We start from the raw sequence: 115,343 nt of genomic DNA, 5'->3' as shown, positions 1-115,343 counted from the left end.
CGACGCAACCAGAGGCTGCACAGGCCGGTGAAGATCATCAGGAAACCCAGGCCCACCATGACCCGGAACGACCAGAACACAATGGTCGAATTCGGCCGGTCCTCAGGCGGGAACTCCTTGAGGGCCGGCACTTGATCGGTCAAGGAGTGCGTCAGGATCAAGCTGCCCAGGTACGGGATCTCCACGGCGTATTTGGTTTTTTCTGCCTTCATGTCGGGCCAGCCGAACAGGATCAGCGGCGTGGGCTCGTCGCCGACATTCTCCCAGTGGCCTTCGATCGCGGCAATTTTCGCCGGTTGATGCTTGAGGGTATTGAGGCCATGGAAGTCGCCGATGACCGCTTGTACCGGCGCCACCAGCAAGGCCATCCACATGGCCATCGACAACATGCGGCGCACGGCCGGATTGTCGCGGCCGCGCAGCAAGTGCCAGGCCGCCGATGAGCCGACGAAAAACGCCGTGGCCACAAAGGCCGCGACCGACATGTGCATCAGCCGGAACGGGAACGAAGGGTTGAACACCACCGCCAGCCAGTCCACCGGAATGACCCGCCCATCAACGATTTCGTAGCCCTGCGGGGTTTGCATCCAGCTATTGGAGGACAGGATCCAGAACGTCGAGATCAGCGTGCCGATCGCCACCATGACGGTGGAAAAGAAGTGCAGGCCGCGGCCGACGCGATTCCAGCCGAACAGCATCACACCGAGGAAACCCGCTTCGAGGAAGAACGCCGTGAGCACTTCATAGGTCAGCAGCGGCCCGGTTACAGCACCGGCGAAGTCCGAGAAACGGCTCCAGTTGGTGCCGAACTGATACGCCATGACCAGCCCGGACACCACGCCCATGCCGAAGTTGACGGCAAAGATTTTCGACCAGAAGTGGTACAGGTCGCGGTAGGTATCGTCCCGCGTCTTGAGCCACAGGCCTTCGAGTACCGCCAGGTAACTCGCCAGGCCGATGGTGATGGCCGGGAACAGGATGTGGAACGAGATCGTGAACGCAAACTGGATTCGGGCGAGATCGAGCGCCTCCAAACCGAACATAAGTCTTCCTCTGTCAGGTAAAACCGGCTGCGGGCGGGGCTTGCACCACAGCCCCCAGGGATATGGAGTGCGATGCTTTTAAAATCGTTCTTTTTTAAACCGTCACAACGCAGGACTCTGGCCGGATGGCCGCCAGCACAACGCCCCGAAAGGGAATTGACCTGGGTCAAGCAATGCTCAAAGAGTAGTCGCATATCGACCGATGGACGGCGTGGTCTTTTGTCGCGTGACAGGTTGTCTCAGTGCCAAAACCCAGCCCCAAATCCAGATTTCCCGAACCTGCAGGGACCTCGCCACAAATGTTCCCTCAAGCCAATATCGATGTTTGGCTAACTATTTTTCCAACCACCGCAACTTCCAGTTACAGCTCGGTGATAATCTCGTGGCCTTCATCACCGGACCCCGTCGCAGATGCCCAGCCAAGCACCGTTGCTGCTCCGTCACCATCGTCCCTTCATCGCCTTCTGGCTGGCCCGGATATTCACCGCCAGCGGTTTCCAGATGCTCACCGTGGCCATCGGCTGGAACCTTTATCAACTGACCGGCAACGTCCTCGACCTCGGGCTGGTCGGCCTTGTGGAATTCGCCCCGCGCGTACTGTTCATGCTTCACACCGGGCATGTGGCGGATCGATACGATCGACGCAAAGTCGCCGCGATCTGCCAATCATTGCAGGCGATGATCGCCCTGGCCCTGGCGATTGGCAGCGCCACCGACCACATCACGCGGGAGATGATCTTCATCCTCGCCTTCCTGCTCGGCGCGGCCCGGTCCTTCGAAATGCCGACCACCCAGGCCTTGCTGCCGAGCATCGTCCCGGCTGCGCTGTTTCCCCGGGCCGTGGCCGCCGCGCAATCGGCCCAGCAATCGGCGACCATCGTCGCCCCGGCCCTTGGCGGTCTGCTGTATGCCTTCGGCAGTGTCTGGGTCTATGGGCCGACCGTGCTGCTCTACATCATTGCCTGTTGCCTGATGCTCAACCTGCCTGCCAGGCAGACGCCGCTGAACAAAGGCAAGGCGACCCTCGACTCGCTGTTGGCCGGTATTCGCTTCATTCGCAGCCGCCCGGACATCCTCGGGGCGATCTCCCTGGACCTGTTCGCGGTGCTGCTGGGGGGCGCAACCGCGTTGCTACCGGTATTCGCCAAGGACATCCTGCTCACCGGGCCCTGGGGCCTGGGCCTGTTGCGTTCGGCGCCAGCGGTCGGTGCCCTGCTGATGTCGCTGTGGCTGGCGCGCTTCGCCGTAGAGCGCAAGGTCGGCCGGGTGATGTTCACCGCCGTGGGGGTGTTCGGTGTCGCCACCATCGCGTTCGGCCTCTCCACGTCATTCTGGTTTTCCCTCGCGGTGCTGGTGGTGCTGGGCGCGGCCGACATGATCAGCATGGTGATCCGCGCCTCCTTCGTACAGCTGGAAACGCCGGACGAGATGCGCGGACGGGTCAGCGCAGTGAATGGCTTGTTCATCGGCGCGTCGAACCAGTTGGGCGAATTCGAATCCGGCCTCACCGCCCATTGGTTCGGCACCGTGCCGGCAGTGGTCATGGGCGGCGTCGGCACCCTGTTGGTGACCGGGGTCTGGATCAAACTGTTCCCGACCCTGGCCCACCGCGACCGGATGCACGAACCGGTGGACGACGCAAAAGCCTAGGCTCGGTACGAAATGTATCCGCACTCGCCCATACTGCGTTGAAACGGGGCTCGGAATGCTCATGTACTCCAGTACACTGCGCTTCCTCGCCCCGTTTCGCCTTGTCTGGCCTTCGCGCGAACACATTTCGTACAGAGCCTAGAGCAACTTGTCCAGGGTGATCGGGAAGTCCCTCACCCGTTTGCCCGTGGCGTGGTAAATCGCATTCGCCACTGCGGCAGCCACGCCGACAATGCCGATCTCACCGACGCCCTTGGAACCGAGGGCGTTGACGATCTCGTCATGTTCCTCGACAAAAATCACGTCTATGTCGCCGATATCGGCGTTGACCGGCACGTGGTATTCGGCCAGGTTGTGGTTCATGTGTCGGCCCAGGGCGTGGTCCGTCAGGGTTTCTTCATGCAGCGCCATGCCGACGCCCCAGACCACGCCACCGAGGATCTGGCTGCGGGCGGTTTTCGGATTGATTACCCGTCCGGCGGCAATCGCGCTGACGACCCGATTGACCTTCACCGTGCCGAGGTCTTCGTCCACCAGCACTTCAGCGAATACGGCCGAGTGCGTCGCGGTGGCGTAGGCCTGGCGTTTCTCGTCCGGCCCGGCGGAGACCTCGGCCTGCAACGGCATTTCACCGCTTTTGCGCGCCAGCTCCGACAGCGCGACACGGGCCGCGCCCATGCGCAGCTCACCGTCGGCAAACGTGACCTGTTCAAGGGTCGCGGCGCTGAACTCAGGGCAGGACTGCCGGGCCACAGCGAGCAGTTTTTCCCTGACCGCTTCACAGGCCTGCTGCACCGCCGTCCCCACGGACGAGACGGTAAACGAACCGCCCTGCAGCGGAGCCGTCGGAAGCGACGAGTCACCCAGAACAAAGGTGACGTTCTCAAGGGAAACGCCTGACGCCTCGGCGGCAATCTGAGTCATGACCGTGTAGGTACCGGTGCCGATATCGGTGGTCGCGCTGCTGACGGTCAACTTGCCATCGGCGTCCAGCGATGCCCGGGCGCTGGCCTTCTGCTGCATGGCTTCCCACACGCCGCCGGCCATGCCCCAGCCCACCAGTTGCCGGTCCTTGCGCATGCTGCGCGGTTCCGGGTTGCGCTTGTCCCAGCCGAAACGCTTGGCACCTTCGGCGTAACAGGCCCGCAGTTCCTTGCTGGAATACGGCTTGCCCTCGTTTTCGTTGCGCTCGGCGTAGTTGATCAGGCGCAACTGCACCGGGTCGATTGCCAAGGCACAGGCCAACTCGTCCATGGCGCATTCCAGGCCGATCAACCCAAGGGCCGCGCCCGGCGCGCGCATGTCCAGCGGCGTGTAGACGTCCAGCGGCGCCAGCTTGTAGGTCAACGTCACGTTGTCGCAGTGATAGAGCATGCCGCTCCACTCCACGACGTGTTCGGTGAAGTCTTCGAAACGCGAGGTCTGGCCGATGGCGGAGTGCGCCACGGCGAGCAACCTGCCGTTGGCGGCGGCGCCCAGTTGGAGGCGCTGGAAGGTTCGTGGCCGATAGCCAAAGGTAAACATCTGCTGGCGCGTCAGGCTCACGCGTACCGAGCGTTTCAGCGCCAGCGCGGCCATCACCGCCAGCGGCAATTGGTATTGCGGCCGCAGTCCGGAACCGAAGGCGCCGCCTACGAACGCGGCAAACACCCGCACGTGTTCCTTCTCCAGGCCGAACACTTTTTGCACATACTGCTGGCAGTTCTGCGCGCCTTGGGTCTTGTCGTGGATATTCAGGCTGCCGTCGGGTTGATACAGCACGGTGGAGGCGTGAGGCTCCATCGGGTTGTGATGCTCAACCGGGGTGCTGTAGGACACATCCACGCTCAACGCCGAACTGGCGTACTCGCCCTGAAAATTCCCACGGGGCTTGGGCAATTCGGCTGGCGCCGGATGGGCTTCGTTTTGCTGGATGGTCAGGTCGGTCTGATGCGCCTCGGCTTCGTACTCGATGTCCACGAGCGAGCCGGCATAACGGGCCAGTTCCAGGTTCTCGGCCACCACCAGGGCCAGCGGCTGGCCGCTGTAGAGAATCCGCTCGTTGAACAGCGGCCGGAACGGTGAGCCCTCCGCCGCATCGGCATCCTGGTAGGGCTCGTCGTAACTGGCGATTCTCGGGCGATTGGTGTGGTCGATCACCGCGACGACGCCCGGCAGCGCCAACGCCCGCGACGCATCGATGCGCACGACGCGACCGCGGGCAATCGCGCTGGACACCACGCTGCCGTGCAACAAGCCAAGTTCGGGGTATTCACCGGCATAACGGGCGCGACCGGTCACCTTGAGCAGGCCATCGACGCGGTCCAGCGGTTGCCCTATGGTTTTGCTCTGTGCGTTCATCGGGCGGTTCCTCCCACCAGTGCCGCTTCGCTCAAGGCGCGGACGATCGCCCGTCGCGCCAGTTTGACCTTGAAGCCGTTGTGCGCCAGCGGTTCAGCGTCCTGCAGCAGCGCATCGGCGGCGGCCGTGAAGGTTTCACGGCTGACGACCTGGCCTGCCAGCCAGCTCTCCACCGCCCGGTCGCGCCAAGGCTTGTGTGCCACGCCGCCGAGGGCCAGGCGCGCCTGTCGGATCACCGGTCCGTCCAGCTCCAGCGCCGCCGCCACCGACACCAGCGCGAAAGCATAGGACGCCCGGTCGCGGATTTTCAGGTAATGGCTGTGTTCGGCGAAACCGGCGGGCGGCAGCTCGATGTAGGTGATCAGCTCGTCATCGGCCAGTTGATTGTCCCGGTCCGGAGCGTCGCCGGGCAGACGATGGAAATCGGCGAACTCGATGGTCCGTGGACCACCGCGCCCCAGCACATGGACCACCGCATCAAGGGCCGCCAGGGCCACGCACATGTCTGAGGGATGCGTCGCGACGCACTGCTCACTGGCTCCCAGGATTGCGTGTATCCGATTCAAGCCGCTTCGGGCCGGGCATCCACTGCCGGGCCTGCGTTTGTTGCAGGGCACGCTGGCGTCATAAAAATAGTAACAACGGGTGCGCTGCAACAGATTGCCACCCGTGCTGGCCATGTTGCGCAACTGCGGCGAAGCACCGGCGAGGATGGCCTGGGAAAGCAACGGATAACGGCGCTCGATCCAAGGATGCCAGGCCAGGTCGGCATTGCTCACCAGCGCGCCGATCATCACCCCGCCCGAGGGCGTTTCGCTGAGGTCGGCCAAGGGCAGGCCGGTGATATCGATCAGATGCTCGGGGCGGGTGAGGTTTTCCTTCATCAGATCCAGCAGATTGGTGCCGCCAGCGATGAAGCGCGAATGGGCACTCGACAGTTCCACGGCCGCCCGCAGCGTATCGGGCTTGCTGTAGCGAAAGGGATTCACGACTCACCTCCCGTCTGCTGGCAGAGCGGCAGGGCTTCTTCAATGGCATCGCGGATGTTGTTATAGGCACCGCACCGGCAGAGATTGCCGCTCATCAGCTCGCTGATTTCAGCCGAGCCCTGCGCCCTGCCCTCGTTGGCCAAGCCCACCGCCGAACAGATCTGCCCTGGCGTGCAGTAACCACACTGGAAGGCGTCATGCTTGATGAATGCACGTTGCATGGGATGCAATTCATCGCCATCCGCCAAGCCCTCGACAGTGGTCAGCTCGGCGCCATCGCACATTATCGCCAGGGTCAGGCAGGCGTTGATCCGCTTGCCGTCGCGCAGCACCGTGCAGGCACCGCACTGGCCGTGGTCACAGCCCTTCTTGCTGCCTACCAGGTCCAACTGCTCGCGCAGCAGGTCCAGCAGCGTGGTCCAGGGCAACACTTGCAACTCGCGCACCGCGCCATTGAGGGTCAGACGTATGGGATGAGGGACGAAGGACGCCGGCGTCGCTTCGGACAAAGTCGCGCTCATGGAACACCTCACGGTTAGTCGTACACGCGGCGTTTTGGGAAACCACCGTCATAAGGGGTACGACTTCGGGGTGTGGTGAGCGTTCAAGGCGATTGAATGACGAAACACTGCCGTCTGCTGCGCAGCCGGGCGGGAGCAAGCTCCCTCGCCACGAGACTGCGCAGGTTTTTGAAGTGTCAGGCCAACAGTTCAGCCGCTACCACGCTCCTCACCCCTTTACCGGCAAGTGCTTCCACCAGCGCAAGGGCAAACACCAGGGCGGCGGCGGAACCCTGGGCGGTGATGCAATTGCCGTCCACCACCACCGGTTGATCGACGAAGCTGCACCCGGACAGTTGCTGACTGACCGCAGGCAGGCAGGTCATGCGACGCTGGCGCAGGACGCCGAATGCCTGGAGCACCAACGCCGGGGCTTCGGCGATGGCGGCAAACAAGCGCCCGGCCGCGGCCTGGTCCTTGACCAACTGCTGCAAGGGCTGATGGGCGGCCAGGTGCTGCGCGCCGATGATGCCGCCGGGCAGGACGATCAGGTCGAAATCCTGCACCAGCACGTCCACCAGCATGCCGTCGGCGGTCAGGCGCGTGCCGCGTGCGCAAGTCAGCATGCGACGACCTTCGATACTCGCCACCACCACTTCAAGCTGCGCGCGACGCAACACGTCGATCAGCGTCACCGCCTGCAAGTCATCGACGCCTTCGGCCACGGCGATCAGGGCTCGGGGGATCTTGGTTCCAGGAATCATGGGCGCTCTCCACTGGGTGATGCTTGTAGTGTAGGAGTTGTCGAAGGCTGCGATCTTTTGATAGGCGCTTGAGATTCAAGTCAGGGTAAAGATCGCAGCCTCGCTGCGCTCGGCAGCTCCTACGCCGCGCCCGCAGGGGCATCGGCTATTTGATGTACAGCTGCGTGGTCATCCGGTTGCCCGGCGCGTTGATCGAGACGTTGCTGAAACTGAAGGTCCCCTCTTGCTTGCCCTTCAGATCGAAGATGTACACGTAGCCAACCGTCCTGGTTGTCTTCGAGCAATCATTGAGGTTGCCATTGCTGTACGCACACACGGGCGAGCGGGTGCCGTCGACTTCGAAGCCGTCCAGCGTGACGTTCGGCTGGTGGCCGTAACCGACCTCCAGCACGTAGACCTTGATGTTCGGGCCGCCGTGGTCGCAACGGGTCTGCGCCTGACCTGGGGCGATGTCCTCGAAACCACAGGCCGGCGATTCGACCTTGAGCACCTTGACCTCGCTCAGCGGCGGCGCCGATGCGGCATGGGCAGCCGACACGGACAGCCAGAGGCTCAATGCGCAGACCGAGGCAAATTTTTTCATGCAATACATACCGACCTCCCGGAACCGCGCGCAGTATGGCCCAACTTTTGCGACTGCACACTTTTGCAACTGCACACTTCGCGACTGAACACCTTTGCGACTCAAGACAGAGGATCGCAGCCACATCGCCGCGCTGTTATGATGCGCGGCTTTTTCCGACCCACAGAAAATTCCGGCCGCCATGGGTGTGCTGTGCTTTGCTGTTGAGGTCGATACATTCACGGCGCCGGGCGCGCCACGGGGAGCAGACATGCTGGAAAGGCTGTTTCAACTCAAGGCACACAACACCAACGTGCGGACCGAGATTCTGGCGGGCGTCACGACCTTCCTGGCCATGGCCTACATTCTGTTCGTGAACCCGAGCATTCTCGGTGAAACCGGCATGGACAAGGGCGCGGTATTCGTCGCCACTTGCCTGGCGGCGGCCATCGGCTCGACCGTGATGGGGCTGATTGCCAACTACCCGATCGCCCTCGCGCCGGGCATGGGCCTGAATGCCTTCTTTACCTACACCGTGGTCCTGCACATGGGCCACACGTGGCAAGTGGCGCTGGGGGCGGTGTTCGTCTCCGCCGTGCTGTTCTTCCTGCTATCGATCTTCCGCATCCGCGAATGGATCATCAACAGCATCCCGCTGCCGCTGCGCTCGGCCATTGCCGCCGGTATCGGCCTGTTCCTGGCACTGATCGCCCTGAGCAATGCCGGCATCGTGGTGAAAAACCCGGCGACCATGGTCGGCCTCGGCGACCTGAAACAACCGGCGCCGATCCTCGCGACCCTGGGCTTTGTCCTCATCGTCGCCCTCGAGGCCTTGAAAGTACGCGGCGCAGTGCTGATCGGCATCCTGGCGGTCACCATCGTCGCGATCCTGATGGGCTTCACCCCGTTCAACGGCGTCATTTCCGCACCGCCATCCTTGGCCCCGACCTTCCTGCAACTGGACATCATGGGCGCCTTGGACATCGGTCTCGTGAACGTGATCTTCGCCTTCCTGTTCGTCGATCTGTTCGACAACTCCGGCACCCTGATCGGCGTCGCCAAGCGCGCCGGGTTGATGGGCAAGGACGGGCACATGCCAAAGATGGGCCGCGCACTGATCGCCGACAGCACCGCCGCCATGGCCGGTTCGCTGCTGGGCACTTCGACGACCACCAGCTACATCGAATCGGCGGCGGGCGTCAGTGCCGGCGGCCGCACTGGCCTGACGGCCATCGTGGTGGCGATCCTGTTCCTGCTGGCGCTGTTCTTCTCGCCGCTGGCCGCCAGCGTCCCGGCCTTCGCCACCGCGCCGGCGCTGCTGTTCGTGGCGGTGTTGATGACTTCGGGCCTGGCGGAAATCGACTGGGACGACATCACCGTCGCCGCCCCGGTCGTGATCACTGCCCTGGCGATGCCTTTCACCTACTCCATCGCCAACGGCATTGCCTTCGGCTTCATCGCCTGGACCGCCATCAAGCTGGTCTCCGGTCGTGGCCGTGAGCTGAACCCGGCGCTGGTCATTCTGTCGATCCTGTTCGTGATCAAGTTGGGTTGGTTCAACGCATGACTTTTGATTTCCAAGCCTACGCTGCTCAGTTGCAGGACAAGGTCACCCGCTTGCGTGACCTGTTGGCGCCGTTCGATGCACCAGAACCTGCGGTGTTCGATTCGCCCCTGAAGCACTTCCGCCTGCGCGCCGAATTCCGTCTATGGCGCGAGGCCGGCGAACGGCACTACGCAATGTTCTCCCAGGACGACAAGCGCACACCGATCCTCATCGAGGAATTTCCCATCGCCAGCCTGCGCATCAACCAGTTGATGCCGCAACTCAAGGCCGCCTGGCAAGCCAGCGCCCCCCTGAGCCATAAGCTGTTCCAGGTGGAGTTCCTGACCACCCTGGCCGGTGATGCGATGATCACCCTGTGTTATCACCGCCCGCTGGACGAGCACTGGCACGCTGCGGCCTCGAAACTGGCGGCCGACCTGGGCGTCAGCATCATTGGTCGCTCCAAGGGCAAGCGCGAAGTGATCGGCCACGATTACGTGGTGGAGAAACTCGACGTGGGCGGCCGCACCTTCAGCTATCGCCAGCCCGAGGGCGCCTTCACCCAGCCCAACGGCACGGTGAACCAGAAGATGCTCAACTGGGCTTATGAAGCGCTGGGCGAGCGCAGCGACGATCTGCTGGAGTTGTACTGCGGCAACGGCAACTTCACCCTGCCCCTGGCCACCCGCGTGCGCAAAGTGCTGGCCACCGAAATCAGCAAGACCTCGGTGAACGCCGCGCTGAGCAACCTCAGCGAAAACGCGGTGGATAACGTCACGCTGGTGCGCCTGTCCGCCGAAGAATTGACCGAAGCCCTGAACGAAGTCCGGCCGTTCCGTCGTCTGCATGGCATCGACCTGAAAAGCTACGAGTTCGGCAGCGTCTTCGTCGATCCGCCTCGCGCCGGCATGGACCCGGACACCTGCGAGCTGACCCGGCGCTTCGACAACATCCTCTACATCTCCTGCAACCCTGACACCCTCGCCGCCAACATCGCGCAACTGAACGACACCCACCGCATCACGCGCTGCGCGTTGTTCGATCAATTTCCCTGGACCCATCACATGGAATCCGGGGTGTTGTTGACGCGACGCTGAACCCGCCTTTTGGGGTAAAGGATTACCTTGTGGCGAGGGGATTTATCCCCGCTGGGCTGCGGAGCAGCCCCATGCCTGTCTGTGCCAACAGTTTGCGAGCGCTGCGCGCTCGAGCGGGGATAAATCCCCTCGCCACAATTGCCTTCCCCAATCTCTCGGCTGATGCAATGTTCGATCATCGAACACTTATTGCCCGTCGACCGCTGCTTTATTTGACCAAATTAACCATCTAGTACAATTTATCTCCACCGGCTGGATCCCCGCCGACACCAACAATAAAAAATGTGGAGAAATGTGCGATGCCTCCGATCGTTCTGGTGCTCAACGGCCCGAACCTGAACCTGCTCGGCACCCGCGAGCCGGCAACCTATGGCCACGAAACCCTGGCTGATATTTCTGCGTTATGTGCCCGCACCGCCGAGGAGCTGGGCCTTGCCGTGGAGTTTCGCCAGACCAACCAGGAAGGTGAATTGCTGGACTGGATTCACGGCGCCCGTGGCCGATGCGCCGGCATCATCATCAACCCCGCGGCCTGGACCCACACCTCCGTGGCGATCCGCGACGCCCTGGTGGCGAGCGAAGTGCCAGTCATCGAAGTCCATCTTTCCAACGTCCACGCCCGCGAGACGTTCCGTCACCACTCCTTTGTTTCATCGGTGGCCATCGGCGTGATGTGCGGGTTCGGCAGCCATGGTTATCGCCTGGCCCTGGAACATTTCAGTCAGCGGTTGAAAGGTTGATACGCATGTCGAATATCACTGTGCTGGCCGGGCTCATCGGCGCGGGCATCCAGGCGTCGCGCACACCGGCGCTGCATGAGCGCGAAGGCGATGCCCAGGGCATGCGCTACCTCTATCGACTGATCGATCTCGATGCGCTGAAGCTCGACAGCAGCGCCCTGCCCGATTTGCTGATGGCCGCCGAACGCATGGACTTCACTGGCCTGAACATCACCTTTCCCTGCAAGCAGGCGATCATTCCGTTATTGGACGAGTTGTCGCCCGAGGCCAGCGGGATCGGTGCGGTGAATACCGTGGTGCTCAAGGACGGCAAGCGCATCGGCCATAACACCGACTGCCTGGGGTTCGCCGAAGGTTTTCGTCGTGGCTTGGGTGATGTCGCGCGCAAGCGCGTGGTCCAGATGGGCGCAGGAGGCGCCGGCGCGGCGGTGGCCCATGCGTTGCTGGTGGAAGGCGTGGAGACGCTGAGCATTTTTGATGTCGAGGTCAGCCGTGCCGAGGCATTGGCGAACAACTTGAATCAACACTTCGGCGCCGGCCGCGCTCGTGCCGGGCATGACCTTGCAATTGCCATGGCCGAGGCCGACGGCTTGGTGAACACCACACCCATGGGCATGGCGAAACTGCCGGGCATGCCGGTGCCGGTCGAGTTGTTGCGGGGCGACCTGTGGGTGGCGGAGATCGTTTATTTCCCGTTGGAAACCGAACTCCTGCGCAACGCCCGCGCCCTCGGCTGCCGCACGCTGGACGGCGGCACCATGGCGGTGTTCCAGGCGGTCAAGGCGTTCGAACTGTTCAGCGGCGTGGCGCCGGATGCGCAGCGGATGCTGGCGCATTTCCAGAGCATGAATCACTAAAGCCGAGTGAAAATCCCTGCGAGGAATGAACTGTGGGAGCGAGCTTGCTCGCGATTGCGGTACACCAGTCACCATCGAGGTTGGCTGATCCACCGCTATCGCGAGCAAGCTCGCTCCCACATAGGATTGCTTGCACGTCAGGTTCGGTGTCAGGCCCGCAAGTAACGCAACACCGACTCACACACCATCTGCCGATGCCGCTGCTTGACCGCTTCGTCCGACAGGTCGATCTGGAAGATTTCACCGAATGTCTGGCGGTTGGATACCCGATAGAAGCAGAACGAGCTGATCAACAAATGTACGTCCAGCGGTTCGAGGCCGGCACGGAATATGCCTTCTTCGGCGCCACGACGGAGGATCACGCCCAGGGAATCGAGGATGGTGTTGGTCATCGCCTTGATCGCACCGGACTGTTTCACGTATTCGGCGTTGTGGATGTTTTCGATGCAGACGATGCGCACGAAATCCACGTTGCGATCATGGTGATCGAAGGTGAATTCCACCAGGCGCCGGATCGCCTCGACCGGCGCCAGTTCCGCCAGGTGCAGGCGGCTTTCTGTGGTGCGGATATCACCGTAGAGTTTCTCCAGCACCTCGACGTACAACTGCTCCTTGCTGCCGAAGTAGTAATAGATCATGCGCTTGGAGGTGTGGATGCGCTCGGCGATGGCGTCGACCCGGGCGCCGGCCAGGCCTTGCTGGACGAACTCGACGATGGCTTCCTGGAGAATATTTTCCCGGGTTTTCTCCGGGTTGTTCTTGCGACTCTTGCGCGGCGCGGCGACAGGCTCGTCGAGGGCTGCGGGAAGCTCTGGATTCATAGTCATTGCGGGCTCAGGCCGTCACTGCACAGGTGGGCGATTATGGGCTGCACCGGGCAGTGAAGGAAGCCAAGGCACTGCCCTTTACCGCCACGGTTACGATTTCCCTACAACTTGGCGTGTCGCACGCCGCCGCTGCGGGACTTGGCCATGGCCGCCAGGCGCACCGCGACGTTGGCCGCGCCGTAACCAGCGTAACCGTTCTTGCGCTGGATGATCTCGAAGAAGAACCGCCCTTCGAACGGCTCGGTGTAGACGTGGAACAGCTCACCACCCTGGGCATCACGGTCATACAGCACGTTGAAATAGGCCAGTTCGCTGAGAAACTCGTCGTCGAAATCGAAACGCGCCGCCAGGTCGTCGTAATAGTTGAGCGGAATGTCGAGCAACGGCACCCCGGCCTCCTTGGCTCGACTGACCTGGGCGAAGATGTCATCGCAATCGAAGGCAATGTGATGCACGCCGGAACCGCGATAACTCGACAGCGCGTGTGAAATAGCGGTGTTGCGGTTCTCGGAAATGTTCAACGGCAAGCGAATCGAACTGCAACGACTGCGCAGGGCACGGCTTTTCACCAGGCCATATGGATCAGGCAGCACCACTTCGTCGTCAGCCTCGAAATCCAGCAGGCTCTTGTAGAACAGCACCCAACTGTCGAGGCTGTCGGCCGGCAACGCCATCGCCATGTGGTCGATGCGCTTGAGCCCGGCGCCGACGGCGGCAGCCGGTTGCAGGTGGAAATCGGTGCCATAGACATCGGCGTCCCGATCCACCAGGTAGATCAGGCTGCTGTCCGGCGCGCGCACCGCCGCCAGTTCCAGTTCGTTGGGCCCGACCAGGCCGCGATAAGGCTGGCCTTTAAAGGCCACGGCCCGTTTCAGGGCGCTGGCGCTGTCCTTGACCCGAACCGCCATGGCGCACAGCGACGGGCCATGGGCTTCGAAAAAGCTGTGGGCGAAGGAATACGGCTCGCAGTTGAGGATCAGGTTGATATCGCCCTGGCGCAACAGGCTGACGTTCTTGGAGCGATGCTGGCCAGCCTTGACGAAACCCAGGCGCTCCAACCAATGGGCGAGCTTGGCCCCCAGGTTATCGTTGACAGCGAACTCCAGGAACTCGATGCCGTCGTATTCGCTGGCCGGCGCTGTTTCAAAAAGAATGTCAGGCTTCTGCGCAGGCGCTTGTTCGGCCAGGCGCTGACGGGTCTTTTCTTCCAGGTACAGCAACGAACGCAAGCCGTCGGCAGCGTTGGCCCGTGGCGGCGCGGCGCGAAAACCGTCGTTGAAGATTTCCAGCGACAGCGGCCCGGTGTAGCCACTCTGGATGATCGGCGCGAGGAAACCTGGCAAGTCGAATTCGCCCTGGCCCGGGAAACAGCGGAAGTGCCGGCTCCACTCCAGGACATCCATCGCCAGGATCGGCGCATCGGCCATTTGCACAAAGAAGATCTTGTCGCCGGGAATCTCGGCGATCGCGCTCGGGTCGCCCTTGAGGGACAAGGTGTGGAAGCTGTCGAGCAGCACGCCGAGGCTCGGATGATCAGCCTGGCGCACGATGTTCCAGACCTGTTGATACGTATTGACGTGCCGGCCCCAGGCCAACGCTTCATAACCGATGCGCAGGCCCCGCGCGCCGGCCCGCTCGGCCAGCAGGCGCAGGTCGTCGATGAGGATCTGCTCATCGCCAACGCTGTCAGCCGAGGCATTGCTGCACACCAGCACCAGGTCGGTGCCCAACTCCTGCATCAAATCGAATTTGCGCTCGGCCCGTTCCAGGTTGCGCGCCAGGCGATCGCGGCGGCAGCCTTCGAAATCACGAAAGGGTTGGAACAACGTGATAGCGACGCCCAGGTCGGCGCACATCTGCCGGATTTCCCGAGGACTGCCATCGTAGTAGAGAAGATCGTTTTCGAAGATCTCCACCCCGTCGAAACCGGCGGCGGCAATGGCTTCGAGTTTTTCCGGCAGGGTACCGCTCAACGAAACGGTGGCAATGGAACGCTGCATGACTTCGGCTCCCGGGACAGGCGTCGGCTACAAAAGATGCGCCGCTTTTAAAAGAGTCAGGGGATTATTGAGCTGACGGTTTTTTTGGGCAATTTAATATGTACCGTCTGGTTAGTTTTTGGGGCGATTATCGAACACAATGCCCGATCAGCGAATTGACGATTTTTTGTCCACTGCCCACCATCGGCCCCACGTTGACGCCCGACTTCGGGTTCAATGCAGACCCAGACCACACCATAAGAATTTCAAGAACGGGTGCACCTTATGATTCCTTCCCAAAGTTCCCGCCTGGCCCCCGGCCCGATTGCCACCAGCGGTGGCATCGGCGACAAGATCCGTGGCGCGATGGCCGTGGGCAAGACCCGTTGGGGCATGCTCGCCCTGGTGTTCTTCGCCACCACGCTGAACTACATCGACCGCGCGGCCCTCGGGGTGATGCAGCCGATCCTGGCCAAGGAAATGAGCTGGACGGCGATGGACTACGCCAATATCAACTTCTGGTTCCAGGTCGGTTATGCGGTCGGCTTCGTGCTGCAGGGCCGATTGATCGACCGGATCGGCGTCAAGCGCGTGTTCTTCTGCGCCGTGCTGCTCTGGAGCCTGGCGACCGGCGCCCACGGCCTGGCCACCTCGGCAGTGGGCTTCATGGTGTGCCGCTTCATCCTCGGTCTCACCGAAGCCGCCAACTACCCGGCCTGTGTGAAAACCACGCGGCTGTGGTTCCCGGCCGGCGAACGGGCCGTGGCCACCGGTATCTTCAACGCCGGGACCAACGTCGGCGCGATGTTCACCCCGATGCTGCTGCCACTGATCCTGCACGTCTGGGGCTGGCAGGCGGCGTTCCTGTGCATGGCGACGCTGGGCGGGATCTGGTTGCTGTTCTGGGGCCTGAAATACTTCAACCCCGAAGACCACCCGAGCGTGAAACAGTCGGAACTGGACTACATCCAGGCCCAGGACGAACCGGACCAGGCCCGCGTGCCCTTCTCTCGTATCCTGCGCATGCGCGGCACCTGGGCGTTCGCCCTGGCCTACTCGATCACTGCGCCGGTGTTCTGGTTCTACCTCTACTGGCTGCCGCCGTTCCTGAACCAGCAATACAACCTGGGCATCAACGTGACCCAGATGGGCATCCCGCTGATCATCATCTACCTGACCGCCGATTTCGGCAGCGTCGGCGGCGGGATCCTGTCTTCATTCCTGATTGGCCGCGGGGTCAATCCGATCAAGGCGCGACTGATGTCCATGTTGCTGTTCGCCTGCTGCATCGTCGGGGTGATCATGGCGGCCGGTTCCAGCAGCCTCTGGGTCGCGGTGTTTGCGATTTCCCTGGCCATCGGTGCACACCAGGCCTGGACCGCCAACATCTGGAGCCTGGTGATGGACTACACGCCCAAGCACATGATGAGCACGGTGTTCGGCTTCGGCGGCATGTGCGCGGCCATCGGCGGGATGTTCATGACGCAGCTGGTGGGGCACATCCTCACGATCACGAACAACAACTACACCGTGCTGTTCACCCTGATCCCGGCGATGTACTTCATCGCGCTGACCTGGATGTACTTCATGGCACCGCGCAAGGTGCCTACGCTGGAAAACTGAAACTGGAGGCATCTCCGGGTAATCAAGCCGAGCACATTTGTGGCGAGGGGATTTATCCCCTCGCCACAGGAGTCTGCATAGCCTCTTACTTACGCCGCTGTTGCCACGCCGCCGCCAACCCACTCAAGCAGATCAAGGTAATCCCCACCACCGTGGTCAGCGTCGGCGTATGGCTGAAAAACAACCAGCCCAGCAACCCGGCAAAGATGATCTGGCAATACCCGAACGGCGCGAGCAGCGCCGGGGCGGCAAAACGGAAGGCCTGGGTCAGCATCAAGTGCGCGGTCATCCCGCAGGCCCCCAGCGCTAGCATCATCAAGCCGTGGGACACGCTGGGCACCTGCCAGAAGAACGGCACCAAGGCGCTCATCACCAACGTGTTGCACAACCCGGCGAAAAAATTGCTGGTCGTGGGGCTGTCGATCTCGGCGAGTTTGCGCGTGAGCAGCTGGTAGAAGCAGAAAAACAGCGCCGAGCAGAACGGCAACAGCACCGCCGAGCGTGAACAGATCGCCACCGGGATGAACAATGATCAACACCCCGATGAACCCGAAGATCACCGCAATCCACTGACCGCGCGTCACGTGCTCGCCCAGCAGCGGTACCGACAATGCCGTGACCAGCACGGGGGCGAGGAAGTTGACCGCCGTCGCCTCTGCCAATGGGATGAACATCAGCGACGTGGTGAAAAACAGACTGGTGCCCAACAGGCACAACGCCCGCGCAACCTGCCACAACGGGCGCTTGGTGCGCAGCACGCGCAGCCCCGAGCGCGGCAGGAAAATACCCGCCATCAACAAGGTGTGCACCACGTAACGGGCCCAGACCACCATGATGATCGGATAGAAACCCGAGAGGTATTTGGACAGCGCGTCGTGACTGGAGAACAGGAACGTTGCGACCAGGATAAGCACGATGCCCTTGAAAGCCTGATTGACGCCGGAGAGCGGAGTGCTGATGGTCATGAAGGAAACCTGCGTTGCTTGATATTGAGGCCGTGATGCACAGTGCAGTTATTGGGCCAGCGAGGGTTCCGATAGTTCTGGATCCCAAGTGTAATGAAAATTCGGCGGCCGGACAGGATTGGCTCGCCGATGAACCAAAATCCTCGTCCGTTGCCTCACTGCTCAAGCACGCCGCGCGCCTTGGGCGCCCGGAAGCTAGACTCACCGCCACAGCAGTCATTTCTTCGCAGGGCCATTCAGAGGACTTCCCACATGTTATGGAAAAAAGGTCGCCGCAGTGACAACGTGGTGGATGCCCGTGATGACGGTGGGGGCGGCGGTGGAATGCGTTTCGGCGGCGGCAAGGGGTTGAGCCTGACGGCGATCATCCTGATCGTCGGCATCGGCTGGATCACCGGCCAGGACCCCATGCAGATCCTTGGGCAATTGGCCGGGCAGATGGACCAAGGGGCCGCGCCCACCTCTTCTCAAACCCGCCAGGCGCCGCCGGCCAATGATGAACAGGCCGAATTCGTGCGCGCCATCCTCGGCGATACCGAAGACACCTGGGGCCAGGTCTTCCAACAGGCCGGTCGCCAATACCAGCAACCGAAGCTGGTGCTGTTCAGCGGTCGGGTCAACTCGGCCTGCGGCCTGGCCTCCTCGGCGACCGGCCCGTTCTATTGCCCGGCGGACCGGCAGGTCTACCTGGACATGAGTTTCTTCCAGGAAATGTCCCAGCGTTTTTCGGCCGCCGGGGACTTCGCCCAGGCCTACGTCATTGCCCACGAAATCGGCCACCACGTGCAAACGCTGCTCGGCGTCTCGGCGAAAGTCCAGGAGGCGCGCCAGCAAGGCCGGCAAATGGAAGGTGACGGCGGCTTGCTGGTGCGCCAGGAATTGCAGGCCGATTGCCTCGCGCGGCGTCTGGGCCAACCACGCGCAAAAACGCCTGAACTGGCTTGAGCCGGGGGACATCGAAGAAGCCTTGAACGCCGCCAATGCCATTGGTGACGATCGCCTGCAGCAGCAAGGCCAGGGCCGCGTGGTGCCGGACTCGTTTACCCATGGCACCTCGGCGCAACGGGTGCGCTGGTTCAAGACCGGTTTCGCCCAGGGCCAGGTCAGCCAGTGCGACACCTTCGCGGCGAAAAACCTGTAGATGAAGTGGGCGACGTTGATCTGGCTGGTGCTCGTTTGCGCAGTTGCCCAGGCCGAGGAACACGCCGTCAAGGCAGTCGCCCAAGGTCGCCTGTTGCTCAAGGACGGGGTCATGGCCGTTGCCGTGAGCCCGCCGCCGGCGTCGATCCAGCGGGTGCTGATCATCGTCCACGGTCGGCTGCGCAATGCCGACACTTATCTTCGCAGTGGCGAAAAGGCCGCCGCGCAGGCCGGTCAAACGGCAACCACGCTGATCATCGCCCCGCAATTCCTCAACGAACAGGACGTGGCGCGCCATCAACTGCCCGCCGACCTCCTGCGTTGGCAAGGCAACGACTGGATGGCGGGAGGGCTGTCCATAGGGCCGAATCCAGTCAGTTCCTTCCAAGTGCTGGATGACATCATTGCGCGGGTCAGCGATCGACAGCAGTTCCCTGAGGTGAAGGAGATCGTCATCGCCGGCCACTCCGGCGGCGCACAAGTGGTGCAGCGCTATGCCCTGCTCGCCCACGGCACCTACCGCATCGCGCCACGGTTCGTCATTGCCAATCCATCCTCATATGCCTACCTCGACGCGCAGCGGCCCATGGCGTTCGCCCTCGCCAGTTGCCCGTCCTTCAACCGTTGGAAATACGGCCTGGAGCACCTGCCCGCCTACGCCGCCGGGCAAACGCCGGCGCAACTCGAAGATAACTACATCAAGCGCGACATCACCTATTTGCTGGGACAACAGGACATTGATCCGGAGCATCCGGCCCTGGACAAAGGCTGCGAGGCGCAGACCCAAGGGGCGTACCGACTGCTGCGCGGGCATTTCTTTTTCGACTACCTGACGCGACGCCATCCGCAGGGGCTGAATCAGCGACTGATCGAAGTGCCCGGGGTTGGGCATGATGGGGATGGGATGTTCAATTCGCCGGAGGGGTTGAGGGTGTTGTTTGGGCAGTAAGTCTTGTGGCGGCTTATCGGACCTCATCGCGAGCAAGCTCGCTCCCACAGTGGGCCTGGTGCAGACACAAATCTTGCGCTCGACAAAAATCCCCTTGTGGGAGCGAGCTTGCTCGCGATGACGGTCAATCAGCCAACCGACCTCTCAAGCCGACAACATCCGCCGCAACTCAAAGCAATCCCGCGCATGCCAATCCGTCAGCTCCGGCCAGGGATTATCCGGCAGGTTCACCAACACCGTCCGCGCCCCTGCCGCGCGACCGCAGTCCAGGTCGAAACGGTAGTCACCCACCATGACCATCGAGCCCGGGGCCACGTCCCATGCCTCGGCCAGTTTCAACAGGCCACCGGGATGCGGCTTGGGCGGTGCTTCGTCGCGGCCCAGCACGTCCTCCACCGCAAAACAGTCCGCCAGGCCAATGGCTTCGAGGGTGATGTGGGCCAGCTCGCGAGCATTGCGGGTCAGGATGCCCAGGCGATAGCCGCGTCCCGCCAACTCTCGCACCAGCTCAACCGCGCCCGGCGCGGGCTTGGAGCCCAGCGCCAGGTCCCGTTCGTGTTCCAGCAGCCAGGCGTGCTTGGCGGCGGCTTCTGCAGCGGGCAGGGCCGCCAGATGGGTGAGAATGTCGTCTTCGGCCGGAATCGCCAGGGCTACGCGGATCGCGGCGAAATCATGCACGGCGATGGTCAGCGTGCCGTCCATGTCGAACACCCAATGCCGCACATCGGCCAGGCTCATGCCCAGTCCTTGCGATGGCGGATCAAGCCTTCCTGGGTCACCGACGCGACCAGTTGTCCGGCGCGGTTGTACACGCTGCCCCGGGAAAAACCACGGGAATTGCCAGCCCACGGACTGTCCATGGCGTAGAGCAACCAGTCGTCGGCGCGCAGGTCCGCGTGGAACCACAACGCGTGGTCAAGGCTCGCGACCTGCATATCCTTGTGCCACACCGATTTGCCGTGGGGCAGCAACGAGGTGGTCAACAGGCCGAAGTCCGACGCGTAGGCCAACAGGTATTTGTGCAGGGCCGGAATGTCCGCCAAGGCGCCATCGGCACGGAACCACACGTATTTGACCGGATCGGCCGGTTGCGGGTTGTAAGGATCTTTTTCGGTGACCGGGCGCACCTCGATCGGCTTGGGGCACAGCAGTTTTTCGCGCATGTGCTCCGGCAGCAGATGGGCGCGCTGCTGGGTCAGCTCCAGCTCGGAAGGCAGGTTTTCCGGCCCGACGACCTGCGGCATGGTGCTCTGGTGCTCAAAACCCTGCTCGTCATACTGGAAAGAGGCGCTGCAGGTGAAGATCGGGTTGCCCTTCTGGATCGCCGTGACCCGCCGGGTGCTGAAGCTGCCGCCATCGCGAACGCGATCGACCTGGTAGACCACCGGCAACGCCGCATCCCCCGGACGCAGGAAATAGCCATGCATCGAGTGCACGTGGCGCGCCTCTTCCACGGTCTGGCTGGCCGCCGACAATGACTGGCCCAGTACCTGGCCGCCGAACAGCTGCCGAAACCCGAGGTCCTGGCTACGACCGCGAAACAGGTTCTCTTCGATCGGTTCCAGGGTCAGCAGGTCGACCAGATCTTCCAACACGTGGCTCATTCAGACTTTCCTCACACAGCGCAAAAACCGCGCAGTCTGTGCTGCGGCGGATCGATAATTGGCCCGGGCCATTTTGGCGGGCATTGTAACGTCCGTGTCGGCTAACCGTGCAGCGTCTGCAACCACTGCTCGCGATCGATGCGATAGAGCACATGGTGACGCAATGGATGATCAACCGCGAGCTTGGGGTGCTCGAAGTCATCCGCCGGATCATGCTGCATGCCGATGGCCTGCATGACCTTCTGCGACGGCAGGTTATCCACAGCAGTAAACGCCACCACTTCGTCCAGCCCCAGGCGGTCGAAGGCACAGCGCAGCGCTGTCCACGCCGCTTCGCTGGCATAACCAAGCCCCCAGTGTTCGCGGGCCAGGCGCCAACCGATTTCCACCGCCGGGGTGAAATGCGCGTCGAACCCGACCACGCCCAGCCCGGTGAAGCCAATGAAAGCGCCGGTGTCCTTGCGCTCCAGTGCCCACAAACCAAAACCATGCTCGGCAAAATGCCCGCGCACGCGGCCGATCAACGCAGCGCTTTCCAGGCGACTCAAGGGTGCCGGAAAATAACGCATCACTTGCGGATCGGCGGACATGGCCGCAAACGCCGGCAAATCATCGTCGCGCCATTGCCGCAATATCAGCCGTGCGCTTTCCAGTTCCAGTATCGGCTCCATCTTCACTCCCTTTCCATGCCCCAGAGTCTACATCGCTGGTAGGATCCGTCACTCATTCACCGCTGAAAACACCATGCCCCTGCCGCTTATCTATCACGAAGACTACAGCCCCGAGTTCCCAGCGGATCACCGCTTCCCCATGGACAAGTTCCGCCTGCTGCGCGACCACCTGGTAGAAAGTGGCCTGACGACAGATGCGGACCTGTTGCGCCCCGCCCTGTGCCCGCCAGAAATCCTCGCCCTGGCCCATGACCGCGCTTATATCGAACGCTACATGGGCGGTGAGTTGTCCCGCGAAGACCAACGGCGACTTGGCCTGCCCTGGAGCGAAGCCCTGGCCCGGCGAACGGTACGCGCGGTGGGTGGCTCGCTCCTGGCCGCCGAAAAGGCCCTCGAACACGGGTTGGCCTGTCATCTGGCCGGCGGCACCCATCACGCCCACTACGATCACCCGGCCGGCTTTTGCATTTTCAATGACCTGGCGGTGATCAGCCGCTACTTCCTGGCCAGCGGTCGCGTCTCGCGGGTGTTGATTTTCGACTGCGACGTGCACCAGGGCGACGGTACTGCTCGAATACTCCATGACACCCCGGACGCCGTGACAGTTTCCCTGCACTGCGAAAAGAATTTCCCGGCACGCAAGGCGCAAAGCGATTGGGACATTGCGCTGCCGATGGGCATGGACGATGCCGCTTACCTTAAAGTCGTGGACGATGCGCTCAATTACCTGCTGCCGCTCTACCAGCCGGACCTGGTGCTGTATGACGCCGGCGTCGACGTGCACAAGGACGACGCCCTCGGTTACCTGAAACTGACCGACGAAGGCCTCGCCGCCCGGGACGAGAGCGTGATGCGTCATTGCCTCGGGCGGGACATCCCCGTCGTCGGCGTGATCGGTGGTGGCTACAGCAAGGACCGCAAGGCCCTGGCCCGACGCCACGGGATCCTGCACCACAGCGCACAAAAGGTCTGGATGTCATCAGGCTGTCATTGAACGCTGGGCGCGTTACCCACAATGCCTGTGGAGCGGCCTGTGGATAACCTGAGCGAAACGGCTCGCAGCCTGTGTTGCCTATGGCTCGCAGGGGCTTGGTTGTTTTTTGATCACCTTAATTTAAGAACGCCACCTACCTTGTGGGAGCGGGCTTGCTCGCGAACGCGGTGTGTCAGTCGATATTTGCCTCACTGACACACCGCTTTCGCGAGCAAGCCCGCTCCCACAGGAATTTGTGCTGATAGAATGCCGCGCTATTCCTAGCTTCCGCAGTTCACACCATGACCTCGACCACCCAGCCTCCCTTCCCAAACATCGCCATCATCGGCGGCGGCCCTGCTGGCCTGATGGCGGCCGAGGTGTTGAGCCAGGCCGGTGTCCGGGTCGATCTGTACGACGGCATGCCCTCGGTGGGCAGGAAATTTCTCCTGGCCGGCGTCGGCGGCATGAACATCACCCACTCCGAAGCCTTCCCGGCCTTCCTGTCCCGCTACGGCGAACGCGCGTCGAATATCGCCCCGCTGCTGCGAGCATTCGGCGCGGATGAGTTATGCCAATGGATTCACGGCCTGGGCATCGACACCTTCGTCGGCAGCTCGGGACGGGTATTTCCAACCGACATGAAAGCCGCCCCGCTGCTGCGCGCCTGGCTCAAGCGTTTACGTGAGGCCGGGGTGGTGATCCACACCCGCCACCGCTGGCTCGGCTGGAACCCCGACGGCAGCCTGCGCATCGCCAGCCCGGAGGAGAAAAGAGTCTTGCGCCCGACGCGACATTATTGGCATTGGGCGGCGGCAGTTGGTCGCGCCTGGGCTCCGATGGTGCCTGGATGCTGCCGCTGGAACAGCGCGGCGTGGCCCTTGCGCCGCTGCAGCCGAGTAACTGCGGATTCGACGTGACGGCCTGGAGCGACCTGATGATCAGCAAATTCGCCGGCGCCCCGCTGAAGAACATCGCCATCGGCCTCAACGACGATGTGCCTCGCCTGGGCGAATGCGTCATCACCGCCACCGGCATCGAAGGCAGCCTGATCTATGCGCTGTCGGCAGCGATTCGTGAGGCCATCAACCAGCACGGCCGCGCGACCATTCATCTGGACCTGTTGCCGGGCCGGCCTGTGGATAAAATCCTTCAGGCCCTGAACAAGCCACGCGGGTCGCGCTCGATGGCCAAGCACTTGCACAGCCAGTTGGGGATCGACGGGGTCAAGGCAGCCTTGTTGCGCGAGCTGACATCCGTCGATTGCTTCGCCGACATGGCGCGGCTGGCGGAAGCGATCAAGACCTTGTCGGTCACGCTGGTGAAAACCCGTCCGCTGGACGAAGCGATCAGCAGTGCCGGCGGCGTGGCCTTCGAAGCGTTGGATGAACGGCTGATGCTCAAGCAGCTCCCCGGCGTTTTCTGCGCAGGAGAGATGCTCGACTGGGAAGCGCCAACCGGCGGCTACCTGCTCACGGCGTGCTTTGCCAGTGGTCGGGCGGCGGGGTTGGGGATGGTGGAGTTTCTACGAAACAGCGGGAAGTTATAAGCTGCAAGCTGCAAGCTGAAGACCATCGACATACAACTTGCGGCTTGCAGCTTGAAACTTGCAGCTGCCGTCAAGGCTTACGCTTACGCGGCCCAGTATTGAACACCGGCACTTTTCGCACCGGCTTGACCGACGGCTCCACCGGCCCCGAATCACCGCTGTCCACCCACTTGCCCAAGTTGCGCTTGCCGCCACCGCCCTGGGCTTTCGGTTTCTTCGGCTTCTTCGGTTTCTTGATCACTTGGCCGCTGGCATCGGTCTCCGGCACGCGGTGCTCAGGCTCGAAGTCCTGCTCCATCTGCCGGGGCAGTGTCTGACGGGTCAGGGTCTCGATGGCCGATAGCAGATTCACTTCATCGGCGCAGACCAGGGAAATCGCCTGCCCGGTGGCGCCCGCCCGGCCCGTGCGGCCGATGCGGTGGATGTAGTCCTCGGCGACGATCGGCAGGTCGAAGTTCACCACCAATGGCAAATCCTCGATATCCAAGCCACGGGCGGCGACGTCGGTGGCCACCAGGATCTGCACTTCGCTGGCCTTGAAGCGATCCAGAGCGCGCTGGCGGGTCGCCTGGGGTTTGTCACCGTGGATGCCATCGGCATTGACACCGAGGCCCTGGAGTTTTTCCACCAGCGCATCGACGCCGTTGCGGGTCTTGGCGAACACCAGCACCTGTTTCCACTTGTGCTTGCGCATCAGATGAATGAACAGCTCCGGCTTGCGCTTCTTGTCCACCGTCACCACCCATTGCTTGACGGTGTTGGCAGCCACGTTGCGCGGGCTCACTTCGATGCTCAGTGGGTCGTTGAGCATCTGCCCGGCCAACAGCCGGATCGCATCGGAGAAGGTCGCCGAGAACAGCAGCGTCTGGCGCTTCTTCGGCAGCGCCTTGTAGATGTTCGCCAGTTCCTCGGAAAAACCGAGGTCGAGCATGCGATCGGCTTCGTCCAGCACCAGGGTCTGCAACTGGTTGAATTTCAGCGCATTCTGGCGGAACAGGTCGAGCAAGCGGCCCGGCGTCGCCACCAGCAAGTCGACGCCTTTGCGCAACTTCATCATCTGCGGGTTGATGCTGACGCCGCCGTACACGGCGTAGGTGCTCAAGGGCAGGTTCTGCGCGTATTGGCGCACGCTTTCGTGGACCTGCTCGGCCAGTTCGCGGGTCGGCACCAGGATCAGCGCACGCACCGAGTTGGCGGCGACTTTCGGCCCTTCGGTGGTCAGCAACTGCAACAGCGGCACGGCAAAACCGGCGGTCTTGCCGGTGCCGGTCTGGGCCGCGGCCATCAGGTCGCGCCCGGCGAGCACGGCCGGCATGGCTTGGGCCTGGACCGGCGTCGGAGTCTGGTAGCCGAGCGTCTCGAGGGCGCGCAGCAGGGGTTCGATCAGGCCAAGGGTGGCGAAAGTCATGGAGGTACCGTAGGAAAAATCAGCGCAGGGTGTGCAATGCGCGGCAGTTTACCCTAAATCAGGATTCGGCCGGTGCAGGCTTGGGCTTGCGCCACTGCGGCAAGCCGATCAACACCACGGCGCTGATGATCACCAGCATCGCCAAGGCTTCTTCGATGCCAATGCTTTCTCCTGCGAAGACGATGCCCAGCAACACCGCCACCGCCGGGTTGACGTAGGCATAGCTGGTGGCCGCCGCCGGACGCACATGCTTGAGCAGGTACATGTAGGCATTGAAGGCGATGATCGAACCGAAACCGATCAGGTAGACCAGCGCGAACCAGCCTTCCAGCGGCGGCATGCTTTCCAGGCGTTCGCCACTGGCGAAGCTGCCGATCAACAGCACCACGCCGGCTACCAGCATCTCCACCGCGCTGGCCATGGCACCTGCGGGTAGTTGCACATGTTTGCTCAACACCGAACCGAAGGCCCAGGACGCCGCCGCAAACACCAGCAAAGCCGCCCCCAAAGGACTCGATTGCAGGTTGGAACCCAGGTTGAGCATGGCGATGCCGATCAATCCCAGCACAATCCCCGCCCACTCGAGACGGGTATTGCGTGCGCCCCAGAAATATCCGCAGAGCAAAGTAAACAATGGCACCGTCGCCACGGCCAGCGCCGCCACGCCCGAAGCCACGCCCGTATGCTCGGCGATACTCACCGCACCATTGCCGAAGGTCAGTAGCAACACGCCAATGAGCGCCCCGGCCTTCCATTGCGCCCAGGTCGGCGTCGGCGCGCCCTTCCACCGCAAGAAGCCGTACATCAACGACCCGGCGATCACAAAACGAATCCCCGCCAGCAGCAACGGCGGCCAATGCTCGACGCCGATGCGAATCACCAGGTAGGTCGAACCCCAGATGACATACAAGGCGAAAAAGGCAGCGATCAACGGCAACGGAAAACGGCGTGGGCCAGGCATGTTCAACTCGAAGTCAGGACGATGAAACCCATCATTCTAAAAAGGCGCTCGGCAGAAATTAAGTTACAAAATCTGTTTATCCGAGCCATACACTTTTCAAGGCACGACCAATACGACTGAACACAGACCAACCCTGTGGGAGCGAGCTTGCTCGCGATAGCTTTGGATCAGCCAACATAACATTGACTGATACACCGCAATCGCGAGCAAGCTCGCTCCCACAAAAGGTTTCGCGGTGCGTTCAGAACCCGCGATGGCGCTTGAGGTGTTCGTTGATCTTCGCCGTCGGCACTTTCTGCAAACTGCACAGCAGGTCATGGGACAACTCCCGCAACCCATGCTTCTGGCGCAATTCCGCAGCGAGGTGCGCGGTAAGGTTGGCGGCCATTTCGGCGTCGGCCATGGCCCGGTGAGCCTGGCCGGTGTGGGGCAGGCCGGCGAATGCGTTGAGCGTGCCAAGCTTGTGGTTCGGCGCCGATGGCATCAAGCGCCGGGCCAGCAACAACGAACAGGCAAAGTTCTGCAGGCGGGTGCGCTTGATGCGCCCCAGTTCGAAGTCCCAGAACTTCTGGTCGAACGCGGCGTTATGCGCCAGCAGCGGCGTGATGCCGACAAACTCGTTGACCTCGTTCATCACTTTTTCCGCAGGGGGAGCGCTGCGCAGCATGGCGTTGCTGATCCCGGTCAGTTGTTCGATGAAGGCCGGCACGCGAACACCGGCGTTCATCAGGCTCTGGTAACGGTCGACGATCCGGCCTTGTTCAAGGATCACCACGGCGATTTCCGTGGCCCGGCAACTGCTGCTCGGGGTGATGCCGGTGGTTTCAAAGTCGATGACTGCGATGCGTTCCAAACCTGTGGGGCTCCTTGAAGATCAATTCTTGAGCAGCAACGCGCCTTCGATGGGCACGTAGCGGCTGGCGGCGCGGATCAGCGAGTTGGCGGTCAGCCCCGGCACACCGTAGGCCACCGCTTGCACGCCGTGCTTGCTGATGATGCGTTCGAGCAGCATGTCGAAATCGCCGTCGCCGGAGGCCAGCACCACTTCATCGACATGGTCGGCAGCGTCCATGATGTCGAGCGTGATGCCCACGTCCCAGTCGCCCTTGGCCGAACCGTCGCTGCGTTGGATGTAGGGCTTGAGCTTCACGGTGAAGCCGAGGTTGCGCAGGATCTGCTGGAACTGCTGTTGCTTGCTGTCGCCGCGATCGATCGCGTAGGCATAGGCCTCGACGATCTGGCCCTGTTTGCTGACGTCAGCCCATAGCGCCGCGTAGTTGAAATGGCAGCCATAGGCTTGGCGCACGGTGTAGTAGAGGTTCTGGACATCGGCGAACACTGCGATTTTTTTCACCGCGTTTCCTCATGAATGCACACGCGTGCAGGCCAGCCGGCCCGAAAAGTCGCCCAGTATGCCAGCCTCGAGGAATGTTCCGCGAATAATCGGCCCGAGGCGCCCGGGCGCCTCGGACGAATGGCAGGTCAGACGAACGAGTCGTCGTCGCCGAAGAAGGACGAATCGTCGCCGTAGTCCGCGTCGCTGACACCGCCCGGGTCGTTGTCGTAGGAACCGTTGTCGGCCACGCGCTGGTCATCGCCCCAGCCGTTGTCGCCGCTGTTGGCCGTATCGTTGACGGGCTGGGCCGGTTCTTCCTTGAGGATCTCGACGATTTCCTGAGGCTGATTGCTGTGGAACAGACTGCTGATGCCCTGGGCCAGCATCACGCCACCGGCCACGCCCGCCGCGGTTTTCAAGGCGCCACCGAGGAAGCTGCTGGCCGCCGGGGCCGGCTGTTGCGGCGCGCCATAGTTGCCGGGCGCGGCACCAAAACCTTGCTGGGCCGGCGCGTTGAACGACGGCCGTCCCGGTTCACGCCAGCCGCCACCGCTGGGCGCTGGTGTACTTGCAGGATGCGAATCGCGGTTTCCGCCACCAAAAATACTCGAGAGAAAACCACCGCCGCCGCTGGGCGCCGAAGCCGGATTGCGAGCCTGCTGCAACTCGGCTTGCAATTGCTCGACCTGCTGGGCGAGTTGCTTGTTCTGCTCGTCCAGGCGCTTGATCGCCGCCTCTTGCACCAGAATCGCCTGGGCCATGAAATAGCCCGCCGCAGGCTGGTTGGCCAAGTGTTCCTTGATCCGCGCCTCAGCCTGGGCGTCGCGCGGGGCTGATTCCTTTTCGGCCTGTTGCAGCCGTGAAAACAGTCCATCGATCAGGGTTTGTTCTTCGCTGTTCATGGCGACCTCATCAGATTGCCGGATAAAAAACCAAGCCGGTCCACAAAAGACCGGTGCCCGTCAGTAATGGGGTCCGCCAGGAACCTTTCAATGGTCTTTACCTGATGTTTACGTTTGTTTATGCGGTCACCTGATGGGTAAAGTGTCGGACCGCTTTTTTGAACTGCGATACCGACCCATGAATCCCTTAGAAGTACTGCGTGACTCCTTGTATTTTTTCAAACGCCATCTGGGCCGCATCGCCCAGTTGTGCCTGCCGCTGGTGATCATTGAAGCGGTGCTGCAACAAGGAGTGGACAACGCCTTCGGGGCCGACGGTTTTTCCGGCTACAGCGTGATCGTCGGTCTATTGGTGTACCCGTTGTATACCGCAGCGTTGATTCTGTTCCTCGATGCCCGCAGCCGTGGCGAAGCCCCGCGGGCGCGCGACCTGCTCGCGGCCGCCCTGCTTCAATGGCCACGCTTCGCCTTGCTGACCGCCCTCAATACGCTGCTGATCCTGATTGGCATCTCATTGTATTTCCTGCCGGGGTTGTGGCTGATGGTGGTCCTGGCCTTTGGTGAATACCTGTTGGTGTTGAGGGGTATGTCGCCTCTGGCCGCCATGAAGGAAAGCGCGCGCCTGAGTCGAGGCCATTTCTGGCGAATCCTGCTGTGCATCCTGGCCGTAATGGTCCCGCTGTGGCTGCTCAAGGGCGCCAGCGTCTCGGTGTACCCTGCACCGCAGAACCCCTTGATCAGTCTGCTGATCGATAGCATTCACAGCTTCCTGCAACTGTTCACCACTGTGGTGTTGTTCCGAATGTTCATGCTGATTGCCGAAAAACCCGAGCCATGAGCCGTCTGCTGCGATACACCGTGCTGGGCCTGTTGTTGATCGTCGGCATCGGCGTCTTCTCGATCTATGGGCTGACCTGGCGTCCCCAGGCCCGGGAAGCGCTGCCCGTCAGTTGTGCCGCGGACGCCGCGCCGCTGATGCCCGGCCAGGCGTTGAAGGTGATGACCTGGAACGTCCAGTTCCTGGCCGGCAAGCGCTACGTGTTCTGGCACGACCTGGCCCAGGGCGACGATGAAAGCCCGACCCTCGAAGACATGGCCTTTAGCCTCGACGAAGTGGCGCGGGTCATTCGCGATGAACAGCCGGACGTGGTGTTGCTCCAGGAACTGGACAACGGTGCCAAGGCCAGCCATTACCAGGAACAACTCAAGCTGCTGCAGGAGCGCCTGGCCGACCTCTACCCATGCGGCACCAGCGCCTTCGACTGGAAAGCCGATTTCATCCCCAGCCCGCGCATCTTTGGCAGCGTTGGCCGGCAATTGGCGACGCTGAGTCGCTACCGCATCGACCATGCCGAGCGGGTGCAATTACCCGTGGCGGATGGGAGTTTCATCAGTCGTCAGTTCCAGCCGAAAAACGCCTTGCTGGTGAGTTACCTGCCACTGAGCGGCGGCGGCCAAGTGGCGGTGCTCAATACACACCTGGAGCGGGCGGCACGGCCGGACGACACCGCGCAGAAACAGATCGATGCCGTGTCCAAGGCTTTGGACAAGCTCGAATCCGCCAGCACGTCCTGGCTGATCGGTGGCGATTTCAACCTGTTGCCCCTGGGTCAATACCGGCGCCTGCCGGCTGGAACAGCGCTCGCCCTACTCCGCCGACAGCGAGCTGCATCTGTTGTGGGACAAATACCCGATGATCCCGACCAACAACGAGGCCAGCGGCATCGACCGCGAACACTGGCTCACCCACTACCCGAACGACCCGGGCCTCAACGGCCCCGACCGCACCGTCGACTACCTGTTCTACAGCCCACGCCTCAAGCGGGTCGAAGCCCAGGTCCGGCAGGACGACACCTTGCGCATCTCCGATCATTTGCCGGTGATTGCGCGGTTTTTGTTGCTCAAGCAGCGCCTTAGCCGACTCACCGCCAAACACCTGTGGGAGCAAGCTGGCTCGGCCCACAAGGATTTCGAGAGCAGCACGGCCCTGTGGCGAGGGAGCTTGTTCCCGCTTGAGTGCGCAGCGCTCATTGCTTTTGGGGCCCGCTGCGCGCGCCAGCGGGAGCAAGCTCCCTCGCCACAAAAGCTCTCAAGCATCACGCCACAGATCGATCAACGCTCCCACAGGCCTGCCGGCGCCAAAACGCATTACAGCGCCACCGGCGTAACCAGCCTCCCCTCTTCGAAATAGGTATCGAGATTTTCGAGAACCAGGTCCGCCATGGCTTGGCGGGTCTCGTGAGTACCGCTGCCAATATGTGGAAGCAATACGACGTTATCCATTTCCAGTAACGCGGCCGGAACATGGGGCTCGTCCTCGAACACGTCCAAGGCGGCACCGCCGATTTCCGACTCAAGGAGGGCCGTGACCAATGCCGCCTCATCGACGACACTGCCCCTGGCCACATTGATCAGAAAGGATTTGGGACCGAGCGCGCGCATGACCTGTCGATTGATCAGATGCCGGGTTTGCGGGCCGCCAGGAACGAGAACAACAAGGTAGTCCGCGGCAGTGGCCAGTGCTTGAAGGTCGGCGTAATGGGTATAGGAAACCTCGGCATACGGTCCATTGGGTCGATAATACGCGACGTTCATGTCGAAGGCCGAGACCCGTCTGGCGAGCGTCTTGCCGATCTTGCCCAAGCCTACGATGCCGCAGGTTTTACCGTGCAGGTCATTGCCCAAGGGGAATTTTGCCTCCCGCCATTTGCCGGCCCGCACGAAGCGCTCGGCCTCGCAGACTCTACGGGATACGCAAAGCATCAACGCCAGTGCCGTTTCGGCCACGCTGTTGTTGAGCACGTCCGGCGTATTGCTCAACTGGATACCACGACGGGCCAGGTAAGCCGTATCGAGAGCGTCATAACCGACACCGAAACTGGTAATCACCTCGAGATGGGGCAGCTGTTCCAGGACCTGATGGTCAGCCCCGTACACACCACTGGTTACAACCGCGCGTATAGAATCGCCATGTAAAGCGACCCAGTGGGTGAAGTCGGCAATCTCCCAGCGCTTGTGGACGCTGTAGTGTTCTTCCAACGACTGCATCAAGGATGGGTGCATGGGCCCCCATACCAGCACGTCCATTTTGAGATCGATCACGGTAGCTCCCCTTTCAAGGAGGCTCTGGATAGAGCCTCGCAAACCTATCCACTGCCGAACCGAGGAGATTCCTCAGGGACGGGCACCCACCTCGGTTTCCTGAACCGTCCACGGCTTGACTTGTTCGCTGAGCGTCAGCCCCAAACCGGGACGGGTGGGGACGAGCATCCGGCCGTCACGGGTCTCCAGGCGCTCGTTGAACAAAGGCTCAAGCCATTCGAAGTGCTCGACCCAGGGTTCGGTCGGATAGGCTGCCGCCAGGTGAACGTGCAGTTCCATGGCGAAATGCGGGGCCAGCATCAGGCCCGCTTGCTCAGCCATCGACGCGACCTTCAAGTAAGGGGTGATGCCGCCCACTCGTGGCGCGTCCGGCATCAAGAAGTCCGCGCCGCGCAGCTTGATGAATTCGGCGTGCTCGGCGACGCTGGTGAGCATTTCACCCGTGGCGATCGGCGTATCGAATTGTTGTGCCAACGCGGCGTGGCCTTCGGCGTCATAGCAGTCCAGGGGTTCCTCGATCCAGATCAGGTTGTACGCCTCGAACTGGCGGCACATGCGCTGGGCCGTCGGCCGATCCCATTGCTGGTTGGCATCGACCATCAGCGGGAAGTTGTCACCCAGGTGCTTGCGCACCGTGCTGACCCGCTCAATGTCGAGGGCACAATCCGGTTGTCCGACTTTCAACTTGATACCGCCGATGCCCTTTTCGCGGGACACGTCGGTATTTTTCATCAGTTGATCCAGCGGGGTATGGAGAAAGCCTCCCGAGGTGTTGTAGCAACGCACCGAATCGCGTTGGGCGCCGAGCAAACGGGCCAGCGACAAGTTGGCGCGCTTGGCTTTCAGGTCCCACAACGCCACGTCGAACGCCCCCAAAGCCTGGGTCGACATGCCACTGCGGCCCACCGAGGCGCCAGCCCAGCAGAGTTTGGTCCAGAGCTTGGAAATGTCACTCGGATTTTCGCCGATCAGCACCGGGGCGATTTCCTTGGCATGGGCGAATTGCCCCGGTCCGCCGGCACGTTTCGAGTAACTGAAGCCGAGGCCACGATGCCCCTCGAGGGTTTCAATTTCAGCGAAGAGGATGGCGATCTCGGTCATCGGTTTCTGCCGCCCGGTAAGCACCTTGGCATCACTGATCGGATTGGCCAGCGGCAAGATCACCGAAGCGACACGAACCCAGGCAATACGGTCGTCATCGGAGGACTTGGGAAGGTCTTTTGATACGAACATGTGTGCGCTCCTTGGACATTGAAAAGCGTTCAGGTGTGGAAGCTCCTGCCAGTCTATGATTGCGCAATCATAGACTGATCAAAAAAAAGCCCTCGCTCGATACAACCGAAGACCTTTGAATGGATACTACACTGATTGCGCAATCATTCAACCGAAGGCAACCGATAAACAGATTTTCAATTCAGGTGCTCGCGCGGTCGATCAAGGTGAAACCGGTGTCAATCCGCACCGTTTTCTGGGCCAAAGGGTTTTCGAATCGCTCAAGCAGCGCCTCGGCCACTTGCAAGCCGATGCGCTTGCCGTCGACGCTGACAGTCGACAACGCCGGGTAGACCTGCGCGGCACTGCTCAGATCCCCGAACCCCATGACGGCAAGGTCGCCGGGCACATTCAAGCCTTGGCTGGCGGCTTCGGCCAAAACGCCTTGAGCCACGGTGTCCGAGCTGCACACCACGATGTCGGGCCGCGGTGATTGGTCCAGCAGTCGCCGAAGCCCCTCTCGCCCGACTTCGAGCGTGGCAGGTGGCGCCAGGATTTCCATGGGCACTTGCTCGATTCCCTGGCGTTTCAGCTCGGCGATAAGGCTGTTGCAACGGCGCAGACCCCGGGGGTCGCTGATGGTCACCACGGAAAATCGCCTGTAACCCTTTTTCACCAGGTGTCGCGCGGTCTCCTCCCCCACCTTTTCGTGGGAAAAACCCACCAGCATGTCCAAAGGGTCCTCACTCAAGTCCCAGGCCTCAACCACGGGAATACCCGCCTGAGCGAGGCGCAAGCGGCTTGATTCGGTGTGAAGCGTACCGGTCAGTACGATGCCATCCGGACGCCGGCCGAGTACCGCCTCCAACAGTTTTTCTTCCTGCTCTGCGCTATAGCCTGTAAGGCCCAGCAGGGTCTGATAGCCCGCCTGGGTCAGGCGGTCCATCAACGATTGCACGGTGTCTGCAAAAATGGAGTTAGCGATAGTGGGAAGGAAAATCGCCACTAGGCGGCTTTTGTTGCTCGCCAAGCCACCGGCCAGCATGTTTGGCACATAACCCGACTGGCGCACCGCCTCCCGGACCTTTTCCCGCGTGTTCTCGCTCACCAGCTCCGGTCGATGCAAGGCCCTGGAAACGGTCATTGGCGAGACCCCGGCAATCTTTGCCACATCGATCAATGTCAAGCTGGCCCCTTTGTTGGCCGCTGTCATCGATGCTTCAGTGGTGGGCGTTGCGGGTTTCTTTGCCATGACATGTCCAAATCTGGAGCTGAGTAACCGAGGCTGCGTGGAAAAGCAGCTTATCCGTCGGTGAATTTACCATCTGCGACCCTGGCCAAGCCGGGGATTTTCACTTGCGCGGCTTGACCCGCGCCGTCGCTTCCGCCACCAACGGATCATCCGGCCAGTAATGCTTGGGATAGCGCCCCTTGAGATCCTTCTTCACCTCGGCATAGGTGCTGCGCCAGAAGTTCGCCAAATCCTGGGTCACTTGCACCGGCCGACGCGCCGGCGACAGCAGGTGCAGCTTGACCACCTGCCGTCCGCTGCGGCGATGCGCGGGGTATCGGCCAAGCCGAAAAGCTCCTGCAAGCGCACGGCAAGGATTGGCGGATGCTCGCTGTAATCCAGGCGAATCGACGATCCCGAAGGCACGTTCAAATGGTGGGGCGCCTGTTCGTCCAGGCGTTGCGGCAAAGGCCAGGGCAGCAGGTTGTGGACGATGCTCGACAAATCCAGGTTCGCGAAATGACTGAGTCGAGAGACGCGTCCCAGATACGGCATCAACCAATCCTCGAGACTGCCCAGCAATGCCGTGTCGCTGACATCCGGCCATTCGCTTTCGCCCTTGGCCTCCAGGTCGAGCCGGCGCAACAGCGCCACGCGCGCTTGCCATTGCCGCAACTCCGGCGTCCACGGCAGCAGCTCCAGGCCCTTGCGCCGCACCAGGTTGACCAGCGCCTGGCTGCGGGCTGCTTCATCCAGCCCGGCCAGCGGCTCGCGGCTGAGCACCAGTTCGCCGACCTTGCGCTGGCGTTCGGCCCGCAGCACGCCTTCGCGCTCGTCCCAGTCCAGTTGATCGACCGTCTGCACCTGCTCGGCCAGCACTGAATCGAACAGCGCCGGGTCGAAATCCGTCGCCAGGTAAATCCGCTCCTCCCGCTGGCCTTGGCGACTGCCCAATTCGGCGATCACCAGCCACGCTTGTTTCATCAGGCTATCCGCCTCGGCGAACAGCGCCGCACGACCATTGGCCAGGCGATACTCCGCACCGCCGGGGCGCCGTTGCTGGGCGACACGATCCGGATAGGCCAACGCCAACAATGCACCGAGCCAGCGTGGATGATCGGGATCGGCGACGGCTTCCCCGGCCTTGCCCCGTAGATAGCCGCGATATTGCCGGGCCAATTGCCGGGCCCGCTGCACGCCACCTTGGGCGCCGCGTGCCGCTCGCTCCTCGCCGGACAACAAGACCAGACGGCTGTGCAGATCTGCGCCGGCGCCGCGCAGGATGTCGCGCTCGCCAAGCAGCGCCGCCACGTTGCAAGCCATGTCCGCCAACCCCAGCGCCTGGCCACGCAACAGCAAGTGTGCGATACGTGGATGAGCCGGCAGCTCGGCCATGGCCTGGCCGTGGCGGGTCAGTTGGCCGCCATCGAGTGCGCCGAGACGTTGCAACAGATCCTGGGCCTGGGCATACGCGGCGGTCGGCGGAACGTCGAGCCACACCAACTGCTGCGGCGTCACGCCCCAACGCCCCAATTGCAGGGCCAACCCGGCCAGGTCCGCCGAAAGAATCTCGGCGCTGCCGTAGGCGGCCAACTGTTCGTGCTGGTCTTCGGACCACAACCGATAGCACACCCCTGGTTCCAGGCGCCCGGCTCGACCGGCCCGTTGGGTCGCGCTAGCCCGGGAGATGCGTTGGGTATCGAGACGGGTCATGCCGCTGCCCGGATCGAATCGCGGTACGCGGGCGAGCCCGGCGTCCACCACTACCCGCACACCGTTGATGGTCAGGCTCGTCTCGGCGATGTTGGTGGCCAGCACGACTTTACGTTGGCCGGGCGGCGCCGGATCGATGGCGGCGCGCTGGGCAGCGAGGTCCAGTTCGCCATGCAACGGGCACAGCAACACGTTGCCGCCGTCGCCGAGGGCATCGGCCAATTGTTGATGAACGCGACGGATTTCCGCTTGCCCAGGCAGGAACACCAGCACGCTGCCGGTTTCATCGTGCAGCGCCTCGAGCACGGTCTGCACCAGTCGCGGCTCGATAAATTCCCCAGGCTGGAATGGCCGGCCCCAGCGCACCGCCACCGGGAACATGCGCCCTTCGCTGCGCAGGATCGGCGCGTCGTCCAGCAGTCCGGCCAGACGCTCGCCTTCCAGGGTCGCGGACATCAACAGGATCTTCAGCGGCTGCTCTTCGCGAAACAGCTCCCGGCCATTGAGGCTCAGGGCCAGCGCCAGATCGGCGTCAAGGCTGCGCTCGTGAAATTCATCGAAAATCAGCAGCCCAACGCCTTCCAATGCCGGATCGTCCTGCAGGCGACGGGTGAGGATGCCTTCGGTGACCACTTCAATGCGCGTATGAGGCCCCACCTTGCTGTCGAGGCGAATCCGGTAGCCGACGGTTTCACCGACCTTTTCCCCGAGTTCGCTGGCCAGCCGCTCGGCCGCCGCCCGTGCCGCCAGGCGTCGGGGTTCGAGCATGAGGATGGTCTGCCCGGCCAGCCAGGACTCGTTCAACAGGGCCAAGGGAACACGGGTGGTTTTACCAGCGCCAGGGGGCGCTTCGAGCACCGCTTCGTGGCGCTTGGCCAGGGCTTGGCGCAGCGCGGGTAAAACTTCATCAATCGGCAAGGAAATCATGCTGGCTCCAAAACAGAGGGCCGAGTATAACGGCGAACTGTTTAGCGTGGTCTGGACTCCAACCAGCAACGCCCATACCTGCTCAGGAGATTGCTATGCGTATTCCCTTTCGCGTGATCGGCGGCGTCCTGGTCGCCACCCTGCTGACCCAGATCAGCGCGTGTGGCTCGATCTTCTACCCGGACCGTCGCGGCCAGATCGAAGGCAAGATCGACCCGGCCATCGCCGCGCTCGATGCCGTCGGCCTGTTGTTCTACATCATCCCCGGCCTGATCGCCTTTGCCGTGGACTTCGCCACCGGCGCGATTTATTTCGAGCCGGGCAAGAGCGTCCAGATCGACCCGGAGAAACTCAAGCCAGCCATCAACCCCGACGGCACGGTCAACAATCACAAGCTGCAAGCCATCCTTGAAAGCGAACTGGGCCGCAGCTTCCCGCTGGACGATCCACGCCTGATCCAGCACAAGGGCAACGTTCAACAACTGGCCACCCTCGGTCTGAAACCCGCTGCTTGAAGCAACCCAAGGATGATCGCGTCATGACCACTGGTGCCGAACACGCTCGCCTGCTACGCCTGGCCACCCGGGCGTCGGTGGCCGTGGCGCTTATCCTTGTCGCCGCCAAGGCGCTGGCCTGGTGGTTGAGCGGTTCGGTGAGCATGCTCGCCGGCCTGACCGACTCGGCGCTGGACGGCGTCACTTCGTTGCTCAATCTGCTGGCGGTGCATTACGCGCTGCGCCCTGCCGACGACGATCACCGCTACGGGCATGGCAAGGCTGAGTCCTTGGCGGGCATGGCCCAGGCGCTGTTTATCGGCGGCAGTGCGGTGCTGATTGCCTTGCAGGCCTTCGAGCGGCTGAAAAACCCGTTGCCCGTGGAAGCGCCTTGGCTGAGCGTCGGCGTGATCGTGTTTTCCCTGGTGCTCACCTTGGCGCTGCTGGCGTTGCAGCATCGGGTCGTGCGCGCCACCGGCTCCAACGCGGTGCGCGCCGATTCGCTGCATTACCGTTCGGACTTGTTGCTCAACGGCAGCATCCTGGTCGCGCTGGTCCTGGCCGGGTTCGGTTGGTATCAACTCGACGCCTGGTTCGGCCTGGGGATCGCCCTCTATATTCTGTGGAGCGCGGTGCAGATCGCCCGGGAAAGCTTCGCGGTGCTGATGGATGAAGAACTGCCACCGGACGTCAGCCAGCACATGCTGGAACTGGCATGCGCCGTACCCGGCGTGGTCGGTGCCCATGACCTGCGCACGCGGATCTCCGGCAACCATTGGTTCGTGCAGTTGCACTTGGAATTGCCGGGGGAACTGACCTTGTCAGTCGCCCACGGCATCAGCGACCAGGCCGCCGACGCGATTCACCGCGCGTATCCGAAGGCCGAAGTGCTGGTGCATGCCGATCCGCTGGAAGTGGTGAAGCCCACCAGCGCTTGATGCCGAGCACCGGGCCCCGTGGCGAGGGAGCTTGCTCCCGCTCGGTTGCGCAGCGACCGTAAAATACAGGGCCTGCTGCGCAGGCCAGCGGGAGCAAGCTCCCTCGCCACAAGAGCAATACCGGCTCCATCAGAACTCAGTACGTCACTTGATACCCACGGCTACTCAAGCAACTCCCCTCGGCCTGGCGATAGGTCTGCACCACCTCCGGCGCCGGTGGGTAGGTGTAGTTGCGCGGATCGAAACCACTCTGCTGCACCGCCCAGCGATAGCAATCGTAGCCGTCCTGGTTGACCTGCTCGGGAGACTGGCCGTTGGCCGGGTAAGCCACCACGTCAAAACTGTTGCCCTGGGGTTGTGGCTGCGGGTTGGCGGCCGGCGCCTCGACCACGACGTAATCCCGGGTATTGGCTTCGTAGATGTAATACGCGCCGAGCGGCGAGGAAGAACAGCGAACTGCCGATCCAGACCTCACGGGCATAGTCCGGCAGATAGCGCGTGCGAATCCCCCGTGGCGGCTGGACCACGACATAACGCGGGCCTTGCGGGCGATACCAGTAGCCACCGGAATAGAAATAATCCTGGCCGCGATAAGGCACGCGGTAGTTGCGATCCGGGAAACGATCGATCACATACCCAGGCCGATACTGCGGCCCCGGGCCCCAGCCATTGCCATGCCCGTCCGGCCGACCGGGCCAATGTTGCTCGGGACGCCCCTCATGACCAGGACGAGGCCCGCCGTTCGGATAGCTGTCGTTGCGGCGCGGAATATCGCGGTAGTACCCCGGTTGCGGTTCACGGGTCTGGGTCACGCTGTCGGGCCGCCCCTGGATCGGCAAATGATTGCCCGGTGGCTGCTGCGGCGGGCGACCTTGGACGTTGGGGTCCTGCGGCGGACGTTCGTAGTGTTGCCCGCCCTGGTATTGCGGCTTGACCTCGAACTGTCGGCTGTTGTCGCCCCGGATGATCTCGTTGTTTTGCTGCCTGGGTTGGCCTGAATAACCCTGGCCGTTGCCGCCTCGCCCGTCCTGGCCGTGACCACCGTCGGGGCCGCCACGGTTTTGCTGATCGTCGGCCACTCCCTGCGCACTGACACTTGCCCACAACAGACCAACACCTGCCAAACGCCAGATGCGCGACTTCATGAAATTCCTCACAACGGTTCGGGGCCTGAAGGTAAGACTGGAAAAGCCCAGGCCGGTTCTGCGACAGGTTATCAGGCGCGGGGTTTATTTCGCAGGCATAAAAAAGGGAGGCCCGTCGGCCTCCCCTTGAGAACTTCGTCCGTGCGCGACGCTTATGACGTCGGCTCACCTCACGCCGTCTTCTGGACAGTGTGCAGCTCGGGGGTCTGCCAGTACCGGTGGGTACTGCGACCGCAGCCGGCCGGATTGGGCGGGCTGCACTGGACTGTTTGTCCGAGCAGTGATCTTGGTGGTAAGCATAGGCCCGGGGCGCCGGCAGGGGATTGCGAAGATTGCTTGAATAAACACCACTTGCGCAATTTTTACCCTTGGATGGATAATCTTCCGCAATTAACCGAATAAAGGCCCGCTCGATGAGCAAACTCGACCGTTACGACCTGAGCATTCTGGCGGAATTGCAGCGCGACGCGCGTATCTCCAACCAGGAATTGGCCGAGCGCATCGGCTTGTCGCCCTCCCCGTGCTCCCGGCGGGTCAAGCAACTGGAGGACGACGGCTACATCACCCGCCAGGTCGCCCTGCTCGACCGCAAGATGCTGGGCCTGAGCCTGACGGCCTACGTGCTGATCGGCATGGACCGCCATACCCCCGATCGCTTCGAGACCTTCGAAGCCGCGATCCGCAGCCTGCCGCAAGTACTGGAGTGCAGCCTGGTGACCGGCATCGACGCGGACTACCAGCTCAAGGTGGTGGTGCCGGACATGGACCATTACCAGAAACTGTTGCTGGGGCACCTGACCCGAATCGAAGGGGTCACCAGCGTGCGCTCGAGTTTTGTGTTGAATCAGGTGCTAAACAGCACTGAATTACCGTTGACGCATCTGCGTAGCTAACCGCTTTCATGCCCATCTACTGTGGGAGCGGGCTTGCTCGCGAAGACGACGGCACATTCAACATTTTTGCTGATTGACAGACCGCTTTCGCGAGCAAGCCCGCTCCCACAGTCAATTCAAGCGCTGCTGAGTCCGAGTTCAGATGAACAGCTGCGACACACCGCCGCAGCCCAATCCTGCGCCCCGCCCCCATGCCTTATACTCGCCGCGCCTTTTCAATCCCGCCCACGCTGGAGTGCCCCGATGGATCCTGCTGTTTTCGAAGAGTGGATGATGACCGGCCTGGTCAGCATCCTGATCATTTTCATGGGTTTCATCGTCTGGGACCTGGCGAAGAAGTCCAAGGCCGGGCGCTTTGGCTCGTTTATCCTGTTTTTCGTGCTGGGCCTCGGCGTCGCGGCATTCGTCATCAAGAGCGTGGTGATCGGCCTGATCGAATCCGGCGCGTTATAAGCGCGCCTAGCACTTCCTTCCACTGGCCCTGGTCGAGCCCTTCGAGCGTCCAGTCACCGATCCTGACCCGCACCAGGCGCAAGGTCGGCAAGCCTACCGCGGCGGTCATGCGTCGTACCTGGCGGTTGCGTCCTTCACGTATGACCAGCTCCAGCCAGCTCGTCGGCACGCTCTTGCGAAAGCGCACCGGCGGGTTGCGCGGCCACAACTGCGGCTCCTCCAGTTGGCGGGCCTCGGCCGGCAGCGTCATGCCATCGTTCAATTCCACGCCATCGCGCAGGCGCTGCAGCTGTTCGTCGCTCGGCTCGCCCTCGACTTGCACCCAGTACGTCTTGGCCAGCTTGTGCTTGGGATCGGCGATGCGCGCCTGCAGTTGTCCGTCATTGGTCAACAACAGCAGCCCTTCGCTGTCGCGGTCGAGGCGACCGGCCGGGTAGATGCCGGGCACGTCGATGAAATCCTTGAGCGTCGCCCGCCCTTCGCCGTCGCTGAATTGCGTCAGCACATCAAAGGGTTTGTTGAACAGGATCAGCTTCGGCTCGGCCGGAGGCGCCTTGGCCACACGGCGCGGGGCGGAGGCTGGAGGCTTCGCGCCAGGGCGGCGGGAAACGGGACGTGGGGGACGGGGCATGGCAGCGACAACATCTAACGGTCAGGGCCGACCATGCTAGTGGCCCGACCGTTAAATGACCACCATCCGATCAGCGGAACGGCGGCTCGTCGAAGCTGCGCAGCTTGCGCGAGTGCAACGAATTGAGCTCGGTGCGCAGCAGGTCCACCGCCGCGATCCCGATCTTCAGGTGCTGGTTGACCGCCCGCTCATAAAAAGCGTTGGCAGAACCCGGCAGCTTGATCTCGCTGTGCAGCGGCTTGTCCGAAACGCACAGCAACGTGCCATAAGGCACCCGCAGACGATAACCCTGGGCGGCGATGGTACCGCTTTCCATGTCCACCGCCACCGCGCGGGACAGGTTGATCAACGGGCGCTCCTGGGCCCAGCGCAGCTCCCAGTTGCGGTCGTCGTAGGTCAGCACGGTGCCGGTGCGCAGGCGCTTTTTCAGCTCGTCGCCTTTCTCGCCAGTCACGTTCGCCGCCGCCTGCTGAAGCGCCAGTTGCACTTCGGCCAGGGCCGGGATCGGGATGTTCGGCGGCACCACCCGGTCGAGAATCCCATCGCGGCGCATGTAGGCGTGGGCCAGCACGTAATCGCCGATGGTCTGGGACTGCCGCAGGCCGCCGCAGTGTCCGATCATCAGCCAGCAATGCGGGCGCAGCACGGCCAGGTGATCGGTGATGTTCTTGGCGTTGGACGGGCCGACGCCGATGTTCACCAGGGTCACGCCGTGGCCGTCGCTGGCCTGCAAGTGATAGGCCGGCATCTGGTAGCGGTGCCAGACCACGCCGGCGGCGATGGCCGAGGCTTCGCCGTGGTCCATGTTCTTGTCGATGATCACGTTGCCCGGCAACACCATGCGCACGAAACGCGGGTCGCTGCGCAATTGCTCAAGGCCATGGACGATGAATTGGTCGACATAGCGGTGGTAGTTGGTCAGCAGGATCCACGGCTGCACATGGCGCCAGTCGCTGCCGGTGTAGTGCACCAACCGGCGCAGGGAGAAATCCACCCGGGCGGCGTCGAACAGCGCCAGGGGCAACGGGTCGGTGTTTTCCCAATCGTAGAGGCCATCGGCGATGCCATCGGTGGCGGCCGACAAGTCGGTGCTCGGGAACACCCGCGCCAGCACGGCGGCGGTGACACCGGAGCCAGCGAGCTCATCGCCCTGCTCAACCACGTACGGGTAAGGAATGTTCTGCTCGCTGACGCCCACCTCGACCGTGACGGTGAAGTCGTGCATCAACGGCACGAGCTGTTCCAGCAGGTATTTGCGGAACGCGGATGGATGAGTGACGGTGACACTGTAAGTGCCCGGCAACTGGACCTTGGCGTAGGCGCGGGTGGTTTGCGGGACTTCGCCGTGGCAATGGTAGGTCAGGCGCAGGGCCGGGTAGCGAAACAAGGCCCGTTGCTCGGCATCCGGCTCGATGCGGTCCTTGAGGTAGCGCTTGAGCGCCTGGTTCAGCGCGGTGGTCGCACGCTCATGCAGGGCCGCGAGACGATCCACGGCTTGTTCGGCGGTTTGAACGACAATAAACGCTTCGGTCACGATCAGCTTCCTGTGTTCTGACTTGCAGGCCTTCATCTTGCCTGCATCGTGGTCCGACGGGAACAGTGGCGTATTGGTTGATCTTTCGCGGAGCTTCTTGTGGGAGCGAGCCTGCTCGCGAAAGCAGTGTGTCAGACAACACAGAGGTTGAATGTACCGACGCTTTCGCGAGCAAGCCCGCTCCCACAGGGGCATGTGCCGACCTGAACCTTCTTAGAAACCCTGCGGACTCGAGCGCGCAATGATCGCCTCTACATTCAAGCCACGGGGCAATGCGCCGTAGACCCTGGCGCCGGATCCAAGGCGACTGGCAATAAAGGCATCGCTGACATCACTGTTCCCCGCTTCGAGCAGCAACCTCGCTTGCAGGCCTACGGCGATGTCTTCGGTCAATTGCCGGGCGCGGTACTGGATGTCGTCGGTGTCCTTGAACGCCGCGTGCAATTGGTCGATATGGGTGGCCAGGCGCTTGTCCCCATGACCGTCGCCCAGTTCGTTGAACAGCACTTCCAGCACGCCTGGCTCCTTGGACAAGGCGCGCAATACATCGAGGCATTGCACGTTGCCTGAACCTTCCCACGTCGAGTTGACCGGTGCCTCCCGATACAGGCGCGGCAGGATGCTGTCTTCGACGTAGCCGGCGCCGCCCATGCATTCGGCGGCTTCGTTGATCATTGCGGGGGCACGCTTGCAGATCCAGTACTTGCCCACCGCCGTCACCAGTCGGGCGAACTTGGCTTCGTGCTCGTCGTCCAGATGGTCCAGCGCCCGGCCCATGCGCAGGCTCAGGGCCAATGCAGATTCGCTTTCCAGCGCCAGGTCGGCGAGCACGTTCTGCATCAGTGGCTGTTCGCTCAAGACTTTGCCACCGACCTTGCGGTGCGCGCAGTGGTGACTGGCCTGGGTCAGCGCCTGGCGCATCAGGGCGCTGGAACCGACCATGCAATCGAAGCGGGTCATGGCGACCATCTCGATGATTGTCGGCACGCCCCGGCCCTCTTCCCCGACCATCCAGGCCAGGGCTCCGCGGAACTCCACTTCGCTGGACGCATTGGAACAATTGCCCAGCTTGTTTTTCAGCCGCTGGATGTAGAACTGATTGCGCGTGTCGTCCGGGCGATGGCGCGGCAGCAGGAAACAGGTCAGGCCCTTGTCGGTCTGGGCCAGGGTCAGGAACGCATCGCACATCGGTGCCGAGCAGAACCATTTATGGCCGACCAGTTCATAGGCCTGCCCCGGCCCGCTGGCGCCCACTGGAAAAGCCTTGGTGGTATTGGCCCGCACGTCGGTGCCACCCTGTTTTTCGGTCATCGCCATGCCCAGCGTGACGCCGGCCTTGTGGGCCATGCCGACGTTACGCGGGTCGTATTCGGTGGCGAGCACCTTCGGCACCCAGCGCTCGGCCAGGTCCGGCTGCAGGCGCAACGCCGGCACGCTGGCGAAGGTCATGGTCAAGGGACAACCGGTGCCGGCTTCGGCCTGGCTGTGCAGGTAAGTCATGGAAGCGCGGGCGACATGGGCGCCGGGTTGCGGATGAGCCCACGGCAGGCTGGGCAGGCCATGCTCGATGGCGGTGCGCATCAACTGGTGATACGCGGGATGAAACTCCACCAGGTCAATGCGATGGCCGTAGCGGTCATGACTGGAAAACACCGGTTTGTTCTGGTTGGCCAGGAACCCGGCCTCCATCAGCGGCCCACCCGCCAGCGCACCGTAGGCATCGATCCGCGCCTGCGCCCAACCGGCGCCGAAACGCTGCGACCACTGTTGCAGCGGCAGGTCGATGCGATACAGGTTGGCACCGTCCAGGGACGGCGGCTGATTGGTGACGTCGTGGGTTTCGGCGAACTGGTGCAGGTTCATGACGGGGCTCCTTGGTCGGCCAGCAGGGATTCAGTTAAGCATCGCCTCCTGATCGATCAAAGTGGCATACCCGCCTAAATATCGGCGCTTTCACCCTGTTTCGGACAAAGTACTCGCCGCTGCAAAACGGCTTGCAAAACCTCGAATTTCACCGGTTTGCCCAGATAGTCGATCAAGGCTCCCGAAGGGCAGCAAGCTGCATCATGACGCGGACTGGCTACCAGCACGGGCAAATCCTCGCAACCGGCCAGCGCCCGAATCTGGCAGCCGACTGACACGCCATCCTGGGGCGATGACTGGCAATCGAGGAGCACTGCGTCAAAACTTTCGACCTGCAGCACATCCAAGGCAGCCCGACCACTGTCGACGGTACGCACCCGGTAGCCCAGCTTGAGCAGCATGCCGCGCATGACCAACTGATCGATGTTGTTGTCATCCGCCAACAGCACTGTGCAATCCTGGGGCTCGCGCGAATCCCGGCGCCCGTTGAATGAAAAAGGGCTCGGGACACCCGCCGGCAACGCGATGTCGAACGCCACGTCCAGCTGGAAACGGCTGCCGCGCCCCGGCTCGGAGGTGTGGGTCAGCCGCCCGCCGAGCAATTCGACCAGTTGGCGGCAGATCGCCAGGCCCACACCGAGGCCGCCGTATTCGCGGGTCATCGAACCGTCGAGCTGGAAAAAGCGCTGGTACAAAGTTGCTTCGCCAAGGTCGGTAAAACCGATGCCGGTGTCGATCACGGCGAAGGACAACACCAGGCGATCGAGCTCCGACGGACGCCCGCTGACCCGCAACGCGACGCCCCCTGAGCGGGTGAACTTGATGGCGTTGTCCAGAAGGCATTCCAGGCACTGGGCCAGTTTGCCGCTGTCACCCAACAGCCGGTCTGCCAGGCCGGGGTTTATGTCGACCTTGAAATCCAGGCCCTTGGCCGCCGCGTTGGCACCGAACTGCACCTGCAACGCGTCAATCACACCGCGCAGGCTGAACGGCGCCGGGTAGACCTTGAGTTTGCCGGCCTGCAACTCGGTGAGCGTAAGGATGCCGTTGACCATGCGCATCATGTCCCGCGCCGAACCGGCGGCGGTCTGTTGGTACTGGGTCAACTCCTCGTCCATTTCGACGGTTTCCATCAACTCCAGCGAGCCGATCACGCCGTTCATCGGCGTGCGCAACTCATGGGTCAAGGTGGCGAGGAATTCATCCTTGAGTTTGTTGCCCTGGGCCAGTTGCTGGTTGAGCACTTCCAGTTTCTGCCCGGCGTCGAACAGCGTCTGGGCCTGCTGCTCGCGCATGGCGTTGATGCGGTCGGCCAGGGCGAGGGACAACAGCGCCACCTCGATGGCCGAGCCAATCTGGCTGGCGTACATGGTCAGGAAGATGTTCGGCAGATAACCGAGCACCATCATTGTGTTGACGATGCCGCCCAGCAGGAACGCCGACCAGGCGATGATGAAATAACGCGCGACCCGCAGGCCACGCCACCAGGCGAACAGCCCGGCGGCGAAAATCACCACGGTGAACACCAGCGCCAATGCGGTTGCCAGGCGCAACGCCAGGGCGTAACTGGTCATCAACGACAAGCCCACCACCACCGCGCCGTAGGCAATCAGCGCCAGCAGCAACCGGTCGAGCCAGCGACTGTGTTGCGCGGTCTGCAGGAAGCTGCGGGCGAACTGGCTGCCGAACAGGCCCGCGCAGCCGATGAAGAACGGCGTCGCGGCGTTGGCCCACCAGGGATTGTCCGGCCAGAAATATTCGACCGCCGCGCCATTGACCGACAATTGATACAGGCCGAACGAGGCAATGTAGAAGATGTAATACAGGTAGCTGGTGTCGCGCACGCTCAGGTAAATGAACAGGTTGTAGACCAGCATGCCCAGCAACACGCCATAAATGATCCCCAGCACATACAGGCGCAACGGCTGTTGTTCCAGATAAGCGGTGCTCGACCACAGCGTCAGTGGCGCCTGGATCGAGCCCTCGCTTTGCAGCCGCAGGTAGACGGTCTGGCGTTGATCGGGCTGGAAGTCCAGGCTGAACAGGTAATTGTTCTGGCGAATCTCGCGACGGGCGAACGGCAGCGCATCGCCCGTCTGGCGGACCAGGCGATACGCTCCGGTGCCATCGGCCAGATACAGGTCCAGGTGATCCAATGGTGGATATGCCAGCTCCAACAGCCAGGTCCGCTGGGCGCCGGGATTGCCCGGACGATAGTGCAAGTCGATTTTCAGCCAGAACGCCGAGCGTGAATAACCGGCGTTCAACGTGGCTTTGTCATGGGGTTTGAAGCGACCGGCCGCAGCCTGGGCCAGGACGTCATCGATGGAATCCGTGCCGCTGGCGTCTTCAAAGACTTGCAGGGCGTTGCCCAAGGGCAGGCTCTGGGTAAATTCATCGAATTCGAGGGCGCTTGCCAAGGGGGACAAGCACAACAGCAACATCAGCAAATAGCGCATTTAAGCCCCAGCGTGGCCTGTCCGGTTGAGTCAGGAAGCCCCCCATTCCCTGAGTAGACGTAACACCGGCATTACCTGTTATTGGTTGGATCCATCCCTAGCATAGCCGTTGATGGCCAATTTGCACCATGGAAATTTTTCCGACAAAAGGCTCTAGGACGGGCGTCTCAGCGCCAAGCATTGAGATAGAGCTGTTGCTTTGGTCAGGTCACAATTTCGTCGGCGCGGAGTTCTATTGTGGCGAGGGGATTTATCCCCGCTGGGCTGCACAGCAGCCCCAATAACTGTCGCCGCGGTATACCAGCCAGTTTGAATGGGGGCGCTTCGCACCCCAACGAGGATAAATCCCCTCGCCACAGATAAATCCCCTCGCCACAGACGACTTGCATCAACAGAGGTGCGCGCCGATCGGTGGGGTTTGGTGATAAGCTCGCGCACCATGAATATCTACAGCTCTCGCCCCGTTGTCCTCTGTCTCTCCGGCCACGACCCCAGTGGTGGCGCCGGCTTGCAGGCAGATATCGAAGCCCTGCTCGCCCAGGGCTGTCATGCCGCCCCGGCGGTTACCGCGTTGACCGTGCAAGACACTGTCAACGTCAGCGATTTCCGCGTACTCGATCGCGAGTGGGTGCTGGCGCAAGCCAATGCCGTGCTCAACGATTCGCCCGTGGCGGCGGTCAAGCTGGGGATGCTCGGCTCGCTGGAAATGGTCGACACGGTGGTCGAGCTGCTCCAGGCGCACCCCCATCTGCCGATGGTCTGCGACCCGGTGCTGCGCGCCGGTGGCGGTGGACGGCTGGGCAAGGATGAAGTCGGCTACGCCATGCGCGAACGCCTGCTGCCGCTGGCGATCATCGCCACGCCCAACCTGCCCGAAGCGCGCATCCTCGCCGAACTGCCAGAAGGCAGCGCCGATGAATGCGCCGAAAAACTGCTGCCCTTCGTCAAGCACCTGCTGATCACCGGCGGTCACGGCGACGAACATGAAGTCCATAATCGCCTGTACAGCCGCGATGGTCGCCGCGAAACCTTTACCTGCCAGCGCTTGCCTGGCAGCTACCACGGTTCCGGCTGCACCCTGGCCAGCGCCCTGGCCGGCCGGCTGGCCCAGGGCGAACAGCTCGTCAGCGCCGTCAAGACGGCGCTGGATTACACCTGGCGCACCTTGCGCGATGCCGAACAACTGGGCAAAGGCCAGTTCGTGCCGCGTCGCCTGCCGCTGGATTTCTGCTCGTAGCACCGGAGGCCTGTGGAATGAAATTACGTGGCCTTTACGCCATCACCGATAGCCAATTGCTGGCCGGCAAGTTCCTCGCTTATGTAGAAGCGGCGCTGGAAGGTGGCGTGACCCTGCTGCAATACCGTGACAAAAGCAGCGACGACGCCCGCCGCCTGCGGGAAGCCGAAGCCCTGCGCAACCTGTGCGAGCGCTACAAGACCCAGCTGATCATCAACGACGACGCCGAACTGGCCGCACGCCTGGGCGTCGGTGTGCACCTGGGCCAGACCGATGGCCCGCTGGCGCCGGTGCGGGCGCTGCTCGGCCACAAGGCGATCGTCGGCGCCACCTGTCACGCCAGCCTGGCACTGGCCGAACAGGCCGCCAGCGAGGGCGCCACTTATGTCGCGTTCGGGCGCTTCTTCAATTCCAACACCAAGCCCGGCGCGCCCAGCGCAACCCCTGAACTGCTCGAACAGGCCCACCGCACACTGCATGTTCCGGTGTGCGCCATCGGCGGTATCACCCTGGACAACGCTGCCCCGCTGGTGGCCCACGGGGTCGACCTGCTGGCGGTGGTCCACGGCCTGTTCGGCGCCGACAGCACCGCTGAAGTGACGCGCCGTGCCCGCGCCTTCAACGAACTGCTGCAGATCAAATAGTCTATTTTCCGTTTTCGAGATCCCAACCATGTCCCGTTCCGAAACCCTGTTTGCCAACGCCCAGAAACACATCCCCGGCGGCGTGAACTCGCCTGTTCGTGCGTTCAAGAGCGTCGGCGGTACCCCGCTGTTCTTCAAGCATGCCGAAGGCGCATACGTCACCGACGAAGACGACAAGCGCTACGTCGACTATGTGGGTTCGTGGGGTCCGATGATCCTCGGCCACAGCCATCCTGACGTGCTGGATGCCGTGCGCAAGCAGCTGGAACACGGCCTGTCCTACGGTGCGCCGACGGCGATGGAAACCGAAATGGCCGACCTGGTCTGCTCCATCGTGCCGTCGATGGAAATGGTGCGCATGGTCAGCTCCGGCACCGAAGCGACGATGAGCGCGATTCGCCTGGCCCGCGGCTACACCGGTCGCGACAGCATCATCAAGTTCGAAGGCTGCTACCACGGCCATTCCGACAGCCTGCTGGTCAAGGCCGGTTCCGGCGCGCTGACCCAAGGCGTGCCCAGCTCGGCGGGCGTGCCGGCGGCGTTCGCCAAACACACCCTGACGTTGCCGTTCAACGATCTCGAAGAAGTCGAGAAGATGCTCGGCGAAGTCGGCCAGGAAGTGGCCTGCATCATCGTTGAGCCGGTGGCCGGCAACATGAACTGCGTGCCGCCGGCGCCAGGCTTCCTCGAAGGCCTGCGCAGCCTGTGCGACCAGCATGGCGTGGTGTTGATTTTCGATGAAGTGATGACCGGTTTCCGCGTCGCCCTCGGCGGCGCCCAGGCCCATTACGGTGTGACGCCGGACTTGAGCACCTTCGGCAAGATCATCGGCGGCGGCATGCCGGTGGGCTGCTTCGGCGGCAAGCGCGCGATCATGGAGTGCATCGCACCGCTGGGCCCGGTCTACCAGGCCGGCACGCTGTCGGGCAACCCGCTGGCCATGGCTGCCGGCCTGACCACCCTGCGCCTGATCAGCCGCCCGGGTTTCCATGCCGAATTGACCGACTTCACCACGCGCCTGCTCGATGGCTTGCAGGTACGTGCCGATGCGGCGGGCATTCCGTTCGTCACCACCCAGGCCGGTGGCATGTTCGGCCTGTATTTCAGTGGCGCCGATGACATCGTGACCTTCGACGACGTGATGGCCAGCGACTCTGACCGCTTCAAGCGCTTCTTCCACCTGATGCTCGAAGGTGGCGTCTACCTCGCGCCGAGCGCGTTCGAAGCCGGCTTCACCTCCATCGCCCATGGCGACGCCGAGTTGAAGATCACACTCGACGCGGCCGAGCGCGCCTTCGCGGCGCTGAAATAAGCCTGTGGATAACTGACGCTGGCTCACACCAGCGTCAGCGATTGCCCATGTAACCCGCGTTGTTTTCCTACATATTTGCCCCATAAGCCGTTCCTGCCGTTCCATCGCAGCAGAAAAACGAGTAAAGACTTTGTAAGGATGGCCCCGCTTATTTCATAATGCGCGCTTATTGGATCCCCCGGAGGGTCCACGCGCCCCTCAGAGGTAAGTCGATTCCCATGAACCGCACCGGCCGCACCCTTGCCCTGGGCTGCCTGTTGCTCCTTCAGCCCCTGCTCGCGAATGCACAGGCAGGCGGTAACTCGTTGTTGATCCCGGCGATGGGCCGTTGCACGCTCAACACCCAGCCACAAGATCTCGCACCGGCACTCGACGCCTGTCGAAAAGCGGCCGACGCGGGCGACGCGCAAGCGCAATACGAGTTGGGCGAGTTCTACTACGACGGCAAGGCCGCGCCCCGCGACCTCAAGCAAGCCCTCAGCTACTTCGAAAAAGCCTCGCTGCAAGGCCATGCCCAGGCGCAATACAAGCTGGGTGGCATGTTCTTCCATGGTGAAGGCGTGCCGGCCAACAATGTCCAGGCTTATATCGTCTTGAAGATGGCGGCGGTCAACGGCGCTGAAGAGGCATTGGACACCGCTGATGAAGTCGCCGAGCAGATGCCCCGCGACGAACTCGAAGTGGCGACCCAGGTGCTGGGGCAGATCTTTCGCAAATACCTGATGGAATTGCAGAACGCCGATGGGCGCACACCCTTCTCGCCGCTGCCCTGAATCCACCACGGTCCCCTGTGGCGAGGGAGCTTGCTCCCGCTGGAGTGCGAAGCGCTCCCAGAAATCTTAGGGCCGCTTCGCAGCCCAGCGGGGATAAATCCCCTCGCCACAAAAGCTCCCTGGCAAAAACCGGGGCTTGAGGTTTACTTCTCAGGCATCGGCATCGGAAACGGCATCACATTGCCGACCGCGCCGCGGGCTTCGCTGATTTTTGGCGTGCCGAGGCGCTCCACCTCATCGATGCGCACGATCGAATGCATTGGCACGAAGCTGCGCACCACGCCTTCGAATTGTGCCTTGAGCTTTTCTTCGCTCGGGTCGACGACCACTTGCGTGCGCTCGCCAAAGACGAATTCCTCGACTTCCAGGAAACCCCACAGATCACTTTGATAGATCTGCTTGGCGTACATTTCGAACACCTGGCCCTGGTTGAGGAAAATCACCTTGTAGATTGGAGCTTCACGTTTGGTCATGGCTGGCGAAACACATCGGCGGGTAAAAAATGAGGGCGCGAACTATAGCATAGCCACTGCTCGCACAGCGGTAGGAACAGCGGGACTTGTTCCCTATAATGCGCGGTTCTTTGAATCACGTGATGAACCCGTCCATGGCCAAGAAGCTTTACATCGAAACCCACGGTTGCCAGATGAACGAGTACGACAGCTCGCGCATGGTCGATCTGCTGGGCGAACACCAGGCCCTGGAAGTCACCGCCCGCGCCGAAGACGCGGACGTGATCCTGCTCAACACCTGTTCGATCCGCGAACGTGCCCAGGACCGGGTGTACTCCCAACTGGGCCGCTGGCGCGAACTGAAGCTCGCCAACCCGGAGATGGTCATCGCCGTGGGCGGTTGCGTGGCCAGCCAGGAAGGCGCGGCGATTCGCGATCGTGCACCGTACGTGGACGTAGTCTTCGGCCCGCAGACCTTGCACCGCCTGCCGGAAATGATCGACGCCGCGCGCGTAACCAAATTGCCGCAAGTCGACGTTTCGTTCCCCGAGATCGAAAAATTCGACCACCTGCCCGAGCCGCGTATCGACGGTCCCAGCGCCTATGTCTCGGTGATGGAGGGCTGCAGCAAGTACTGCACGTTCTGCGTAGTGCCCTATACCCGCGGCGAAGAAGTCAGCCGGCCGTTCGACGACGTGATCGCTGAGATCATCCATCTGGCGGAAAACGGCGTGCGCGAAGTGACCTTGCTGGGGCAGAACGTCAACGGCTATCGCGGCCTGACCCACGATGGGCGCCTGGCGGACCTCGCCGAACTCATCCGCGTAGTAGCGGCGGTAGACGGTATCGACCGAATCCGCTACACCACGTCCCATCCGCTGGAATTCTCCGACAGCCTGATCCAGGCCCACGCCGAGGTCCCCGAGCTGGTCAAGCACCTGCACTTGCCGGTGCAATCGGGCTCCGACCGGATCCTCGCCGCCATGAAGCGCAACCACACAGCGCTGGAGTACAAATCCAAACTGCGCAAATTGCGTGCGGCAGTGCCGGGCATCTGCATCAGTTCGGACTTTATCGTCGGTTTCCCCGGCGAAACCGAGAAAGACTTCCAGCAAACCATGAAGCTGATCGAAGACGTGGGCTTCGACTTCTCCTATTCTTTCGTCTACAGCCAACGCCCCGGGACCCCGGCGGCCGATCTCGCGGACGAAACCCCGGAAGAAGTCAAAAAGGAACGACTCAACGCCTTGCAGCACCGCCTGAACCAACAGGGTTTCGAGATCAGCCGACAAATGGTCGGTTCGGTCCAGCGGATCCTGGTCACCGATTACTCGAAAAAAGACCCGGGTGAATTGCAGGGCCGCACCGAGAACAACCGCATCGTCAACTTCCGTTGCGACACGCCGGCCTTGATCGGCCAGTTCGCCGACGTGCACATCGACGCCGCGCAACCGCACTCGCTGCGTGGTTCGCTGGTCCAGTAACAACACAATCCCATGTGGGAGCGAGCTTGCTCGCGATAGCGGTATCACAGCCAATACTCAGGTTGAATGTGGGGCCGCCATCGCGAGCAAGCTCGCTCCCACAGTGGCCGTGGCAAGCCCTGTGATCAGATTCGCCCGTTTAAGAGCTTTCGCACCCAGCCTACTGGCGTTATCCTTGATTTCACCTTAATTGCCCCTGGGCGGCTAAAAACGACCTTGAACGCACCCATCGAACCTCATCGTTTCATACTCGAGCCCTTTGAGGCTCGCCGCTTCGCCAATCTGTGCGGGCAATTCGACGAGCACCTGCGCTTGATCGAACAGCGCCTGGCCATCGAGATCCGCAACCGCGGGAACCAGTTCGAGCTGATCGGCGAACCCAAGCACACCTCCTCCGCGGAAAACCTGCTGCGCCGCCTCTATCGGGAAACCAAGGCGAGCGAGCTGTCTCCGGACATGGTCCACCTGTTCCTGCAGGAATCGGCGGTCGAAGAACTCGACAACCACGCCCCTTCCGAACCTGCGGTGGCCCTGCGCACGAAAAAAGGCATGATTCGCCCACGCGGCTTGAATCAGCAGCGCTACGTGAAGGAAATCCTGGCCAACGACATCAACTTCGGCATCGGCCCGGCCGGTACCGGCAAGACCTACCTGGCCGTGGCCTGCGCCGTCGATGCGCTGGAGCGCGAACAGGTACGACGCATCCTACTGGTGCGTCCGGCCGTCGAAGCGGGCGAAAAGCTCGGCTTCCTGCCCGGCGACCTGGCCCAGAAGATCGACCCCTACCTGCGCCCACTCTATGACGCGCTGTACGAAATGCTCGGTTTCGAATACGTCGCCAAGCTGATCGAGCGCCAGGTCATCGAGGTCGCGCCGCTGGCCTACATGCGCGGTCGCACGCTGAACAACAGCTTCATCATCCTCGATGAAAGCCAGAACACCACGGTCGAACAGATGAAGATGTTCCTGACGCGGATCGGCTTCGGCTCCACCGCCGTCATCACCGGGGACATCACCCAGGTCGACCTGCCCCGTGGCACCAAGTCCGGACTGAACCACGTGATCCAGGTCCTCAAGGACGTGCCGGGCATCAGCTTCACGCATTTCATGCCCAAGGACGTCGTGCGCCATCCGTTGGTGCAGCGCATCGTCGAAGCCTACGAGCGTTTCGAGCATCGCGCCGAGGAAGAGCTGGCCGACAGCAAAGGCAATGGCCGCAATGCTTGAACTCGACCTGCAACTGGCCAGCGACCACACTGCCCCCAGCGAGGCCCTGTTCCGCCAATGGTGCGAGCTGGCCCTGCGCCAGCGCAGCGCCGATTCGGAGCTGACCATTCGCTTGGTGGACGAACCCGAAGGCCGTGAACTCAACCGCACCTGGCGACAGAAAGACTACGCAACCAACGTGCTGTCCTTCCCCGCCGACGTTCCCGACGAGTTGCTCGACATTCCATTGCTGGGCGACCTGGTGATCTGCGTCCCGGTGGTGGAGCGTGAAGCCGCCGAGCAAGGCAAGTCCCCGGAAGCCCATTGGGCACATCTGGTCATTCACGGCTGCTTGCATCTATTGGGTTACGACCATATAGAAGATGACGAAGCCGAGGAGATGGAAGGACTGGAACGGACGTTGCTTGCCGAACTGGGGCATCCCGACCCTTACGCCGACGACGAACATTGATACATCAACTGTAACGACAAAGGATTCAGAGTAATCGCTATGAGCGAAGATCGATCGACCAACGGGCATAAGTCATGGCTGGGCAAGCTCACCCAGGCTTTTGCCCATGAGCCGAAAAACCGCCAGGAGCTGCTTGAGCTGCTGCGCGATGCACACCAGAACAAACTGCTGGACAGCGAAGCGCTGGCCATCGTCGAGGGCGCCATCCAGGTCGCTGACCTGCAAGTGCGGGACATCATGGTCCCGCGCTCGCAGATGATCAGCATCAAGGCGACCCAGACACCCCGCGAGTTCCTGCCCGCCGTGGTCGACTCCGCCCACTCGCGCTACCCGGTCGTCGGCGAAAGCCATGACGATGTCATGGGCGTGCTGCTGGCCAAGGATCTGCTGCCGCTGATCCTCCAGGAGAACGGCGACAGCTTCAACATCAAGGACCTGCTGCGTCCGGCCACCTTCGTGCCCGAGTCCAAGCGCCTGAACGTTCTGTTGCGTGAATTCCGCGCCAACCACAACCACATGGCCATCGTCATCGACGAATACGGCGGCGTGGCTGGGCTGGTCACCATCGAAGACGTGCTCGAACAGATCGTCGGCGACATCGAGGATGAGCATGACGTCGAGGAAGACAGCTACATCAAGCCACTGCCCAGCGGCGACTTCCTGATCAAGGCGCTGACGCCGATCGATAGCTTCAACGAGTTTTTTGACAGCGAATTTTCCGACGATGAGTTCGACACCGTCGGCGGCCTGGTGATGAGTGCTTTCGGACACCTGCCCAAGCGCAACGAAACCACCGAGATCGGTTCCTGGCGCTTCCGCATCCTGAATGCCGACAGCCGCCGGATTCATCTGCTGCGCCTGTCACCCATTGCCCGTTAAACCCTGCGAGACCCGCTAAGGATTCAAATGCGCTGGATAACCCGCCCCGGCTGGCCCGGTAACCTGCTGGCCGTGGCGGCCGGCGCGATCACCACCCTGGCCCTGGCGCCCTTCAATATCTGGCCGCTGGCATTGCTGGCGGTCGGGCTGTTCTATGCGGGCTTGCGCGAGCTCTCGCCACGCCAGGCGCTGGGACGTGGCTGGTGTTTCGGTTTCGGCCTGTTTGGCGCGGGCACCAGTTGGATCTATGTCAGCATCCATAACTTCGGTGGCGCCTCGGTGTTGCTCGCCGGGTTGCTGATGCTGTTGTTCATCGCCGCCATCGCCTGGTTCTTTGCCCTGCCCGCCTGGCTCTGGGCACGTTGGCTGCGGCGCAGCGAAGCGCCCTTGGCCGATGCCCTGGCGTTCGCCGCGCTGTGGCTGGGCCAGGAGGCGTTTCGCGGCTGGTTCCTGACCGGTTTCCCCTGGCTTTACTCCGGCTACAGCCAGCTCGACGGCCCACTGGCCGGCCTCGCGCCGCTGGGTGGGATGTGGCTGATTTCCTTCACCCTGGCCCTGACCGCCGCGCTGCTGTACAACGCGCCCCGGCTGGTGCGGTCCGGGCGCAAAGGCTTCATCGTCGCGGGCGTGGCGCTGTTGGTTGGCCCATGGCTCGCCGGCATGGCGCTTAAAGGGCATGCCTGGACCAGTCCTTCGGGCGATCCGCTGAGCGTCGCCGCGATCCAGGGCAATATCGAACAAAGCATGAAATGGGACCCGGAACAGCTCAACGCCCAGTTGGCGCTGTACCGCGACATGAGTTTCACCTCCAAGCGTGTCGACCTGCTGATCTGGCCGGAAACCGCCGTGCCCGTGCTCAAGGAGTCCGCCCAGGGCTACCTGGACATGATGGGCAGTTTTGCCGCCGAGCGGCACTCGGCGCTGATTACCGGCGTGCCGATTCGCCAACTGGTGCGCCACGAAAAACGCTACTTCAATGGCATCACCGTAACGGGTGAAGGCGACGGGACTTACCTCAAGCAAAAGCTCGTGCCCTTCGGCGAGTACGTGCCGCTGCAGGACCTGCTGCGCGGGCTGATCGCGTTTTTTGACCTGCCCATGTCGGATTTTGCCCGTGGCCCGGCTGACCAGCCGTTGCTGCAGGCCAAGGGATACCAGATCGCGCCCTTTATCTGCTATGAGGTGGTCTACCCGGAATTCGCCGCCAGCCTTTCGGCGCGCAGTGATTTGTTGCTGACCATCAGCAACGACACCTGGTTCGGCACCTCGATCGGCCCGTTGCAACACCTGCAGATGGCGCAGATGCGTGCGCTGGAGGCGGGTCGCTGGATGATTCGCGCCACCAACAACGGCGTCACCGGCCTGATCAACCCGTTTGGCCAGATCACCGCCAGCATCCCGCAATTCGAACGCGGCATCCTCTATGGCGACGTGGTGCCGATGCACGACCTGACGCCTTACCTGCAATGGCGCTCGTGGCCGCTGATCATCTTGTGCGTGTTGCTGCTGGGCTGGGCGCTGATGGCAGGGCGGATGGCCAAGACCGTTTAAGACTTGGCGATTGCCTTTGTGGCGAGGGGATTTATCCCCGCTGGGGTGCGAAGCGCCCCCTCTCAAACTGTCTGACACACCGCTGCCTCAGGCTTTTAGGGCTGCTTCGCAGCCCAGCGGGGATAAATCCCCTCGCCACATTAAATCCTCTCCGCACAGATGGATGCCGCTTGCCGCAACAGCGCTCAGCGGTAGAACAACCAATACCCCACCAGTCCCACCGCTTCATTCATCAGCTGCCCCGACTGCCAGATCGACTTGAATTCCGGCATCCAGCCGCCCAGTGGCCGGGCATTATCCTGGCCCAGGAAGCCCACCGGCGCCGGGATTACCTCGAAACCTGCCCGTTCGAAACTCCAGACCGCCCGTGGCATGTGCCAGGCCTGGGTCACAACCACCACGCGCTTCACCCCTTCGGGCAGCAAAATCTGCGCGCTCATCTGAGCGTTTTCCCATGTCGTGCGGCTGCGCTCCTCCTGCCAACGCACGGTCACGCCGAAGTCGTCGAGCATCGAGTCGGCCATCAGCTTCGCTTCGCTGGGCGGAGTGCCGTAGTGCAGGCCACCGGTAGTCAGCACCGGCAAACCGGACGCCTTGGTCAGCCGCGCGGCATAACGCTGGCGCTCCAGGCCGATACCGGTGGGCTGGTCGGCGCCCCACGCCAGGTCGCCGCGCTCACGCCCCGAACCCAGCACCACAATGGCGTCGGCGCGCTGGGCCAGGGTCGCCCATTCGCTGCGCAGCAGCGGCGGTTCGCGCTCCAACGCCCTGGCACTCCATTGCACCACCACCGGCAGGCTCAATAGCCAGAAGCCCCCCAACCCCGCGGCGAAACACACCCGGGCCAGGCGCGGCCGGGAGTGACGCCACCACCAGGCAAGCGCCAACAGCAGTAGAAGAATGCCGGGCGGCAATAAAAGTTGTTTGATGAAATAGCGAAACGGCATCGGGCATCTCCATAGATGCCCGAAGCCTAGGTGGGTTGACGCAAAGCGACAACAGATTCCAAAAACATCGAATCAAAAAAAAGCGACACGCGTGAATCCGGCGTTACTTGAACTGCAATGACCGGACCTTTACAGCATCCTTGTCGGGCGTCCGGTCCTTTAGCCAGACAACTTTGGCCGAACGGGGCGCATCGAGACGCTTGTTTGCCTGGGCCCCGCTTGCAGGTCCCTGGTGCCCGACCTGCTCAAGGTAGGCCTTGACCAGTTCGAACTCTGCGGGGCTCAAGCCGCGCAGTTCCAGCTCTGCCGGGCGTTCATCACGCAAGCGACCGGCGGTTCTTGCAGCGTCCAGGGCCACCCCGAGACGATCGATCAGTTTTTCGTATAACTCAGGTGTAGCGACTTTTCGTTGTGATTCAACCATCCCTCACCTCATTGAAGATAAGACTCACTCCCCATTGAGAAGCTTAGCTTCGCTGGGCAAACCGGCAGCGCGCCGCGACCAACGGCCCTGAACACCGGTCGTCGGCGAAGGTCTGCAAGGCTCGGCAATGGTTCGGCAGCAATCAGGGTTTCCCTCGGCAGAGCGCGGTCATGTATGCTACGGCGCTTCCTGTAACTCCACTTCCTGCTTGGCTGGGCATCGAAAACGCCGCATTCGGCGTCATCTGCGTCCAGCATGGCAACGAAGAGGATTGGGCCACCCCATTCAGTACAAAAGTAGCCATGCACGAACACTACCAGCCCCGTGAAATCGAAGCCGCCGCCCAGTCGTTCTGGGACGAGCAAAAGTCCTTTGAAGTCAGCGAACAGCCAGGCAAGGAAACTTACTACTGCCTGTCGATGTTCCCTTACCCCAGCGGCAAGCTACACATGGGGCACGTGCGCAACTACACCATCGGCGACGTGATCTCCCGCTACCAACGCATGCAAGGCAAGAACGTCCTGCAACCCATGGGTTGGGACGCCTTCGGCATCGCCGGCGGAAAACGCCGCGATGAAGAACAACGTGGCCCCCGCCAAGTGGACCTACGAAAACATCGCCTACATGAAGTCCCAGCTGCGCAGCCTGGGCCTGGCGGTGGACTGGTCCCGCGAAATCACCACCTGCAAGCCTGATTACTACCGCTGGGAACAATGGCTGTTCACCCGCCTGTTCGAAAAAGGCGTGATCTACCGCAAGAACGGCACCGTGAACTGGGACCCGGTGGACCAGACCGTACTGGCCAACGAGCAAGTGATCGACGGCCGCGGCTGGCGCTCCGGCGCGCTGATCGAAAAGCGCGAGATCCCGATGTACTACTTCAAGATCACCGCGTACGCGGATGAACTCCTGGAGAGCCTCGACGAGCTGACCGGCTGGCCCGAGCAGGTCAAGACCATGCAGCGCAACTGGATCGGCAAGTCCCGGGGCATGGAAGTGCAGTTCCCGTACGACGTCGCCTCCATTGGCGAAGCCGGCACCCTGAAAGTCTTCACCACCCGTCCGGACACCCTGATGGGCGCGACGTATGTCGCTGTGGCCGCCGAGCATCCGCTGGCGACCCTGGCAGCGCAGAACAACCCCGAGCTGCAGGCGTTCATCGCCGAATGCAAGGGCGGCAGCGTCGCCGAAGCCGACGTTGCCACGCAGGAGAAGAAAGGCCTGCCGACTTCACTGTTCGTCGAGCACCCGCTCACCGGCGAGAAACTGCCGGTGTGGGTCGCCAACTACGTGCTGATGCACTACGGCGACGGCGCGGTCATGGCCGTTCCGGCCCACGACGAGCGCGATTTCGAGTTCGCCCACAAGTACAACCTGCCGGTCAAACCGGTCGTGCGCACCAGCGCCGGCGACCAGACCCCGGCACCTTGGCAAGACGCCTACGGTGAGCACGGCGAGCTGATCAATTCCGGTGAGTTCAACGGCCTGGATTTCGCCGGCGCGTTCGATGCCATCGAAGTGGCCCTGATCAAGAAGAACCTCGGTGCCTCGCGCACCCAGTTCCGCCTGCGTGACTGGGGCATCAGTCGCCAGCGCTACTGGGGCTGCCCGATCCCGATCGTGCATTGCGACACCTGCGGCGACGTACCGGTGCCGGAAGATCAACTGCCGGTGGTCCTGCCGGAAGACGTCGTACCCGACGGCGCCGGTTCGCCCCTGGCGCGCATGCCCGAGTTCTATGAGTGCAACTGCCCGAAATGCGGTGCACCGGCCAAGCGCGAAACCGACACCATGGACACCTTCGTGGAGTCCTCGTGGTACTACGCGCGCTACGCCTCGCCGCACTTCGAAGGCGGCCTGGTGGAAAAATCCGCGGCCGACCACTGGTTGCCGGTGGACCAGTACATCGGCGGCATCGAACACGCCATTCTCCACCTGCTCTACGCGCGTTTCTTCCACAAGCTGATGCGCGACGAAGGCCTGGTGAGCTCCAACGAGCCGTTCAAGAACCTGCTGACCCAAGGCATGGTGATCGCCGAGACTTACTATCGTCGCGAAGCCAACGGTGCCTACACCTGGTTCAACCCGAGCGACGTCGAACTCGAACGCGACAGCAAGGCCAAGGTCATCAGCGCCAAGCTGATCGCCGACGGCCTGCCGGTGGAAATCGGCGGCACCGAGAAAATGGCCAAGTCGAAGAACAACGGCGTCGACCCACAGTCGATGATCGACCAGTTCGGCGCAGACACCTGCCGCCTGTTCATGATGTTCGCCTCGCCGCCCGACATGAGCGCCGAATGGTCCGACTCGGGCGTCGAGGGCTCGCACCGCTTCCTCAAGCGCGTCTGGCGCCTGGCCCAGGCCCACGTCACCCAGGGCCTGCCGGGCAAACTGGACGTGGCCAGCCTGAACGACGAGCAGAAAGCCGTTCGCCGCGCGATCCACCTGGCCATCAAGCAGGCCAGCCATGACGTCGGCCAGAACCACAAATTCAACACCGCCATCGCCCAGGTGATGACGCTGATGAACGTACTGGAAAAAGCCGCCCAAGGCACCGAGCAGGATCGCGCGTTGATCCATGAAGGCCTGGAGGCGGTGACGCTGCTGCTGGCACCGATCACTCCGCACATCAGCCACGAGTTGTGGAATCAACTGGGTCACGCCGACCCGGTGATCGACGCCCGTTGGCCGCTGGTGGACGAAACCGCGCTGGTGCAGGACAGCCTGACCCTGGTCATCCAGGTCAATGGCAAGCTGCGCGGCCAGATCGAAATGCCGGCCGCCGCCACTCGCGAAGAAGTCGAAGCCGCGGCGCGTGCCAATGAGAACGTGCTGCGCTTTGTCGATGGCCTGACGATCCGTAAAGTGATCGTCGTGCCCGGCAAGCTGGTCAATATCGTCGCAAGCTAATTGGATCAGGCGACCGGGCCAGGGGCCCGGCGCCGAACATGACCTGCGGGGCCGCACGCTCGGCCCATGGGTTTCAAGGGGAGCAACAAGATGATCAAACGTAATCTGCTGGTTATGGGCCTCGCGGTCCTGCTGAGTGCCTGCGGCTTCCAACTGCGCGGTACCGGCAGCACCGACCTGGCCATCACCGAGCTGGACCTCAGCGCACGCGATGCTTATGGCGAAACAGTAAAAGCATTGCGCGATGCGCTGGAAAACAGCGGCGTGAAGGTCCACAGCGGTGCGCCGTACAAGCTGGTCTTGACCCGCGAGCAGCAAAACCAGCGCAGCCTGAGCTATGCCGGTGCCGGTCGTTCAGCCGAATATGAGCTGAACAACGTGCTGAACTATCAAATCCGCGGCCAGAACGACCTTGTGTTGATGGACGACAAGCTCCAGGTGCAAAAAGTCTATCTGCATGACGGCAACAACATCGTGGGTTCCGATCAGGAATCCAGCGAAGTACGCGAAGAAATGCGCCGCGACATGGTTCAGCGCATGATGCTGCGCCTGCAGCAACTGACACCCGCCCAGCTGGAGCAATTGCAGCAGACCGCCGACGCCAAGGCCAAGGCAGAAGCCGACGCTCTGGAAGCGGCACGCAAGGCTGAGGCGGAAACCCCGCAACAGTCGCCGATGCAAATTCCAGCTCAATAAGCCTTGCGGGGCGCCTTGGCGCCCCGCTCGCCTACCCTTATGAAGCTCGCTCCCGCGCAACTCGGCAAACACCTGCAAGGCGCCCTCGCGCCGGTCTATATCATCAGCGGCGATGACCCGCTGCTGTGCCAGGAAGCCGCCGACGCCATCCGCTCCGCCGCTCGCCAGCAAGGTTTCGACGAACGCCAGGTGTTCGCCGCCGACGCCAGTTTTGACTGGGGTACGTTGTTGCAGGCCGGCGCAAGCATGTCGCTGTTTGCCGAGAAACGCCTGCTGGAACTGCGTTTGCCTTCAGGTAAACCCGGTGACAAAGGTGCCGCCGCACTGATCGAATATTGCTCGCGACCGGCCGAAGACACGGTACTGCTCATCAGCCTGCCGAAACTCGACGGCAGTGCGCAGAAAACCAAGTGGGGCAAGGCCCTGGTCGAAGGGCCGCAGACCCAGTTCGTGCAGATCTGGCCGGTGGACGTCAGCCAGTTGCCGAGCTGGATCCGCCAGCGTCTGTCCCAGGCCGGGCTGTCGGCCAGCCAGGACGCGGTGGAATTGATCGCCGCCCGGGTCGAAGGCAACCTGCTGGCCGCCGCCCAGGAAATCGAAAAGCTCAAGCTGATGGCCGAAGGCGGGCAGATCACCGTGGAAACGGTCCAGGCCGCCGTAGCCGACAGCGCCCGCTTCGACGTCTTCGGGCTGACCGATGCGATCCTCAACGGCGAAGCCGCCCATGCCTTGCGCATGCTCGAAGGCCTGCGGGGCGAAGGCGTCGAGCCACCGGTGATCCTCTGGGCCCTGGCCCGGGAGCTGCGGCTGCTGGCCAACCTGTCGCTGCAATACAGCCAGGGCGTGCCCCTGGACAAGGCCTTCAGCCAGGCCCGTCCGCCCGTGTGGGATAAACGCAAACCGCTGATGAGCAAAGCCCTGCAGCGGTACTCGGCGTCGCGCTGGGCACAACTGCTGCTGGAAGCCCAGCGCATCGATGCGCAGATCAAGGGCCAGGCTGCCGGCTCGCCGTGGATGAGCCTCAGTCGGTTGTCGTTGTTGATGGCGGGGCAGCGGTTGCCACTGCCAGCTGAATAAACCTCCCTTGAAAGCGCATCGCAATGCCTGTGGCGAGGGGATTTATCCCCGCTGGGCTGCGCAGCAGCCCCAAAAGAACTGGATGCGATTCGTCTGACACACTCAGGTGTCTGGCTTTAGGGCTGCTGCGCACCCCAACGGGGATAAATCCCCTCGCCACAAATCAATTCCTTGCCACAATTGCGTATTCGTTAGCTGATACTTTCTGTATCGATGCAGGGACTGGACAAAACCCCAGTCCTGCCCCATGATTTCCCCCGCAAAACCACCCCACGAGAGATCCGATCATGAGCAAAAAGCCATCCAAGCATGGCCCCAACAAGGCCAAGTCCATCGTCGCCCAACCCCTGTTCCGCAGCCGCCAGGAACGACCCGCCAAGGGCAAAGGCAGCTACCGCCGCGAAGCCTTCCAGTCTGACAACTGGGAGGCTTCTTGCTTTCTGGCGGCTTGAAACACCTAGACAAGCCCTACGCCCCTTTCGCATGTTAAGGTCGGCACCTGATTTGTATTTCTGGACCCGTGCATGCCCTTCTGTCTTTCCCATCGTTGGCCACTGCGCCAAATGATTGTTGCCACAAGCGTCGCCCTGCTTGTCGCCTGCGCCGAAAAACCTACCGCCGCCGACGCCCAACCGCTGCAGCCCGCACCCGCCGTGACCGCCCCCGCCATCGTGCCGCCGATCATGCCGACCAGTGACGACCTGGACATCGTACCGACCCAGACCTTCGCCGAATGGCAGGCCGGGTTTCGCCGAGAGGCGCTGGCCGCCGGGATCCGCGGTGATCTGTTCGATCGCGCGTTCATCGGTGTCAGCCCGGACATGAGCGTCATCAAGGCCGATCGCAGCCAGCCGGAATTCACCCGCCCCGTGTGGGAATACCTCGACGGCGCGCTGTCGCCGCTGCGGGTCAATAAAGGCAAGAGCCTGATCCAACAGAACGCCCAGGTCCTGCAAAACATCGAGCAGCGTTATGGCGTCGATCGCGCGGCGCTGGTGGCGGTGTGGGGCATGGAGAGCAACTTCGGTCAGTTCCAGGGCACCAAGTCCGTCATCAACTCCCTGGCAACCCTGGCCTATGAGGGACGGCGTCCGGCCTTTGCCCATGCCCAACTGATCGCCGCGCTGCAGATCCTGCAACAGGGCGATATCACACCGGAAAAAATGCTCGGTTCCTGGGCTGGGGCCATGGGCCAGACCCAGTTCATTCCGACCACCTACAACACCCATGCAGTGGACTTTGACGGCGACGGTCGCCGCGACATCTGGGGCAGCTCAACCGATGCCCTGGCGTCGACCGCGCACTATCTGCAGAGCTCCGGCTGGCAGCGTGGCCAACGATGGGGATTCGAGGTCTCGCTCAACGAGGGCTTCGACTACACGCTGGCCGATGGCACGATCCGCAAGCCTGTCGCTGAATGGGAGCGACTGGGCGTTTCAGAATATGGTGGCCTGCCGATAACGCCGGATGACAAGCAACTCTCGGCGTCCCTCCTCCTGCTCGGCAGGCCATCGTGGCCCGGCGTTCCTGATCTTCGATAACTTCCGCGCCATCCTCAAGTACAACAATTCGTCGTCCTATGCGCTGGCGGTTGGGCTGTTGTCGGAGCGCTTCACCGGTGGAGGCCTAGTCTACGGTCAGTGGCCCAAGGAAGACCTGCCGCTGAGCCGCAGCGAACGTATCGAATTGCAGGTGCTGCTCGGCAAGCACAACTACGACGCGGGCAACCCCGACGGCATCATCGGCGCCAACACCCGCAAGGCGATCCGCAGCGCGCAGCAATCGTTTGGCTGGCCGGCGGATGGGTATCCGACCCATCAGTTGCTGGAGGCGTTGCGTAGCCGTTGAATTGGCGGCTGATGCCATCGCGAGCAAGCTCGCTCCCACAGGTGTTCTCGGTCAACCTGTGGGAGCGAGCTTGCTCGCGATGACTGACTATCAGGCAATAAAGAACTAAAGACTGACCACCACATCCTGCTCCAACACCAACTTCTTCTCCCCCGCATCCAGCGTCACCAACGCCCCCATGGGCAAGGTCAGGTTCGGATCGCAGTGCCCGCTGCGCCAGCCAGACAACACTGGGATGCGCAACGGCGCGAAGGTCTGCTTGAGCAACCGGTTCAACGCTTCGACATCCACCCCGGCCACGTCCCCCACCAATACACCGCGCAACTTCGCCAGCGTGCCCGCGAGTCGCAATTGGGTCAGCAGGCGATCGATGCGGTACAGGGGTTCGTTGACGTCTTCGATGAACAGGATCACACCTTCGGCGTCGATCTGGTAAGGCGTGCCCATGGTCGCGGCGATCATCGAGAGGTTGCCTCCCAGCAGACGTCCATGGGCGATGCCCGGCTCGACGGTGGTCAGCGGGTATGCTGCGGGATGGCTCAGGACGTCGCCGGCCTTCAATTGACCGCGTAGCAGGCTGAAGAACGAGGTGACGGTTGGGGGTTCCTTGTCGCCCAGGAGGTCGGCGTTTAGCAGCGGGCCGTGGAAGGTGACGAAGCCTGCGTAGCGGCTGATGGCGAGGTGCAGGGCGGTGATGTCGCTGTAGCCTACGAATGGCTTGGGGTTGCGGCGTATGAGGTCGAAGTCGATGCGATCCAGCAGCCGGGGGGTGCCGTAGCCGCCGCGTAGGCAGATGATAGCGTTGATTTCTGGGTCGGCGAAGGCGGCGTGGAGGTCATTGAGGCGGATTTCGTCGGGGCCGGCGAGGTAGCCGTCTTTTTCGTAGACGCCTGGGAAGATTCGCAGTTCATGGCCCCTTGCACGCATCCATTGGATGGCTTTTTCCGTGTCCAGGGGTGCGGGGCCGGCGGGGGCGATCACGGCGATCAGGCCTTCGTGCGGGAGTGCTGGGACGGGGTGGTGTGGGGTCATGGGGTTTCCGGGTTTTTGATCGTCTGATCGTGTGTATATCCGTTTTTTTGTAACGGCGGCTGGTGGTTCCGCTCTTACAGCGGGTCACTTTTTTCAAACGCCAAAAAAGTAACCAAAAACGCTGTGCCCCACCACTCGGCACCTCGCCTAGGCTCGGTGTGCCCTCACTCCGGCATTGCTCCGTGGGCCCGCCGCGATGGGCCATCCATGGCCCTGCGCGGCTATCCCGGCATCCATGCCGGGATGCCCACTCCACAATGCCTGCGTTCGGCCAGCGTGGTTTAACGGGGCGCCAAGATCAAGATCAAGATCCAAAGCAAGAGCAAGAGCAAGAGCCAGAGCCAGAGCAGGGCATCAGCCAGGATTTATTTAGCTGAGCCACCGCTTTCGCGAGCAAGCCCGCTCCCACATTGGATTTTCGGCAGGCATCCAATGCACATTCACCGCGAAACCCGGTGGGAGCGGGCTTGCTCGCGAAGAGGCCGGTACACCCAACATCAGCGCAAACTGACACACCGCCTTCGCGAGCAAGCTCGCTCCCATAGGAGATATGCAATCCACCAGAAACCAGGTCGACCCTTAAGGCCGCCTCGCTTTTGCTTTTGCTTTTGCTTTTGCTTTTGCTTTTGATCTGAAGCGCCCCGTTAACCACGCTGGCTGAACGAAGGTATTGCGCAGTGGGTAACCCGGCATGGATGCCGGGTTAGCCGCGCAGGGCCATGGATGGCCCATCGCGGCGGGCCCACGGAGCGATGCCTTCGTTCAGGCATGCCGAGCCTAGGCGAGGCACCGAGTGGTGGGGCAAAGCCTTTTTGGTTACTTTTTTGGCGTCTGAAAAAAGTGACCCGCCGTAAGGGCGGAACCATCAGCCGCCGTTACGCAAAAAACGGATATACACCCCACCTAAAAAATCAGCCCCCAAGCAACTCAGCCTTGACCAACTTAGCCTGCTCATCAGCATGATACGAAGACCGCACCAACGGCCCCGAAGCCACGTTCTTGAAGCCCATCTTGTATCCCTCCTCGGCAAACCAGGCAAAGGTATCCGGGTGCACAAAACGCTGCACCGGCAAGTGGCTACGGGAAGGCTGCAGATATTGGCCCAAGGTCAGCATGTCAATGTCATGCTCACGCATGCGCTTCATGACCTCGATAACTTCCTCATCGGTCTCACCCAGGCCCAGCATCAAGCCAGACTTGGTCGGAATGTGCGGCATCATCTGCTTGAAACGCTGCAGCAAGGTCAACGACCACTGGTAGTCCGAGCCCGGACGCGCGGCCTTGTACAGGCGTGGCACGGTTTCCAGGTTGTGGTTGAACACATCTGGCGGCTCGGCAGCGGTGATTTCCAGGGCGATATCCATGCGGCCGCGGTAGTCCGGCACCAGGGTTTCCAACTGCACGTTCGGCGACAGCTTGCGGATTTCGCGAATGCAGTCGGCGAAGTGCTGGGCACCACCGTCACGCAGGTCGTCGCGGTCCACCGAGGTGATGACCACGTACTTGAGCTTCAGGTCGGCAATGGCGATCGCCAGGCTTTCCGGCTCGTTGACGTCCAATGGCTTCGGACGACCGTGGCCGACGTCGCAGAATGGGCAGCGACGGGTGCAGATGTCGCCCATGATCATGAACGTCGCGGTACCGCCGGAGAAGCATTCGCCCAGGTTCGGGCAGGAGGCTTCTTCGCAGACGCTGTGCAGCTTGTGCTTGCGCAGCAGCGCCTTGATGCGGTCGACTTCCGGGGAAACCGGGATGCGCACGCGGATCCAGTCGGGTTTCTTCGGCAGTTCGGTGGTGGGGATGATCTTGACCGGAATGCGTGCAACCTTCTCGGCGCCGCGCAGCTTGACGCCGGCCTCTACCTTGGCACGCGGGGCCGGACGTTCGGTGACGTCCTGCGTCGGGATCATGGTTTGCACTGCATCAGTAGTCATATCAGTCGATTCCGCCCGTGAGGGTCGTCTGCTCAGCATAGTCGAGGTGTTTGACGAGCTGCGCGCGCAGCCGGGCACTTACCTCGGCAAATTCAATCGATCCTGTGTGATCGCGCAGCTGGGTCATCGCCAGCCCTGCGTAGCCACAGGGATTAATCCGTCGGAACGGTTCAAGATTCATGTCCACGTTCAACGCCAGGCCGTGAAACGAACAACCATGGCGGATCCGCAGACCAAGGGAGGCGATCTTCGCCCCGTCGACGTACACGCCCGGTGCATCGGGCTTGGCCGCCGCGGCCACACCGTAGCTGGCGAGCAGCTCGATCAGGCACGTCTCCATGCGCGTGACCAGCTCGCGCACGCCGAATCCCAGTTTGCGCACATCCAGCAGCAGGTAGGCCACCAGTTGGCCGGGACCATGGTAAGTCACCTGCCCGCCCCGGTCGACCTTCACCACCGGGATATCACCCGGCAGCAATAGATGCTCGGCCTTGCCCGCCTGGCCCTGGGTGAACACCGGCGGGTGTTCGACCAGCCAGACTTCATCAGCCGCCGCGTCGCCGCGTTCGTTGGTGAAGCGCTGCATGGCATGCCAGACCGGCTCGTAAGCCATCATGCCCAGCTCGCGAAAGCCCAGCGTGCCCGGCATCACAACACCATGTGCACGAAACCGGTCGCTCGCAGCTCGCTGTTGATGTCGTAGAGCTGTTCCTGGCCGGTGGCAATGATGTGCAACTGGATCGTCGTGTACTTGCCGTTGGTACTCTGGCGCTCAGCCAGGGTCTTGAGGTCAACGGTGGCGTGTTTCTCAAGGATCGCGACGATCTTGTCCTTGAAGCCCACACCGGTGTCGCCGATTACTTTGATCGGGTAATCCGCGCAGGGAAATTCGATCTTTGGCGCCTTTACTTCAGAGTCTGTCATGGCGTAACGGCCTCGCAAGGCGTGGTAACGAACATGGCCCCGCGCCGGAAAGGAACGGGGCCATGCAGGTCAACACTCGGAATCAGTTGAACAAGCCGTAGAAGAATAGACGGATGCTATCCCACATGCGGCGGAAGATACCACCTTCCTCGACCGCGTCCAGCGCGATCAGGTCGGCGCTGTGCACCACCTTGTCTTCCAGTTTGACTTCGACCTTGCCGATGACGTCACCCTTGGCGATCGGCGCGGTCAGTTGCGGATTCATGGTCATGCTGGCGGCGAGCTTCTTGAGCTGGCCTTTCGGCAGGGTCATGGTCAGGTCCTGGGCCAGGCCGGCCTTCACCTGGTTGGTGGAACCTTTCCAGACCTGGGCCTGGGCCAGTTCGGTGCCCTTCTGGTAGAAGGTCTGGGTTTCGAAGAAACGGAAACCGTAGGTCAGCAGCTTCTGGGTTTCAGCGGCACGAGCCACTTCGCTGCTGGTGCCGAAGACCACGGCGATCAGGCGCATGCCGTCGCGCACGGCCGAAGACACCATGCAATAGCCCGCTTCGTCGGTGTGACCGGTCTTCAGGCCATCGACGGTCTTGTCGCGCCACAGCAGCAGGTTGCGGTTAGGTTGCTTGATGCCGTTCCAGAAGAACTCCTTCTGGGAGTAGATGGCGTAGTGCGCCGGGTCTTCGTGGATGATTGCCCGGGCCAGCACCGCCATGTCGTGAGCCGACGAGTAGTGCTCAGGGTTCGGCAGGCCGGTCGGGTTCATGAAGTGGCTGTTGGTCATGCCCAGGTCGGCCACGGTTTTGTTCATCATGTCGGCGAACGCATCTTCGCTGCCGGCGATGTGCTCGGCCAGGGCGACGCTGGCGTCGTTGCCGGACTGGATGATGATGCCGTGCAGCAGGTCGCTGACGGTCACTTGCGAGCCGACCTTGATGAACATCCGCGAACCGCCGGTGCGCCAGGCATTCTCGCTGACGGTGACCGGATCGTTCTCGCCAATCTGGCCACGACGAATCTCCAGCGTGGCGATGTAGGCGGTCATCAGCTTGGTCAGGCTGGCCGGTGGCAGGCGCTGGTCACCATTGTTCTCCACCAGCACATTGCCGCTGCTGGCATCCATGAGGACATAGGCCTTGGCCGCCAGTTGTGGAGGCGAAGGCATCATCTCGACCGCGAATGCGGCCGGAGAGAGAAGCAGCGGGACTAACAGGCAAAGGCGTTTGGCAAAGGTGGTGATGTTCATCCGTCTCTCGAAATCGCTAATGGGACTGCCCGAAGGCAGAACTAAACAGGCAGCCTCTTAACGGGCCGCCGCGTATTTAAGTTGCTCACTCACAACCCTTGCCGGGCTTTTGTTATTGATGGAGCCAACAACCTGACCCGCCCAAACCGCAAGCGGGCCTTTCAAATCTACTCAGCCGTGACCAGGCTCGGCGAACCGAGATTGGCCAGGCGCACACTGTTCTGCACCTGCTGGACTTCACCCGGAGAACCGATCGGCCCCAGGCGCACCCGATGCAGTGTCTGCTGGTTGCGCACGATCGAGCTGATGAACACCGGCGCGCTGACCATCGAGCTCAGCTTCGACCTCAACAGCTCGGCAGCGTCCGGGTTGGCGAACGCGCCCACTTGCAGATACTGGCCAGACGCTGTTGCAGAAGCGTTTTTTTGGGTCGATCTGCACGGGCACCACGGCCGCCGCATGTTGCTGCGGCGGTGGGGTCCATTGCTCGACCGTACCGGTGGAAGCCGTCACGGTCGGCGCGGCATTTTGCGCCACTTTCGGCTCGTTGAGCATCAAAGGCGCCGGACGGCCGCGCTGGGCCCACCATTCCTGCGGATCAATGCCTTCGACCTTGACCCGCGCAGTGCCGATTTCAGCGTAACCGAGCTTTTTCGCCGCCGCATACGACAAGTCGATGATCCGGTCGGAATAGAACGGCCCACGGTCGTTGACCCGCAGGATCACGCTCTTGTTGTTGTCCAGGTTGGTCACCCGCACATAGCTGGGCAGCGGCAAGGTCTTGTGGGCAGCGCTCATGCCATAAAGGTCGTAGACCTCGCCATTGGCGGTGTTCTGGCCATGGAACTTGGTGCCGTACCAGGACGCCGTGCCCGAGGCCACATAGCGCTTGGAATCAGCCATTGGGAAATAGGTCTTGCCCAGCACCGTATACGGGTTGGCCTTGTAGGGGCCGGTGTGCAGGGTCGGCGTTGCGTCGGGGATGCGCGAGACATCCACGTCCCACCACGGCGCGCCGTCCTTGTGGGCCCGGTTGATGTCCAGGCCCGGCGTGGCTTTCACGACGTTGCTGTTCTTCTGGGTCGGTGCGCGGCTGGTTGAACAACTGACGACCAACAGCGACAGCGCAGCCAATGCCACCAGCTTGAGGGGCCCGGCTTTCAGGGGTTGATAGGTAGGCATTGCCCGCATTATTTGACGCCCCGTGCTTTGACCAGCTCTTCAGACAGTTGATATACGGCCATGGCGTACATCACGCTGCGGTTATAACGCGTAATCGCGTAGAAATTCTTCAGGCCCATCCAATATTCGGGGCCCTGCTCGCCTTCCAGGCGCATTGCGGTGACTGGCATGTCATCACGCAGCGCATCATGACTCGACCAGCCCAGCGCTCGCAACTCCCCGACGGTTTTCGTCGGCTCGATGCCCTCGGTCAGGCCCTCGTCCACCTGCTCGCCACGCACATCGGCACGGCTGACCACCGGTTCGCCGGCCTCCCAGCCATGGCGCTTGAAATAGCTGGCAACACTGCCGATGGCATCCGTCGGATTGGTCCAGATATTGATGTGGCCGTCGCCGTCGAAATCCACAGCATAGGCGCGGAAACTGCTTGGCATGAATTGCGGCAGGCCCATCGCCCCGGCGTAGGAACCCTTGAGGGTCATTGGATCAACTTGTTCTTCGCGAGCCAGCAACAGGAACTCGCGCAGTTCCTTGCGGAAGAACTCGGCGCGGGGCGGGTAATCGAAACCCAGGGTCGACAGCGCGTCGATCACCCGGAAATTGCCGGTATTGCGGCCAAAGAAGGTTTCAACGCCGATGATCGACACGATGACCTGGGCCGGCACGCCATACTCCTGCTCGGCGCGGGCCAGCGCGGCCTCGTGCTGGCGCCAGAAATCCACGCCCCGGGCGATCCGCGCCTCGGTGATGAACATCGGCCGGTATTCGCTCCACTGCTTGACGCGCTCGGCGGGCCGGGAGATCGCGTCGAGAATCGACTGCTTGCGCTCGGCCTCGCGGAACACCCCCATCAGCTGTTCGCCGGCAAAACCGTAGTCGCGGGTCATTTCACCGACAAACTCGGCCACTTGCGGCGAGCCTTCATATTCGCCTGCCACGGCATGCGGCGCACAGCCCAGGAAGCCGACCAGGCCGACCCACGGCGCATATCGCGTCGACCAGCCACGCATTGCTTGCATTGAACTCTTCACCTTATTCAAACCTGAGCAATCCACTTGCGATGGGTATGGATCGACATCAAAACCCCAAACGCTGACAGTAGTGTCACCAGCGAAGTTCCTCCGTAGCTAATGAATGGCAACGGCACCCCCACGACCGGCAGCAGGCCACTGACCATACCGATGTTGACGAAAACATAAACAAAAAACGTCATGGTCAGGCTGTAGGCGAGCAATTTGCCGAACAGCGTCTGCGCCTGGGCCGTGATCACCAGGCCCCGGCCGATCAACAACAGGTAGATCAACAGCAGCACGCAGATACCCACCAGGCCGAACTCCTCGCCCATCACCGCGATGATGAAGTCGGTGTGGCTTTCCGGCAGAAAGTCCAGGTGCGACTGGGTACCCATCAGCCAACCCTTGCCGAACACGCCGCCGGAACCGATGGCGGCCTTGGACTGGATGATGTTCCAGCCGGTGCCCAGCGGATCGCTCTCCGGATCGAGGAACGTCAGGATCCGCTGCTTCTGGTAGTCGTGCATCACGAAGTACCACATCGCCACCGACACCGGCACGGCGATGGCGATCACGCTGAGGATCCAGCGCCAGCGCAACCCGCCCATGAACAGCACGAAGGCGCCGCCAGCCAGGATCAGCAGCGAGGTGCCGAGGTCCGGCTGGCGCACGATGAGGATGAACGGGATGCCGATCAGCAACAGGCTGATGCACACGTGCTTGAGCTGCGGCGGCAAGGTGCGCTTGGACAGGTACCAGGCGATGGTCGCCGGCATGATGATCTTGAGGAATTCCGAGGGCTGGAAGCGGATCACCCCGGGGATGTTGATCCAGCGGGTGGCGCCCATGGCGTTGTGGCCCATCACGTCCACCACCACCAGCAAGCCTACGCCCACCACATAGGCCAGCGGCACCCAGCGCGCCATGAAGCGCGGTTCGAGCTGGGCGATGACGATCATCGACACCAGGCCGATGCCGAACGAGGTGGCCTGCTTGGCCAGCAGGTCCCAGCTCTTGCCGCTGGCCGAATACAGCACGAACAGGCTGCCGGCCGCCAATGTCAGCAGCAGGATCAGCAACGGCCCGTCGATGTGCATGCGCTGCAGCAAGGTGGCGCGACGGCGCATCACATCTTCGCTGGAGAGGATGCGGTCGAAATTATTCTTCACGGGCCGTAGCCTCCGCGCTGATGGGGCTTGCGAATTCGGGCTTGAGCTGGCCGTGCTCGTCCAGCAGCCAGGCGTCCATGACCTGGCGCACCACCGGGGCGGCGACGCCGGAACCGGACTCACCGTTCTCGACCATCACCGAGACGACGATCTTCGGGTTGTCGGCCGGTGCGAAACCGACGAACAAGGCGTGGTCGCGATGGCGCTCCTGGACCTTGGAGCGGTCGTACTTCTCGCCCTGCTTGATCGCCACCACCTGGGCGGTACCGCTCTTGCCGGCAATCCGATACGGCGAGCCGATGGCTGCCTTGCGCGCGGTACCCCGGGCGCCGTGCATGACCTGCTGCATGCCGTTGTTGACCTTCTGCCAGTCCGACGGGTTGCGCAGGATGATGTCCGGCATCGGGTCCGGGTCCACCGGCTTCTCGCCTTCGATGGTCTTGGCCAGGTGCGGGCGATACCACTTGCCCTTGCTCGCCACCAATGCCGTGGCCTGGGCCAATTGCAGCGGCGTCGCCTGCATGTAGCCCTGGCCGATCCCGAGGATCAGGGTTTCGCCGGGGAACCAGGCCTGGCGGCGCGTCGCCCGTTTCCACTCGCGGGACGGCATCAGGCCTGGGGATTCTTCGAACATGTCCAGGGAGACTTTCTGACCGATGCCGAACTTGTTCATGTAGGACGACAACCGATCGATCCCCAGCTTGTGGGCCAGGTCATAGAAATAGGTGTCGTTGGAACGCATGATCGCTGTTTCCAGGTCTACGTAGCCGTCGCCGGTGCGGTTCCAGTTGCGATACTTGTGGTCGTAGTTGGGCAGCATGTAGTAGCCCGGATCGTAGACCCGGGTCGACGCGGTCACCACGCCGGAGTCCAGCCCGGCAATCGCCACGGCCGGCTTGATGGTCGAACCCGGCGGATAGAGCCCGCGCAGCACGCGGTTGAACAACGGCCGATCGATGGAATCGCGCAGCTCGGCATAGGCCCTGAAACTGATGCCGGTGACGAACAGGTTCGGGTCGAAGCTCGGCTGGCTGACCATCGCCAGGACCTCGCCGGTGTTCGGGTCCAGCGCAACCACGGCACCACGCCGCCCGCCCAGCGCCGCCTCGGCGGCTTCCTGCAACTTGATGTCCAGGCTCAGGACGATGTCCTTGCCGGGAATCGGGTCGGTACGCTTGAGCACCCGCAGCACCCGGCCCCGGGCGTTGGTCTCGACTTCCTCGTAACCCACCTGGCCGTGCAGCTCGGCCTCGTAGAATCGCTCGATGCCGGTCTTGCCGATGTGGTGGGTGCCGCTGTAGTTGACCGGGTCGAGGGTCTTGAGCTCTTTTTCGTTGATCCGGCCCATGTAGCCGACCGAGTGGGCGAAATGCGGCCCTTGGGGGTAATGCCGCACCAGTTGCGCCACCACTTCCACGCCGGGCAGGCGGAACTGGTTCACGGCGATCAGGGCGATCTGCTCTTCGGTCAGCTCGAACATGATCGGCACCGGCTCGAAGGGGCGCCGGCCCTGACGCATGCGTTTCTCGAAGATGACCCGGTCCTCGGGCGTCAGTTGCAGCACTTCGACGATCACGTCGAGGACTTTCTGCCAGTCGCCGGAACGTTCGCGGGTCATGCTCAGGCTGAAGCTGGGCCGGTTGTCCGCCACCACCACGCCGTTGCGGTCGAAGATCAGCCCACGGGTCGGCGGAATGGGTTGCACATGCACCCGGTTACTTTCCGACAGGGTCGAGTGGTACTCGTACTGGATGACCTGGAGAAAATACAACCGCGCAATCAGCACGCCGATCAGCGTCACCACGGTAATGGCGCCGAACACGACGCGGCCCCGCACCAGGCGGGCGTCTTTTTCGTGGTCCTTGATGCGGATCGGCTGGGGCATGAGAGCAGGATTACTTGTGGTAAGGGTGCCCGGACAAGACTGTCCAGGCACGATACAACTGTTCACCGATCAGGATCCGCACCAGCGGGTGCGGCAACGTCAACGGCGATAACGACCAGCGCTGGTCGGCCCGGGCACAGACTTCCGGCGCCAGCCCTTCCGGGCCACCGACCATGAAATTGACCGTGCGCGAGTCCAGCCGCCAGCGATCGAGCTCGACCGCCAATTGCTCGGTACTCCAGGGCTTGCCGTGGACTTCCAGGGTGACGACGCGCTCGTTCGGCCCGACCTTGGCCAGCATGGCTTCGCCTTCCTGGCGGATAAAGCGCGCCACGTCGGCATTCTTGCCACGGGTGTTGAGCGGAATTTCCACCAGTTCCAGGGCCAGCTCGGACGGAAGACGCTTGGCATATTCATGCCAGCCTTCTTCCACCCACTTGGGCATGCGAGAACCGACGGCGATCAGGCGCAGTCGCACAGCGATCCCTTATTGCTGGTCTTTGTTGAGCTTGGTGAAGTGCTCATGGGTGTTTTCCGGGCTGTGGTGCGCGGCGCTGGCCGAACGGCTCTGCTCGGCACCGGCCCACAGGCGCTCCAGGTCATAGAACTGGCGCGCCGACGCGGTCATCATGTGCACGATGACGTCGTCCATGTCCAACAGGACCCAATCGCTGTCGCCCTTGCCTTCTTCGCCCAGCGGCTTGACGCCCTGTGCCTTGACCGCTTCGCGGACCTTGTCCAGCATCGCGCCGATCTGGCGGTTGGAGGTACCGGTGGCGATGATCATGTAGTCAGTGATGCTCTGCTTCTCGCGAACGTCGATCACTTGGATATCCTGGGCCTTGACGTCTTCCAGGGCCGCCACGGCCACCTTGACCAGCTCTTCGCCGGCCAGCGCCACGCCGGTGTGTGCTTCTACCGGCAGCGGGGCGCTCTTGAAGGTGCCCTTGCGCTTTACTTTGTTCAGGTCTTTGTCAGTCATAAAAAACTCGTTTTGCTCATGTGTTCGGGCGCTCGGTACACGTTGATCCGTGTCGGCGGAGCGCGCCTTGTTCAGTTCGACGCACGGTACAGACCGTGCGCATCGATGTAGGCCAGGACCGCGTCGGGCACCAGGAAACGTACCGACTTACCGCTGGCCAGCAGTTGACGGATCTGGGTGGCGGATACCGCGAGCGGCGTCTGCCAGACGAATGCAATCTGTCCGCTCGGCCCCTTCAGGGCCAGCGGGTCGCTCACCGAGCGCGCCGCCAGCAGGTTGCGCAAGGCATCCGGCGGCTCGCTGTCGGCATCCGGGCGTTGCAGCACCAGGATGTGGCAATGCTGGAGCAACTCTTCCCAGCGATGCCAAGTGGGCAGGCCGCAAAATGCGTCCCAGCCCAGAAGCAGGAAAACCTGGGCTTCGGCGGCCAGTTCGGCGCGCATCAGCTCCAGGGTATCAATGGTGTAGGACGGTTTGTCCCGCTGCAATTCGCGGGCATCCACCACCAACGGCGCCACACCGGCCACCGCGCACTCGACCATCGCCAGGCGATCCCGGGCCGACACCTGCGGCGTGTCCCGATGAGGCGGCCGGGCGCTGGGCGTCAGGCGCAGCTCATCGAGGGCCAGGGCGTCGGCAACTTCCAGCGCACCGCGCAAATGGCCGATGTGCACCGGGTCGAATGTGCCGCCCAGGATACCGATGCGCTTTGGCGCGGTCGCCGTCACAGCGGGCTTAGTCACAGGGGCCAGTGGGTCGAGGTCGCCCAAGTCAGACCGGCTCCTGCCCGCGCAACTGGCCGTCGCCGACCACGATGTACTTCTCGCAGGTCAGACCTTCGAGGCCCACCGGGCCACGGGCGTGCAGCTTATCAGTAGAAATGCCGATCTCGGCGCCCAATCCGTATTCAAAGCCATCGGCAAAGCAGGTCGGTGCGTTGATCATCACCGACGCCGAGTCCACTTCGGTCACGAAACGCCGGGTTTCGCCCTGGTGTTCGCTGACGATGGCATCGGTGTGCTGGGAGCCGTGGCGGTTGATGTGCTCGATGGCCTCTTCCAGCCCGTCCACGACGCGGATCGACAGGATCGGCGCCAGGTATTCGGTGTTCCAGTCTTCCTCGGTCGCCACCGCGGCCTCGATGATCGCCCGGGTGCGTTCGCAACCGCGCAGTTCGACGCCTTTTTCGCGGAACTGGGCCGCCATCGACGGCAGGAAATGCTCGGCAACCGCCTGATCCACCAGCAAGGTTTCCATCGCACCGCAGATACCGTAGCGGTAGGTCTTGGCGTTGAAGGCGATGCGCTGGGCCTTCGGCAATTCGGCATGGGCGCTGACGTAGACGTGGCAGATGCCGTCCAGGTGCTTGATCACCGGCACGCGAGCGTCGCGACTGACGCGCTCGATCAGCCCCTTGCCGCCACGGGGCACGATGACGTCGACGAACTCGGGCATGGTGATCAGCGCGCCGACCGCCGCGCGATCGGTGGTTTCCACCACTTGCACGACGGCGGCCGGCAGGTTGGCTTCGGCCAGGCCGCGCTGGATGCAGGCGGCAATGGCGCGGTTGGAGTGGATCGCCTCGGAACCGCCACGCAGGATGGTCGCGTTACCGGACTTCAGGCACAGGCTCGCGGCGTCGATGGTGACGTTCGGCCGCGACTCGTAGATGATCCCGACCACGCCCAGGGGCACGCGCATCTTGCCGACCTGGATACCCGACGGCCGATAGCTCATGTCGCGGATCGCCCCGACCGGGTCCGGCAGTGCCGCGACCTGACGCAGACCGACGATCATGCCGTCGATGCGTGCCGGGGTCAGCGCCAGGCGTTCGAGCATGGCCGGCTCAAGCCCATTGGCCCGGCCAGCGGCCAGGTCCAGTTCGTTGGCGGCGGACAACTCGGCGCGAGCGGCGTCCAGCGCATTGGCGGCGGCCTGCAGGGCGCGGTTCTTCTGCGCGGTGCTGGCACGGCCGATGATGCGCGACGCTTCGCGGGCGGCGCGACCCAGGCGGGTCATGTAGTCAAGAACGGACTCAGTCATGGTCTGTGTGGTCTTGGCAAAGAGGAAAGCGGCAGATTATAGCTGTCGTAACCCTCGACTAACAGCGCGGTCTCACAGCAGTGACCGGCGGAGATTGAAAACAGGCATAAACCGCCGACATTCCGTTCACTGTTCAGCGGTAATTAAGCTATCCGTTGTTATCATCGCGCTATCTTTGGCCTGACCTCGCCCACTGCCATGACCGATTCGCCTCCAACGCCCAGCGCCTTGCCCCACGCTTTTTTTGACCGCGACGCCCAGGTACTCGCCCAGGACCTGCTGGGCAAAGTCATCCGCCACAAGGTCGGTGACCTGTGGCTCAGCGCGCGGATCATCGAGACCGAAGCGTATTACTTCGCCGAAAAAGGCAGCCACGCCTCTCTGGGCTACACGGAAAAGCGCAAGGCTTTGTTTCTGGATGGCGGGCACATCTATATGTACTACGCCCGGGGCGGCGATTCCCTGAACTTCAGTGCCCAAGGCCCCGGCAACGCGGTCTTGATCAAGTCCGCGTACCCGTGGGTGGACAGCATCAGCGGGCCGGCGAGCCTGGCGCAGATGCTCCTGAACAACCCCGACGCCCAGGGCCGGCCGCGCACACCGCAAAAGCTCTGTGCCGGCCAGACCTTGCTGTGCAAGGCTCTGGGCCTGAAAGTGCCGGATTGGGACGCCAAGCGCTTCGACCCGGAACGGTTATTGGTGGAAGACGTCGGTGTACCAACGGTCAATGTGATCCAGACCACCCGCCTGGGCATTCCGCTGGGGCGGGACGAACACCTGCCCTACCGCTTCGTCGATGCCGCCTATGCACCATGGTGCACTCGCAACCCGCTGCGGCGCGGGCAGGTCGAAGGCCGGGATTATTTTTTGCTGTCCTGAACATAAACACTGCATGACCCTGTAGCCCCTTGTGGGAGCGAGCTTGCTCGCGATGGCGCCAGGCCTGTGAAATAAATGGCGACTGACACACCGCTATCGCGAGCAAGCTCGCTCCCACAGTTTGAAGCTTCTGTGATCTTTAGTTTTCGTTCACACAGCAAAAATTGCATGCCCATCACTATTGAATGGAGTTGTTTTTATGGGCCCATGGCTCGATAGCATCACCGGCTGGCTGACCGTCAACCCGCAATGGCTGGCGGTGGCGGTGTTTGTCGTCGCCTGCGTTGAATGCCTGGCCATCGCCGGGTTGATCGTGCCCGGCACCGTGCTGTTGTTCGCGATCGCGGTGCTGGCCGGCAGTGGTGCGTTGTCCTTGGGTGAAACCTTGCTGCTGGGCCTTCTCGGCGGATTGCTGGGGGACCTGGTGTCGTACTTCCTGGGCCGGCATTTCCACCAGAACATCCGGCGCCTGCCGGGGCTGCGGCATCATCCGGAATGGATGAGCGCTGCGGAAGGTTATTTCCAGCGCTACGGCATCGCCAGCCTGCTGGTGGGACGCTTTATCGGCCCGTTGCGACCGATGCTGCCAATGGTGGCCGGGATGTGCGACATGCCGTTCCCGCGCTTCGCCGTCGTCAGCCTGGTGGCCGCGTCAGGTTGGACCGTCGCCTATTTGCTGCCGGGTTGGGCCACTGGCGCGGCGTTCCGCCTGCCATTGCCCGAAGGCTTCTGGCCGCAGGCCGGCGTTGTCATCGGCAGCATCGCGTTGATGCTCGGCCTGAGCGTCAACAGCAGCCTGCGTCGTCATCGCCATGCCTCGGCAATCATCGCCGGTGTTGGCCTGGCGATCCTGATCAGCCTGTTCATCGGTTTCCGCTACCTGGCCGCCTTCGACCAGGGCTTGATGGCGCTGGTACAGGAGCATCGCAGCGCTACGCTGGATGAAATCGCCGTGACCTTCACGCTGATCGGTGAATTTCGCAACATGCTGATCTTCAGCGCCCTGCTGACCGGACTGCTGTTATTGGCGCGCCAGTGGCGGCAGGCGATCTTTGCCGGGGCGACCATGTTGCTCACTGCCCTGGCGAACACCGGCACCAAGCACTTCTTCGCCCGCGTGCGCCCGGAAATCCTCACCGACCCCTTGACCAGCTACAGCATGCCCAGCGGCCACGCCTCCGGCGCATTTGCCCTGTTCCTGAGCCTCGCCGTACTGGCCGGTCGCGGCCAACCACCACGCCTGCGCCTGACCTGGCTGTTGCTTGGTTCGTTGCCGGCGTTGGCCATTGCCCTGTCGCGGGTCTACCTCGGCGCGCACTGGCCAAGCGATGTCGTTGCCGGCGCCATGCTCGCCGCCAGCGTCTGCGCCGCCGTGCTGTGGTTGAGCCAACGCCAGGAGCCGCTGCGCGCCATGCCGCCGAAAATCTGGTGGCTGATTCTGCCGGCGTTGGTGGCGGTGTTCAGCTTCTTCGCCTTGCGGCATTTGCCGCATGCGATGTTGCGGTATGCCTACTAATCCCGAGACACAGTGTTTCCCTGTGGGAGCGAGCTTGCTCGCGAAGGCGGCTGTACATTCAATACTGATGCAAGCTGACCCGCCGCTATCGCGAGCAAGCTCGCTCCCACCGGGGACCGGTGTTGTTCGATGGATGTACCTCAGGCAAACAGTTCGCCTTGCAACTCATCAAGCAACGCCTGGATCGCATCCAGTCGCTGTTGCGGATCGTCGAGTTGCAACAGGTCGAGCTTGTCCAGTTCGTTGAACGGCAGCAGATAGGCCAGTTGATTGGCGAGGGACTGTTGGCCGGTGGCTTCGGTGCCCATGTTCAGCGCCTCGACCATCGGATGTTCGGCCAGGGCCTTGAGCAGCGCCACCAGGTCGGCGTCCTCGTCCTGCAGCGGTTGTTCCGGCTCGTCTTCCAGCCATTCGACTTCAGCCACGGTGAGCTGATCGGCCTGGACGCTGCTGCTGTGCACGAGAAAACGCCGGCCGCCCTGCACCCGAATGCCCAGCAGGCCGTTCTCCTGCTGGGAAAAATCGGTGATCAGCGCTTCACAGCCGACCCGCGCATAGCCGTCAGGCGCGATGCCGACCTCCTCGCCATCGAGGATGCACACCACCCCGAAGCCTTCGCCCTTTTTCATGCAGCGTCCGATCATGTCGAGGTAACGCGCCTCGAAAATCTGCAGATCAAGAATGCAACCGGGGAACAACACAGTGTTCAGCGGAAACAGCGGCAAGCTCATAACTCGTTCCTTAAACCGTCATCGACACCACCAGCGGCAGCAGCACCGCCGTGGCCACGCCCATCAGACTCATCGCCAGCGCCGCGAAGGCACCGGTTTCCTCGCTTTCCTGCAACGCCACCGACGTCCCTACCGCATGGGCCGTCAGGCCCAGGGCCATGCCGCGGGCCTCGGGACTGTGGACACCCAACCGGGTCAGAATGCTCGGGCCGAGGATCGCCCCGAGCACACCGGTGATCAACACGAACACCGCCGCCATCGCCGCCACGCCACCGATCTGCTCGGCCACCAGCATCGCGATGGGCGAAGTCACGGACTTGGGCGCCATCGTCATGAGAATCATGTGCTCGGCGCCAAACGCCCAGCCCAGCACCACGGCGGAACCGGTGGCAAACACCCCGCCTATCACCAGCGTAGTAAAAATCGGCCAGAACAATTGACGGATTCGCCGCAGGTTCAAGTACAGCGGCACCGCCAGCGCCACGGTTGCCGGCCCCAGCAGGATGCTGAGGATTTCCGTGCTCTTGCGGTATTCGGCGTAGCTGATGCCGCAGCCGACCAGCACGGCGATCAGCACCAGCATCGACATCAATACGGGCTGGAGGAACACCCAGCGGGTCTTTTCGAACGCCGCCAGCACCAATTGATAGGCGCCCAGGGTGATGCCGATGCCAAACAGCGGATGGTGGATGACTGAGGTCCAGGCGCCCTGCCAATCGAACATCATGGCGCGTCCTCCGGCTCGACGATATGGCGCCGGGCCAGGCGCTGCATCAGCACGCCCGTCAGCATCACGGAAAGGACCAGCGACAGCACCAGCGCGCCGACAATCGCCCAGAAGTCGGCGGCGATCGCTCGGGCGTAGACCATCACCCCCACCGCTGCGGCGGCACCAGCAGCAACGGCAGGTAGCGCAACAAGCTGCTGGCGGCGAGGTTCAATGGCTCGCTGACTTCGCCGCGAGCGATCAGGTAGCCCAGCATCAGCAGCAGGCCCACGATCGGCCCTGGCAGGATCGGCAGGAACAAATGATTGATGGCGGTGCCCAGCAATTGGAACAGCACCAGCCAGGTCAGGCCCCTTAGCAACATCCGCTTTCTCCCTCTACAACAGACCCAATGAACGCGCCAATTCGGTTCACGGCATGATTCCGTGGCGAGGGAGCTTGCTCCCGCTTGAGTGCGAAGCGCTCATAAAATGGGGCCGCTGCGCAGCCCAGCGGGAGCAAGCTCCCTCGCCACGGAATCAAACACGCACGTTGAAAGAACCGAATTGCAAAGAATGCGCCGGCATTATAAGCACGCCCGCGCTATGGTTCGGCATTCGTAAAAAGCATGGTCGATGACCTTCCCGGCGCGCCATGTTGATCTACAGTGGTTCTCGGGGGCGCAGATCCCCGTTCCATAAAAGCAGGACAGATGAACCAAGGAGAGTCTCAATGCCCTACGTTCCCGTTACAGCGCTCAAGGATTATGTCGGCAAGGAACTCGGATGTTCCGATTGGCTGACCATCGATCAGGACCGCATCAACCTGTTCGCCGAAGCCACAGGCGACTTCCAATTCATCCACGTCGATCCGGTGAAGGCCGCGCAGACGCCATTCGGCAGCACCATCGCCCACGGTTTCCTGTCGCTGTCGCTGATGCCCAAACTGATGGAAGACATCCTGATTTTGCCCGAGGGCGTGAAGATGGTCGTCAACTACGGGCTGGACAGCGTGCGCTTTATCCAACCGGTAAAAGTCGACTCGAAGGTCCGGCTCAAGGTCGAACTGGTGGACGTCACCGAGAAAAAACCCGGCCAGTGGCTGCTCAAGGCGACCGCTACCCTGGAAATCGAAGGGTCGGAAAAACCGGCCTACATCGCCGAGCCACTGTCGCTCTGCTTCGTGTAGACCCTTGCGGTCGCGAAACCGCTCATGCAGTTTCGCATCGCTTCAACGCGCATAGCTGCGGCATACTCGTCGCCTGATTACTTGGATCCCGTTATGCGCGCACTTGTCCCCCTGACCCTGGCCCTCCTGCTCACCGCTTGCGGCGACGGCGAATCGCCGTTGCCTCCCGATGCCCGCCTGCCCGACGGTGGGCGCTATCGCGGCGACCTGGTGGACGGCCTGCTGCAAGGCCAGGGGCGCATCGATTACCCCAACGGCAGTTGGTACGCCGGACAGTTCGACAAGGGCCAGTGGCACGGCGCCGGCGAATGGCACGGCAGCAATGGCGAGGTTTATCGCGGCCAATTCGAGCATGGGCTGTTCCACGGCCAAGGCAGCCTGACCACGCCGACCAGCAGCTACACCGGCGGCTTCAAGCAGGGCCGGCGGGACGGCGAAGGGACGCTCAAGGAAAACGGCATGACCTACCGGGGCGAGTTCAAGGCCGACCGTTATTCCGGTCTCGGCCGCCTCGAACTCGACGACGGCAGCCAGTACCAGGGCCCGTTCGTCAACGGCAAGCCGAATGGCGAAGGCCAGCGCTTCGACGCCAGCGGTAACCAGTTCACCGGGCATTTCGTCGACGGCCAACTCCAAGGCAAGGGCACCTTCAACAGCGCCGATGGCGATGTCTACATCGGCGGTTTCAAGAACAACCAACTCAATGGCCGAGGCCGCTACGAAAACGCCGATGGCGATGTCTGGATCGGCCAGTTCAAGGATGGCGCACTGACCGGCAAGGGTGAATTGATCGGCGCCGACGGCAGCCATTACCTCGGCCATTTCAACGATTGGCGCTTCACCGGCGAGGGTCGCCTGAACCTGCCCGATGGCAGCTTCTACACCGGCCAGTTCGAAAGCGACAGCTACCACGGCCGCGGCACCCTGGTGCTGACGGACGGCACCGTGCAAAGCGGCACCTGGGCGAAGGGTCAGCGGATACGCGACGCCGATGGCAGGCTGCTGCCGGATGTGCTCGAACTCGGCATCCTGGCCCAAGGCCGCCTGCTGGACGACGCCCTCGCCAACATCCCGACCTCGACGCCAGCGGTGGAGCTGTACAGCCTGACCCTGGGCGGCGACGGCAAGCAAAGCGTGTTCCTGCGCGAATCCGACTATGTCGCCAACATGCTCGCCAGCCGTTTCGGCGCCTTCGGCCAGATCCGCCTGGTGAACCACCGCGACCACCTCGGCGACCGTCCCATGGCCACTCGCGAAAGCCTGCGCCGCGCCGTCGTCACCCTGGCCGAGCGCAGCGGCCCGGAAGACCTGGTGTTCATTTACCTGACCAGCCACGGCACCAGCGAGCACGAACTGGTCCTCGACCAACCGCGCATGGAACTGGCCGACCTGCCGGCCGACGAACTGGCCGCGGTGCTGTCGCCGCTGAAGAACCGCGACAAGATCGTGGTGATTTCCGCCTGCTATTCCGGTGGTTTCATTCCGGCGCTCAAGGACGAACGGACCCTGGTCATGACCGCTTCGCGGGCCGACCGGGTGTCCTTCGGCTGCTCGGAAGAGGCCAACTTCACGTACTTTGGCGACGCTCTGTTCGCCCAGGCGCTGAACCAGACCGATGATCTGGAACAAGCCTTCAAGCGCGCCAAGGGCATCGTCGCCGAACGGGAACAGGCGGACAACTTCGAAGCCTCGGAACCGCAGATCTGGGCCCCTCGCACCGTCCTGTCCCACTGGCAACTGCTCCGCAAACAGCAGGCGCGAAAAGCATTGCAAAGTGCTGCACTGAACGACGAGGCCAAAAAGAGCAACTAAGCTGAACCGTATCAAGGGGGAAACACTATGTACTTGACGCCTCAGCATGTTTTGCTCGCCGGCGCGACCGGGTTGACCGGGGAACACCTGTTGGACCGGCTGCTCAACGAGCCGACCATCACCCGGGTCCTCGCGCCGTCCCGCCGGCCACTGGCCGAGCATCCGCACCTGGAAAATCCGGTTGGGGAACCGGCCGAGTTGCTGCAACGGCTGGAAGGCCCGGTGGACATCGCCTTCTGCTGCCTCGGCACCACCATCAAGAAAGCCGGCTCCGAGCAGGCCTTTCGCGCGGTGGACCTGGACCTGGTGGTGGCCTTCGCCAAACGCGCCCGGGAGCTGGGCGCACGGCATCTGATCGTGATCAGCGCGCTGGGGGCCGATGCCAAGTCCTCGATTTTCTACAACCGGGTCAAAGGTGAAATGGAGGCGGCCCTCAAGGCCCAGGACTGGCCGCAACTGACCCTCTGCCGGCCTTCCCTGCTGCTGGGCGACCGAGTAGAGCCGCGTTTGGCCGAGCAACTGGCCGGGCCCTTGTCCAAGCTGATTCCAGGCAAATATCACGGCATCGAAGCCTGCCAACTGGCCCGGGCCATGTGGCGGCTTGCGCTGGAGGAACAGGATGGGGTGCGGGTGGTGGAGTCGGATGAGTTGCGCAAGCTTGGTAAATAAAGTGACACCTGGGACAGCGCGATCATTGTGGCGAGGGGATTTATCCCCGCTGGGCCGCGAAGCGGCCCCAATTGTTCGTGTGTCCATGCAGTTGCTAAGGAAGAATGATCCGATCTCAGGGGCCTGCTTCGCAGTCCAACGGGGATAAATCCCCTCGCCACAAATGATCCCTAGCACACCTGCACTCACGTTGGGCGTTACAAACCGCCAGTGGCCTGAAACCCCACACCCAACGCCGTGAACAACGACAACGGCAGCAACACAGTATCGAGGAGCGCACTCCCCGGCAGATCGAGCCCTGGATAGCTCGGCGCTTCAGCCCCAAAACGGTCCTTGGCGCAGCAGCCACCGTTCAGTGCATACAAGTCCAGGCGCGTCCCCGCATACACCACCGGCGCCCCCGGCTTCGCGGCGTCGAGGGTGCGAGCGGTGGCGCAGCCGGTCAATTGCAGCGCCAACAGCACGACCAGCAGCTTATTCATCGCTGCTCAAATGGTGCTCGCCCCAGCGCGGCAACATGTCCTGGGGAATGTTCAGCAAATTTAAAATCCGCGCCACCACGAAATCGATCAGGTCATCGATGGTCTGCGGCTGGTGATAAAACCCCGGCGACGCCGGCAGGATGCTCACGCCCATGTTCGACAGCTTGAGCATGTGCTCCAGATGGATGCTCGAATATGGCGCTTCCCGCGGCACCAGGATCAACTGGCGGCGCTCCTTGAGCGTGACGTCCGCCGCCCTTTCGATCAGGTTGTTGCAGGCGCCGGTGGCAATCGCCGACAGCGTGCCGGTGGAACACGGCACCACCACCATCGCCGCTCGGCGCGCCGGAGCCCGAGGCCACCGGCGACATCCAGTCTTCCTTGCCATACACGCGGATCTGCCCCGCCGCCGCACCGGTGTATTCGGTGAGGAAGGCCTGCATCATCTGAGTCTTGGGTGGCAGGGTCACATCCGTCTCGGTGGCCATCACCAGTTGCGCGGCCTTGGAGATGAGGAAATGCACTTCACGGTCCTCGCGCACCAGGCAATCGAGCAGGCGCAAGCCGTACTGGGCGCCGGACGCACCGGTCATCGCCAGCGTGATGCGCTCCGGGCCGCCGTCCTGCAAACGAGTGTTCATTTCAGCGCCTCGGCCAGTTTGCCGTGCAGGCCGCCGAAGCCGCCGTTGCTCATGATCACCACGTGAGTGCCGGGCTGGGCCTGGCTCTTCACACGCTCGATGATGCCTTCCAGGGAGTCGCTGACAATCGACGGCACCGTGCACAGCGCGGCGGTGGCAGCGAGGTCCCAACCCAGGTTGGCCGGTGCGTACCAGATCACCTGGTCGGCATCGGCCACGCTTTCCGGCAGGCCGTCACGGTGGGCGCCGAGCTTCATGGAATTGGAGCGCGGCTCGATGATCGCGATCAGCGGCGCATCGCCGATGCGCTTGCGCAAGCCGTCGAGCGTGGTGGCAATGGCAGTCGGGTGATGGGCGAAATCGTCGTAAATGGTGATGCCGCGTACCTCGGCGACTTTCTCCATCCGCCGCTTCACGCTCTTGAACGCGCTCAACGCGGCGATGCCCATGGACGGCACCACGCCGACATGACGGGCCGCCGCCAGGGTCGCCAAGGCATTGGCAACGTTGTGCTGGCCGGTCATGTCCCATTCGACTATGCCTTGGGACTGGCCCTCGAACATCACTTCGAACTCAGAACCGTCATCCTTGAGCAACTTCACTTGCCACTGCCCGCCCGCGCCGGTGGTTTGCACCGGGGTCCAGCAGCCCATCTCAATGACGCGCTGCAACGCCGGCTCGGTGGTCGGATGGATCACCAGGCCTTCGCTGGGAATGGTGCGCACCAAATGGTGGAATTGCCGCTCGATGGCCGGCAGATCGGGGAAGATGTCGGCGTGATCGAACTCAAGGTTGTTGAGGATCGCCGTGCGTGGACGGTAGTGGACAAATTTCGAGCGCTTGTCGAAAAACGCGCTGTCGTATTCGTCGGCTTCGATCACGAAGAACGGCGTGCCGCCCAGGCGAGCCGACACGGAGAAGTTCTGCGGCACGCCACCGATCAGGAAACCCGGACTCATGCCGGCGTGCTCCAGGACCCAGGCGAGCATGCTGCTGGTGGTGGTCTTGCCGTGGGTGCCGGCCACGGCCAGGACCCAACGGCCCTGCAACACGTGATCGGCCAGCCACTGCGGCCCGGACACGTACGGCAGGCCTTTGTTGAGCACGTATTCCACCGCCGGGTTGCCACGGGACATGGCGTTGCCGATGACCACCAGGTCCGGCGCCGGGTCCAGTTGCGCCGGGTCATAGCCTTGGGTCAGCTCGATGCCCTGGGCTTCCAGTTGAGTGCTCATCGGCGGGTAGACGTTGGCGTCGGAACCGGTCACATGATGGCCCAGCTCCTTGGCCAGGACCGCCATCGAACCCATGAAAGTGCCGCAAATACCGAGAATATGGATGTGCATAGTCGACCTCGTAAACATGGCCGCAGGTTAGCGTAGGGAGGGGAAAATCGCACCTTGTGTTTGAACCTCGGCGCACAGGCGGCCTTCTGTGGGAGCGAGCTTGCTCGCGATAGCGGTGGGTCAGCTTGCGGCGATATTGAATGTGCCGACGTCATCGCGAGCAAGCTCGCTCCCACAAATGAATGTACAAGCTGGCTTTTGTGGCGAGGGGATTTATCCCCGTTGGGCTGCGCAGCGGCCCCTAAACCAGGTAACTCGGCGTGCCAGTAAGATTGAGTTCACTGCTTTAGGGCTGCTGCGCAGCCCAGCGGGGATAAATCCCCTCGCCACAAAGGCAGTCAGTGCTTTATCGGGCAATCGCGTGTTTACGCAGCTTGCGGTAAAGGGTATTGCGGCTGATCCCCAGTTGTTCCGCCGTGTGGGTCATGTGCCAGCGCTGGCGCTCCAGTGCATCGAGCAATGCCAGGCGCTCGGCATCTTCCAATGGGTGTTCAGTCGGGGCTTCAACCATCACAACCGAGCGCTGGCGGATCATCGCTCGGCAAATCCTCCAGCCCGATCCGTCCGCCATCACACAACGCAGCGAGGGTACGCAACACATTGCGCAATTGCCGCACATTGCCCGGCCAGTCGAACCCCAGCAACACCTGGCGCGCCGGTTCGTCAATAAAGACCGTTTCGCCGCCGCTCTCCTCGGCCAGCAGGAAATCCAGCAACTGCGATTTGTCACTGCGCTCGCGCAACGCCGGCAGCGGGATTTCCAAGCCATTGAGGCGGTAGTACAAATCCTCACGGAAGCTGCCATCCCGCACCCGATCGAGCAACTGTCGGTGAGTGGCGCTGATGATGCGCACGTTCACCGCCTCGGGCTCGCCGCCGATGGGTACCACCTGGCGATCCTCCAGCACCCGCAGTAACCGGGTCTGCAAAGCCAGGGGCATGTCGCCGATTTCATCGAGGAACAGCGTGCCGCCGTCAGCCTGCTGCAGCTTGCCGCGCATGCCTTCCTTGCGCGCCCCGGTGAAACTGCCGCCGCGATAACCGAACAGCTCGCTCTCGATCAGGCTTTCCGGAATGGCCGCACAATTGAGGGCGACAAAATTTTTCCCGGCGCGCTGGCTGGCGTGGTGCACGGCCTTGGCGAACGCCTCCTTGCCGGAGCCGGTTTCGCCGTGGATCAGCAGCGGCACATCGCGCTCGAACACCCGCAGCGCCTTGCGAAAATGCTCCTGCAACGCCGCATCCCCCAAGCAGATCCCCGGCAGACGGGCCGGCTCGATAACCTTGAAGGCCGGCGCGACCGGCACCGGCACGCTGCGCGGCTGGCCGCGCAACACGGCGAACAGGTGCCGGCCATCGCGGGTGCGCAGCGGCCAACTGGCGCTGGCCTGGGCACTGGCCCGGCCCATCAATTCATCCAGCGAACAATCGAAAAAATCCTCGACCCGCTGACCCAGCAAGCCACCGCGGATATGCCCGAGCAGGTTCAGCGCGCTCTGGTTCACCGCGCAAATTCGCCCTTCGCCGTCGAACGCCATCAGCCCTTCACTGAACAGCCCCACGGACTCGGCCTGTAAGTGAAAGCGCAGCAGCCATTGGTTGTCGAAGCATCGGAGGAAATAGCAGCTCTCGATCATCTTCGCCGAGAGGTTGACCAGTGCCATGGTGTGAAACTGGCTCTGGCGCGACACGTCCGGCCGCGCCGAGGACACGTCGAGCACCGCCAGCAGCTCGCCCTGGGGATCGAACACCGGGCTGGCCGAGCAGGTCAGGCCGGTGTGGCGGCCACGAAAATGTTCTTCCTGGTGGATGGTCAGGGCCTGGCGTTCCACCAGGCAGGTGCCGATGCCGTTGGTGCCTTCGCAGGCTTCGCTCCAGTCGGCGCCGAGCCAGAGGCCGGCCCGCTCGAAAATCTTCCGTTCGCTGGGAGCGGTGACGCAATTGAGGATCACGCCCCGGGCGTCGGTCAGCAGCACTGCGTGGCCGGCGCCGGAGAGTTGTTGATGCAGGCTGGTCATTTCCGTGCCGGCGATGTGCAGCACCTGTTGCAAGCGTTCGCGGCTTTCCAGCACCCGACCGTGCTCGAGCACCGTCGGCGCCAGGTTCTGGGCCGGGTCGAGGTGATAGTCCTCGAGGCAACGCAGCCAGGAACGGGCAATCGACGGATCGCTGCCAGGGCCCTGCAAATGGGCCTTGCCCTGGGTGACCGTCAGGACTTGCTGGGCATGGCGACTCAAGTGGTTGCTGTGCATTTTCTTATTGTTCTCCCCGAAGGTAACGGCCTTACTGGAGCAACTGTTTAACACTTAACCTGTGTTTGACACTTAGACCTGTGCTTGACACTCACCCCTGTGGCGAGGGGATTTGTCCCCGCTGGGCTGCGCAGCAGCCCCAAAACCTGAGAGTGCGGTGCATCAGGTTGATCGAGTTGGCTGCTTTGGGGGCTGCTTCGCAGCCCAGCGGGGATAAATCCCCTCGCCACAGATAAATCCCCTCGCCACAACATTGCTGGGCAGGCCAATTTGGTGAGGCCCAGCATCCTCCAGCCCAACCGCCTTTGCAATGCTGGCGCGACCTGCCGGTCACAGACTGTCTCACCCATGGCACAAACTGTCACACCCCGCGTATCGCAACCGTGACACAGCCCCTCCGTTTGTCCGACCAACTCCTCCTAAAGTCTTGATTTCCGGGCCCCGCAAGGCAGTGGCCCGACCTTTGCTCTAGGCTTAAGTACCAGCGCGAATTTGCGCGGCTCCCTAATAAGCACAAAAGCCAAGGAGAACTCATCATGCGTTACGCTCACCCCGGTACTGAAGGCGCTATCGTTTCGTTCAAGGCTAAATACGGTAACTACATCGGCGGCGAGTTCGTCGCGCCTGTCAAAGGTCAGTACTTCACCAACACATCCCCGGTCAATGGCCAGCCCATCGCCGAATTCCCGCGCTCCACAGCCGAAGACATCGACAAAGCCCTGGACGCCGCCCACGCCGCCGCCGATGCCTGGGGCGCCACGTCCGTCCAGGCGCGTTCGCTGATCCTGCTGAAAATCGCCGACCGCATCGAAGCGAACCTCGAAACCCTGGCGATCACCGAATCCTGGGACAACGGCAAGGCCGTGCGCGAAACCCTCAACGCCGACATCCCCCTCGCTGCCGACCACTTCCGCTACTTCGCCGGCTGCCTGCGGGCCCAGGAAGGCAGCGCCGCCGAGATCGACGGCAACACCGTGGCCTACCACATCCACGAACCGCTGGGCGTGGTCGGGCAGATCATCCCGTGGAACTTCCCGCTGCTGATGGCCGCCTGGAAACTCGCCCCGGCCCTCGCCGCCGGTAACTGCGTGGTGCTCAAGCCGGCCGAGCAAACCCCGCTGGGCATCTGCGTGCTCATGGAGCTGATCGGCGACCTGCTGCCACCGGGCGTGCTGAACGTGGTGCAAGGTTTCGGCAAGGAAGCTGGCGAAGCCCTCGCCACCAGCAAGCGCATCGCCAAGATCGCCTTTACCGGCTCGACCCCGGTCGGCTCGCACATCATGAAATGCGCCGCCGAGAACATCATCCCGTCCACCGTTGAACTGGGCGGCAAGTCGCCAAACATCTTCTTCGAAGACATCATGCAGGCCGAGCCAAGCTTCATCGAAAAAGCCGCCGAAGGCCTGGTGCTGGCGTTCTTCAACCAGGGCGAAGTCTGCACCTGCCCATCCCGCGCCCTGGTGCAGGAGTCGATCTACGACGAATTCATGCAAGTGGTGATGAAGAAAGTCCTGCAGATCAAACGCGGCGACCCGCTGGACACCGACACCATGGTCGGCGCCCAGGCCTCCGAGCAGCAATTCGACAAGATTCTTTCGTACCTGGAAATCGCCAAGGGCGAAGGCGCCGAGCTGTTGACCGGCGGCAAGGTGGAAAAACTCGAGGGCAACCTGGCGACCGGGTATTACATCCAGCCGACCCTGCTCAAGGGCACCAACAAGATGCGCGTGTTCCAAGAAGAAATTTTCGGCCCGGTGGTGAGCATCACCACCTTCAAGGACGAAGCCGAAGCCCTGGCGATCGCCAACGACACCGAGTTCGGCCTTGGCGCCGGCCTGTGGACCCGCGACATCAACCGCGCCTATCGCATGGGCCGGGCGATCAAGGCCGGTCGCGTCTGGACCAATTGCTACCACCTGTACCCGGCGCATGCTGCGTTCGGTGGCTACAAGAAGTCCGGCGTCGGGCGTGAGACGCACAAGATGATGCTCGACCACTACCAGCAGACCAAGAACCTGCTGGTGAGCTACGACATCAATCCGTTGGGGTTCTTCTAAGCCAAAGAGGGTGAAGCAGGTATTCCTGCTTCGCCCTTAAGATAGCTATCGCGAGCAAGCTCGCTCCCACAGGGATCTGTGGATAACTCGTTTCCAGGGTTGGCAACAGATCCACTGTGGGAGCGAGCTTGCTCCGGGCGGCGATCCGACGATGGCGCCCTCACTCACACACAGAATCAATGCCCCACCGCTCTGGCATGAGCCTTGCGTGCCCGCTCCACAGCAAACCCGAAAGTCCAACAGATCAAACAATAAAAAAGACAGAGAGGACTTATGACTTCTACCACCCAACTCAAACCCACACTCGGCACCCTGCATTTATGGGGCATTGCCGTCGGCCTGGTGATTTCCGGCGAATACTTCGGCTGGAGCTACGGCTGGGGCACCGCAGGGACCCTGGGGTTTCTCGTCACCGCCCTGATGGTGGCGTTGATGTACACCTGCTTCATCTTCAGTTTCACCGAACTGACCACCGCAATTCCCCACGCCGGCGGGCCTTTTGCCTACAGTCGACGGGCCTTTGGTGAGAAAGGCGGGTTGATCGCCGGGATCGCCACCCTGATCGAATTCGTCTTCGCGCCGCCGGCCATCGCCATGGCCATCGGCGCCTACCTCAACGTGCAGTTTCCCGAGCTCGATCCCAAGCTCGCGGCGGTTGGCGCGTACATCGTATTCATGACCCTGAACATCCTCGGCGTCAGCATCGCCGCCGCCTTCGAGCTGGTGGTCACCGTGCTGGCGGTCGCCGAGTTGCTGGTGTTCATGGGCGTGGTCGCGCCGGGCTTCAGCTTCAGTAACTTCGTGCTCAACGGCTGGTCGGGCTCCAATGAGTTCACCCTCGCCTCGATCCCGGGCATCTTCGCCGCGATCCCCTTCGCCATCTGGTTCTTCCTCGCCATCGAAGGCGCGGCCATGGCCGCCGAAGAAGCCAAGGACCCGAAGCGCACGATTCCCCGCGCCTATGTCAGCGGCATCCTGACCCTGGTGTTCCTGGCCATCGGCGTGATGATCATGGCCGGCGGCGTCGGTGACTGGCGGCAACTGTCGAACATCAACGACCCGCTGCCCCAGGCCATGAAGGCCGTGGTCGGCAACGATTCAACCTGGATGCACATGCTGGTGTGGATCGGCCTGTTCGGCCTGGTGGCGAGTTTCCACGGGATCATCCTCGGCTACTCGCGGCAGTTCTTCGCCCTGGCCCGGGCCGGCTACCTGCCTCGCGGCCTGGCAAAACTCTCGCGTTTCCAGACTCCGCACCGGGCGATCCTGGCCGGCGGCGTCATCGGCATCGCGGCGATCTACAGCGATGGCCTGGTCAACCTGCAGGGCATGAGCCTGACGGCGGCGATGATCACCATGTCGGTGTTCGGCGCCATCGTAATGTACATCATCAGCATGCTCAGCCTGTTCAGGCTGCGTAAGACCGAACCGAACCTGGAACGCACCTTCCGCGCGCCGGGCTATCCGCTCGTGCCGGGCATCGCGCTGTTCCTGGCGGTGGTGTGCCTGGTGGCGATGGCGTGGTTCAACACCCTGATCGGCCTGGTGTTCCTCGGGTTCATGATTGTCGGCTACCTGTATTTCCAACTGACCGCCAAGCAGCGCTCCGACGCGCCGGCGGACGCTATGCTCACAGGTATCTGAAGTTGCACCGGCACCGGGCCGAGGGCTCGGTGCCTGCTATTTAAAAGTGCACACCGTCCCCTGTGGGAGCGAGCTTGCTCGCGATAGATGTGTATCAGTCGACAAGTATTTTTGCTGACACTCCGCTATCGCGAGCAAGCTCGCTCCCACAGGGTTACGGGTTGTATTTGAGTATTTAGAGAACCAGGAGGACACCGCCCATGGCCGCATTCGCCCATTCCGTCGGCGCCCAGACCTACCGCTTCGACAGCCTCAAAGACCTGATGGCCAAGGCCAGCCCGGCGCGTTCCGGGGATTTCCTCGCCGAAGTCGCCGCCCTCAACGATGGCGAGCGCGTGGCCGCGCAAATGGCTTTGGCTGACTTGCCCCTCAGCCATTTCCTGCAAGAAATGCTGATTCCTTACGAGATCGACGAAGTCACCCGGCTGATCGTCGACACCCATGACAAACAAGCTTTTGCCGCCGTCAGCCACCTCACCGTCGGCGGTTTTCGCGACTGGCTGCTCAGCGACGTCGCCGATGAGCAGAGCCTGCGGGCACTCGCTCCGGGCCTGACGCCAGAAATGGTCGCCGCCGTGTCAAAGATCATGCGCGTGCAAGACCTGGTGCTGGTGGCGCAGAAAATCCGCGTGGTCACCAAATTCCGCGGCACCCTCGGCCTGCGCGGGCGCCTGTCCACCCGCCTGCAACCCAACCACCCCACCGACGAACCTGCCGGGATCGCCGCGAGCATCCTCGACGGCCTGCTCTTCGGCAACGGCGACGCCATGATCGGCATCAATCCGGCCACCGACAGCACCGCCTCGATCTGCGCCATGCTGGAAATGCTCGACGCCATCATCCAGCGCTACGACATTCCCACCCAGGGCTGCGTGCTGACCCACGTCACCACCTCCATCGAAGCGGCGAACCGTGGCGTGCCCCTGGACCTGGTGTTCCAGTCCATCGCCGGCACCGAAGCGGCCAACGCCAGTTTTGGCATCAGCCTGAACATCTTGAAAGAAGGCTACGACGCCGGCCTCAGCCTGAATCGCGGCACCCTCGGCAACAACCTGATGTATTTCGAAACCGGCCAGGGCAGCGCGCTGTCGGCCAACGCCCACCACGGCGTCGATCAACAGACCTGCGAGACCCGGGCCTACGCCGTGGCGCGACATTTCAACCCGTTTTTGGTGAACACGGTTGTAGGCTTCATCGGCCCGGAATACCTCTACAACGGTAAACAAATCATCCGCGCCGGCCTCGAAGACCACTTCTGCGGCAAGTTGCTGGGCGTGCCGATGGGTTGCGACATCTGCTACACCAACCACGCCGAAGCCGACCAGGACGACATGGACACCCTGCTGACCCTGCTGGGCGTGGCCGGGATCAACTTCATCATGGGCATCCCCGGCTCCGACGACATCATGCTCAACTACCAGACCACCTCGTTCCACGACGCCCTCTACGCCCGTCAGACCCTGGGCCTGAAGCCGGCGCCGGAATTCGAAACGTGGTTGGCGAACATGGGCATCTTCACCCAGGCCGATGGCCGGGTGCGGTTCGGCGACAACCTGCCACCGGCGTTTCGCCAGGCCCTTGCGCATTTGGGATAAGCCGCATTTTTATGAGTGAGTTGCCCATGGATAAAAAACCTGTCGATTCGCAAAACCCTTGGCTGAACCTGCGCAACCTCACCCCGGCGCGCATTGCCCTGGGCCGCACCGGCACCAGCCTGCCGACCTCGGCGCAACTGGATTTCCAATTCGCCCACGCCCAGGCGCGCGATGCGGTGCACCTGGCGTTTGATCACCAGGGCATTCGCGCACAACTGACTGAGCGCGGCCGTGAAAGCCTGTTGCTCCACAGTGCCGCAGCCGACCGCCATAGCTATCTACAGCGCCCGGACCTGGGCCGGCGGCTCGATGAGGCATCCGCGCAAATCCTGGACGAGTACGCGGCGGCCCATCCCGGCGGCGTGGATTTGGCTATCGTGGTGGCTGACGGCCTGTCAGCGCTGGCGGTGCATCGCCATACCTTGCCGTTCCTGGCGCGGCTGGAAGAACAGATCGCCGCCGAAGGCTGGTCCGTTTCGCCGGTGGTCCTGGTGGAACAGGGTCGCGTCGCCGTGGCGGATGAAGTGGCGCAGCGGCTCGGCGCGAAAATGTCGGTGATCCTGATCGGCGAACGCCCCGGCCTCAGCTCCCCCGACAGCCTCGGGCTGTATTTCACCTACGCCCCCAAGGTCGGCCTGACCGATGCCTATCGCAACTGCATCTCCAACGTCCGCCTCGAAGGCTTGAGCTACGGGATGGCGGCCCATCGCCTGATCTACCTGATGCGCGAGGCCTGCCGCCGTCAGCTTTCGGGGGTCAATCTGAAGGACGAAGCCCAGGTTCATACTCTAGAGTCGGAAAACCCTGCCGATATGAAAGGTAATTTCCTGCTGGCGCCGCCCCGCAACTGATCCGTTTATCCGATTGCGTTTTTGATCCGCTTTCAGGCAGCATCAAAAGCACGGCAGCGCGACATTGTTGTCTGAATATCTGTCGACCTTTGCAGACGAGACCTACCATGCGGATTATCCAAGCGACCCTGGAACACCTGGACCTGCTGACCCCATTGTTCGTCAAATACCGGGAATTCTACGGCTCGCTGCCATACCCGGACTCGTCCCGAGCCTTCCTCGAAAAGCGCCTGCGCCGCAAGGAATCGGTCATCTACCTGGCCCTGCCGGATGACGACGACAACAAATTGCTCGGCTTCTGCCAGCTCTACCCCAGCTTCTCGTCGCTGTCGCTCAAGCGCGTGTGGATCCTCAACGACATCTACGTCGCCGAAGACGCCCGCCGCCAACTCGTCGCCGACAACCTGATCCGCACCGCAAAAAAAATGGCCAAGGAAACCAACGCCGTGCGCATGCGCGTCTCCACCAGCAGCAACAACGAAGTCGCGCAGAAAACCTACGAATCGATCGGCTTCAAGGAAGACACCGAGTTCAAGAACTACGTGCTGCCAATCAGCGAAGGGCTCTGACCCCTGTGGCTGGGTTAAAAACTCTGTGGCTGAGTGAACCCCTTGTGGCTGGTGAAACCGTGTGGCGAGGGGATTTATCCCCGCTGGGCTGCGCAGCAGCCCCAAAACTTGAGCACGCGGTGCACCAGCCTGACCGAGCCAGCTTTTGAGGGGGACCGCTTCGCGCTCCAGCGGGGATAAATCCCCTCGCCACAGAATCCCGCTCCACAAACAAACTCCACTGACACCACACCCCGTGGCGAGGGAGCTTGCTCCCGCTGGGCTGCGCAGCAGCCCCAAAACCTAAGCACGCGGTACACCAGCCTGACCGAGTCAGCTTTTGAGGGGGACCGCTTCGCGGTCCAGCGGGAGCAAGCTCCCTCACCACAAAAACGGTCCGAGCCACGCCTCATCCAGCCAATCCCTCAGAAATCCCCAGCTACAAACTCAACACGCGCTTCACAATCCCCACCGTATAATGCCGCTCGTCCCAGCTTGTAAGAAAAAGCTACACACCCTGTAGTCATACTCAAAAGCCAGACCCACCAGCCCGCCGAGCCGGGCCGCCACCAAGGTGCTACACATGGATTTCAACCCCCTCGACCTCATCCTGCATCTCGACGTCTACCTCGACATGCTGGTGACCAACTACGGGACGTGGGTCTACGCCATCCTGTTCCTGGTGATCTTCTGTGAAACCGGCCTGGTGGTCATGCCCTTCCTGCCCGGCGATTCCCTGCTGTTCATCGCCGGCGCCGTCGCCGCCGGTGGCGCCATGGACCCAATGCTGCTGGGCGGCCTGTTGATGCTCGCGGCCATCCTCGGCGACAGCACCAACTACCTCATCGGCCGCACCGCTGGCGAAAAACTCTTCAGCAATCCCAACTCGAAAATCTTCCGCCGCGACTACCTGCAACAAACCCACGACTTCTACGCCAAACATGGCGGCAAAACCGTGACCCTGGCGCGCTTCCTGCCGATCATCCGCACCTTCGCGCCCTTCGTCGCTGGCGTCGGCAAAATGAACTACCTGCGCTTCCTCGGCTTCAGCGTCCTCGGCACCGTCCTCTGGGTCGGCGGCCTGGTGACCCTCGGCTACTTCTTCGGCAACGTGCCCTTCATCAAGCAGAACCTGTCGCTGCTGGTGGTGGGCATCATCCTGCTGTCGTTGCTGCCGATGATCATCAGCCTGGTGCGCAGCAAACTGAGCCAACGCGCCTCGAAAGCCGAAACACGCTGATCGCCCATGTGGTCCCTGAGCAACTGGCGCCGCCGACGCACCCTCGCCAAACACCCCGTGGCCGAGGACACCTGGCAGCGGGTGCGCCAACAATTGAGCTTCCTCGACGGCATCAGCGCCGCCGAGGACCAATGGCTGCGGGAAGCCTGCGTCCTGTTCCTGCACGATAAACACCTCACCGCCCTGCCCGGCGTCGAACTGCACCAGGAACAACGCCTGCTGCTCGCCGCCCAGGCCCAGTTGCCGCTGATGCACCTCGGCGAACTGAACTGGTACCAAGGCTTCCACGAAATCGTCCTCTACCCCGACGACTTCCTCAGCCCCCAGCGCTACCGCGACGCCAGCGGCATCGAACACGAATGGGACGGCGAACACAGCGGCGAAGCCTGGCCCCAAGGCCCGATCATCCTGGCCTGGGACGGCGTCATGGCCAGCGGCGGCTGGGACGGCTACAACCTGGTGATCCACGAACTGGCGCACAAACTCGACATGCTCAACGGCGACGCCAACGGCCTGCCACCGCTGCACGCCGACATGCGCGTCAGCGACTGGGCCGAGGCCATGCAGCAAGCCTTCGACGACCTCGACCGCCAACTCGACCACAACCCCGACGCAGAAACCGCCATCGACCCCTACGCCGCCGAAAACCCGGCCGAATTCTTCGCCGTCACCAGCGAATACTTCTTCAGCGCCCCGGACCTGCTGCACCAGACCTATCCCAAGGTGTACGAACAGCTCAAGGCGTTCTACCGCCAGGATCCGTTGGCCCGGCTGCGGCAACTTCAGGCCGAAGATCCGGTCTATCAGGCGTCATACCAAGGTCTCTAAGACCTTGGGAACGTGGCATCAGCGGACGAATATGCCTATAATCGCCGCCACTTTTTGGTCAATCCGACCAGTCATCTGGTCAACTAACGGGGGCACCGCCCAATGAGCTACAGCAAGATTCCGGCTGGCAAAGACCTGCCGAACGACATCTACGTCGCGATCGAAATCCCGGCCAACCACGCCCCGATCAAATACGAAATCGACAAAGACAGCGATTGCCTGTTCGTTGACCGTTTCATGGCCACCCCGATGTTCTACCCGGCCAACTACGGTTACATCCCCAACACCCTGGCCGACGACGGCGACCCCCTCGACGTGCTGGTCGTGACCCCATACCCAGTGGCCCCAGGCTCGGTCATCCGCGCCCGTCCAGTCGGCATCCTGAACATGACCGACGACGGCGGCGGCGATGCCAAAGTCATCGCAGTGCCACACGACAAACTGTCGCAACTGTACGTCGACGTGAAGGAATACACCGACCTGCCACCACTGCTGATCCAGCAGATCGAGCACTTCTTCGCGAACTACAAAGACCTCGAAAAAGGCAAGTGGGTCAAGATCGAAGGCTGGGCCGGCGCAGACGCCGCCCGCGAAGCGATCACCAAGTCGGTTGCCGCCTACAAAGGCTGAAATCGAACTTAAAAAGAACCCCGGTTAATACCGGGGTTTTTTATGCCTGGACCCTACTTAATACAACTTCGTATTAGTAGCGTTTACCCACGTTTACATTGCCAGTTTCGATTCCCGCAAACGGAAAGATCGTCTTATAAATTCACACGACATGTTTATTGCCCAAAACACAGTCGTCTCTAAACTTTCCGTTTATGAAAATACTTTCCAGTGGCGACCGCTTCAGAGCCCTTCTCAGAGAAGCGAACATCCGATCCGCCGACTTCGCGAAGTTGTACGGCGTGAAATCCCAACACGTGAACAACTGGTTCAACCGTGGCATCCCGCCCGGGCGCATCCACTCCATCGCCAGCCTGCTGACCGTCAGCCCGGAATGGCTCGCCCGCGGCGAAGGCCCGCAAACGCCATTGGGCCTCGGCCCCGGCACCACCTATGAAGCCGCCGAAAACGACGGCGTCTACAGCGTGGCGGAACCCACGGACATCGAACTGCCTTTCTACAAGGAAGTCCCCATCGCCCCCGGCGAAACCAAAACCCACATCACCGAAATCCCCGACCAATCCATCCGCCTGCCCCGCAGCCACCTCGAATCCCTCGAAATCGACCCCAGCGACGCCATCTGCACCACCATGGTCGGCGACAGCATGGCCGAACGTATAGAAGACGGCTCCACCCTCGCCATCGACCGCGGCCTGACCCAAATCGTCGACGGCCAAATCTACGCCCTCGAACACGACGGGATGCTGCGTATCAAATACCTGCATCGAATCCCCGGTAACCGACTGCGGCTGCGTAGTCATAACAGCGCTGCGTATCCTGATGAGGTGTTCAGCGCAGAACAGATCGACAAGCAACACATCCACGTGATCGGCTGGGTGTTCTGGTGGTCAACCCTCAACAAACAGAGACCGCCGGTGTTCGATTGACTCCCCAACGGCAGGGATCGCTTTTCGTGGCGAGGGAGCTTGCTCCCGCTGGGCTGCGCAGCAGCCCCCTGCTTTCCCCCTAAATCCCCCTAACCCAATGATTCCACACCACTTACCACTGGGATTCCAAAGCAAACCCGCGTATCCTCCGCCCCACATTTGCGAGCCCACGCCTCGCACCGACAAGGCAGATCACTTTCTGACCAAGTCCCACAGCCGGCCGCAAGAGCCGGATGTACGTTTTGAAGGCTGGTAAGGTTTGTCAAAAACGAGCTGAATCAGTCAACGAGAAGCCGGCCATAAGCCGGCTTTTTAATGTCTGAGCTTTATTCCATAACCCTTGCCCCAGCCCAGACTCAGCCCTTACCCGAACTATCAACGCCCAAATCCTCCCAATAACCTATCAATCCTGCATGACCTATGACATGTAGCTAGTCCAGCGGGTTAAACTCGGCTTTTTTGCCTACTCCAAGGAGTTGCTGCGTGAACACGGAAAATCATTCCCAGACGGCCGCCTTTCTCTGGTCGATTGCCGACCTGCTGCGTGGTGATTTCAAGCAATCCCAGTATGGCCGCATCATCCTACCGTTCACTTTATTGCGCCGTATGGAATGCGTGCTGGCACCGACGAAAGACGAAGTGATCAAGCAAACTTTCGCCCAAGAAGGCCGTCCAGATACCGTGCGAGAAATGATCCTGCTGCGCTCCGCAGGCCAGCAATTTTTCAATGCTTCGCCGCTGACGTTAGGAACTCTGTCGGACACCCAGACCGCCGCCGACTTAATGAGTTACGTACAGGCCTTCAGCAAGGACGCCCGCGAGATCTTCGAGCACTTCCACTTCGAAGACTTCGTCCAACAGTTGTCCAGCGCCAACCTGCTCTATCAAGTGGTGCAACGATTTGCTGCTACCGACCTGAGCCCCGAGCGCATCAGCAACTTCGGTATGGGCATCATCTTCGAAGAGCTGATCCGCAAATTCGCAGAAAGCTCTAACGAAACTGCCGGGGAGCACTTCACCCCGCGCGACATCGTGCACCTCACCACCTCGCTGGTGATTACCAATCAGGATCACAAACTTACGCCCAACAGCATCGTCACGATCTATGACCCGACGGCGGGCACGGGTGGATTTCTGTCAGAAGGTGATGAGTATATTCAATCCATCAGCGACAAAGTCAGCGTTTCACTGCATGGCCAGGAGCTAAATCCCGAGTCTTACGCCATTTGCAAAGCGGATATGCTGATCAAGGGCCAGGATGTGACGAGCATCAAGCTCGGGAACACGCTGTCCAGCGATCTACTGGCCGGCAAGCGCTTCGACTTCATGCTCAGCAATCCGCCTTTCGGTGTTGAATGGAAAAAAGTGCAAAAGCAGATCACCGACGAGCACACCCACAAGGGTTTCGACGGCCGCTTTGGCCCCGGCCTACCACGGGTATCCGACGGTTCACTTCTGTTCCTCCTGCACTTGGTCAGCAAGATGCGTGACCCGCGTGAGGGAGGCTCGCGCATCGGTATCATCCTCAATGGCTCGCCGCTGTTTACTGGTGGCGCGGGTTCTGGCGAGTCGGAAATCCGCCGTTACCTGCTGCAGAACGACCTGGTCGAAGCCATCGTCGCGTTGCCGACGGACATGTTCTACAACACCGGCATCGCTACCTATGTGTGGATACTCAGCAACCATAAGGCTGCCGCGCGCCAGGGTAAGGTGCAGTTGATCGACGGTAGCCAGCACTACGCCAAAATGCGCAAGTCGCTCGGCAGCAAGCGCCAGTACATCACCGAAGATCAAATCAACGAACTGGTGCGCCTGTACGGTAGCTTCGAGCAAACTGCACAGAGCAAAATCTTCCCCGTCGATGCCTTCGGCTATCGCCGCATAACTGTCGAGCGCCCGCTGCGCCTGAACTTCCAAACCAGCGCCGAGCGAATCGACAACGTATTGGAAGAAAAAGCTCTGCAAAAACTCGACAGCACCGCTCAGCAGCAATTGATAGCCGCCCTGCAAACCATGGACGCCAGGGTGCTGCACCGAAACCGTGAGCAATTCAGCAAGCAGCTGAAAAAAACCCTTACCGCACACAGTATCAGCCTCAGTGCGTCGGAGCTGAAAGCCCTGCTCAGTTACCTGAGCGAGCGCGACCCCGAGGCGGATATTTGCACCACCAAGGGCCAGCCGGAAGCGGACGCTAGCCTGCGCGACAACGAGAACGTGCCGTTGGGGGAGTCGGTTTACGACTATTTCCAGCGCGAAGTCATGCCCCATGTACCAGATGCCTGGATCGACGAAAGCAAAACTGATGCTCAGGATGGCGAAGTCGGTATTGTTGGCTTCGAGATTCCCTTTAATCGTCACTTCTACGTGTTCCAACCGCCGCGTCCGTTGGCCGAAATCGACCTAGACCTGAAAGCTTGCACCGACCGCATCAAGCTGATGATCAAGGAGCTATCGGCATGACGTTTCCAGCGTATCCGGACTACAGGGATTCCGGGGTCGAATGGCTAGGGGCGGTACCCACATATTGGGAGTCGTGGAAGATATCTCATGCATTTGGGGAGCTTGGTAGCGGCACTACGCCACCAACCAGTGAGACTGAATGGTACGAGGGAGGAACGGTGCCTTGGGTGACAACAGGCGAGCTGAGAGAAAGTATTATTTGGGAGACAAAAAAACTACTTTCACCTAAGGCTATTTCGGCTTTTTCAGCCCTACGACTTCATCCTGCAGGTTCATTAGCCATCGCTATGTATGGCGCAACGATAGGACGACTTGGAATCCTAGGCGTTGAAGCAACTACAAATCAAGCATGCTGTTTGTTGACTCGGCCGAATCACTTGCATGTCAAATTCACGTTTTATTGGCTGCTCGTTTTCAAGCAAAGCATCATCGATTTATACGCGTCCGGCGGCGGACAACCAAATATCAACCAAGAAATTATTGCCAATCTAAAGATTCCAGCTCCAGGAGTTCAAGAACAGATCCAAATTGCCCGTTTCCTCGACCACGAAACCGCCCGCATCGACGCGCTGATCGAAGAGCAGCAGCGCTTGATCGAACTGCTCAAGGAAAAGCGCCAGGCCGTGATCTCCCACGCCGTCACCAAAGGCCTCGATCCCACGGTGCCGATGAAAGACTCCGGCGCGGAATGGCTAGGCGAGGTGCCTGGCGCATTGGGAGACTTTGCGAATAGGTGCCGTTTACTCGGAAGCTGCGGATAAAGGGCTGGCCGAGCTTCCTGTGTTACGTGTTTCGATTCATCACGGGGTATCTGATAAGGAGTTGTCAGAGGAGGAGTCGGACAGAAAAATCACCCGCATAGACGATCGCGAGAAGTACAAGCGAGTTCGCCCCGGGGACCTTGTCTACAACATGATGAGAGCGTGGCAGGGTGGGTTTGGTGCTGTCCTCGTAGATGGCCTTGTTAGCCCTGCATATGTAGTGGCCCGCCCTAAAAACGAAGATATCTCAAGATATGTAGAACAGCTTTTGAGAACGGGCTGTGCTGTCGAGGAAATGCGTAAAAATTCTTACGGGATTACAGACTTTCGACTGCGACTTTACTGGGATCAATTCAAAAACATCGTCATTGTCATCCCGCCAGAGGTTGAAAGGCAGCAGATCATGGAGCGCATTGATTCGTTGATTAACGAGTCTGAGGCTTTGAAAAGTGAAGCAGATCGGCTGATCGTCATTCTCCAAGAACGCCGCTCAGCTCTAATCTCCGCCGCCGTCACTGGCAAAATCGACGTGCGCGGCTGGCAGCCACCGGCCCGCGCGCAAGCCCCCGTATTAGAAGCAGAGGCCGTATAAATGGCGGACAGCAAGGAAGCTCAGTTTCAACAAGACATTATCGACGCCCTGGCCACCCAAGGCTGGCTGGTGGGCACGGCCAGCGGCTACGACCGGCGCACGGCGCTGTATACCGAAGATGTGCTGGGCTACTTCAAGGAGGCCTGGCCGGAGCGTTGGGACAAGTTCGCCAAGGCCAACCCGAACAACCCGGATGATGTGCTGGTGCAAAAGCTGGTACGCGAGCTGGAGCAGAGCGGCACGCTCGATGTGCTGCGCCATGGCTTCAAGCTGCCGGCGGTGAAGGTTGAGCTGTGCAGCTTTCAGCCCGACCACGGCATGAATCCGGACACCCTCAAACGCTACCAGTGCAACCGCCTGCGCGTGGTGCCGGAGGTGTCCTACTCGCCGCATTTTCGCGAGGCTGGCAGCGGTGGGCAGACCTATAACCCACGGCTGGATCTGGTGCTGTTCGTCAACGGCATCCCCACCGCCACGCTGGAGCTGAAAAGCGAGTTCAAGCAGTCGGTGGAAAACGCTAAGCGCCAGTATCGGCAGGATCGTCCGGTAAAAGACCCGCTCACACGCAAGCCCGAGCCACTGCTGACCTTCAAGCGCGGTGCGCTGGTGCACTTTGCCGTGGGCCAGAACGAAGTGGCGATGACCACCAAGCTGGCGGGCAAGGACACCTTCTTCCTGCCGTTCAACCTCGGCAGCGCGGAAGGCGGCGCGGGCAACCCGCTGCCGGAAGATGACAGCCAATACGCCACCAGCTACCTGTGGCAACGCCTGATGCAGCCGGATGCCTGGCTCAAGGTGCTAGGGCGATTTCTGCACCTGGACAAGAAAACCAGCGAAGGCTTCGACGGCACGCCGGTGACCAAGGAGACGATGATCTTCCCGCGTTACCACCAGTGGGAAGTGGTCGACACGCTGATCAACACCACCCGCGCCGAAGGGCCGGGCAAGCGCTATTTGATCCAGCACAGCGCCGGCTCGGGCAAGTCCAACTCCATCGCCTGGACGGCGCATCAACTGGCCTCGCTGTACGACGATGCCGGCCAACGGTTGTTCAACTCGGTGATCGTGATTACCGACCGCACCGTGTTGGATAAGCAGCTGCAGGAAACCATCTACCAGTTCGAGCATGCCCAAGGCGTGGTCAAGCAGATCAATCGTGAAACCAGCAGCCAGAGCAAATCCGAACAATTGGTCGAGGCGCTGGCTGAGCAGACGCGCATCATCATCGTCACCATCCAGACCTTTCCTGCATTGTTCGATGCGTTAGACAAGTATCCCAAGCTGGCTAGCGGGCGCTACGCGGTAATCGCTGACGAGGCGCACTCTTCGCAGACCGGCTCCTCAGCTAGCAAGTTGAAGCAGATACTCGGTAGCGATGCACAAGACGCCGAGGAAATCAGCGCCGAAGAATTGTTGGACGCTGCTGTACAAGCGCGCCAACCGAACGAGCGCATCAGCTATTACGCTTTCACTGCGACGCCCAAACCCAAGACCCTAGAGCTGTTCGGTCGTCCGGCTGACCCTACGCTGCCGGCTAGCTCCAGCAACAAGCCGGAGCCTTTCCATCTTTACTCCATGCGCCAGGCTATCGAGGAAGGTTTCATTCTCGACGTGCTGCGGAACTACACCACCTACAGCACCGCCTGGAAGATCGCCCACCCGGACGGCGAAGACGATGAGGTGGAGAGCAAGAAGGCACGTATCAAGCTAGCGCGCTGGGTGCGCTTGCATCCATACAACATCAGTCAAAAGGTTGAAGTGATCGTCGAGCACTTCCGCACCAATATCCGCCATTTGCTCAATGGCCAAGCCAAGGCCATGGTGGTGACCAGCAGCCGCCAGGAAGCGGTGCGTTACCAGTTAGCGGTGAGGGCTTATGTAAAGCAGATGGGCTACAACGATGTGCACCCACTGGTGGCATTCTCTGGCAGCGTGCTACCCGATGAGGCGATCCCTGAAGAAGTGACGGAAAGCAGCAGCTTGCTCAACCCAGGCCTAAATGGCCGCGACCTAGCACTGGCGTTCGATACCCCAGACTTCAACGTGATGATCGCGGCCAACAAGTATCAAACTGGATTCGATCAGCCCAAGCTGTGTGCCATGTACGTGGACAAGAAACTGCAAGGCGTGGACTGCGTGCAGACCCTGTCGCGGCTGAACCGTACTTTCGGCGACAGCAAAGAAACTTTCATCCTCGATTTCTTCAACGAGCCGCAGGATATTCTCGACGCCTTCTTGCCGTACTACACCAAGGCCGAGCTGAGCGATGTGACGGACCCACAAATCATCTACGACCTTCAGAAGAAGCTGGATGCCGAGGGAATTTACTACTGGCAGGAGGTCGAGGCGTTCGCCATGGCTTTCTTCGACTCCAAGGCTGCGGCCAGTAAGCTCAGCTATTACTGCGCGCCGGCCAAGGAGCGCTTTGCCAAGCGTTACGCCATGTCGTTAGAGTCGCGCCAGCAGGCGCTAGACCTCAAACGTATGGCTGAAGCCAACGGTGATAGTAACGGACTGAAAAAAGCAGAGTTCGAGCTGAAAGAGGCTGGCGAACAAATAGATCAACTCGACCTGTTCCGAAAAAACTTACAGAGCTTCGTGCGCCTGTACGAATTCCTCTCGCAGATTGTGGCTTACGAGGACCGCGAGCTGGAGCAGCTTTGCGTGTACGCCAAGCATTTGCACCCACTGCTGCGGTTGGATCGCCTACAACAAGACGACGTGGACGTGGGCGAGCTGCAACTGACCCATTACCGACTGAGCAAGCGTGCCGAGCATCAACTGCACCTGAGCGAGGAACAAGGTAACTACCAGCTGAAACCTGGCAGCGATGTGGGCAGCGGTAAACCTCACGACCCGGAGAAAAAGCGTTTATCGGAAATTATTGAGGCGCTCAACGAGATATTTGGCGCCGAAGTGAGTGACGACGATCAGTTGCAATTCCTTGCCGGCATCGCTCAACGCATCAGTCGTCAGGAAGATGTGATGGCGCAGGTAAATAACCACTCGATCGAACAAGTGATGCACGGCCTGTTTCCGAAGCGAGTGCTTAACACCGTACTGGACGCCATGACCGACCACGAGAAATTGTCGCTGGAAGTTTTGGACAACGAAACCAAAAGTCGGGCGTTTGCGCTGGTGATTCTAAAGATGCTGAAGACGACGGCTGGCTTCGATGAGGATCCACGGCACGGTGCCTGATGGGTTATTCATCGGGAAAACTCAATTACTAAAACGACGGGGGAATTTACGGTGCGGGAAAGCTCTGCTACATCAGTCCCCCGGCTACACAATAGCTTACGCTTTGATAGCGCCACGACTCACTCGCTATGGGTTGCCTGAGAAACCGTAACTTATACTCCCTCCTCGACCGCAAAAAGTAGCCATCACAGGGAAGCGTCCATGTCCGTTCCAACCTACGATCAGTTCATCGAACCCATCCTGCGCTTTCTCGCTACCAAACCTGCCGGAGCCCTTGCTCGGGATGCCCATGAGGCGGCAGCCAAGATGCTGCAACTGACCGTAGAACAACGTGAAGAAGTAATCGCCAGCGGGCAAGCCATCTATAAAAACAGAGCGGGCTGGGCGCATGATCGGCTGAAGCGCGCCGGCCTATCCAGTAGCGCCAAACGTGGATATTGGAAACTGACGGAGACAGGTGCGACTTACGCCAAAGACCATCCAGCCCCCTTGCCTTCCGATGAAGTTGAACATTTAGCCATCGGCTATATGAATGTGAAGCTGAAGGTTGCCCCCGACGCAGCCCCGCTTGATGACGAAACGCCTATTGGGCCTGACGTAACCTCCGCAACCGCGAGCCCAGATGATCGCCTCGAACAAGCCCTACAGGAATTACGCAACGCAACTGCTGCCGATTTGTTGGACAACTTGTTACAGGTGAGCCCTAACCGCTTCGAAGTCATCGTACTTGATGTGCTTCATCGCCTGGGTTACGGCGCCAGCCGCAATGACCTACAGCGGGTCGGCGGCTCTGGCGATGCTGGCATCGACGGCATTATTTCGCTCGATAAGCTGGGACTCGAGAAGGTTTACGTGCAAGCCAAGCGGTGGCAAAACACAGTGGGCCGTCCTGAGCTGCAGGCGTTCTACGGTGCGCTCGCCGGGCAAAAAGCCAAACGCGGCGTTTTCATCACAACATCTGGTTTCACCGCTCATGCAATCGACTTCGCTAAATCAGTGGAAGGCATCGTGTTGGTGGACGGCATGCGGCTGGTGCACTTGATGATGGATCACGAAGTGGGCGTTACATCACGAATCTTGCGGCTGCCGACGTTGGATCGCGATTATTTCGATGAGGAATGAGCAGCAGCTTTTCTGACAGAGGGACCATAACCGCATAACTGTTGTGGCCTTGAGTGATGGCATATTAGAATCAACCCGTATGCCCTACTAGACCCCTCGGGTTGAGGGTTGGGGAACAGCTAGGACAGCGCCCATTAGATATGCGTAGGTCAAGGAGACCGTTATGTCAGACGCCAGAACCATCAAAGATCAGTACTACGTCTACCATCTGACTTCTATTGAAAACCTGGATGGGATCTTCTCTGCAGGCCTGAAGCCTCGGGCCAGCCTCGCCAATTTCACTGATGTTGCCGACAGTGAGATTCTCAAGAAACGCAAAGCTCTCAACCTTGACCGCTATGTTCCCTTTCACTGGTTCGCCGGTAATCCGTTTGATGGCCGCGTGCAGCTTGATCACCCCGAATCAACGTTCGTGCTGATCTCAGTTTTCAGAACATTTGCCAAGGAAAAGGGCTGGAAGATCATCCCGCAGCATCCACTTGCAGATGAGGCAATTCAGGTCCTCGACTACAGCGCTGGGTTCCAAGCCATCAATTGGGAGCTCATGAATACCCGCGAATATCAAAACCACGAGTGCAAAAACGTTTGCATGGCTGAATGCTTGTCTCCCTACGTGGTTGCGCCAAAAGATTTTTCCAGGATTTACGTCCCAAACGATGAGGTCAAACAGATTTGTGAGGCTAAAATGCGCCCCATCAATCTAGCGACTCCCATCAGTGTGAACCCTGGAATGTTCCTATAAATGATCTACAGCAGACTGAATCCAGAGAAGGCTCTGATTTGGCGTATCGTCCATCGGGATAACCTGCCTTGGATTCTGGACAACGGTCTGCACTGTGCAAATTCGAACGTTCAGTCACCACAGTACGTAAACATCGGCAACCCTGACTTGATCGACAAGCGCCGAACCCGCCACGTCCCCATAGCTCCGGGAGGGGTATTGGCCGACTACGTGCCCTTCTATTTCACGCCCTTCTCTGTGATGATGAAAAATATCCACTCGGGGTGGAGTGTTCAACAGCGCAGCAATGACGAGATCGTGATTTTGGTCTCTAGCCTGTACCGCGTTGAGGAGATGGGCCTTCCGTTCGTCTACACGACCGCGCATGCCTACCCGGATTGGACAGACTATTACAGCGACCTGGCGAATCTCGGCCAGATCGATTGGTCTATCATTCAACGACGCGACTTTAAGCGCGACCCTGACGACCCCCGGAAGATGGAGCGGTATCAGGCCGAAGCGCTGATCCACAACCATCTACCCATTACAGGACTCCTTGGCATCATGTGCTACACCGATGCAATGAAAAAACGCATAGAACGAGACGTAGCCGCTCGAGGCCTGACGTTGGCTGTTCATGCGCGTCCAGGATGGTATTTCCAATGATCAGGTTTACCCAAGGCAACCTTCTAGAAGCCAAAACCGAAGCCCTTGTCAACACGGTGAATACCGTGGGTGTGATGGGTAAAGGTATCGCGCTGATGTTCAAAGAACGCTTCACGGAGAATTACCGACTGTACGCTGCTGCCTGCAAGGCTGGCGAAGTGGAGACGGGCAAGGTTCACGTGACGGCGGTCAGCGAGCTGGAGGGGCCGCGCTGGATCGTCAACTTCCCGACCAAACGTCACTGGCGCTCACCTTCGCAGATGGCGTGGATAACCGAAGGCTTACGCGATCTGCGTCGCTTCTTGATTGAAAACCATGTGAAGTCCGTGGCGGTTCCACCGCTGGGCGCTGGTAACGGTGGTTTGAAGTGGCCCGAGGTTCGCGAGCAGATTGTTGAAGTCTTGAGTGATCTGGATGTCGATGTGCTGGTGTTCGAGCCGTCCAACCAGTATTTGAACGTTGCTAAGCGTAACGGTGTGGAGAAGCTCACGCCTGCTCGTGCACTGATAGCCGAACTGGTTCGTCGCTACTGGGTTCTGGGTATGGAATGCAGCCTGCTTGAGATTCAGAAGCTGGCTTGGTTTCTTGAGCGCGCCATCGAAAAGCTGCCAAACACCGAAAACCCTCTCAATCTTCAGTTTGTTGCTCATAAGTACGGGCCCTATGCCAACCGGTTGGAGCATCTGCTCAACAATCTGGACGGCAGCTACCTGCATTGCGACAAGCGCATCAGTGATGCGGGTATTAGCGATGTGATCTGGTTTGACGAAGGGCGCAAAGCGTTCTTACAGACCTATCTTCAAACAGAGGCCAAGGAGTACGCCCAGGCCTTGGAGCGTACCGCCGAGTTGATCGATGGTTTTGAGTCGCCTTTTGGCATGGAATTGTTGGCTACGGTTGATTGGTTGCTGAGCCAGGATGGGATTTCCCCGACTGTTCCTGCCGTGCGCGAGGCGTTGAAGCATTGGGATGGCGGAGCGGGTGCTGCGGCTCGTAAAAGCAAGCTGTTCGATGATCAGGCGCTTGATATCGCGCTGAAGCGGCTTACTTCCAGTATTTTTAGGCCTGAGATGGCGAGCTGTTAGAGGTAACGCCTATCTCAGCCGGGTAATTGTGCAAGTAGCTCTTGCACAATTAGAGCTCGTCGTTTCGGGCGGTTCGCGGATACAAAAAAGGTCTTGCCGAGCAAGACCTTTTTTCATACCTGGGGTACGTGCAGCCCCTGTTACCTCACCTCAACAATATCCAAAGCCCGATTCGCCAGCAGCTCACTCACCTCAATCACCTGCAAAATCCCCATCGCAACACGCCGTCGCGATCCATCAAGATCAAACGCCAAATCACTGATCATGGCATTCGCCGAAGCCAGGTTTTCGCTGAGGCTGGCAAGCAGACACTCCGAATCAACATCCGGTGCGATACGGAAGATGCTGTTGGGATTGTCAGACGTTTCTTTCTTCGGAGTAGGCTTCAGATAAAAATCCAATGCCCGGTTGGCAGCATCATCAAGCTTCTTGTTACGAGCAGTCTGAGCGCGAGATACATGCTCATCTGCAGTCGGAGGGTTCGGTGTAATTTTGACCATAGCCTTAACTCTCTTTGGTGAGGCCACAACCCTCTCGCTGCTAAACGAGTGGGTGGCAGCTGTACGCGGGTTAGCAGACCGACGAGTTAAGAAATCGGCGCGCCCGGGGGCGCCCCACGTACAGCCACCATCAAATGCAGGGATGGGGATTCCTGACTGATGAAGCTTGATACGACTCAACTCGACGGGCTGCTAAACCCGATCACTGATGGGCAGTGACAGGATCAAAACTACCGACGCGGCCAAGAACGCACAAGCCGGCGGATTCTGGCGTAGTTGTAGGCAATGGCGCAAGAAAACGTCAGTCGCGCCCTGGATTCCAAGCACCCAATAAACACCGCGCCGCGCCACCCCATCACAAGAGGACAACGTGTCGCCGTTTTTCGATTTCTGCGACACGTTCCGTCCTCATGTCGCTGCCGACGACATGAGAATAAAACGTGTCGTCAAAACGGCGTTTTAGCGACATGACAGCTAAAGCGACTCCTTGGGACTGACTCGCCCCTCACCCCAACGTATTCAAACAAACCACCTTCGGCTGGGTCATTTCCTCATAGGCAAACCGCACCCCTTCCCTGCCCAAGCTCCCATACTTGGACCCACCAAACGGCATCGCATCAAACCGGAAATCCGACGAGTCATTGATCATCACGCCCCCCGCCTCGATCCGTCGCGCAGCGCTCATCGCCGTGGACAGATCATTGGTGAAAATCCCAGCGTGAAGGGCGTACTCAGGCTCGTTAGCCAACGCAATCGCCTCATCAAACGTCTCGAACACCTGCAAAACCACCACCGGCGCAAACGCTTCGTTGCACCAGAGCCGGCTGGAATGATCGACATTTTCCAACACCGTAGCCGCATAGCAATTGCCCTGACGACGGTGGCCACAGAGCAACGTGGCGCCTTGTTGCAGCGCTTCGTTCACCATCTGTTCGGCGTTCTGCGCAGCTTGCTGGGTGATCATCGGCCCGATGTCGGTATTGGCGAGCAGCGGGTTGCCGACGACGAGGGCTTGGGCCTGGTTGACGAAGCGTTCGCGGAAGGCGGCGTAGATCGGTGCGTGGATGAGCAGGCGTTGGGTGCCGATGCAGTTTTGCCCGGCGGCCCAGAACGCGCCGGAGACGCAGCTTTCGACCGCGGCGTCGAGGTTGCAGTCGCCCATGACGATGACGGGGGCGTTGCCGCCGAGGTCCATGGCGAGTTTTTTCAGGCCGGCGGTGCGGGCGATTTGTTCGCCGGTGACGAAGCCGCCGGTGAAGGAGATCATGCGCACGTCGCGGGCGGCGACCAGGGCTTTGCCCAGTTCCGCGCCGCCAGTGGCGACGGTGACCACGGTTTCAGGCAGGCCGGCGGCGACCAGGTACGAGACCAGTTTGAGGGCGGACAACGGGGCCAGTTCGGACGGTTTGAGGATCACCGCGTTGCCGCCGGCGATGGCTGGGCCGAGTTTGTGGGCGACCAGGTTGAGCGGGTCGTTGTAGGGGGTGATGGCGACGATCAGGCCGAGGGGTTCGCGGGTGAACCATCCTTGGCGCGATTCGGCGCCTTCGTAGGCGTCGAACGGGACGATTTCACCGGCGTTGCGTTTGGCTTCTTCGGCGGAGAGTTTGAGGGTGTTGACGCAGCGTTTGACTTCTTTTTCCGCCTGTTTGAGGGTCTTGCCGGCTTCGTCGACGATCAGCCGGGCGAAGGCTTTGGCGTCGCGTTCGATGTTCAGGGCGGCGTGTTCGAGGATGCTGGCGCGGCGATGACGTGGGAGTGCGGCGCAGGTTTTTGCGCCGCTGCGTGCGGTTTCGAGCAGGTGTGGGACTTCCGAGGCTTTGAGGTCGGCGACGGTGCCGACGATGCTGCCGTCAAAGGGGTTGAGGACTTCGATGTGCGGTTCGACAACCGCCAGGGCCAGGCGCGATACGTTCACTGGTTGTGCTCCTGTTTGCGGGTTGCCGATTGGTGGATGTGGATGATGTCGGAGAGCAGCGCGAAGGCGGTTTCGGTGCGGCCTGCGCCTGGGCCGGAGACGGTGACGGCACCGAGCAGTTCGCTGGTGAACGACACGGCGTTGGTGGCGCTGCTGATGCTCGCCAGCGGGTGGTCGTTGCTGAGCAGGCGCGGTTCGACGCTGGCGCTGATGGAGCCGTCGGCATTGCGGGTGGCGGCGCCGATGAGTTTCCAGCGTGCGTTGTCGCGGCGGGCTTTTTCGATGTCGTCGAGGCTGAGGGCGGAGATACCTTTGCAGCTGACGTCGTTGACGGTGAGTTTGGCGTCGAGCAGTTCGTTGGCGAGGATGACGACTTTGAGACGGACGTCGTGGCCTTCGACGTCGGCGGTTGGGTCGGCTTCGGCGTAGCCCAGGGCTTGGGCCTGGCTGACGGCTTCGGCGAACCCGAGGCCGCCTTCCATGGCGGTGAGGACAAAGTTGGAGGTGCCGTTGAGGATGCCTTCGAAACCAGTGATCGAGCTGCCGGCCAGGGCTTGTTTGGCGAGGCGGATGACCGGGGTGCCGCTCATCACTGAGCCTTCGTATTCAAAGGCGACGTTGTTGCGTCGGGCCAGGGCCTTGAGTTCGGCGCCGTGCAGGGCGATGGGGCCTTTGTTGGTGGTGACCACGTGTTTGCCACGCTCCAGGGCCCAGCGGCAGAACGAGGTGGCGGGCTCGCCGTCCACGGGATTGGTGAAGGTGGCTTCGGCGATGATGTCGGCGCCGCAATCCTTGATCACGGCTTCGTTGAGGGCGTCGACGGTGCCGCCAGGGAGTTGGGCCATGGCGCCTTTGCTGGCGGGCAACCGGGCGAGCGAGGCGGCGTCGAG

93 protein-coding genes and 12 pseudogenes (2 of these 105 running past the window's edge) are annotated in these 115,343 nt (G+C 61.6%); 53 read left to right on the top strand and 52 right to left on the bottom strand.

Features of this window, described 5'->3' with window-relative positions; translation table 11 throughout:
• Positions 1-1,043, bottom strand: partial view of a cytochrome ubiquinol oxidase subunit I gene (locus tag AB4N42_RS07370; RefSeq protein WP_030140313.1) — the 5' portion only. The gene continues 397 nt to the left of window position 1, outside the view; 1,043 of the gene's 1,440 nt are visible here — the first part of the coding sequence; the start codon lies at positions 1,041-1,043; its stop codon lies off the left edge, out of view.
• Between the two features lie 411 nt (positions 1,044-1,454).
• On the opposite strand from AB4N42_RS07370, the gene AB4N42_RS07365 reads away from it, so the two are divergent.
• A complete protein-coding gene (locus AB4N42_RS07365; protein WP_460116034.1) occupies positions 1,455-2,693 on the top strand; it encodes an MFS transporter in 1,239 nt (412 codons plus the stop codon).
• A 138-nt stretch (positions 2,694-2,831) separates the two neighbouring features.
• Here AB4N42_RS07365 and AB4N42_RS07360 read toward each other — a convergent pair whose 3' ends face one another.
• The 5 genes from AB4N42_RS07360 to AB4N42_RS07340 form a co-directional block, all read right to left on the bottom strand.
• Positions 2,832-5,033, bottom strand: coding sequence for a xanthine dehydrogenase family protein molybdopterin-binding subunit (locus AB4N42_RS07360; RefSeq protein ID WP_460116033.1), 2,202 nt, complete (start codon positions 5,031-5,033; stop codon positions 2,832-2,834).
• The gene (locus AB4N42_RS07355) at positions 5,030-6,022 is read right to left on the bottom strand and encodes an FAD binding domain-containing protein (RefSeq protein WP_460116032.1); all 993 of its coding nucleotides are present in this window, start codon (positions 6,020-6,022) and stop codon (positions 5,030-5,032) included. Before AB4N42_RS07355 ends, AB4N42_RS07360 begins: the two co-directional genes overlap by 4 nt.
• Positions 6,019-6,543 (bottom strand): (2Fe-2S)-binding protein, encoded by a 525-nt coding sequence (locus AB4N42_RS07350; protein ID WP_198798299.1) that lies wholly within the window; start codon positions 6,541-6,543, stop codon positions 6,019-6,021. Before AB4N42_RS07350 ends, AB4N42_RS07355 begins: the two co-directional genes overlap by 4 nt.
• Before the next feature lie 176 nt (positions 6,544-6,719).
• Positions 6,720-7,286, bottom strand: a complete 567-nt coding sequence (locus tag AB4N42_RS07345; protein WP_030140318.1) for a DJ-1 family glyoxalase III — start codon at positions 7,284-7,286, stop codon at positions 6,720-6,722.
• A gap of 145 nt (positions 7,287-7,431) precedes the next feature.
• Complete coding sequence (locus AB4N42_RS07340) at positions 7,432-7,869, bottom strand: DUF4879 domain-containing protein (protein WP_407684384.1); 438 nt, start codon at positions 7,867-7,869, stop codon at positions 7,432-7,434.
• A gap of 250 nt (positions 7,870-8,119) precedes the next feature.
• On the opposite strand from AB4N42_RS07340, the gene AB4N42_RS07335 reads away from it, so the two are divergent.
• The 4 genes from AB4N42_RS07335 to AB4N42_RS07320 all read left to right on the top strand — a co-directional run bounded on the left by AB4N42_RS07335 (position 8,120) and on the right by AB4N42_RS07320 (position 12,088).
• On the top strand, positions 8,120-9,415 hold the full coding sequence (locus tag AB4N42_RS07335; RefSeq protein ID WP_030140320.1) for an NCS2 family permease: 1,296 nt from the start codon (positions 8,120-8,122) through the stop codon (positions 9,413-9,415).
• Positions 9,412-10,491, top strand: a complete 1,080-nt coding sequence (gene trmA, locus AB4N42_RS07330) for a tRNA (uridine(54)-C5)-methyltransferase TrmA (RefSeq protein ID WP_460116031.1) — start codon at positions 9,412-9,414, stop codon at positions 10,489-10,491. Before AB4N42_RS07335 ends, trmA begins: the two co-directional genes overlap by 4 nt.
• Positions 10,492-10,790: 299 nt before the next feature.
• A complete protein-coding gene (gene aroQ, locus AB4N42_RS07325; RefSeq protein WP_198798303.1) occupies positions 10,791-11,231 on the top strand; it encodes a type II 3-dehydroquinate dehydratase in 441 nt (146 codons plus the stop codon).
• Between the two features lie 5 nt (positions 11,232-11,236).
• The gene (locus AB4N42_RS07320; RefSeq protein ID WP_460116030.1) at positions 11,237-12,088 is read left to right on the top strand and encodes a shikimate dehydrogenase; all 852 of its coding nucleotides are present in this window, start codon (positions 11,237-11,239) and stop codon (positions 12,086-12,088) included.
• A 149-nt stretch (positions 12,089-12,237) separates the two neighbouring features.
• Here the strand turns inward: AB4N42_RS07320 and AB4N42_RS07315 are convergent, their stop codons facing one another.
• Complete coding sequence (locus tag AB4N42_RS07315) at positions 12,238-12,915, bottom strand: TetR/AcrR family transcriptional regulator (RefSeq protein WP_198798305.1); 678 nt, start codon at positions 12,913-12,915, stop codon at positions 12,238-12,240.
• Between the two features lie 101 nt (positions 12,916-13,016).
• Positions 13,017-14,915 (bottom strand): 3-dehydroshikimate dehydratase QuiC, encoded by a 1,899-nt coding sequence (gene quiC / locus AB4N42_RS07310; RefSeq protein WP_030140325.1) that lies wholly within the window; start codon positions 14,913-14,915, stop codon positions 13,017-13,019.
• Between the two features lie 264 nt (positions 14,916-15,179).
• Here quiC and AB4N42_RS07305 point away from each other — a divergent pair, with 264 nt between their 5' ends.
• Positions 15,180-16,517: an MFS transporter gene (locus AB4N42_RS07305; RefSeq protein WP_460116029.1), complete on the top strand. Its 1,338-nt coding sequence runs from the start codon at positions 15,180-15,182 to the stop codon at positions 16,515-16,517.
• A gap of 85 nt (positions 16,518-16,602) precedes the next feature.
• Here the strand turns inward: AB4N42_RS07305 and AB4N42_RS07300 are convergent.
• A pseudogene (locus tag AB4N42_RS07300) lies at positions 16,603-17,482 on the bottom strand (DMT family transporter).
• Between the two features lie 252 nt (positions 17,483-17,734).
• Here AB4N42_RS07300 and ypfJ point away from each other — a divergent pair.
• Together ypfJ and AB4N42_RS07290 are read left to right on the top strand one after the other, a co-directional pair.
• Positions 17,735-18,623, top strand: a pseudogene (gene ypfJ / locus AB4N42_RS07295) (KPN_02809 family neutral zinc metallopeptidase).
• Positions 18,624-19,571 (top strand): alpha/beta hydrolase, encoded by a 948-nt coding sequence (locus AB4N42_RS07290; RefSeq protein WP_460116028.1) that lies wholly within the window; start codon positions 18,624-18,626, stop codon positions 19,569-19,571.
• 144 nt (positions 19,572-19,715) lie between these two features.
• Here the strand turns inward: AB4N42_RS07290 and AB4N42_RS07285 are convergent, their stop codons facing one another.
• From AB4N42_RS07285 to AB4N42_RS07275, 3 genes are all read right to left on the bottom strand, one after another.
• Positions 19,716-20,309 carry an HAD family hydrolase gene (locus tag AB4N42_RS07285; RefSeq protein ID WP_217860388.1) on the bottom strand — a complete coding sequence of 198 codons (594 nt, stop codon included), beginning with the start codon at positions 20,307-20,309 and terminating at the stop codon, positions 19,716-19,718.
• Positions 20,306-21,175, bottom strand: a complete 870-nt coding sequence (gene tesB, locus AB4N42_RS07280; protein WP_249873250.1) for an acyl-CoA thioesterase II — start codon at positions 21,173-21,175, stop codon at positions 20,306-20,308. The genes AB4N42_RS07285 and tesB overlap by 4 nt, the downstream gene beginning before the upstream one ends.
• A gap of 101 nt (positions 21,176-21,276) precedes the next feature.
• The gene (locus AB4N42_RS07275; RefSeq protein ID WP_030140332.1) at positions 21,277-21,846 is read right to left on the bottom strand and encodes a GNAT family N-acetyltransferase; all 570 of its coding nucleotides are present in this window, start codon (positions 21,844-21,846) and stop codon (positions 21,277-21,279) included.
• Between the two features lie 73 nt (positions 21,847-21,919).
• On the opposite strand from AB4N42_RS07275, the gene AB4N42_RS07270 reads away from it, so the two are divergent.
• On the top strand, positions 21,920-22,840 hold the full coding sequence (locus AB4N42_RS07270) for a histone deacetylase family protein (protein WP_460116026.1): 921 nt from the start codon (positions 21,920-21,922) through the stop codon (positions 22,838-22,840).
• 281 nt (positions 22,841-23,121) lie between these two features.
• Positions 23,122-24,368: pseudogene (locus AB4N42_RS07265) on the top strand (TIGR03862 family flavoprotein).
• 70 nt (positions 24,369-24,438) lie between these two features.
• Here the strand turns inward: AB4N42_RS07265 and AB4N42_RS07260 are convergent.
• The 5 genes from AB4N42_RS07260 to AB4N42_RS07240 all read right to left on the bottom strand — a co-directional run bounded on the left by AB4N42_RS07260 (position 24,439) and on the right by AB4N42_RS07240 (position 28,975).
• Positions 24,439-25,776 (bottom strand): DEAD/DEAH box helicase, encoded by a 1,338-nt coding sequence (locus tag AB4N42_RS07260; RefSeq protein ID WP_460116025.1) that lies wholly within the window; start codon positions 25,774-25,776, stop codon positions 24,439-24,441.
• Between the two features lie 58 nt (positions 25,777-25,834).
• A complete protein-coding gene (gene yedA, locus AB4N42_RS07255) occupies positions 25,835-26,737 on the bottom strand; it encodes a drug/metabolite exporter YedA (protein ID WP_460116024.1) in 903 nt (300 codons plus the stop codon).
• 241 nt (positions 26,738-26,978) lie between these two features.
• Positions 26,979-27,590: a 3'-5' exonuclease gene (locus AB4N42_RS07250; RefSeq protein WP_460116023.1), complete on the bottom strand. Its 612-nt coding sequence runs from the start codon at positions 27,588-27,590 to the stop codon at positions 26,979-26,981.
• A 21-nt stretch (positions 27,591-27,611) separates the two neighbouring features.
• Entirely contained in the window at positions 27,612-28,091 is a 480-nt protein-coding gene (locus tag AB4N42_RS07245) for a LabA-like NYN domain-containing protein (RefSeq protein WP_030140338.1), read from the bottom strand.
• Between the two features lie 128 nt (positions 28,092-28,219).
• Positions 28,220-28,975 (bottom strand): DUF2076 domain-containing protein, encoded by a 756-nt coding sequence (locus AB4N42_RS07240; protein ID WP_030140339.1) that lies wholly within the window; start codon positions 28,973-28,975, stop codon positions 28,220-28,222.
• A gap of 178 nt (positions 28,976-29,153) precedes the next feature.
• Between AB4N42_RS07240 and AB4N42_RS07235 the strand changes: the two genes are divergently transcribed.
• Both AB4N42_RS07235 and AB4N42_RS07230 read left to right on the top strand, forming a co-directional pair.
• Entirely contained in the window at positions 29,154-29,813 is a 660-nt protein-coding gene (locus AB4N42_RS07235; RefSeq protein ID WP_030140340.1) for a YciC family protein, read from the top strand.
• Complete coding sequence (locus tag AB4N42_RS07230) at positions 29,810-30,892, top strand: endonuclease/exonuclease/phosphatase family protein (RefSeq protein WP_460116022.1); 1,083 nt, start codon at positions 29,810-29,812, stop codon at positions 30,890-30,892. The genes AB4N42_RS07235 and AB4N42_RS07230 overlap by 4 nt, the downstream gene beginning before the upstream one ends.
• A 231-nt stretch (positions 30,893-31,123) precedes the next feature.
• On the opposite strand, the gene AB4N42_RS07225 is transcribed toward AB4N42_RS07230, so the two are convergent.
• The 4 genes and pseudogenes from AB4N42_RS07225 to hrpB all read right to left on the bottom strand — a co-directional run bounded on the left by AB4N42_RS07225 (position 31,124) and on the right by hrpB (position 37,160).
• Positions 31,124-32,077: a 2-hydroxyacid dehydrogenase gene (locus tag AB4N42_RS07225; protein ID WP_030140342.1), complete on the bottom strand. Its 954-nt coding sequence runs from the start codon at positions 32,075-32,077 to the stop codon at positions 31,124-31,126.
• A 72-nt stretch (positions 32,078-32,149) separates the two neighbouring features.
• Positions 32,150-33,310, bottom strand: a complete 1,161-nt coding sequence (locus AB4N42_RS07220; RefSeq protein WP_030140343.1) for an L-talarate/galactarate dehydratase — start codon at positions 33,308-33,310, stop codon at positions 32,150-32,152.
• A gap of 181 nt (positions 33,311-33,491) precedes the next feature.
• Positions 33,492-34,541, bottom strand: a complete 1,050-nt coding sequence (locus AB4N42_RS07215) for a LacI family DNA-binding transcriptional regulator (protein WP_030140344.1) — start codon at positions 34,539-34,541, stop codon at positions 33,492-33,494.
• A gap of 100 nt (positions 34,542-34,641) precedes the next feature.
• A pseudogene (hrpB, locus tag AB4N42_RS07210) lies at positions 34,642-37,160 on the bottom strand (ATP-dependent helicase HrpB).
• Between the two features lie 95 nt (positions 37,161-37,255).
• Here hrpB and AB4N42_RS07205 point away from each other — a divergent pair.
• Positions 37,256-37,675 (top strand): hypothetical protein, encoded by a 420-nt coding sequence (locus tag AB4N42_RS07205; protein WP_030140346.1) that lies wholly within the window; start codon positions 37,256-37,258, stop codon positions 37,673-37,675.
• Positions 37,676-37,698: 23 nt separating this feature from the next.
• The gene (locus AB4N42_RS07200; protein ID WP_030140347.1) at positions 37,699-38,592 is read left to right on the top strand and encodes a cation diffusion facilitator family transporter; all 894 of its coding nucleotides are present in this window, start codon (positions 37,699-37,701) and stop codon (positions 38,590-38,592) included.
• A 136-nt stretch (positions 38,593-38,728) separates the two neighbouring features.
• On the opposite strand, the pseudogene AB4N42_RS07195 reads toward AB4N42_RS07200, so the two are convergent.
• Positions 38,729-39,737 (bottom strand): annotated as a pseudogene (locus AB4N42_RS07195) (DUF6515 family protein).
• A 413-nt stretch (positions 39,738-40,150) separates the two neighbouring features.
• Between AB4N42_RS07195 and AB4N42_RS07190 the strand changes: the two are divergent.
• Together AB4N42_RS07190 and AB4N42_RS07185 are read left to right on the top strand one after the other, a co-directional pair.
• Positions 40,151-40,630, top strand: coding sequence for an Lrp/AsnC family transcriptional regulator (locus tag AB4N42_RS07190; protein WP_030140349.1), 480 nt, complete (start codon positions 40,151-40,153; stop codon positions 40,628-40,630).
• A gap of 243 nt (positions 40,631-40,873) precedes the next feature.
• Positions 40,874-41,083, top strand: coding sequence for a DUF2788 domain-containing protein (locus tag AB4N42_RS07185; RefSeq protein ID WP_003185724.1), 210 nt, complete (start codon positions 40,874-40,876; stop codon positions 41,081-41,083).
• On the opposite strand, the gene AB4N42_RS07180 is transcribed toward AB4N42_RS07185, so the two are convergent.
• From AB4N42_RS07180 to AB4N42_RS07165, 4 genes are all read right to left on the bottom strand, one after another.
• A complete protein-coding gene (locus tag AB4N42_RS07180) occupies positions 41,040-41,645 on the bottom strand; it encodes a pseudouridine synthase (RefSeq protein ID WP_460116377.1) in 606 nt (201 codons plus the stop codon). The genes AB4N42_RS07185 and AB4N42_RS07180 overlap by 44 nt on opposite strands.
• Before the next feature lie 139 nt (positions 41,646-41,784).
• Positions 41,785-43,284, bottom strand: a complete 1,500-nt coding sequence (gene amn, locus AB4N42_RS07175) for an AMP nucleosidase (RefSeq protein ID WP_187293326.1) — start codon at positions 43,282-43,284, stop codon at positions 41,785-41,787.
• A 177-nt stretch (positions 43,285-43,461) separates the two neighbouring features.
• On the bottom strand, positions 43,462-45,111 hold the full coding sequence (locus tag AB4N42_RS07170; protein ID WP_030140352.1) for an acyl-CoA dehydrogenase family protein: 1,650 nt from the start codon (positions 45,109-45,111) through the stop codon (positions 43,462-43,464).
• Between the two features lie 74 nt (positions 45,112-45,185).
• Complete coding sequence (locus tag AB4N42_RS07165) at positions 45,186-47,570, bottom strand: hybrid sensor histidine kinase/response regulator (RefSeq protein ID WP_460116020.1); 2,385 nt, start codon at positions 47,568-47,570, stop codon at positions 45,186-45,188.
• Between the two features lie 439 nt (positions 47,571-48,009).
• Between AB4N42_RS07165 and AB4N42_RS07160 the strand changes: the two genes are divergently transcribed.
• The 4 genes from AB4N42_RS07160 to AB4N42_RS07145 all read left to right on the top strand — a co-directional run bounded on the left by AB4N42_RS07160 (position 48,010) and on the right by AB4N42_RS07145 (position 51,536).
• Complete coding sequence (locus AB4N42_RS07160; protein ID WP_460116019.1) at positions 48,010-48,807, top strand: hydroxymethylpyrimidine/phosphomethylpyrimidine kinase; 798 nt, start codon at positions 48,010-48,012, stop codon at positions 48,805-48,807.
• Between the two features lie 17 nt (positions 48,808-48,824).
• Positions 48,825-49,451, top strand: coding sequence for a thiamine phosphate synthase (gene thiE, locus AB4N42_RS07155; RefSeq protein WP_460116017.1), 627 nt, complete (start codon positions 48,825-48,827; stop codon positions 49,449-49,451).
• Between the two features lie 28 nt (positions 49,452-49,479).
• Positions 49,480-50,763, top strand: coding sequence for a glutamate-1-semialdehyde 2,1-aminomutase (hemL, locus tag AB4N42_RS07150; RefSeq protein WP_030140356.1), 1,284 nt, complete (start codon positions 49,480-49,482; stop codon positions 50,761-50,763).
• A 218-nt stretch (positions 50,764-50,981) separates the two neighbouring features.
• A complete protein-coding gene (locus AB4N42_RS07145) occupies positions 50,982-51,536 on the top strand; it encodes a tetratricopeptide repeat protein (RefSeq protein ID WP_030140357.1) in 555 nt (184 codons plus the stop codon).
• 143 nt (positions 51,537-51,679) lie between these two features.
• Here AB4N42_RS07145 and AB4N42_RS07140 read toward each other — a convergent pair whose 3' ends face one another.
• On the bottom strand, positions 51,680-52,009 hold the full coding sequence (locus tag AB4N42_RS07140; RefSeq protein WP_003185742.1) for a DUF1820 family protein: 330 nt from the start codon (positions 52,007-52,009) through the stop codon (positions 51,680-51,682).
• 134 nt (positions 52,010-52,143) lie between these two features.
• Here AB4N42_RS07140 and miaB point away from each other — a divergent pair, with 134 nt between their 5' ends.
• The 5 genes from miaB to lnt all read left to right on the top strand — a co-directional run bounded on the left by miaB (position 52,144) and on the right by lnt (position 57,580).
• Entirely contained in the window at positions 52,144-53,472 is a 1,329-nt protein-coding gene (gene miaB / locus AB4N42_RS07135; RefSeq protein ID WP_030140358.1) for a tRNA (N6-isopentenyl adenosine(37)-C2)-methylthiotransferase MiaB, read from the top strand.
• A gap of 216 nt (positions 53,473-53,688) precedes the next feature.
• A complete protein-coding gene (locus AB4N42_RS07130; protein WP_030140359.1) occupies positions 53,689-54,699 on the top strand; it encodes a PhoH family protein in 1,011 nt (336 codons plus the stop codon).
• Complete coding sequence (gene ybeY, locus AB4N42_RS07125; RefSeq protein WP_030140360.1) at positions 54,692-55,150, top strand: rRNA maturation RNase YbeY; 459 nt, start codon at positions 54,692-54,694, stop codon at positions 55,148-55,150. The genes AB4N42_RS07130 and ybeY overlap by 8 nt, the downstream gene beginning before the upstream one ends.
• A 39-nt stretch (positions 55,151-55,189) precedes the next feature.
• Positions 55,190-56,029 (top strand): HlyC/CorC family transporter, encoded by an 840-nt coding sequence (locus tag AB4N42_RS07120; protein ID WP_030140361.1) that lies wholly within the window; start codon positions 55,190-55,192, stop codon positions 56,027-56,029.
• A gap of 27 nt (positions 56,030-56,056) precedes the next feature.
• A complete protein-coding gene (gene lnt, locus AB4N42_RS07115) occupies positions 56,057-57,580 on the top strand; it encodes an apolipoprotein N-acyltransferase (RefSeq protein ID WP_217860397.1) in 1,524 nt (507 codons plus the stop codon).
• Positions 57,581-57,765: 185 nt separating this feature from the next.
• Here lnt and AB4N42_RS07110 read toward each other — a convergent pair whose 3' ends face one another.
• Together AB4N42_RS07110 and AB4N42_RS07105 are read right to left on the bottom strand one after the other, a co-directional pair.
• Positions 57,766-58,527 (bottom strand): YdcF family protein, encoded by a 762-nt coding sequence (locus tag AB4N42_RS07110; RefSeq protein ID WP_217860398.1) that lies wholly within the window; start codon positions 58,525-58,527, stop codon positions 57,766-57,768.
• Positions 58,528-58,630: 103 nt separating this feature from the next.
• Positions 58,631-58,951 carry a hypothetical protein gene (locus AB4N42_RS07105; protein WP_198796720.1) on the bottom strand — a complete coding sequence of 107 codons (321 nt, stop codon included), beginning with the start codon at positions 58,949-58,951 and terminating at the stop codon, positions 58,631-58,633.
• A gap of 170 nt (positions 58,952-59,121) precedes the next feature.
• Between AB4N42_RS07105 and AB4N42_RS07100 the strand changes: the two genes are divergently transcribed.
• The 6 genes and pseudogenes from AB4N42_RS07100 (at position 59,122) to AB4N42_RS07075 (ending at position 65,482) form a co-directional block, all read left to right on the top strand.
• Positions 59,122-59,646: a class I tRNA ligase family protein gene (locus AB4N42_RS07100; protein WP_460116016.1), complete on the top strand. Its 525-nt coding sequence runs from the start codon at positions 59,122-59,124 to the stop codon at positions 59,644-59,646.
• On the top strand, positions 59,537-61,861 hold the full coding sequence (gene leuS / locus AB4N42_RS07095; protein ID WP_460116376.1) for a leucine--tRNA ligase: 2,325 nt from the start codon (positions 59,537-59,539) through the stop codon (positions 61,859-61,861). Before AB4N42_RS07100 ends, leuS begins: the two co-directional genes overlap by 110 nt.
• Positions 61,862-61,951: 90 nt before the next feature.
• Positions 61,952-62,557 carry an LPS-assembly lipoprotein LptE gene (locus AB4N42_RS07090; RefSeq protein WP_030140366.1) on the top strand — a complete coding sequence of 202 codons (606 nt, stop codon included), beginning with the start codon at positions 61,952-61,954 and terminating at the stop codon, positions 62,555-62,557.
• A 39-nt stretch (positions 62,558-62,596) separates the two neighbouring features.
• On the top strand, positions 62,597-63,634 hold the full coding sequence (gene holA / locus AB4N42_RS07085; protein ID WP_181289421.1) for a DNA polymerase III subunit delta: 1,038 nt from the start codon (positions 62,597-62,599) through the stop codon (positions 63,632-63,634).
• A 287-nt stretch (positions 63,635-63,921) separates the two neighbouring features.
• Positions 63,922-64,086, top strand: coding sequence for an alternative ribosome rescue factor ArfA (gene arfA, locus AB4N42_RS07080; protein WP_003205882.1), 165 nt, complete (start codon positions 63,922-63,924; stop codon positions 64,084-64,086).
• Positions 64,087-64,158: 72 nt separating this feature from the next.
• Positions 64,159-65,482, top strand: a pseudogene (locus AB4N42_RS07075) (lytic murein transglycosylase).
• A 105-nt stretch (positions 65,483-65,587) separates the two neighbouring features.
• Here AB4N42_RS07075 and AB4N42_RS07070 read toward each other — a convergent pair.
• From AB4N42_RS07070 to AB4N42_RS07010, 13 genes and pseudogenes are all read right to left on the bottom strand, one after another.
• Positions 65,588-66,514: a S66 peptidase family protein gene (locus tag AB4N42_RS07070; RefSeq protein ID WP_460116015.1), complete on the bottom strand. Its 927-nt coding sequence runs from the start codon at positions 66,512-66,514 to the stop codon at positions 65,588-65,590.
• Positions 66,515-67,425: 911 nt separating this feature from the next.
• Positions 67,426-68,448, bottom strand: a complete 1,023-nt coding sequence (gene lipA, locus AB4N42_RS07065) for a lipoyl synthase (RefSeq protein WP_030140371.1) — start codon at positions 68,446-68,448, stop codon at positions 67,426-67,428.
• Between the two features lies 1 nt (position 68,449).
• A complete protein-coding gene (gene lipB / locus AB4N42_RS07060) occupies positions 68,450-69,097 on the bottom strand; it encodes a lipoyl(octanoyl) transferase LipB (protein ID WP_198796717.1) in 648 nt (215 codons plus the stop codon).
• On the bottom strand, positions 69,097-69,372 hold the full coding sequence (locus tag AB4N42_RS07055) for a DUF493 domain-containing protein (RefSeq protein WP_030140373.1): 276 nt from the start codon (positions 69,370-69,372) through the stop codon (positions 69,097-69,099). The genes lipB and AB4N42_RS07055 overlap by 1 nt, the downstream gene beginning before the upstream one ends.
• 82 nt (positions 69,373-69,454) lie before the next feature.
• Complete coding sequence (locus AB4N42_RS07050) at positions 69,455-70,612, bottom strand: D-alanyl-D-alanine carboxypeptidase family protein (RefSeq protein ID WP_030140374.1); 1,158 nt, start codon at positions 70,610-70,612, stop codon at positions 69,455-69,457.
• Between the two features lie 167 nt (positions 70,613-70,779).
• Positions 70,780-71,803, bottom strand: a pseudogene (locus AB4N42_RS07045) (septal ring lytic transglycosylase RlpA family protein).
• The gene (mltB, locus tag AB4N42_RS07040; protein ID WP_198796716.1) at positions 71,803-72,813 is read right to left on the bottom strand and encodes a lytic murein transglycosylase B; all 1,011 of its coding nucleotides are present in this window, start codon (positions 72,811-72,813) and stop codon (positions 71,803-71,805) included. Before mltB ends, AB4N42_RS07045 begins: the two are co-directional and overlap by 1 nt.
• 17 nt (positions 72,814-72,830) lie before the next feature.
• Positions 72,831-73,934, bottom strand: coding sequence for a rod shape-determining protein RodA (gene rodA / locus AB4N42_RS07035; RefSeq protein ID WP_460116375.1), 1,104 nt, complete (start codon positions 73,932-73,934; stop codon positions 72,831-72,833).
• Between the two features lie 31 nt (positions 73,935-73,965).
• Entirely contained in the window at positions 73,966-75,861 is a 1,896-nt protein-coding gene (gene mrdA, locus AB4N42_RS07030; protein ID WP_030140378.1) for a penicillin-binding protein 2, read from the bottom strand.
• Positions 75,862-75,871: 10 nt separating this feature from the next.
• On the bottom strand, positions 75,872-76,339 hold the full coding sequence (rlmH, locus tag AB4N42_RS07025) for a 23S rRNA (pseudouridine(1915)-N(3))-methyltransferase RlmH (protein ID WP_007937439.1): 468 nt from the start codon (positions 76,337-76,339) through the stop codon (positions 75,872-75,874).
• A gap of 9 nt (positions 76,340-76,348) precedes the next feature.
• Positions 76,349-76,843, bottom strand: a complete 495-nt coding sequence (gene rsfS, locus AB4N42_RS07020) for a ribosome silencing factor (RefSeq protein ID WP_030140379.1) — start codon at positions 76,841-76,843, stop codon at positions 76,349-76,351.
• A 71-nt stretch (positions 76,844-76,914) separates the two neighbouring features.
• Entirely contained in the window at positions 76,915-77,613 is a 699-nt protein-coding gene (gene nadD / locus AB4N42_RS07015; RefSeq protein ID WP_030140380.1) for a nicotinate-nucleotide adenylyltransferase, read from the bottom strand.
• Position 77,614: 1 nt separating this feature from the next.
• A complete protein-coding gene (locus AB4N42_RS07010) occupies positions 77,615-78,886 on the bottom strand; it encodes a glutamate-5-semialdehyde dehydrogenase (RefSeq protein WP_431144431.1) in 1,272 nt (423 codons plus the stop codon).
• A 198-nt stretch (positions 78,887-79,084) separates the two neighbouring features.
• On the opposite strand from AB4N42_RS07010, the gene AB4N42_RS07005 reads away from it, so the two are divergent.
• Both AB4N42_RS07005 and AB4N42_RS07000 read left to right on the top strand, forming a co-directional pair.
• Positions 79,085-79,765 carry a DNA-3-methyladenine glycosylase gene (locus tag AB4N42_RS07005; RefSeq protein ID WP_030140382.1) on the top strand — a complete coding sequence of 227 codons (681 nt, stop codon included), beginning with the start codon at positions 79,085-79,087 and terminating at the stop codon, positions 79,763-79,765.
• A gap of 199 nt (positions 79,766-79,964) precedes the next feature.
• Positions 79,965-81,281: a bifunctional DedA family/phosphatase PAP2 family protein gene (locus tag AB4N42_RS07000; protein WP_460116014.1), complete on the top strand. Its 1,317-nt coding sequence runs from the start codon at positions 79,965-79,967 to the stop codon at positions 81,279-81,281.
• 140 nt (positions 81,282-81,421) lie between these two features.
• On the opposite strand, the gene AB4N42_RS06995 is transcribed toward AB4N42_RS07000, so the two are convergent.
• The 3 genes and pseudogenes from AB4N42_RS06995 to AB4N42_RS06985 form a co-directional block, all read right to left on the bottom strand.
• Positions 81,422-82,012 (bottom strand): LON peptidase substrate-binding domain-containing protein, encoded by a 591-nt coding sequence (locus AB4N42_RS06995; RefSeq protein WP_198796713.1) that lies wholly within the window; start codon positions 82,010-82,012, stop codon positions 81,422-81,424.
• 10 nt (positions 82,013-82,022) lie between these two features.
• Positions 82,023-82,739 carry an LrgB family protein gene (locus AB4N42_RS06990; RefSeq protein ID WP_030140385.1) on the bottom strand — a complete coding sequence of 239 codons (717 nt, stop codon included), beginning with the start codon at positions 82,737-82,739 and terminating at the stop codon, positions 82,023-82,025.
• Positions 82,736-83,103, bottom strand: a pseudogene (locus AB4N42_RS06985) (CidA/LrgA family protein). The gene AB4N42_RS06990 and the pseudogene AB4N42_RS06985 overlap by 4 nt, the downstream one beginning before the upstream one ends.
• A 347-nt stretch (positions 83,104-83,450) precedes the next feature.
• On the opposite strand from AB4N42_RS06985, the gene AB4N42_RS06980 reads away from it, so the two are divergent.
• From AB4N42_RS06980 to AB4N42_RS06970, 3 genes are all read left to right on the top strand, one after another.
• Positions 83,451-83,906 (top strand): MaoC family dehydratase, encoded by a 456-nt coding sequence (locus tag AB4N42_RS06980; RefSeq protein ID WP_030140387.1) that lies wholly within the window; start codon positions 83,451-83,453, stop codon positions 83,904-83,906.
• 93 nt (positions 83,907-83,999) lie between these two features.
• The gene (locus AB4N42_RS06975; protein ID WP_460116013.1) at positions 84,000-85,718 is read left to right on the top strand and encodes a C13 family peptidase; all 1,719 of its coding nucleotides are present in this window, start codon (positions 84,000-84,002) and stop codon (positions 85,716-85,718) included.
• 27 nt (positions 85,719-85,745) lie between these two features.
• Complete coding sequence (locus AB4N42_RS06970) at positions 85,746-86,387, top strand: oxidoreductase (RefSeq protein WP_198796710.1); 642 nt, start codon at positions 85,746-85,748, stop codon at positions 86,385-86,387.
• A gap of 197 nt (positions 86,388-86,584) precedes the next feature.
• On the opposite strand, the gene AB4N42_RS06965 is transcribed toward AB4N42_RS06970, so the two are convergent.
• The 4 genes and pseudogenes from AB4N42_RS06965 to AB4N42_RS06950 form a co-directional block, all read right to left on the bottom strand.
• The gene (locus AB4N42_RS06965; protein WP_030140390.1) at positions 86,585-86,869 is read right to left on the bottom strand and encodes a YceK/YidQ family lipoprotein; all 285 of its coding nucleotides are present in this window, start codon (positions 86,867-86,869) and stop codon (positions 86,585-86,587) included.
• Positions 86,862-87,510: pseudogene (gene ubiX / locus AB4N42_RS06960) on the bottom strand (flavin prenyltransferase UbiX). Before ubiX ends, AB4N42_RS06965 begins: the two are co-directional and overlap by 8 nt.
• The gene (gene mpl / locus AB4N42_RS06955; RefSeq protein ID WP_258648335.1) at positions 87,507-88,856 is read right to left on the bottom strand and encodes a UDP-N-acetylmuramate:L-alanyl-gamma-D-glutamyl-meso-diaminopimelate ligase; all 1,350 of its coding nucleotides are present in this window, start codon (positions 88,854-88,856) and stop codon (positions 87,507-87,509) included. The pseudogene ubiX and the gene mpl overlap by 4 nt, the downstream one beginning before the upstream one ends.
• Positions 88,857-89,202: 346 nt before the next feature.
• Positions 89,203-91,108: pseudogene (locus AB4N42_RS06950) on the bottom strand (sigma-54-dependent Fis family transcriptional regulator).
• Positions 91,109-91,644: 536 nt separating this feature from the next.
• Here AB4N42_RS06950 and exaC point away from each other — a divergent pair.
• The 17 genes and pseudogenes from exaC (at position 91,645) to darG (ending at position 112,035) form a co-directional block, all read left to right on the top strand.
• The gene (gene exaC / locus AB4N42_RS06945; protein ID WP_030140394.1) at positions 91,645-93,165 is read left to right on the top strand and encodes an acetaldehyde dehydrogenase ExaC; all 1,521 of its coding nucleotides are present in this window, start codon (positions 91,645-91,647) and stop codon (positions 93,163-93,165) included.
• Between the two features lie 273 nt (positions 93,166-93,438).
• The gene (gene eat, locus AB4N42_RS06940) at positions 93,439-94,809 is read left to right on the top strand and encodes an ethanolamine permease (protein WP_030140395.1); all 1,371 of its coding nucleotides are present in this window, start codon (positions 93,439-93,441) and stop codon (positions 94,807-94,809) included.
• Between the two features lie 200 nt (positions 94,810-95,009).
• The gene (locus AB4N42_RS06935; protein ID WP_431144423.1) at positions 95,010-96,404 is read left to right on the top strand and encodes an ethanolamine ammonia-lyase subunit EutB; all 1,395 of its coding nucleotides are present in this window, start codon (positions 95,010-95,012) and stop codon (positions 96,402-96,404) included.
• A 26-nt stretch (positions 96,405-96,430) separates the two neighbouring features.
• A complete protein-coding gene (eutC, locus tag AB4N42_RS06930) occupies positions 96,431-97,255 on the top strand; it encodes an ethanolamine ammonia-lyase subunit EutC (protein WP_460116011.1) in 825 nt (274 codons plus the stop codon).
• Between the two features lie 107 nt (positions 97,256-97,362).
• Positions 97,363-97,824 (top strand): GNAT family N-acetyltransferase, encoded by a 462-nt coding sequence (locus tag AB4N42_RS06925; RefSeq protein WP_249873203.1) that lies wholly within the window; start codon positions 97,363-97,365, stop codon positions 97,822-97,824.
• Between the two features lie 562 nt (positions 97,825-98,386).
• Positions 98,387-99,043 (top strand): DedA family protein, encoded by a 657-nt coding sequence (locus AB4N42_RS06920; protein WP_460116010.1) that lies wholly within the window; start codon positions 98,387-98,389, stop codon positions 99,041-99,043.
• A 6-nt stretch (positions 99,044-99,049) separates the two neighbouring features.
• Positions 99,050-99,871 carry a M90 family metallopeptidase gene (locus AB4N42_RS06915; RefSeq protein WP_460116009.1) on the top strand — a complete coding sequence of 274 codons (822 nt, stop codon included), beginning with the start codon at positions 99,050-99,052 and terminating at the stop codon, positions 99,869-99,871.
• 102 nt (positions 99,872-99,973) lie between these two features.
• Positions 99,974-100,501: an inorganic diphosphatase gene (gene ppa / locus AB4N42_RS06910; protein WP_003205933.1), complete on the top strand. Its 528-nt coding sequence runs from the start codon at positions 99,974-99,976 to the stop codon at positions 100,499-100,501.
• A 194-nt stretch (positions 100,502-100,695) separates the two neighbouring features.
• Positions 100,696-101,427, top strand: a complete 732-nt coding sequence (locus AB4N42_RS06905) for a LexA family transcriptional regulator (RefSeq protein WP_030140401.1) — start codon at positions 100,696-100,698, stop codon at positions 101,425-101,427.
• A gap of 483 nt (positions 101,428-101,910) precedes the next feature.
• A complete protein-coding gene (locus AB4N42_RS06900) occupies positions 101,911-103,887 on the top strand; it encodes a type I restriction-modification system subunit M (RefSeq protein WP_460116008.1) in 1,977 nt (658 codons plus the stop codon).
• A pseudogene (locus tag AB4N42_RS06895) lies at positions 103,884-104,619 on the top strand (restriction endonuclease subunit S); the annotation flags it as partial. The gene AB4N42_RS06900 and the pseudogene AB4N42_RS06895, both read left to right, overlap by 4 nt.
• Positions 104,620-105,120: 501 nt before the next feature.
• Positions 105,121-105,240 (top strand): annotated as a pseudogene (locus tag AB4N42_RS06890) (restriction endonuclease subunit S); the annotation flags it as partial.
• Positions 105,241-108,441 carry a type I restriction endonuclease subunit R gene (locus AB4N42_RS06885; protein WP_460116007.1) on the top strand — a complete coding sequence of 1,067 codons (3,201 nt, stop codon included), beginning with the start codon at positions 105,241-105,243 and terminating at the stop codon, positions 108,439-108,441.
• 201 nt (positions 108,442-108,642) lie between these two features.
• Positions 108,643-109,563: a restriction endonuclease gene (locus AB4N42_RS06880; RefSeq protein WP_460116006.1), complete on the top strand. Its 921-nt coding sequence runs from the start codon at positions 108,643-108,645 to the stop codon at positions 109,561-109,563.
• 163 nt (positions 109,564-109,726) lie between these two features.
• Positions 109,727-110,305, top strand: a complete 579-nt coding sequence (locus tag AB4N42_RS06875) for a DarT ssDNA thymidine ADP-ribosyltransferase family protein (protein WP_460116005.1) — start codon at positions 109,727-109,729, stop codon at positions 110,303-110,305.
• Positions 110,306-110,950 carry a type II toxin-antitoxin system toxin DNA ADP-ribosyl transferase DarT gene (gene darT, locus AB4N42_RS06870; RefSeq protein ID WP_249873194.1) on the top strand — a complete coding sequence of 215 codons (645 nt, stop codon included), beginning with the start codon at positions 110,306-110,308 and terminating at the stop codon, positions 110,948-110,950. It abuts the gene before it with no gap.
• Entirely contained in the window at positions 110,947-112,035 is a 1,089-nt protein-coding gene (gene darG / locus AB4N42_RS06865; RefSeq protein ID WP_460116004.1) for a type II toxin-antitoxin system antitoxin DNA ADP-ribosyl glycohydrolase DarG, read from the top strand. The genes darT and darG overlap by 4 nt, the downstream gene beginning before the upstream one ends.
• A gap of 140 nt (positions 112,036-112,175) precedes the next feature.
• Here the strand turns inward: darG and AB4N42_RS06860 are convergent, their stop codons facing one another.
• The 3 genes from AB4N42_RS06860 to AB4N42_RS06850 form a co-directional block, all read right to left on the bottom strand.
• Entirely contained in the window at positions 112,176-112,535 is a 360-nt protein-coding gene (locus tag AB4N42_RS06860) for a DUF6124 family protein (protein ID WP_460116003.1), read from the bottom strand.
• Positions 112,536-113,040: 505 nt separating this feature from the next.
• Positions 113,041-114,453, bottom strand: a complete 1,413-nt coding sequence (locus AB4N42_RS06855) for an aldehyde dehydrogenase family protein (RefSeq protein ID WP_460116002.1) — start codon at positions 114,451-114,453, stop codon at positions 113,041-113,043.
• Positions 114,450-115,343 carry the 3' portion of a homoserine dehydrogenase gene (locus AB4N42_RS06850; RefSeq protein WP_460116001.1) on the bottom strand. It continues 165 nt past the right edge of the window, so 894 of the gene's 1,059 nt are visible here — the last part of the coding sequence; the start codon falls outside the window, past its right edge — the gene reads right to left on this strand; the stop codon is at positions 114,450-114,452. The genes AB4N42_RS06855 and AB4N42_RS06850 overlap by 4 nt, the downstream gene beginning before the upstream one ends.

The organism is Pseudomonas sp. H2_D02 (assembly GCF_054677635.1).
This window is presented reverse-complemented; position numbering and strand designations above follow the sequence as displayed.

Excerpts from the sequence above, each read along its gene's own strand:
- AB4N42_RS07240 (WP_030140339.1), bottom strand. The coding sequence starts at position 28,975 with ATGAACAGCGAAGAACAAACCCTGATCGATGGACTGTTTTCACGGCTG.
- rsfS (WP_030140379.1), bottom strand. The coding sequence starts at position 76,843 with ATGACTGACAAAGACCTGAACAAAGTAAAGCGCAAGGGCACCTTCAAG.
- AB4N42_RS07165 (WP_460116020.1), bottom strand. The coding sequence starts at position 47,570 with ATGCGCTATTTGCTGATGTTGCTGTTGTGCTTGTCCCCCTTGGCAAGC.
- AB4N42_RS07290 (WP_460116028.1), top strand. The coding sequence starts at position 18,624 with ATGAAGTGGGCGACGTTGATCTGGCTGGTGCTCGTTTGCGCAGTTGCC.
- mpl (WP_258648335.1), bottom strand. The coding sequence starts at position 88,856 with ATGCACATCCATATTCTCGGTATTTGCGGCACTTTCATGGGTTCGATG.
- AB4N42_RS07260 (WP_460116025.1), bottom strand. The coding sequence starts at position 25,776 with ATGACTTTCGCCACCCTTGGCCTGATCGAACCCCTGCTGCGCGCCCTC.
- AB4N42_RS07140 (WP_003185742.1), bottom strand. The coding sequence starts at position 52,009 with ATGACCAAACGTGAAGCTCCAATCTACAAGGTGATTTTCCTCAACCAG.
- ybeY (WP_030140360.1), top strand. The coding sequence starts at position 54,692 with ATGCTTGAACTCGACCTGCAACTGGCCAGCGACCACACTGCCCCCAGC.
- AB4N42_RS07200 (WP_030140347.1), top strand. The coding sequence starts at position 37,699 with ATGACCACTGGTGCCGAACACGCTCGCCTGCTACGCCTGGCCACCCGG.
- AB4N42_RS07340 (WP_407684384.1), bottom strand. The coding sequence starts at position 7,869 with ATGAAAAAATTTGCCTCGGTCTGCGCATTGAGCCTCTGGCTGTCCGTG.
- AB4N42_RS07110 (WP_217860398.1), bottom strand. The coding sequence starts at position 58,527 with ATGCCGTTTCGCTATTTCATCAAACAACTTTTATTGCCGCCCGGCATT.
- AB4N42_RS06975 (WP_460116013.1), top strand. The coding sequence starts at position 84,000 with ATGCGCGCACTTGTCCCCCTGACCCTGGCCCTCCTGCTCACCGCTTGC.
- lnt (WP_217860397.1), top strand. The coding sequence starts at position 56,057 with ATGCGCTGGATAACCCGCCCCGGCTGGCCCGGTAACCTGCTGGCCGTG.
- AB4N42_RS07350 (WP_198798299.1), bottom strand. The coding sequence starts at position 6,543 with ATGAGCGCGACTTTGTCCGAAGCGACGCCGGCGTCCTTCGTCCCTCAT.
- darT (WP_249873194.1), top strand. The coding sequence starts at position 110,306 with ATGATCTACAGCAGACTGAATCCAGAGAAGGCTCTGATTTGGCGTATC.
- exaC (WP_030140394.1), top strand. The coding sequence starts at position 91,645 with ATGCGTTACGCTCACCCCGGTACTGAAGGCGCTATCGTTTCGTTCAAG.
- AB4N42_RS06885 (WP_460116007.1), top strand. The coding sequence starts at position 105,241 with ATGGCGGACAGCAAGGAAGCTCAGTTTCAACAAGACATTATCGACGCC.
- AB4N42_RS06880 (WP_460116006.1), top strand. The coding sequence starts at position 108,643 with ATGTCCGTTCCAACCTACGATCAGTTCATCGAACCCATCCTGCGCTTT.
- AB4N42_RS07000 (WP_460116014.1), top strand. The coding sequence starts at position 79,965 with ATGGGCCCATGGCTCGATAGCATCACCGGCTGGCTGACCGTCAACCCG.
- AB4N42_RS07050 (WP_030140374.1), bottom strand. The coding sequence starts at position 70,612 with ATGAACATCACCACCTTTGCCAAACGCCTTTGCCTGTTAGTCCCGCTG.
- hemL (WP_030140356.1), top strand. The coding sequence starts at position 49,480 with ATGTCCCGTTCCGAAACCCTGTTTGCCAACGCCCAGAAACACATCCCC.
- AB4N42_RS07185 (WP_003185724.1), top strand. The coding sequence starts at position 40,874 with ATGGATCCTGCTGTTTTCGAAGAGTGGATGATGACCGGCCTGGTCAGC.
- AB4N42_RS07335 (WP_030140320.1), top strand. The coding sequence starts at position 8,120 with ATGCTGGAAAGGCTGTTTCAACTCAAGGCACACAACACCAACGTGCGG.
- mltB (WP_198796716.1), bottom strand. The coding sequence starts at position 72,813 with ATGCAAGCAATGCGTGGCTGGTCGACGCGATATGCGCCGTGGGTCGGC.
- AB4N42_RS06925 (WP_249873203.1), top strand. The coding sequence starts at position 97,363 with ATGCGGATTATCCAAGCGACCCTGGAACACCTGGACCTGCTGACCCCA.
- AB4N42_RS06860 (WP_460116003.1), bottom strand. The coding sequence starts at position 112,535 with ATGGTCAAAATTACACCGAACCCTCCGACTGCAGATGAGCATGTATCT.
- darG (WP_460116004.1), top strand. The coding sequence starts at position 110,947 with ATGATCAGGTTTACCCAAGGCAACCTTCTAGAAGCCAAAACCGAAGCC.
- AB4N42_RS06970 (WP_198796710.1), top strand. The coding sequence starts at position 85,746 with ATGTACTTGACGCCTCAGCATGTTTTGCTCGCCGGCGCGACCGGGTTG.
- AB4N42_RS07190 (WP_030140349.1), top strand. The coding sequence starts at position 40,151 with ATGAGCAAACTCGACCGTTACGACCTGAGCATTCTGGCGGAATTGCAG.
- eat (WP_030140395.1), top strand. The coding sequence starts at position 93,439 with ATGACTTCTACCACCCAACTCAAACCCACACTCGGCACCCTGCATTTA.
- mrdA (WP_030140378.1), bottom strand. The coding sequence starts at position 75,861 with ATGCCCCAGCCGATCCGCATCAAGGACCACGAAAAAGACGCCCGCCTG.
- yedA (WP_460116024.1), bottom strand. The coding sequence starts at position 26,737 with ATGCCTGGCCCACGCCGTTTTCCGTTGCCGTTGATCGCTGCCTTTTTC.
- AB4N42_RS07365 (WP_460116034.1), top strand. The coding sequence starts at position 1,455 with ATGCCCAGCCAAGCACCGTTGCTGCTCCGTCACCATCGTCCCTTCATC.
- AB4N42_RS07145 (WP_030140357.1), top strand. The coding sequence starts at position 50,982 with ATGAACCGCACCGGCCGCACCCTTGCCCTGGGCTGCCTGTTGCTCCTT.
- AB4N42_RS06980 (WP_030140387.1), top strand. The coding sequence starts at position 83,451 with ATGCCCTACGTTCCCGTTACAGCGCTCAAGGATTATGTCGGCAAGGAA.
- AB4N42_RS07320 (WP_460116030.1), top strand. The coding sequence starts at position 11,237 with ATGTCGAATATCACTGTGCTGGCCGGGCTCATCGGCGCGGGCATCCAG.
- AB4N42_RS07345 (WP_030140318.1), bottom strand. The coding sequence starts at position 7,286 with ATGATTCCTGGAACCAAGATCCCCCGAGCCCTGATCGCCGTGGCCGAA.
- quiC (WP_030140325.1), bottom strand. The coding sequence starts at position 14,915 with ATGCAGCGTTCCATTGCCACCGTTTCGTTGAGCGGTACCCTGCCGGAA.
- AB4N42_RS07230 (WP_460116022.1), top strand. The coding sequence starts at position 29,810 with ATGAGCCGTCTGCTGCGATACACCGTGCTGGGCCTGTTGTTGATCGTC.
- amn (WP_187293326.1), bottom strand. The coding sequence starts at position 43,284 with ATGAAGGCCTGCAAGTCAGAACACAGGAAGCTGATCGTGACCGAAGCG.
- holA (WP_181289421.1), top strand. The coding sequence starts at position 62,597 with ATGAAGCTCGCTCCCGCGCAACTCGGCAAACACCTGCAAGGCGCCCTC.
- lipA (WP_030140371.1), bottom strand. The coding sequence starts at position 68,448 with ATGACTACTGATGCAGTGCAAACCATGATCCCGACGCAGGACGTCACC.
- AB4N42_RS07005 (WP_030140382.1), top strand. The coding sequence starts at position 79,085 with ATGACCGATTCGCCTCCAACGCCCAGCGCCTTGCCCCACGCTTTTTTT.
- AB4N42_RS07055 (WP_030140373.1), bottom strand. The coding sequence starts at position 69,372 with ATGACAGACTCTGAAGTAAAGGCGCCAAAGATCGAATTTCCCTGCGCG.
- AB4N42_RS07070 (WP_460116015.1), bottom strand. The coding sequence starts at position 66,514 with ATGACCCCACACCACCCCGTCCCAGCACTCCCGCACGAAGGCCTGATC.
- AB4N42_RS06915 (WP_460116009.1), top strand. The coding sequence starts at position 99,050 with ATGTGGTCCCTGAGCAACTGGCGCCGCCGACGCACCCTCGCCAAACAC.
- AB4N42_RS06990 (WP_030140385.1), bottom strand. The coding sequence starts at position 82,739 with ATGATGTTCGATTGGCAGGGCGCCTGGACCTCAGTCATCCACCATCCG.
- AB4N42_RS07100 (WP_460116016.1), top strand. The coding sequence starts at position 59,122 with ATGTATGCTACGGCGCTTCCTGTAACTCCACTTCCTGCTTGGCTGGGC.
- AB4N42_RS06995 (WP_198796713.1), bottom strand. The coding sequence starts at position 82,012 with ATGAGCTTGCCGCTGTTTCCGCTGAACACTGTGTTGTTCCCCGGTTGC.
- AB4N42_RS07270 (WP_460116026.1), top strand. The coding sequence starts at position 21,920 with ATGCCCCTGCCGCTTATCTATCACGAAGACTACAGCCCCGAGTTCCCA.
- trmA (WP_460116031.1), top strand. The coding sequence starts at position 9,412 with ATGACTTTTGATTTCCAAGCCTACGCTGCTCAGTTGCAGGACAAGGTC.
- arfA (WP_003205882.1), top strand. The coding sequence starts at position 63,922 with ATGAGCAAAAAGCCATCCAAGCATGGCCCCAACAAGGCCAAGTCCATC.
- AB4N42_RS06935 (WP_431144423.1), top strand. The coding sequence starts at position 95,010 with ATGGCCGCATTCGCCCATTCCGTCGGCGCCCAGACCTACCGCTTCGAC.
- AB4N42_RS07105 (WP_198796720.1), bottom strand. The coding sequence starts at position 58,951 with ATGGTTGAATCACAACGAAAAGTCGCTACACCTGAGTTATACGAAAAA.
- AB4N42_RS07360 (WP_460116033.1), bottom strand. The coding sequence starts at position 5,033 with ATGAACGCACAGAGCAAAACCATAGGGCAACCGCTGGACCGCGTCGAT.
- eutC (WP_460116011.1), top strand. The coding sequence starts at position 96,431 with ATGGATAAAAAACCTGTCGATTCGCAAAACCCTTGGCTGAACCTGCGC.
- rodA (WP_460116375.1), bottom strand. The coding sequence starts at position 73,934 with ATGCGCCGTCGCGCCACCTTGCTGCAGCGCATGCACATCGACGGGCCG.
- aroQ (WP_198798303.1), top strand. The coding sequence starts at position 10,791 with ATGCCTCCGATCGTTCTGGTGCTCAACGGCCCGAACCTGAACCTGCTC.
- AB4N42_RS07090 (WP_030140366.1), top strand. The coding sequence starts at position 61,952 with ATGATCAAACGTAATCTGCTGGTTATGGGCCTCGCGGTCCTGCTGAGT.
- AB4N42_RS07305 (WP_460116029.1), top strand. The coding sequence starts at position 15,180 with ATGATTCCTTCCCAAAGTTCCCGCCTGGCCCCCGGCCCGATTGCCACC.
- AB4N42_RS07120 (WP_030140361.1), top strand. The coding sequence starts at position 55,190 with ATGAGCGAAGATCGATCGACCAACGGGCATAAGTCATGGCTGGGCAAG.
- AB4N42_RS06875 (WP_460116005.1), top strand. The coding sequence starts at position 109,727 with ATGTCAGACGCCAGAACCATCAAAGATCAGTACTACGTCTACCATCTG.
- AB4N42_RS07160 (WP_460116019.1), top strand. The coding sequence starts at position 48,010 with ATGAATATCTACAGCTCTCGCCCCGTTGTCCTCTGTCTCTCCGGCCAC.
- AB4N42_RS07315 (WP_198798305.1), bottom strand. The coding sequence starts at position 12,915 with ATGACTATGAATCCAGAGCTTCCCGCAGCCCTCGACGAGCCTGTCGCC.
- miaB (WP_030140358.1), top strand. The coding sequence starts at position 52,144 with ATGGCCAAGAAGCTTTACATCGAAACCCACGGTTGCCAGATGAACGAG.
- AB4N42_RS07010 (WP_431144431.1), bottom strand. The coding sequence starts at position 78,886 with ATGACTGAGTCCGTTCTTGACTACATGACCCGCCTGGGTCGCGCCGCC.
- AB4N42_RS07275 (WP_030140332.1), bottom strand. The coding sequence starts at position 21,846 with ATGGAGCCGATACTGGAACTGGAAAGCGCACGGCTGATATTGCGGCAA.
- AB4N42_RS07235 (WP_030140340.1), top strand. The coding sequence starts at position 29,154 with ATGAATCCCTTAGAAGTACTGCGTGACTCCTTGTATTTTTTCAAACGC.
- AB4N42_RS06905 (WP_030140401.1), top strand. The coding sequence starts at position 100,696 with ATGAAAATACTTTCCAGTGGCGACCGCTTCAGAGCCCTTCTCAGAGAA.
- AB4N42_RS06920 (WP_460116010.1), top strand. The coding sequence starts at position 98,387 with ATGGATTTCAACCCCCTCGACCTCATCCTGCATCTCGACGTCTACCTC.
- lipB (WP_198796717.1), bottom strand. The coding sequence starts at position 69,097 with ATGCCGGGCACGCTGGGCTTTCGCGAGCTGGGCATGATGGCTTACGAG.
- thiE (WP_460116017.1), top strand. The coding sequence starts at position 48,825 with ATGAAATTACGTGGCCTTTACGCCATCACCGATAGCCAATTGCTGGCC.
- ppa (WP_003205933.1), top strand. The coding sequence starts at position 99,974 with ATGAGCTACAGCAAGATTCCGGCTGGCAAAGACCTGCCGAACGACATC.
- AB4N42_RS07285 (WP_217860388.1), bottom strand. The coding sequence starts at position 20,309 with ATGAGCCTGGCCGATGTGCGGCATTGGGTGTTCGACATGGACGGCACG.
- AB4N42_RS07220 (WP_030140343.1), bottom strand. The coding sequence starts at position 33,310 with ATGTTCGTATCAAAAGACCTTCCCAAGTCCTCCGATGACGACCGTATT.
- AB4N42_RS06965 (WP_030140390.1), bottom strand. The coding sequence starts at position 86,869 with ATGAATAAGCTGCTGGTCGTGCTGTTGGCGCTGCAATTGACCGGCTGC.
- AB4N42_RS07215 (WP_030140344.1), bottom strand. The coding sequence starts at position 34,541 with ATGGCAAAGAAACCCGCAACGCCCACCACTGAAGCATCGATGACAGCG.
- tesB (WP_249873250.1), bottom strand. The coding sequence starts at position 21,175 with ATGAGCCACGTGTTGGAAGATCTGGTCGACCTGCTGACCCTGGAACCG.
- AB4N42_RS07170 (WP_030140352.1), bottom strand. The coding sequence starts at position 45,111 with ATGAACCTGCACCAGTTCGCCGAAACCCACGACGTCACCAATCAGCCG.
- AB4N42_RS07205 (WP_030140346.1), top strand. The coding sequence starts at position 37,256 with ATGCGTATTCCCTTTCGCGTGATCGGCGGCGTCCTGGTCGCCACCCTG.